This is a genomic window from Streptomyces naganishii JCM 4654 (assembly GCF_014650575.1).
GTDB lineage: Bacteria > Actinomycetota > Actinomycetes > Streptomycetales > Streptomycetaceae > Streptomyces > Streptomyces naganishii.
In genome coordinates this window covers 56072-169813 of record NZ_BMVF01000013.1, presented here as the reverse complement: position 1 = coordinate 169813, position 113742 = coordinate 56072, and the positions used below count along the sequence as shown (strand labels likewise).

Here is a 113742-nt window from a genome sequence, read left to right as displayed (position 1 = left end):
GAGTTCCAGCAGTTCCTGACCAAACCGGCCGGAGCGAGCTGGCAGAACCTCTACTGCGACAGCAAGAACATGGAGGCGACCGGACAGGACACCGCCTACCCCCTGTCCTCCTCCTCGCCGATCCCGTCGCTCAACGACGTCTCCGTGCACGGCTTCCCGAAGTTCGACACCAGCGTCCCGGACATCTACCGGTACGAGATCTGGAAGCGGGACTTCGAGAAGAACGGGCCCGCGAACCTCAACATGTTCTGGCTCTCCAGCGACCACACCGGCGGCCCGGCGAACGCGGCCGCCCAGGTCGCCGACAACGACCTCGCCACCGGCAGGATCATCGACAAGATCTCCCACAGCAAGTACTGGAAGGACTCGGCGGTCTTCGTCGTCGAGGACGACTCCCAGGCGGGCCTCGACCACGTGGACGGTCACCGCGCCCCGATCCAGATCATCAGCCCCTGGGCCCGCCACGGGGTGGTCGACAGCCACTACTACACCCAGATCACGATGATCCGGACCATCGAGCAGATCCTCGGCATCCGCCCCATGAACCAGAAGGACAGCGCCGCCACCCCGATGCTCGGGGCCTTCACCGGGCACCCGGACTACACGCCCTTCGACGCGCTGCCCAACCGCACTCCGCTGACCGGCGGCCTCAAGACCCCGCCCCCCTGCGGCGTCGACACCCCGGCGCCCCAGAACCCCCGCGCGGCAGCCGCCCCGTCGGCCACGGTACCGGCCGGCAAGCGGGCCCTCGCGGCGACGTGGGACGCGTGGAAGGCCAAGCAGCGCCTGACCGGCCCGAACGCCGTCCCCGACTACGCCAACCCCGCCCAGATGAACCACTTCACCTGGTACGAGACGCACAACTGGACCAAGCCCTACCCCGGCGAGAAGCAGATCTACGCCCCCGACGAGGTACCCGGCGCCTACATCCCGTCCTCGGAGTCGGACGGCTGAGCGATCCCGGATGCATGGCCCGGTGATCTCGGGGACAACCGCAGTTCATGGAGTTCTGTACGAAGCTGCGCGCGACTGACCGGCGTCTCATCCAGCGGTTGGCCTCAGGCACGACGCCGGGTGCCCACCGGCTCCTGTCGGCGGTGGAGGAGTGCGCGGAGGGCACCAAACTGTGGTGCGGCGTGTCCGTCGTCATGGCGCTGGCCGGGGGCCGGCGCGGGCGACGGGCCGCCGCGTCGGCCCTGGCCGCGCTGACGGTGGCGCAGACCGTCTCCAACGGTCTGTGCAAGCACCTGGTCCGCAGGCCGCGCCCGCCGAAGGACTGGGTGCCGCACGACGAGGTCGAGGACCGCCCCGACTCGCCGTCCTTCCCCTCCGGGCACACCGCGGCCGCGGCGGCGTTCACCGCCGCGGTCCTTCCCGTGTGGCCCCTGGCCGGCGTCCTGTGCGCGATTCCGGCGGCCCTGGTGGCCGTGGAGCGGGTGCAGAGCGGGGCCCACTATCCCAGTGACGTCGCCGCGGGCGCCGTCATCGGCCTGGGCAGCGCGTGGATCGTCCGGCACGGCCCGGAAATGGCGAAGGCAAGGAGAGTCCATCTCCCTGCCACTCTCAACGTATAGCGCACCGGGGGGCTTGCGGCAAGGCCCCGGTCCGGGCGCACAATCGTCGGCCGAGCCCGCGACCTGCAAAAACGGCGGGGACGGCGTGTGACGCCGTCGAGTGTGCGGCACGGCAGCCCGGAAGGTGTGCGCAGTGATCGAGCAGTATGTGTGGGACCTCGAAGAGATCGACGACAGGCGGGCCGCCGCCGTCGGCGGCAAGGGCGCGAACCTGGCCCGGCTCTCGGGGATCGCGGACGTGAGCGTGCCGTCCGGCTTCTGCGTGACGACGGACGCCTTCCACCGGATCATCGCGCGGACGCCGTCGATCGACGACCGGCTCGACCGGCTGTCGCGCCTGGACGTGGACGAGCGGGACGCGATCCGCACGCTCAGCGCGGAGATCCGCCGCACCATCGAGGACACCGCCGTCCCGGACGACCTCGCGGCGCAGATCACCAGCGCGCTCGCCCGCCACGGTGACCGGGCCGCCTACGCCGTCCGGTCCAGCGCGACGGCGGAGGACCTGCCCACCGCCTCCTTCGCGGGCCAGCAGGACACCTACCTGAACGTCGTGGGGCCGGAGTCGGTCCTGCGGCACATCAGCCGGTGCTGGGCCTCCCTGTTCACCGAGCGGGCCGTCGTCTACCGCCGGCGCAACGGCATCGGCCACCGCACGGTGTCCATGGCCGTGGTCGTGCAGCGGATGGTCCTCCCACGTGCCGCCGGCATCCTGTTCACCGCCGACCCCGTGACGGGCGACCGCAGGACCGCCACCGTGGACGCCGGGTTCGGCCTCGGTGAGGCCCTGGTCTCCGGCCTGGTGAACCCGGACGTCTTCAGGGTGCGGGACGGCGAAGTCGTCGCCGAGACGATCGCCGCCAAGCGGCGCGCGGTCCACGCCCTGCCGGGCGGCGGCACGCGGGAGGTGGCCCTCGACTCGCGGCGGCAGGAGCAGCCGGCGCTGACGCACGAGCAGGCCGTACGCCTCGTAGGGCTCGGGCGGCGGATCGAGGCGCACTTCGGCCGCCCGCAGGACATCGAATGGTGCCTGGCCGACGACGGCTTCCACATCGTCCAGAGCCGGCCCATCACCACGCTGTTCCCCGTCCCGGAGAGGGACGATACGGACAACCACGTCTACGTGTCCGTGGGCCACCAGCAGATGATGACCGACGCCATGAAGCCCCTCGGGCTGTCCATGTGGCAGCGGACCGCCATGGTGCCGATGCACGCCGCCGGGGGAAGGTTGTTCGTCGACGTCACGCGGCGCCTGGCCTCGCCCGCGGGCCGCGCGGCCCTGCTGGACCTCCTGGGCAGATCCGAACCGCTGGTCAGGGACGCGCTGGAGACCGTCCTCGACCGCGGCGACTTCGTCCCCTCGCTCCCGGACGCGGGCCCCGCCGGGCCGCCGGCCGGCGGCGCCCCCGCCCCGATCGAGACCGATCCCGCCATCGTCACCGCGCTGATCGAGCGCAGCCAGGCGTCCGTCGCCGCCCTTGGACGCGACATCCGGACGAAGAGCGGACCGGAACTGTTCGACTTCCTGCCGACGGCCTTCGAGGAGCACAAACGGGTGCTCAGCGATCCGCTGAACATCCAGGCGATCATGGCGGGGATGGAGGCCACCTGGTGGCTCAACGACAAGCTGCACGAATGGCTCGGTGAGAAGAACGCGGCCGACGCACTCACCCTGTCCGCCCCTGGAAACATCACTTCCCAGATGGGCCTGGATCTGCTCGAGGTCGCGGACGCGATCCGCCCGCACCCCGAGGTCGTCGCCTTCCTGCGGGGCGTCGAGGACGGGGGCTCGCGCTACGAGGGCTCGCCGTCCGAGGGCTTCCTGGACGAGTTGGCGAAGCGCGCGGGCGGGGCCGAGGCGCGCGAGGCCATCGAGGGCTACCTCGACCGGTACGGGATGCGCTGCGCCGGCGAGATCGACATCACGCGGCCGCGCTGGCGTGAGCGCCCCACCACGCTCGTACCGGCGATCCTCGACAACGTCAGGAACTTCGGGCCGGGCGCCGCCCAACGGCGCTTCGAGCAAGGGCGCCAGGCGGCGCTGAAGAAGGAACAGGACGTACTGTCACGCCTCCGCGCCCTGCCGGACGGGGAACGCAAGGCCGACGAGACCAAGCGGATGATCGACCGGGTACGGACCTTCATCGGGTACCGGGAGTACCCCAAGTACGACATCGTCAGCCGCTACTTCCTCTACAAACAGGCCCTGTTCGCGGAGGCCGAGCGGTTGGTGCGGGCCGGTGTGCTCGGCGAGAAGGAGGACGTCTGCTACCTCACCCTCCAGGAACTCGCCGACGCGGTGCGCTCGAAGAAGGTGGACGGCCGGCTCATCCAGCAGCGCAAGGACGCCTTCCGGTCGCACCGGGCGCTCACCCCTCCCCGGGTGCTGACCTCGGACGGCGAGTGCCTCAACGGGGCCTACCGGCGCGACGACGTTCCGGCGGATGCCCTGACCGGCCTGTCGGTGTCCGCCGGGACCGTGGAGGGCAGGGCCCGGGTCGTCCTCGACATCGCGAGGGCACAACTGGAGACGGGCGACATCCTGGTCACGGTGTGCACGGACCCCAGCTGGTCGCCCCTGTTCGTCGGCATCGCGGGCCTGGTGACGGAGGTGGGCGGCCTGATGACGCACGGCGCGGTGATCGCCCGCGAGTACGGCCTGCCCGCCGTGGTGGGCGTGGAGCAGGCCACCCGGCGCATCCGCGACGGGCAGCGAATCCGCGTACACGGCACCGACGGGTACGTCGAGATCCTCTCCTGACCGACCCTGTCGGGACCAGTGCCGTAGCGGCCCGGACGGCCCGGTCCGGGGCCGACGCCCACGGCCCCACCTTGCTGAACAGGGGGCGGAACCGAACCTGGACGTGCGTGGGGCCGGTGTCAGCGTAGCCAGGTCGGCAGGGGTTCGGTGTGGTGGCGCCAGGTGGTGGGGATGTTCTCGGTGCCGACGCGGGAGGCGACGATGCCGCCGACGATGGCGCAGGTGGTGTCGACGTCGCCGCCGGCCGAGGCCGTGGCCCACAGGGCGGACGCGTAGTCGGTCAGATGGCGGGCGGCGCACCAGAGGGTGAAGGGGACCGTGTCCATGGCGCTGACCTGGCGTCCGTTGCCGAGAACGTGAGCGGCGAGTTCGACGTGGGGCTGGTCCAGGAGCGTACGGGCCTCGGCGATGCCGTCGCGTACCCGGCTGGGCGGGACGAAGTCCAAAACGGTGGCGAGCAGGTCCGCGCCCGCCACGGGTTCTTCGCGGCGGTGCGCGGCGCGGCCGGCGGCGACGGCGACCGCCCCGGCGACGGCCTCGGGATGCGTGTGGGTCACCTCGGCGGACATGGCGGCCTGCCGGGCCCCGCGCTCCGGATCACCCGGGAAACGGGCGCCCAGAGGGGCGACGCGCATCGCGGCCCCGTTGCCCCAGGAGCCCTGCCCGTCGAACAGCCCGGCCGCCAGTTCACGCCAGTCGGCGCCCTGGCGGACCAGGCGCAGCAGGCGGTTCATCGCGGGACCGTAACCGCGGTCGAAGTCGTGCCGCCCAGCGAAGGAACGGGCCAGTGCGTCCTGGTCCACCTCGCCCCGCTGCTCGAGCAGTTGGTGGATGGAGCAGGCCATCTCGGTGTCGTCGGTCCACGGCCAGGGTGCGTCAGGCAGGTGCCGGTCACGCAGAGCGGCGAGGTTGCCGGGGACGAAGAACTGGGCTCCGAAGGCGTCGCCGACGGCCAGGCCGTTCAAGGCGTCACGGGCGGCGGTGCCGAGGGGATCGAACGCAGGGCTTTGGAAGGGGTACGAGTGGGAGGCCATCGCCGGGCATCCTGACAGTCCCGGCCCGCACCGGCCACCTGTTTTCTTCGACCAGGTCGTGATCGTGGGGGCGCTGGTCCGAAAGCGTCAGGCGCGCCGGTGCCCAACTAGGGTGCGTGAGTTGTCCTCTTGGAGAGGCGGTGGCTGGGGGCGTGGTGCTCGACGCGGTGAGGCGGGAGCAGTTGGCAGGTGCGGCGCGGGCGGCGCTGGGCCCGGGGCGGCGGCTGGAAGGGGTGGAGCCTCTGGCGGGCGGCAGCAAGAAGGGTGTCTACCGCCTGGTGATGGACGACGGGACGACAGCGGTCGCGTACTTGTGGGCGGAGGACGAGAACTACTGGCCGGCGGCGGAAGGCGACCACGATCCGGCCGACCCGTTCTCGCCGGGTCTCGGGCTCGACCTGTTCGAGGCCGCGCACGCACGGCTCGACGCACTCGGAGTCCGCGTCCCGGCGCTCCGCCTCGTCGACCGCGAGGGCGCCCACTGCCCGGCCGACCTCGCGATCGTCGAGGACCTCCGGGGCGAGAGCCTGCAGGCGCTCCTCGCCCAGGACCCCGCGGCGGCGGCCCCGGTCATGGAACGGCTCCGCGACTCCCTGGAGGCGATGCGAGGCCACCGGGCTCCCGCCTTCGGCAAGGTGGCCGTGGTGGACGCGGGCGCGGCCTCACGCGGGACGTCGTGCGAGGAGGTCGTCCTGGACCGTGCGCTGCGCGACCTTGCCGAGGCGGCCGCACGCGACCCGCGGATCGGGGGCGCACACGACCGGCTGGAGGAACGGCTGCGACATCTGGCGGGGACCGTGCGGCCACGGTCGCGGTACTCGCTGGTGCACGGCGAGTTGGGCCCCGACCATGTGCTGGTGGACCCGGAGGGGCGGCCCGTCCTGATCGACATCGAGGGTGCGATGTACTTCGACGTCGAGTGGGAGCACGTCTTCCTGCGGATCCGCTTCGACGAGCGGTACGAGCGCCTGGAAGCCGACGGACTTGACCAGCACAGGCTCCGCTTCTACACGCTGGCACAACGGCTCTCGCTGACGGCGGGCCCACTGAGACTGCTCGACGGAGACTTCCCCGACCGGGAGCTCATGGCGGGCATCGCCGAACACAACCTGAACGAGGCGCTGGAGTCGGTCCGTTCGCCCGGATGACCGCGCGGTTGGCGCCCGTTCCGCTCAGCGGCTTCGGTCGATGGGCAGGACCAGGCTCAGTTCGTAGCCGCCCTCGGGGGTCGGGCCCGAGGTGACCGTGCCGCCGAGGAGTTCGGCTCGCTGGGACAGGCCGGCCAGGCCGTGGTGGGCGCTCGGCAGGACGAACGCGGGCCGGGTGGGCGCGGTGTTGGTGACCGTGGTGCGGACGACGCCGTCCCGGTGCCGTACCCGGACGGTCGCCGCGGCGCCCGGAGCGTGCTTGCGCACGTTGGTCAACGCCTCCTGCACGGTGCGGTACACGGCGCGCTGCACCGGAGGCGGAAGTTCGGCCGGCAGGTCGGTCTCCAGCTTCGCCTCGATGCCGCTGGCGTCCACCAGGCGCTCCAAGTCCGCCAGGGACGGCTGCGGGGTCAGTTCCGTGGGCCGGCTGCCGGAAGCCCGCAGCACGCTGACCATGTGCCGCAGTTCCTCCAGGGTCTGCACACTGAGCCTGCGGATCGTGGCGGCCCCCTTCCTCGTCTCGGCGTCGCGGCTGCTCACCTGCAGCGCTCCGGCCTGCACGGCGATGAGGCCGACCTGGTGGGACACGACGTCGTGCATCTCCCGGGCGAGCTGGGCCCGTTCCTTCGCCAGCACGCTCTGCGCGGTCAGCAGCCGCTCGTGCTCGCGGGCCTCGGAGATCTCGGCGAGCCGCAGGGACAGTTCGCGCCGCGCCTGGACGAGCTGGCCCAGGAAGACGGGCGCGGCGGCGGTGGCCAGGGTGTAGCTGAGGTGGAAGAGGTTGTTCGTCTGGGACAGCTCGGTGGCGTTCAGGGACGACCACGGCCAGGGCATGAAGTCGGTGACGGCGTACGTCAGTGCGCAGGCGCCCAGCAGCAGGCGGTGCCGGCTCAGCGAGGAGAGCGTGTAGAGCGCGGCCATGGGCGCGACCACCGAGTCCGTGACCAGCGCCGTGGGCAGGGTGAGCAGGAACGTCGTCAGCGGCAGGCGGCGGCGCAGCGTCAGCGCGAGGGCGCCCAGGAGCCCGCACGCCGCCGCCGGCCGGTCCGCCAGGTCGACGTGCGCCCACGCGTCCGCCAGCGCGAAGGCCACGAGGGCGGTGTCGAGCAGCAGGCCCGAGGGCGGGCGGAGCTTCACCGCGCGTCCTCGTCCGGCGGCGGGGTGAGCAGACCCGCGCGCTCGGCGATCAGCGCCGCCTGGACCCGGCTGCCGACCTCGAGCTTCGCCAGCACGTTGGTGACGTGGCCCTTGACGGTGCCGGTGCTCAGGTGCAGGCGCTCACCGATGTCGGTGTTGGCGAGTCCGTCGGCCAGGAGGACGAGGACGGCACGCTCGCGCTCGCTCAGCCGTGCGGTGAGACGGGCGGAGGCCGAGTCGCGGACGCCGTGGTCGAGGTAACCGTCCACGACCCGGCGGGTGACCTCGGACGAGAGCACGGTCCCGCCCTGGGCCAGCGTTCTCACCAGATGGGGCAGCTGCTCGGGGTCGGTGTCCTTGAGCAGGAACCCGGCGGCGCCCGAACGCAGCGCGGTCGTCACGTACTCGTCCGCGTCGAACGTGGTGAGCATGGCCACCACGGGCGCCTGCGGCAGCCGGCGCAGCTCGGCCAGGATGGTGAGCCCGTCCACGTCCGGCATGCGGATGTCGAGCAGCACGACGTCGGGCCGCAACTGCCGTACCGTGGCCACGGCCTCGCCGCCGGGCACCGCCGCGACGACCCGCACGTCGTCCGCCGCGCTGAGGATGTGGGTGAAGCCCGTACGGATCAGGGCTTCGTCGTCGACCACCAGTACCCGGATCACCTGCGCTCCGCTCGTCGTCGGCGGCCGGCCGCCACTCCCGCCGCCCGATGGGTACCCGCGGGGGAGACCGCACAGGCCGTACGAGCGGAATTCCCGCCGGTTGGCGGCGCGCACCCATCCGGTCGGCGGGGCGCACCCCCGCCGGCCGGCCAAGCGCACCCCCGCCGGTCGGCCGGTCGCACCCCGTCAGTCGGCCAGATGCACCCCCGCCGCTCGGCCGGTCGCACCCCCGTCAGTCGGCCGGCTCCACTCGTGCCGGCCGGCGCGGCGTGCCCGTGCCAGGCGGCCGGTCCACCGGCGCCGCTCGGCCGGGGTGATTGCGGCCGGTCGGCGGGGTCATTCCGGACAGCCGCCGGGCTGGCTCGGGCGCCCCGCGTGTGAACACATGAAGTATGACCCGCACAGTGGAGACCCAGGTGAGGGACCGGGCACCGTCGCTCGTGGACGCCCGAGCCCCCGCCCCCGGCGGCCGCCGCCCCTCGCCGGGGCGGCTGGTCGGCATCGACCTGGCCCGGGGGATCGCCGTCTTCGGCATGTACGCGGTCCACGTCGGTCCCGACGTCACGGTCGGCGGCCCGGTGGGGTTCGCGCTGGAGACGGCCAGCGGCCGCTCCTCCGCGCTCTTCGCGTTCCTCGCCGGCTTCTCCCTCATGATCATCACCGGCCGCCCGCGTCCCCGTACCGGACGCGCGGGCCGCCAGGCGGTGGCCCGGGTCGCCATCCGCGCCCTCGTGCTCCTGATCCTCGGCTACGCGCTGACCGCCCTGGACACCGAAGTCAACGTGATCCTCAGCTGCTACGGGCTGCTGTTCCTCACCGCGCTGCCGCTCCACCGCCTCAGAGCCCCCGCACTCGCGCTCGTCGCCGCCGGCGGCGCCCTGGTCCTGCCCCAGATCCTGTACCTGGTCAGGGCGTCCCTCGAGGGCGGCGGCACCGGCGGCCTGGCCGACCTGCTGTTCACCGGTAACTACCCGGCGCTCACCTGGTTCCCCTTCCTGGTCGCGGGCATGGCGGTGGCCAGGCTTGACCTCACCCGTCCGGGCACCAGGCCTCGTCTCGTGCTCACCGGCGGTGCGCTCGCCGCGCTCGGCTATGGCAGCTCCTGGCTCGCCCTGCACCTCGTCCCGCACGCCCTGCCCGCCGTCGCGTCCGCCACGGGCGCGGGCTCGGCCTCGTCGGCCTGGTGGTCCGACACGGCCGGCGAGCCGCAGGGCCGCGTTCCGCCCGCGTGGCTCCTGGTGGCCGCGCCGCACAGCGAGACGACGTTCTCCATCGTCGGCAACACGGGCGTGGCCCTGTGCGCGGTCGTCGTGTGCCTGGCCGTCGCCGACCGGATGCCGCGCCTGACCCGGCTGGCCCGGCCCGTCGCCGCGGTCGGCAGCACCGCGCTGAGTGTGTACGTGCTGCACATCATCGCCCTGTGGTTCTTCGGCGACGTCTGGTATGTGCCCGCGGTCGGGGAAGACGGCATCTCCGCCCTGACGGTCCTCTTCGCCTTCGTCGCGACCGCCATGGTCCTGGCCACCCTGTGGACCCACCGGTTCCGCCGGGGCCCCCTGGAGCACCTGCTGCACACCGCCACCCGCCCCGCCGAGCACGTCAGATGACCCTCGAGCCGTCGCGCGCGGCGGCGCGGACGGGGACGCCGTACAGGCTGACCCGTACGGCTCCGAACCCGTCGCCGCCGACACGGACTTCGCCCACCGCCCCGCCGGCCCAGGCACCGGCACGGACCTCTCCCGACAGGCAACGGGAAACGGCCGGGAAACCCCGCCGTGCGGGGCCGTCGCTCACGGCCCCGCGCACGCGGCGGCCCCGGACAGGGACGTACCGAGCAGCAGTTCCCGGCGCGTGCCCGGGTCGATGCCCCGGCACAGCCAGCCGATCTCCGCCAGCCGTGCCCCCGTGTCCAGGTCCCACAGGCGTACGGTCCCGTCGTTGCCGGCGCTCGCCACGGTCCGCCCGTCCGGGGCGAAGGCCACGCCCGACACCGCGTTGGTGTGCCCGGTGAGCGTGGCCCAGGGCCGCCTGCCCGGTACGTCCCACAGGCGTACGGTGCGGTCGCTGCCGCCGCTGGCCAGGAGCCGCCCGTCCGGTGAGAAGGCCAGGGCGCGCACCGACCCGGTGTGTCCCGTCAGGGAGGCGTCCAGCCGGCGCCGGGCCACGTCCCACAGCCGTACCGTCCCGTCGTTGCCGCAACTGGCCAGCGTGCGGCCGTCGGGGCTGAAGGCCACGCCCCGGACCGCGCCGGTGTGACCGCTCAGAGTGGCCGGCCGGCGGTGCGTGCGCACGTCCCACAGCCGTACCGTCAGATCGTCGCCGGCGCCGGCGAGTGTGCGACCGTCCGGGCTGAAGGCCACGTCGTTGACGAAGTCCGTGTGACCGGTGAGGACGGCCAGTGGACGGCCCGCGGCGGCGTCCCACAGGCGGACGGTGCCGTCGGCGCCCGCCGAGGCCAGGGTGCGGCCGTCGGGCGCGAAGGCCACCGCGAACGCGGCCCCGCGGTGCCCGGTGAGGGTGGCGAGCGTGCGGCGCGCCGCGACGTCCCAGAGCCGTACGGCGCCGTCCGAGCCGGCCGAGGCCAGGGTCGCGCCGTCCGGCGCCCACGCCACGGCGGTGACGCTCTCGGGATGCCCGGTCAGGACCGCCCCTCTGGTGCGCCGCGCCAGGTCCCACAGTCCTACGGCGTGATCGGCGTCGGCGGCGGCCAGGACCCGGCCGTCGGGGCGGTAGGCGATCCTGGACACCTCCGTGAAGGGGCGTGCGGCCAGCAGGCGGCCGCGCAGGTCCCACAGGACGACGGAGTGGTCGAATCCGCCGGTGGCCAGCAGCGCTCCAGTGGGATCGACCGCGGCGGACATCACGTAGTCGGTGTGTCCGGCCAGCGTGGCGAGGAGCCGTCCCTTCCGGACGTCCCACAGTCTCGTCGTGCCGTCCCCGCTCGCGCTGATCACCGTCGTGCCGTCGGGTGTGTAGGTCACCGCGTTGACGTCGTCGCTGTGCCCGGTGAGCGTCGCCGTGGTGCGGCGCTCACCGACGTCCCACAGCCGTACGGTCCGGTCCACCGAGCCGCTGGCCAGGCCGCGGCCGTCGGGCGCGAAGGCCAGGCCGAGCACTTCGCCGGTGTGGCCGCGCAGCACCGCCAGGGGGCGCGTCCGGCCGGTGTCCCATAGGCGTACGGTGCGATCCGTGCCGCCCGAGGCGAGGGTGCGGCCGTCCGGGGCGTAGGCCAGGGCGTCGACGCGGCCGGTGTGGCCGGTCAGCCGGGCGAGGAGCCGGGGTTGCCCGGCCGTGTCCCACAGGTCGATCACGGCGCCGGCGGCCACGGCCAGGGTGCGCCCCCGCGGGGCGAAGGCGACCGCGCGGGCGCCCCGGGTGTCCGCGGGCAGGACGGTGACGGCCCGCCTGGCCGCGCCCCAGCTCCACAGCCGTACCACCCCTTCGGAGTCGGTCGCGGCCACCGTGTCACCCTGCGGGCCGAAGGCGATCGAGCGGACGCGGCCGGTCACGGCCAGGGTGGCGATCGTACGGCGGTCGGACAGGCGCCGTACGCGGACCGTCCCGTCCGAACTGCCGGTCGCCAGCAGCCGCTTGCCGGGCGCGAAGGCGACCGCGTTGACCGCGCCGCTGTGCCCGCCGAGCCGGGCGACGAACGGCTGGGCCTGGATGCTGAGCAGGGCCCCGCGGGCCGTCGCGGTCGGGGCGGCGCGGTAGGCGGCCCCGGCGAGCAGCATCGACGCCTCCGGGCGGCCGGCCGCCAGCAGGGTGGACTGCAGGGCGAGGGCCTGCGCCCGCGCCGTGTGCTCCTGGGCCAGTGCCCGGCCGCGCTGCCGGAAGGCCAGCGCCCCCGCCGCCAGGGCGCAGCCGAGCAGGACGACGAGCAACGCCACCAGCGCCTGCCGCGACCGCACCTGGCGCCGCGCCTGCCGCCGCCGGGCCAGCTCCTCCCGGCGGCTCGCGTGCAGGAAGGCCTCCTCGGTGGGATCGAGGGGCCCGATGCGGCTGTCCTCGTCCCCGGTCAGGGACCCCACGGCCTCCAGGCGGGCCCCCCGGTACAGCGCGCTGGGGTCGCGGCCTTCCCGTTCCCACTCGGCGGCCGCATGGGCGAGCTGCTGGCGGTTCAGCAGGGCGGCCCGGTCGGAGCGGATCCACTCGCGCAGCCGGGGCCAGCTGTGCAGCAGGGCCTCGTGCGTGATCTCCACGGTGTCGCTGTCCACGGTGATCAGGCGGGCCCGCACGAAGGCGTCGAGCGCCCTCGCGGCGCCGTCCGCGTCGGCAGGCCGCGCCGCGAGGGCGTCACGCCCGACCCGCCTGCGGGTGACGCCGGTCCCGTCGGCGCTGTCGGCGAGGTGCACCAGCCGGGACAGGATGCGCCGGACGGTCTTCTGCTCGGCCGGATGCAGCCGGGCGAAGGCGTCCTCGGCGGTACGCGCGACGGCGCCCTGGATGCCGCCGGTGCGCTCGTAGCCGGCGACGGTCAGCACGCTCTTCTCGCGCTCCCGCCAGGTGGCCATCAGCGCGTGGGACACCAGGGGCAGGACGCCGGCCCGGACACGTTCCGCACCGGGCTCACCCGTGACCCCGGCGTCGCGCAGGAGCAGGGGGAGGAGCCCCGGTTCCAGGGCGAGACCGGCCAGTTCGGCGGGGCGGGTGACACAGGCGCACAGCTCCGCCGTGGTCATCGCCGGCAGGACGTGCAGGCCGTCGGCGAACACCGGTGCGAGCTCGGGCAGTTCGAGGAACCGGCCGGAGAAGTCGGCGCGTACGCCCAGGAGTACGACCGCGGAGTCGTACGCCGTCGATGCGGGCGGGGCGGCCAGCGCGCACAGCACGCGGGCGTAGACGCGCCGCTCGGTCTCGTCGGAGCACAGTGTGAACAGCTCCTCGAACTGGTCGACGAGCAGCACCAGTCGGGCGGGCGGTGGCGTACCGCGGTCGCCCCGGTCGCCGCCCGAGTGCGCCCGTACGGCCCTGAGCAGGGCGTCGGGCCGGTCCGCCACCTCCTGGCCGGTCAGGCGCGGGTCTGTTCCCAGGGCCTTGGCCGTGTGCTCGGCCAGTTCGTCCAGCGGACGTGCCGTGGGGGTGAGGCCGACGACCGGCCAGCGGTCGGCGCCGGCCATGGGGAAGCCGCCCGGCCGCCGCAGCGCCGGCACGAGACCCGCGTTGATCAGCGAGGACTTGCCGGCACCGGAGGGTGCGACGACCATCAACGGGCCTTCGCCGACCCTGCTGAAGAGGTGCTCGACGAGTGCGGCGAGAGCCTGCTCCCGGCCGAAGAACCGGTCGGCGTCCCGCGTGGTGAACGCCGACAGCCCCCGGTAGGGACAGGCGGCGCCCGGGACGTCGTCGCCGCCGCGCGCCTGGTGCGCCTCTCCGGCCAGCCGCAGCAACTCACCCCCTGCGTCGAGGACTTCGTCGCAGCGCCGGGCCACGTCGGCGGTCGCGCGCTTCGCGCCCGTCTCGATCTTGCTCAGATATCCCTTGCTGTAGTGCGTCCGCCGGGCCAGTTCGGCCAGCGACAGACCGCGCTGCTGACGTAATCGGCGCAACTGCCGCGGAAAGGGCGGTGTGGCCGGCGCCGCCGCTTCCGCTTCGTGTCCGTGTCCGGTGCCGGCTTCCTGCTGCGGCTCTCCCAAGAGGTCCCCCATGGCAAGCGTGCCCAGGCCGTGAGACGGCGCGGGCCCAGGCTACTGCCGTGGTGGGGACGCCGCGTCACGATGCGTGCGCGGCGGCGGGAAGACGACGGGCGTCCAGAACCGGCGGGCCGGTCCCGGACGCCCCTTCGCCGAACCCCGCTCGGTCAGACGTTCGCGGGGTGGCAGTGGAGACGGCTACGGACGGTAGAGGGTGATGGAGTTGACCGGCGTCAGGTCGGCGTAGACGCCCGTGCCCTGCGCGATCCGGCTGCCGCAGCCCACGCCGCCCGAGCCGGTGCACAGGGCGGCGGTCGCACCGCCGTACTGGTTGTTGAGGACCCAGTGGCGGCCGTACTGGTTGGTGAGGTTGTGCGGCCCGTAGCTGTAGAAGACCAGGCTCGGCCTCACCGCCGGGTTCTGGTCCTGCGGGTAGACGCAGACCGCCCCGTCCGGGCAGCCCGCCCAGGGGTCGGCGGGCCTGGCGTCGGCCACCCCGCTCAGGCCCACGACGGCGGCGGCCGCGGTCGCGAGCGCGGCGGCCCCGCGGATCATCTTGCGCATCGGTTTCCCCCTTGCGTTTCCCCTGCGTCACCGCAGGTCGTACTCGGTCCTGACGGCAACACCCTCCCCGCCGGGCCGCCCCGCGGTCGACGGGTTTCCCGTCGCCCGACGCGCCCGCCCGGGGGAAACCACCCCGGACCAGCACGGTCCGCCCGGACGGGCAACACCTTGTCGGTGGCGAGCGTGGGGACCGGGCCATACGGTGGGAAAAGGAAGGGGTTCCCGATGAAGGTCGGCATCGTGGGGGTCGGCGCGGTGGGATCGGCCACCGCCCTGTCCCTCGTCGAACGCGGCGGCAGTCGCAGGGAGATCGTGCTGATCGACCGCGACACCGCCCGCGCCGACGGCGTGGCCGCCGACCTGCGCTACGCGGCGCCCCTGTCACCGAGGGTCGACCTGCGCTCGGGCGGTTACGACGACCTCGTCGGCGCAGCGGTCGTCGTGATCACCGCCGGGGTGAACGAGAAGGCCGGCGGCGCCACCGACCGCTCCGACCCCAAGGGGCGCCTGCGGCTGCTGGAGACCAACGCCAAGGTCTTCGCGGACATCGTTCCGAGGGTGGTCGCGGTCGCTCCGGAGGCGGTGCTCATGGTGGTCACCGACCCACCGGATCCGCTGGCCGACCTCACCCGTCACCTGGCCGGGCACGAGCGGGTCTTCTCGACCGGCACGTTCATCGACACTCTGCGCTTTCGCGGCCTGCTCGCGGACCACCTCCGGGTCCGGGCGCGGGACGTGCAGGCTCTGGTGGTGGGCGAACACGGCACCTCCGAGGTGCTGCTGTGGTCCTCCGCGAGCGTGGGCGGCATCCCCGTCACCGACCTGCTGAGCCGGGACGGCCAATCGGTCGAGGAGGTACGCGGTGAGGTGGACGACGGCATCCGCTACGCCAACATCACCATCATCGAGGGCACCGGCGCCAGCCAGTACGGCATCGGCGCGGTCTCCGCCCGGCTCGTCGAGGCGGTCCTGCGCGACGAACGCGCGGTGCTGCCCGTCGCGGCCTACTCCGCCGCCCACGAGGTCACGCTCTCCCTGTCCAGCGTTCTCGGCGCGGGCGGCGTCCAGCAGATGCACGAGCCGGCCATGACAGCCGAGGAGCACCAGGCGCTGGACGCCGGCGTCAGGATCCTGCGCGAAGCCGCCGAACGAGCCGTCGCCGCGGCGCGGACCTGAGAGGCGGGTCGGCCGAGTGCCACGGGCGCCCCGGTGACCGTGTGTCCACCGGTCGGGCCCTCCCGCGGGGCGCTTCGGCCACGTATGTGGCTGCATGGACTCAAAGGACTCGCAGACGCAGGACGAAGGACTCGCAAGATTCAAGGACTCGAAGCACTCAAAGCACTCGAAGCACTCATCGGACGTACAGCGCTCGTATCCGGCGCTGGAGGACCACCACCGCGCCGCCGGCGACCCGGCGGCGGCCGACTGACACCACCGCAAGCAAGGAGTCCCGCCGTGCACATCGCGATCATCGGAGCCGGCAACGTCGGCGGCGCCGTGGCCCGTGGCGTCGTCCGGGCCGGCCACACCGTCACCGTCAGTGCCACCGACACGGCGCACGCGCGCGCCCTCGCCGACGAAGTCGGAGGCACGGCGGCGGCCGGCACGGCCGAGGCAGCGCGTGAGGCGGACGCCACCGTCCTCGCCGTCCCCTACGGCGCGATCCCCGACGTCGCCCGGGAGATCGCGGACGCGGTCACCGGCAAGCTCGTCATCGACGCGACCAACCCCCTCACCGCGGACGGCTCTCAGCTCGCGGTCACCGACCGCTCCGGCGCGGAGGAGACCGCCGAGCGGCTTCCGGGGGCGCACGTCGTCAAGGCGTTCAACACGGTGTTCGCCTCCCACCAGGCCGACCCGGTGATCGACGGCACGCAGCTGGACGGGTTCTACGCCGGAGACGACGAGCAGGCCAAGAACACCGTCGCGGCCCTTCTCGAAGCCATCGGCTACCGCCCCGTCGACGCCGGACCGCTCGCGGCGGCCCGCGCACTGGAGCACCTCGCCTTCCTCAACATCAGCCTCAACGCGGCCAACGGCTGGCCCTGGCAGTCCGGCTGGAAACTCCTTGGCCCCACGACGCCCAGCGGTTGACCGCGGGTGACCGCGGTTGACCGCGGTCGACCGCGAACGAATGCCGCCGTCACGATTGACAGGATGATTCATGATCAGTTAGTTTCCGGGCTGACTGGATGTGAGAACACCGGTCAAGAGGCATGCCCAGCCGGTAGGTCGGCCCCAGCGCCGCAAGCCCGGACCGAGTCGCCAGGACCGCTTTCAGCGTCCGAGGCGGGGACGTGCCCCCCACCTGGAACTCGTCAGTATGCGCATCGTCCGGGCCCGTTCCCGCCAGTCCGCCGCAACGCTCGCCGTGTCGGCCGCCGTTGCCTCGCTTCTCCTTGCCGCTTGTTCGAGCGGGAAGGACACCGCGGTGCGACTTCCCCCGGCGCACGCGGACTTCGACTACCAACTCGGTGGTCCGTACTCCCCGCCGAAGGGCGTTGCCGTCGTCACCCGTGACCACACGGCACCGCCCGCGAAGGGCGTCTACAACATCTGCTACGTCAACGCCTTCCAGGCCCAGCCGGACGCGCAGAAGAAGTGGGACGCCGACCTGCTGCTGCGCGACAAGGGCGGCAAGGTCGTCATGGACAAGGACTGGGGCGAGGCCGTCCTGGACATCCACACGGACGCCAAGCGCGCACGCATCGCGCGGAAGGTGAACGCCTGGATCGACGAATGCGCGGCCAAGGGCTACGAGGCCGTCGAGCCCGACAATTACGACAGCTACACCCGCGTTCCCCGCGGGCTGCTGACCGCCGGCGACGCGAAGGCGTTCCTCTCCCTGCTCTCCGCCCACGCCCACCGCGAGGGCCTGGCCGTCGGCCAGAAGAACACCTCCGAACTCGCCCCGGCCCGCAAGGCGGTCGGCGTCGACTTCGCCGTCGTGGAGGAGTGCGGCCAGTACGGCGAATGCGGCGACTACACCGACGCGTTCGGCGACGACGTGATCGTGATCGAGTACAGCGAGCAGGGCCTGAAGAAGGCCTGCGAGGGCTGGGGCGACAAGATCAGCATCGTCCGCCGCGACCGCGACGTCGTGCCGGCGGGCAGCGAGGGCTACGTCCGCGAAACCTGCGGTGATTCCTGACCGGCCCGAGTCACCGGCGCTTGATCCCCGCGTCGGCGCCCGGGGCGAGGGTGGGCTCGGTGACGGGGGTGTCGCCGAGGGCCTGGTCGACGGCGGCCAGCAGGTCGTCGGGCAACTCGACACCCGAGGCGGCGGCGTTCGCGTGGACCTGTTCGGGGCGGGAGGCGCCGACGATCGCGGAGGCGACCTCGCTGCGGCGCAGCACCCAGGCCAGGGCCAGGGTGGGCATGCTCATCCCGGCCTCCTCGGCGATCGGGACGAGACGCTGGACCGCTTCGAGGATGGCGTCGCTGTAGACGAGGTCCTTGGCGACGGCCATGGTGTCGCTGGCGAACCGGCTGCCCTGCGGTGCGGGCTGTCCGGGCTTGTACTTGCCCGTGAGGACGCCCTGGGCCAGCGGCGACCACACGATCTGTGAGATGCCGTTGGCGGCCGCGAGCGGGAAGACCTCGGCCTCGGGGGCCCGCCACAGCATGGAGTACTGCGGCTGGGAGGAGACGAACAGGTCGGGGCCGGCGATGTCGATCGCGGTCCGGATCTGCTCCGGGGTCCACTCGCTGAACCCCAGATAGCGGGCCTTGCCCTGTTCGACGACCTTCCGGAACGCGTCGATCGTGTCCTCGACCGGCACGGACGCGTCGAAGCGGTGGGCCTGGTAGAGGTCGACGTGGTCGGTTTTGAGGCGGGTCAGGGAGGCGTCGATCTGCTTGGCGATCTGCGCCGGGGACAGGCCCTGGTCGGCGGGGTCGTCCGACATCGGGAAGTAGACCTTGGTGGCCAGGACGTAGGAGTCGCGGGGACGGGTGGAGAGGATCTCGCCCCACGCGGTCTCGGCGGCGCCCTGCCCGTAGACGTTGGCGGTGTCGAAGAAGTTGATGCCGGCCTCGAAGGCCGCTTCGGTGCAGGCGCGGGTGGCGTCCGCCTCGACGCCGCCGGAGTAGGTCAGCCAGGACCCCAGCGAGATCTCCGAGACCTCCAGGTCCGAGCTGCCCAGTTTCCGGTACCGCATGATGGCTCCTTGATGTGTACGGCGTGCGGTGTGCGAGTGCCCCCTCCGCGCCGGCGAACCGCTCCGGCTGCGGCCCCTTGCGTACGGCTACGGCGGCTCACCCACCGTCCCTCGGCGGCCTCGAAGACGTCGGACCCGAGCTTGGTGTACGGCGGCACCGTCCGCCGCGCTTCCTCGGCGCGCCGCGCCCCGGGCAGGCATCGGTGACCCGGCGTGGAGCGAGCGAAGGGGAGACCGGGCGGCCCGAGCGGCCCGATCGGTACGGCCGGGGCCCGGGAGCCCGCACGCCGGTCGCGTCAGCGTGCCTTCGCCGACTTCAAGGCCGTGACATCGTCGTTCACGGCCTTCGCGGCGGCCCGGGTGATGTTGCGGGCCATGCCGCCGAAGACGAGGGCGTGGAACGGCCACACGCTCCACCAGTAGGCGTGGCCCAGCAGTCCGCGCGGGTGGAACAGAGCGCGCTGCCGGTAGAGCGTGCGGCCCGCCTCGTCGGTCTCGACGCGCATCTCCAGCCAGGCGAGGCCGGGCAGCCGCATTTCCGCGCGCAGGCGCAGCAGACGACCGGGCTCGATCTCCTCCACCCGCCAGAAGTCCAGTGAGTCGCCTGCGCGCAGGTGCTCGGCGTCGCGCCGGCCGCGGCGCAGGCCGACACCCCCGGCGAACCGGTCCAGCCAGCCCCGGACGGCCCAGGCCAGCGGGAAGGAGTACCAGCCGTTGTCGCCGCCGATCCCTTCGATCACCTTCCACAGTGCGTCCCGGGACGCGTGGACCGGCGACTGCCGCTCGTCCCGGTAGAGACTGCCGCCGGCCCAGTCCGGGTCGGTGGGCAGCGGGTCGCTGGGCGCGCCGGGCACGGAGGCCGACGACCAGCGGGTGGTGACCTGGGCGTCCCGCACCTTTTGCAGGGCGAGGCGCAGCGCCTGGTCGAAGGGAAGCGGCCGGTCCGGCAGGTCCGGCACGTATCGCGCGATGTCGTGTTCGTGGCAGACGACTTCGTGGCGCAGCGACTCGGTCAGGGGCCGGGCGAGCGAAGCGGGCACCGGCGTCACGAGCCCGACCCAGTGACTGGACAGCCGGGGAGTGAGGACGGGCACCGGCAGGATGAGCCGGCGCCGCAACCCGGCGACCTCGGCGTAGCGGCACATCATCTCCCGGTACGTGAGGACGTCGGGGCCGCCGATGTCGAACGCCCGGTCGACATCCTTTGGCATGGTGGCCGAGCCGACGAGGTAGCGCAGCACGTCCCGGATGCTGATGGGCTGCGTGCGGGTGTGCACCCAGCTCGGGGTCACCATGACCGGCAGCCGTTCGGTGAGGTAGCGGAGCATCTCGAACGACGCCGATCCTGAGCCGATGACGACGGCCGCCCTCAGCACCGTGGCCGGTACGGGACCGTCCAGGAAGATCCGTCCCACCTCGGCGCGCGACCTCAGATGGGCGGACAGCTCCCGCTCCGGAATGCCCCGCGGGGTGAGCCCGCCGAGGTAGACGATCCGCCGTACACCGGATGCGTGTGCCTGCTCGGCGAAGATACGGGCCGCGCGGCGGTCGGTGTCCTCGAATCCCGAGCCGGTGCCGAGGGCGTGCACCAGGTAGTAGGCGACGTCGATACCCCGCATGGCGGAGGCGACGGAGGCGGCGTCCGTGACATCGCCCCGGGCGGTCTCGACGTCCGCCGCCCAGGGGTGGTCGCGGAGTTTGCCGGGGGAGCGGGCCAGGCACCGGACCCGGTGGCCCGCCCGGAGCAATTCGGGCACCAGCCGGCCCCCGACGTACCCGGACGCGCCGGTGACCAAGCAGTGCAGGCGCTCGCCGTCGCCGTTCCCGTCCGTGCCCACAAGCGGTCCTCCGCACTGTCGTACGCGGCCTTCATGACGTCGCGTACACGGCCGAACATGAGGATAAGTCGCCGGCCGGCCGGCCGCAGCGCACGTCGGTACGTGTGGCCGTCGTCCGGCACAGTTACGAGGTAGTGACAATCGGGGGCCAACTTCTTGATGCGACGACTGCTCTTCTTCGGTGAAAGAGCACCAATTGGGGAGTTGAGAGCCCAAGTTGGTGCAAAGTGAACGATGACACCGATCCAAGGAGATCCGCGCATGAAGCGTGGTATTAAGCGGCTCGCGGTAGTCGGCGCGCTGGGTGTGGCCTCAGCGGCAATGGCAGTAACCCCGGCGTTCGCGAAGGGCGACATCTCGATCGAGGCGACCCCCCACACCGCGCACGTCGGCCACGTGGTGAAGGTGCACGGCTCGGGTGACGACGACGCCGAGTGGTTCACCATCCTCGTCGTACAGGAACGGTCCGGCAAACCCGGTCACTGGGGGCACTGGCGCGCCGTCGCGCGGAGCTACGACGGCAACGCGCGCGCGAAGGTCAAGGTCACGCACCCGGGTCAGCTGCAGTTCCGTTCGGTGCTGTACGCGACCGACGAGCACCACCATCACCCCAAGCTGGACCGCGTCTCCTCGCCGGTGACCGTCCACGTCGTCCGCTAGGCCGTCTCCGACGAACGACCAAGCCGGCCCGGAACTGATCGATCAGTTCCGGGCCGGCTTGGTCATTCGTTGACATCGACATTGCCGGCAGTCGGGGGACTGCCCGCAGGGGCGCTGGGCCACAAACAGAACGCTGATTCTGTTAGCGTGGGACCTAGTAAGCAGAACATTGATTCTCTTTACGGAGGGATGCTGTTGCCCCGGCTCACCGACGCGCGCAAGGAGCTCCGGCGTACTCAGATCGCCGAGGCCGCTGTCCGCTGCTTCAGCCGCAACGGCCTGGAGCGGACGTCCATCGCCGACATCACCGCCGAGTCGGGCCTTTCGACCGGCTCGATCTACGCGCACTACCGCAACAAGGCCGACCTGGTCCAGGCCGCCGCCCGCGAGGTGCTCGACAAGCGGGCCGAGGCCATCGGCCAGTACGCCGCGGCCGACGTCCCGCCCGACCCCGACGAGCTGCTCTCCCGGCTGATCGCCGCGATCGACCCCGCCGAGGCCCGCGTCGGCGTGCAGACCTGGAGCGAGGCGACCACCGATCCGGCCGTCCGCGACATCGTCGTAGACATGACCGACCGGATGCGCGCGATGGTGCACGAGTGCGTCACGGCCTGGCTCGTGAAGGTCGAGCACGACGAGCCGGCCCGGGCCGGGGAGCGCGCCACCCCGATCGCCCACCGGGTCATGGCGCTGTACCAGGCCGAACTGCTCTACACCGCCATGCAAACCCCTACCGAGGGAACAGCGTCATGACCACCAGTACCGCTCCGTTCGCCGCCCGCACCGTCTTCCGCATCGGCTACGGCGCACTGCAGCTCGAGCGCCTGCACGACCGGCGCGAGGAGGCCGTCGCACTGCTGCGCCGCGCGGTCGAGCTGGGCGTCGACCACGTGGACACCGCGGAGTTCTACGGCTTCGGTTTCGCCAACGACGTGATCCGCGAGGCGCTGCGCCCCGAGGACGACGTCCTGGTCGTCACGAAGGTGGGGGCCGACCCCGACCCGGGCGGGCGCATGCCGCTGCGTCTGGCGCAGCGGCCCGAGCAGTTGCGCGCCAGCGTGGAGGACAACCTGCGCAGCCTCGGCGTCGACCGGCTCGCGGTCGTCAACCTGCGCCGCCTGGACACCGGCCCCGGGCTGCGTCCCGAGGGGGACCAGATCGTCGATCTCGACGACCAGCTCGCCGTGATGACCGCCTTGCGCGACGAGGGCAAGATCGGCGCGATCGGCCTGAGCAGCGTCACCCTCGACGGACTGCGCCGCGCCCTGCCCGCCGGCGTCGCCTGCGTGCAGAACGCCTACAGCCTCGTGTCGCGCGACGACGAGGACACGCTGCGGTTGTGTACGGCCGAGGGCATCGCCTGGGTGCCGTTCTTCCCGCTCGGCGGTGCCTTCCCCGGCCTGCCCAAGGCGACCGACGAGCCGGCGGTGCACGCCGTGGCCGAGTCCCTGGGCGTCACTCCCTCCCAGGTCGGCCTCGCCTGGCTGCTGCACCACGCCCCGAACGTGCTGCTCATCCCCGGCACGGCCGACACCGCCCACCTCGAGGCCAACATCGCCGTCAGCGAGATCGTCCTTGACGCCGCGACCCTGGCCACGCTCGATGCCGTCGAGTCCCGCTCCAGCGAAGTACCCATCGGCTGACCGCGACCGCCGCAACCACCGCGACCGGGGCACAGTCATGTCCCGCGCCCCCACGGCCGTAGGCCCCGCGCCCCACGCCTCGCACCCCGCGCTCCAGCGACCCCGACTCCGCCATGCCCCAGCAGGCTCGACCAGGCCAAGGACGGATCATGAAGGCCATCATCTACCGCGACACCGGCGCTCCCGAGGTGCTCGAGTTCGTCGACCGGGACCTGCCCGCGCCCGGCCCGGGCGAGGTTCGTGTGCGGATCGCGGTGTCCGGGGTCAACCCGACCGACTGGCAGGCGCGTTCCGGCGCCGGCCACCCCAAGCAGTTCCCCGAGGTCACCCCGCACCTCGACGGCGCCGGCACGATCGACACTGTCGGGGAGGGCGTAGACCGCGGGCGGGTCGGACAGCGCGTCTGGGTTTTCCTGGCCGCTGCGGGGCGGCCCACCGGCACCGCCGCCGAGTTCACCGTCGTGCCCGCCGAACAGGCCGTACCGCTGCCCGACGAGGCCGGCTTCGACGTCGGCGCGTCACTCGGTGTCCCCGCGCTCACCGCTCACCGCGCACTCACCGTTGCCGAGGACGGCCCGCGCCGGCTGGGCCCTGGGGCGCTCAAGGGACACGTGGTGCTCGCCGCGGGCGGGGCCGGAGCGGTCGGGCACGCGGTGATCCAGCTCGCCCGCTGGGCCGGCGCCACCGTGATCAGCACGGTCAGCGGCCCGGAGAAGGCCCGGCTGGCCACCGCCGCCGGAGCCCACCACGTGGTCAATTACCGCGAGGGCGACCCGGCCGCGGAGATCCGGGGGATCGCCCCCGACGGCGTCGACATCGTCGCCGAGGTGGCACTCGGCGCGAACCTCGCCCTGGACCTGGCCGTACTGCGGACCCGCGGCACGATCGCGACGTACGCCAACGACGGTGGCAGACCGGTCGAGTTGAACGTCCTGCAGAACATGGTGCTGAACGCCCGCCTGCAGTTCCTGATCCTCTATACGGCCGGCCCCGAGGCACGTACCGCGGCCGCCGAGGACGTCGCCGCCGCGCTGCGCGACGGGGCGCTGCCCGTCGGCGAGGAGCACGGCCTGCCGCTGACCCGCTTCCCGCTCGACCGCACCGCCGACGCGCACCGCGCGGTCGAGGGCGGCACGGTCGGCAAGGTTCTGGTGGACGTCACGCACGGAACGGACTGAAGATGACCAAGCGGACCCACCCCGTCGACCAGGAACTCGTCGAGGCCGCGGCGCAGGTCGCCCGTGCCCGCTGCCAGGGTGACAACCACACCATGGCAGCGGCGGCACGCGCCGGGGACGGAGGAGTCGTGCCCCCGTGCGGCCGGTGCCGGCAAACATCGACTCCAGGCCGATTAGCACAAGTTCAGTCGAGGCAGAACTCGTTGCCCTCGACGTCCTGCATCACGATGCAGGAATCGTTGTCGTCGTGCAGCAACCGCACGCGGTTCGCGCCGAGTTCCAGCAGCCGTGCACACTCGGCCTCGAGCGCGGCGAGGCGTTCCTCACCTACGAGCCCGGTGCCGACTCTCACATCGAGATGCACCCGGTTCTTGACGACCTTGCCTTCCGGAACGCGCTGGAAGAACAGGCGCGGCCCCACACCCGAGGGGTCACCGCAGGCGAACCATGAGCCCTTGTCCTCAGGGGGCCGGGTGCGGTCGAAGTCGTCCCACGTGGCGTAACCCTTCGGCGGCGATACGACGTAGCCCAGCACCTCGCACCAGAATCGGGCGACGCGCTCGGGTTCCGCGCAGTCGAAGGTGACTTGGACCTGCTTGATCGACGACATGGGCGCACCATAACAGCGACTTTCGAGCAGCAGGCGTGTGCGTCACGTGGGCCGTCCTCGCCACGGGACGAGCACGCCGGCGGTGCGTGCCGGGCCCGGAGGCCTGCCCAGCAGATCGGCGGCGCGGACCCGAGCCGGTTCTGGTCGGGACCTCACGCAGCCGTGGGCGTCTGTGTCCTGGCCTGGCGCACCCCGCGCAGGGCGGCGGACCAGGCGATCACCTGGTCGAGCATGTTGTCCACGGCGGTGTCGAGGCCCTCCTGCGGGACGAAGGTGCCGGTGCGGAACGAGGGGTGTGTCGAGATGGTGGGCTGGGCACGGACCGTGGCCACCTGGAGTTCGGCGAGGACGAGTCGCAGCGCCTCGGCGGCCCTTGCCCCGGCGACCCAGCCGCCGTAGCTGATGATCCCGGCGGCCTTGTCGTTCCACTCCCGGTAGACGTAGTCCAGGGCGTTCTTCAGGGCTCCGGGGTAGGAGTGGTTGTACTCGGGGACGAGGAAGACGTAGCCGTCGAAGCTGTCGATGAGTGCGCCCCAGGCGCGGGTGTGGTCGTGCTGGTACTGCTGGAAGTTCGGGTTGCCGGGCTCGTCGAGGTTGCCGAGGTCGTGGTCGGCGAGGTCGACGAGTTCGTAGTCGGCGCCGCCGTGGGCACGGGCGGCCTCCAGTGCCCAGGCGGCGATCTGCTCGCCGCGGCGTCCGGGGCGGGTGCTTCCGAGGATGACTGCGATGCGAAGCGGCATGGCTTCCCTCCGGGAGAGTTGTCGCGTCAACTCTAGATCGAGGTGAGTTGAAGTGACAACTCCGCTGGTCGCGGTATCCTCGGCGATATGACGGAGACTCGATCGCTGGAACCCGAGGAGTGGGAGTTCTGGGATACCTGGATGCGCGCGCAGCGCCTGCTCACCAGAGAGCTGGAGCGTGGTCTGCAGCGTGACTGCGACATCTCGAAGGCAGAGTTCAGCTTGCTGGTGACGCTGTGGCAGGCCGCCGGCCGCGAGATGCGTGTCGGCGAGCTCTCCGAGTCGCTCGACTGGGACAAGAGCCGCGTCTCACATCAGCTGACGCGCATGGAGAAACGCGGCTTCGTCAAGCGCACCCAGTACGGGGCCGATGGCCGCCGCGCGGGGGTCGGGCTGACCGCCGAGGGACGCCGCGCCGCCCAGAGTGCCGTCCTCGTGCACGGCGGCAACATCCGCCGCCACTTCCTCGACTCGCTGACCCCCGAGCAGGCGTCAGTCATCCGGGCGTGGAGCGAGCAAGCGGTCGCTCGCCTGGAGCCGCACCGCAGTGAGGCCGCCGGCGACGGCGCGTCCTAGACCGGCGTCCCACACCGCCCGCAGTGACGCCGCCGACACGGCCCTTGGCATCGCCGGACACGGCCTGGCCCGCCTGCGGGACGTGGCGCCGGGGACGGGAAAGGACTTGGGGTACCCGGAAAGGGCTTGGGGCTGCGCCACCTCAGCCCGGCTGGCCGTGGGAGGCCGCTTCCAGGGTGGCGCGGAGAGTGGCCAGGACCGAGGCGATGCGGGCGAGGTCGTCGGGGGCCACCGCCGCGGTCAGTGAGGCGAGTTCGCTCTCGACGGCCGGGCGGGATGCGGCCAGTTGCGTCTCGCCCTCGGGTGTGAGGCGGAGGACGGACGAGCGGCGGTCCTGTGGGTGTGCGACCCGCCGGCACCAACCGGCCGTCACCAGCCGGTCGACGGCCTTGCTGACGGCCCCCACGGTGATGGCCAGTTCGCCGGCGATGTCGAGCACGCGGCATCCCGGTACGCGGTCGATGACTTCCAGGAGCTCGAACTGCCCCAGGCCCAGCCCTCGTTCGGCGCGCAACCGAGCGTTCACCGCGTTGTAGAGCCGGGTCTCGACGCGGACGAGGTCGGTGAAGGTCTGAGTGACGTGTCTCACACTAACTCCAGTAGCTTCCCAGGAATCATCTTCCGTGGAATCCGGTTGGGCTCGAACAGATGGATTCCGAGGAATCCATCCTCGCACCCCGAACCCACCGGAGGCCCGACATGTCCCGAGAGCAGCGCGACGCCCTGGACGCCATGCTTCGTTCCGTCCCTCGCAGCGAGACGCGGCCCGGCGTAGAGCAGCAGCGCAGCGGCTTCGCCGCGGCTGTCACCCGCCCCGCCCCGGAGGGCGTGGTCACCCGCCAGACACTCCTGGGCGGACGGCCGACCCTGGAACTGGAACCGGCCAAGGCCCGCGACCGCGGCCGGCTGCTCTACCTGCACGGTGGCGGCTACGTCATCGGCTCACCGCGGACCCATGCAGGGCTGGTCGGCGAACTCGCCCGCCGCGCCGGGCTGCGGGCGGTGTCGGTGGACTACCGGCTGGCGCCCGAGCACCCGTTCCCCGCGGCCGTCGACGACGGGCTCGCGGCCTATCGCGAACTGCTCGCGGCGGGTACCGCGCCGCAGGACCTCGTCATGGCCGGCGACTCCGCCGGCGGCGGCCTGGTCATCGCCACGCTGCTCGCGGCCCGGGAGGCCGGGCTGCCGCAACCCGCCGCCGTGGTCGTCTTCTCCCCCTGGGCCGACCTCACCCTGGCCGGAGCAACCATCCGTTCCAAGGAGGGCGCCGACCCCATTTTCACCGAGGCCGACCTGCGTGCGTACGCCGATCTCTACGTCGGCGCGGGCGACCGGGCGCACCCGCTGGTCAGCCCGGTGTTCGCCGACCTCGCCGGCCTGCCCCCACTGCTCGTCCAGGCCGGGGCGAACGAGCTGCTGCTCGACGACGCGGTCCGGCTGGCCGCCCGCGCGGGCGCGGACGACGTCGAGGTCACGCTCGAAGTCGGGTCCGGCCTGCCCCACGTCTTCCAGCACCACTACGGCCTCCTCGGCGAGGCGGACGCCGCACTCGACCGCGCCGCCCGATTCCTCACCGCCCACCTGGGCACCGAGCACCCGGCCGCCGACCGCCCCGAACCGGTCCGCTGACGCCCGACGCCTTCCGCGCGGTCGCCGGTGATTTTTCGGCGGTCGCGCGGTCTACCCGTGGACGAAGGGAGCGCACCATGCGCGAGATCATCGTTTGCACGTTCCTGACGCTGGACGGCGTGATGCAGGCGCCGGGCGGTCCGGACGAGGACGCCCAGAGCGGCTTCGAGCACGGCGGCTGGCAGAAGCCGGTGACCGACGACGAGGTTGGCGCGGCCGTCGCCGGCTGGTACGAGCCTTCCGACGCGATGCTGCTGGGCCGCAAGACGTACGAGATCTTCGCCGCGTACTGGCCGACCGCCGATCCCGGCAACCCGTTCACCGATCGCATGAACGGCATGCGCAAGTACGTGGCGTCCCGGACCCTGACGGACCTGGAGTGGCGGAACTCGACCCTGCTGGAGGGCGATGCCGTCCGTGCGGTACGGGAGTTGAAGGCGTCCGACGGTGGCAACATCAACGTCGTCGGCAGCGGCGACCTGGCCCAGACACTCATGCGGCACGACCTGGTCGACGAGTACCGGCTGACCATCCACCCGGTGATCATCGGCACCGGCAAGCGGCTGTTCGCGGGCGGAGCGATTCCCACGGCGCTGGAGCCGGTCAGCGTCTCGACCACGAAAGGCGGCACTGTCGTCGGCGTCTACCGGCCCAACGGCAAACCCGGCTACGGCAGTTACTAGGATCCCGGTTCCGCGACAGCCGTCCCCCTCCGCCCGGCTTCGAATCCCCGGTGGACCGGGGCGGCTGACGCAACGACAGGCGGCTCGGCGGGGGCGGCGTACGCCGGGCGCACCGATTTGAGCGCCAACCGCGCGAGATCGAACCGTGATGCGGACTTGGGCAACTCTTTGCGTTCCCTATAGGTCACCTCTACGAACGCAACGCACTCGTCACTCCTGTCCTGAGGTTCCTATGAAGCTTCGCCGTTCCCTGGCCCTTGCCGCCGCGACAGCCGCCGTCACCCCGGCAGTGCTGCTCGCGGCCCCCGTCGCGTACGCCACCGATGACGTCACCCCCACGCCCGCGGTCTCCGAGTCGACCCCGGACGAGGGCGGTCCCGCTCCCGCTGCGGGGGAGTCCTCACCGGGTGCCGAGGACTCGACCCCCGCAGGCGAGAACTCGACCCCCGCGGGCGAGGAGTCCACGCCCGCGGGAGGCGAGAGCAGCTCGGCCTCCTCCGCTCCCTCCGCGTCCTCGTCACCCAGCGCCGCGGCCTCGGCCTCCGCCACCGCCTCCGCGTCCCCCTCGGTGTCGGCGTCCGCGTCGGAGGGTCCCGTCGAGTGCGGCGGCGACGAGTTCAAGACCGACAAGAACCTCCGCACCAGCCTGTCCGGCCTGCCCTCGAAGATCGTCGCGGGCAGCGGCTTCCACGGCTTCAAGCTGAACGTGAAGAACACCGGGGACCGCGCCTACCAGCGCGTCGACTTCGGTGTCTTCGCCGCCCAGGTGGACGAGGAGGACTACTTCATCGACACCAGCCACCTCACCCTCCAGTACAAGGACCCGGCCTCGGGCACGTGGAAGGCCATCTCCCTGGACGAGACCGACGAGGGTGCGGGCTACCTGGGCTACACCGACGTCAAGGCCCACGAGTCCTTCTCCATCGATCTGCGCCTGGCCGTCGACAAGAGCGCCCCGGCCGGTCTCGGCTACGCCATCAGCATCGGCATGTACGCCGACGACGAGGGCAACTGCGTCTTCTCCGGCGACGGCAGCTACTACGAGTTCGACATCCTCAAGGCCGGCACGGCCCCCGGCGACCCCGGCAACGCCAAGCCGCAGGGCGGCAAGAAGCCGCTGCCCCAGCACCAGCCCGCGGGCAACACCAAGATCGAGCCGCAGGGCCACCTCGCGCAGACCGGTTCCAGCTCCGCCCTGCCGGCCATCGCCCTGGCGGGCGGCGCCGCGGTCGCACTCGGCGCGGGCGCGGTGTTCGTCGTACGCCGCCGCAGGAACGCGGACTCCGGCACCGCTGCCTGACCGATCGTCCGTAAGAGCCCGCACCCTGGAGCGGACACGGACCGGCCGGCTTGACCACTGTGTGATACGCCGCCCCGCCTGCGGGGACGGCGTATCACGCCGGGTTCCGGGGCGTGACACTCCGGCGAGGTACGAGAACATCCGGTCGCCGTCAGACCTTCCGCGCGCACGTGCCGTGCCCTTTCCAGGTGGGAGGCGGGTGAGCCTGACGCGTGCGCGTAGGCGGCATGATCGATGAGGGTATGGAACCTGGTATGCGCTCCGAACCCGTCACGTTGCTCGCCCTGGATCTGACCGGCACCTTCGCCTTCGGGCTGAACGGGGCGCTGACGGCGGTGCGCGCCGCGAGGCTGGACGTGGTGGGCGTGGTCGTCCTCGGCATGATCACCGCACTGGGCGGTGGCATCATCCGGGACATCCTGATCGACGCGCTCCCTCCCGCGACCCTCGTGGACTGGCGCTACTACACGCTCGCCGCCGCCGGCGGCCTGATCGCCTTCGCCCTCAGCAAGCACCTGCGCCGGCTGGAGCAGACGATCAACGTCCTCGACGCGGTCGGGTTGAGCACCTTCGCGGTGATCGGCTCCAGCAAAGCGCTGTCCTCGGGTCTGGGAGTCGCGCCCTCGATCCTGCTCGGGGTGATCACCGCGGTGGGCGGGGGAACGATCCGCGACACCCTCGTCCGGCAGATCCCGTCGGTACTGCGCAGCGGCCTGTACGCCATCCCCGCCCTGGTGGGGGCCGCGGTGACCGTCGGCACGATCGAATGGGGCCTCTACGGTCTGCCGGCCGCACTGGGAGCCGCGTCGGCCTGCTTCCTGATCCGGATGATCGGCCTCCACTTCGACCTGAACGCCCCCGAGCCCCCGGAAACCAGCGAACGTGAACCGTCATCCGAAGACGCCACCTGAGCCACGCTCGGCCCACTTCCCCTCCGGTACGTTTCCGCGCCACCGCGACGGACGAGCGGGCCGCCGGGGCCCGCCCGACGCCCCGCGTTCAGAGGCGACGAGTCGTCCAGTCGTGCAAGAAGGCGAACTGGGGTCCGCGGAAGCGGCTGGGAGCCGGGACCCGGAACGAGACTTGATCGAGCTCGAGAAAGGGGGACTTGACCCTCACGGGCACGACGACACGCTTCCATTCCACCCGCGGTACGCGCATGGCCGAACCCAGCCGCGCCATGAGGTCGGCGAGGAGTTCCTGCTGCCGGCGCAGCAGCAACAGATCACCCGACTCGTAGGCGGCTGACAGCTGACCGACGTACTCGCGATACGGCGCGGCTCGCTCTCGCAACTCGAGGACTTGTTCAGCGACGGCCGCCGGATGCTGCGCCCGCTCCCTGATGATCTCCCAGAAGCCGGGCATCGGCAGGGCGGGCAGGCTGACGGGCCCTTCCTGGAGCCGGTCGGAGAAGGCGCGGCGCACTTGATCGTCGAAGGACCACAGGATCTTCTTCGCGATCTCCGCGTAGTATTCCCAGCTCGCGTGCCGAGGGCGCCCGCCGACGAGGTGGGTGAGGCCGCGTTCGGACAGGGCCAGCAGGATGGGGTTCCTCAACGAGTAAGGCGTGTACGGCAGTCCTGTGCGGGCAGCGAGTGCGAGGTAGAAGAAGGTGCGGAACACCATCGGGTCGGTGCGGCCGGGCTCGGGGGCGTAGCCGGGAAGTCCGGCGCGTTGCATCTCCTCGTGGAGGAAGCCGTAGATGTGCGACAGGTGCAGGGGCTCGCCGGTGCGGCGGCTGCGGGACGCGTGGAACGCGATGCTGTACAGACCGCGGTCGAGCTCCTCACCGCCGCTCATCGCCTCGGACAGTCGCCGCAAGACCTGCTCGCGGTCCGCGCCGATGCCGACTCCTCTGAGGAGTCCGGGGAAGAGCTCGGAGATCTCCTCCACCACGGGTGCGTGATATCCCCGTTCCCCGTCGACGTAGACCGCTTCGTGGAGGATCAGGGACTCGACCAGGTTGGACATGCCGCGGTCGATGAGATCGTCGGCCCACTCCTTGGTCGCCCAGTAGCACTCCCGCCTCACCGGCTCCGAGGCCATGGGAAGGCAGGTGAAGAGTGTCGTGTTGTCCATGAGAACCGAGTTGGGACGGATCGCCCCGGCATCGTCGACCTGCATCACGGCTCCTTCGGATGAACGGAGTTGGGCCCGCGCCCCTGCATCTGCACAAGAACAGCCCTGCCCGTCCGCCTGAGGACCGGGCAGGTCTTCCACGAAGAGTTGCGCCTACGGGTCAGGTCCTGAGGTGCTTGAGCGTGAACTCGGGCAGGGCGTAGGGGCCGGCCTGGGGTGCGGCGGGGTCGGTGGGGAGGTCCGCTCCCCGGATCTCGGCGGCGTGGAGTCGGGCGTCGTCGACGGGGACGTAGGCCAGTACCGCTGGGTCGGGAAGCTCCCAGAAGCGGCGGGAGTTGGCGGAGACGGCGTACACCGTGGCGAACCGCGTGGACGGCGGAGCGGTCAGCGCCGCCCGGATGTAGCCGACGGCGTCGCGCGGGCTCAGCCAGGTCGCCAGATGCCGGGGCTCGGTGGGCACTTGCTCGAAGCTGCCGATGCGCAGGCAGATCACGGACAGGCCGAACTTGTCGGCGTACAGCCGCCCGAGGGCCTCGACGGCCGCCTTGCTCACCCCGTACAGGCCGTCGGGGCGCACCGGATCGTGCGGACCGGTGACATGCGCCGTGGGGTAGAAGCCCGTCACGCGGTTGCTGCCGGCCAGCACCACCCGCTCGATTCCCGTGCGCCGCGCCGCCTCCAGGACGTGGTGGGTGCCGAGCACGTTGGCTTCGAGCAGCTCCGGAAGCGGCGCCTCGTCCGCCACACCGCCCAGGTGAAGCACGCGATCGGCCCCCGCGAGCGCCGCCTCCACGGCGGCCGCGTCCCGGAGGTCGACAGTGCGGACGTCCTCGTTCTCGGCCTCGGGCCGTAACGGCACGCGGTCGAGCAGGACCAGGCGTTCCGCCTCACGCCGCAGCGCCTCACGCACCACGGAACCGATCTTCCCCGCCGCGCCTGTTACCGCCACCGTGCCCAGCCCCACCGCGCCTCCCCCAGGTTTCGCCAACCCTCGCATCATCGCGGCCCGTGACGCATCCCCTCAAGACAGCGGGACCGGCGCGAGCGGGTCCGGCCGGCCTCGTGCCGCCGGCCACACACGAGCTCGCACAGGAGAACGGCCTCCCGAACCGTGGGGGACCCCGGCTGCACATGCCCACGCCAGGTGGGAAAATCGGACAGGGACAGGGACAGGGACAGCGACGCACCAGCCGCGAGCCAGGGAGCGGCCATGACCGCGAACATCTCGACCGAGACCGTCGTGATCGTGGCCGAGCGGTGCTGGGACGGGCTGGCGGACAAGCCGTCCGGTCACACCGAGGTCGCGGTCCGCGACGGGTGTATCGCCGAGGTCGGCGAAAAGGTCGAGCGCGGTGCGGGGCGGGTGGTCGACCTCGGCGGGCGCATGCTGCTGCCTGGTTTCATCGACTGCCACATCCACACGACGATGGACCCGTCGGCCGTGCTCACCGCGTTCGCGGCCGACGCGGCCACGGTCATCGCGCTGCGTGCCCTGCCGGTCCTGCGTGACCTGCTCGACCGCGGGTTCACCACGGTGCGCGACCTGGCCACCTTCACCGGCGAGCCGATCACGGTGCACCTGCGCGACGCGCTCGCCCGGGGCCTGATCACCGGGCCGCGGATGCTGGTGGCCCCGCACCTGATCTCGGCCCGTGGCGCGCACGGGGATCTCTCCACCCTGCTCGCGCCCGAGTACGGCCGTGAGATCGGCGTACTCGCCGACGGCCCCGCCGAGATCACCCGCGCCGTGCGCGCGGAGATCCGCGCCGGCGCCGACTGGATCAAGTTCGGCGCCACCGGCGGCTTCGGCAGCCCCAGCGACGATCCCGGGCAGGCCACCTACACGCAGAGCGAGATGGACACGCTGGTGGCCACCGCCGCCGACCTGGACGTCCCGTGCACCCCGCACGCCTACGGCGACCTTGGCGTCGCACGGGCCGTGCGGGCCGGAGTGCGCAGCATCGAGCACGGCAACCTCGCCTCGTCCGAGACCCTGTCGCTCATGCAGCAGCGCGGGGTGTTCCTCGTCCCCACCCAGTTCATGGTCCTCGACGCGCTGGACCACCTCGACGACGAGAGCTACTGGCAGGGCAAAGACCCGGCCGAGCGGACGAAATTCCACCGCTACGCCGACCAACTCCGGGACAGCGCACGCAATGTGGCCGCCAGCGATGTGCGCGTCGCCTTCGGTACGGACGCGGGCATGTTCCCCCATCACCTGAACGGGAGAGAGTTCCCCGCCATGGTGGGAAGCGGCATCTCTCCGCTACGGGCACTGCGCGCCGCCACCAGCACCGCCGCCGACCTGCTGCGACGCCCCGACCTGGGCCGGATCCGACCCGGCGCCACGGCAGATCTCGTCGCTCTGCCCGGAGACCCCTTCGACGACATCGACTCCACCGGCGACGTCGACTTCGTCATGCACCGGGGCACGATCCACCGCTGGATCGCTTAGCCGGAAACGGACTTGGGCCTTCCCCAGTGACGGCGGACCCGCTTCGTGATCGAGCGGCGAGTTCATGGTGGTGCGCTGCGGCAGCGGCATGCTTCCGGCTGCGGACGAACGGGGGAGCGGCACAATGGAGCGGGTCATCCGGCAGGCGTGAGCCCGGGACAGCGGCAGGACCAGACTGACGTGAGCGGCACGAGAGCGTCCCGGCGGGGCGGGAGGGGCCTGGTCCAGGGGCTCGTTCGCAGGTGGTCGCGTTAGTCGCGCGCGGAAGGGGCGCACCGTGGATCAGCCACATCTGGACCAGAGTTCCTGGAGTATGGAGAGCCTGGAGGCCCGCCTGGCCGGGCTTCAGCGCGGGCCGGAGTTGGAGCGCATACGCACGGTTGCGCAGGCTCACGTGTATCGGTCCGCGCAGTCGCGCGAGAGCCGCCTTCGCTGGGCCAAGCTGTGCCTGGCGGCGAACAGGCGGTTCCACGGCGACGGTCTGTGGGAGCGAGCCCGTATGCGCTGTCAGGAATTCGCGCTGCGGACCTGGGTCATTGAACACCTCGGCGCCGACGCTGACCCCGACTGGAACCCTGAAGCCCTGGCCAACGACACTCTCACGGCGCTCGTGCTCGAGCCGTGCCGCGCGAAGCGGCTCGCAGCCGGCTGGCGAGACCTCCCGATCGAGCAGATCGGCGAACTGCGCCGGCACAAGAATCTCACCGCGCACATCGGCCGACTCATGCCCAGCCTTCCCCCTGGCCCGAACAGAGATCGTCTCGCAAGCTGGGTGTCCGTGCGCCCGCACTTGCCCTGAACCCGGGGTGGTTGGGCTGGCCGGCGGCGTATCGGGACGCCGGCCAGGCCTCGTTGCGACCACTGAGCCAGGCCGACTGGACCTCCCATCGACGCCTGGGCGCGGGGCGACGGCAGCGGGCGCCGGCTCGTCGAGCCCCTGGAAGCGGCCACCGCACCGCGGAGAACCACCGTGCTCCGCCGAGTTGTCGGGCGCCTTCCTGCCACGGACGAGCCTGTGACCAATGATCAGCTCCGGTCGGCGGCGGCGGCCGCCGCGGCGCGTGCCTCGCCCTTGCGCCGTGCCCGTTTGCCGTAGACGGCCGTCCACACGGCGAGAGCGCCGAGCGTGCCGTAGATCAGAACGGGGCTGAGGACCACCATGGTGTCGGTGCTCAGCGCGTAGGTCAGCGCGATGCGGACGACCGCCTCGACGCAGTAGGCCACGCCCCACACCGCGGTCATCGTCCGTATGGTCGTGCGAAAGCCTGCCAGTCGCCACAGGCCGTTCCACCAGGCGGTGCTCGCGGCGGTGCCGTCGGTGGTGAACTTGCGGCCGAAGTAGAACATGAGCGGCCGACGGGCCTGCAACGTCGCCAGGCACAGCAGGCCGAACAGCCCGGTGACGGCCGAGTCCTTGAACAGCAGGGCCCGCGCCGAGTGCGGGCCGACGAGTGAGACCACGGCCGTGATGACCAGGAACACCAGGGTCACGACGGCGAATTCGTCCAGACGGCGCCGCCACGCGACGTGGACGACGCTGTCGAGCATCGGCCAGGCACCGGACGCGAGCAGGGCGGTGAACTCGCTCCACCCCTGATCGCGCAGGGCCTTGTACGTCAGGATCGGCGCCACGACGTTCAGCACGATCGTGAGAACCCAGCCGCCTATCGCGTTGCCCCGGGACCGGGCGGGTCGCCTGGGGCGTTCGTCCACCAGCGCGGTCCGCACGTCCTGTGCTGTTGTCGCATGCGTGCCATATTGCCCATCAGGCATTGTTCCCCCTGGGATCGCTGTTGCCGTAACCGGCCGAGAACGTCGAAGTGGGTGTGCGGCGGTGACCGTGGTCAGCAGGTCACTCTTCCGCTCCGCACGCCCCACCGGGCCGGGCGCGAGCTCTCCCGAGCAAGATCCTTCTTGGTGAACGCGTGCCGCGCTCCACCCCGTGGGACGTTTCCTCGACTGTCACAGGGAGCGCCTACCCCCGCCGCAGGGGTTGACGGCATGTCAACCCCGCGCTTTTGATACCCGCTTGGCGCGCCACCGGGCCGGAGCCCATGGAGGCCGTCAGGCCCCCGCTCTGTCGCTGCTCAACCTGCTGCGGGTGCGCGGCCGCACGCTGCTGGGCGCCGCCGGGCTGGCGCTCCGCCGACGCCGTGCGTCAGCCGCAGTGCAGCAGGCCGGCCTTCTGCTTGGCGGCGAGGACGCGGTGCACGCTCGTGTCCACCTGCTTGCTGAAGGCCGAACTCTGCGCCATCCGGGCCTGGACGGCCTTGACCATGGCGGGGATCAGGTTGGGTTCGACGGTCAGGACCTGGTTCCCGCCTGCCGACAGGAACCGCACGGCACGGTCACCCGGCGGCACCTTCTTCACCGCGACCGCGTTGCCGATGTCGTCCGAGACGACCACGCCCTGGAAATTGAACGTCTTGCGCAGCAAACCCTGGATCACGGTGGACGAGAACACCGCCTGATGCTTGGCGTCGATCTTGGTGTAGGTGGCGGAGGAGATCATCACGAAGGGGATGCCGGCCTTGATCGCCGAACTGAAGGGGGTGAGGCTCGAGCTCTTGGGCGTGGTCACCGAGTCCACGACGCCGGCGGTGGTGTCGGTGTTGCCGCGGACGTTGCCGAGGCCCGGGAAGTGCTTGACCGTGGCCAGTACGCCGGACTGCGCGAAACCCGCGGCGAACGCGTCGCTGTGCGGGGTGACCGTCGCGGCCGTGTGACCGAACTCGCGGTCGTACGCCCCGATCGGTGCGTTGTTCTTGCCGAGACTGGCCGGGACGACGTCGGCGACGGGCGCGAGGTTGAGGTTCACACCGGCCGCTTTGAGCTGCTTGGCCCATACGGCGGCACTGTCGCGCAGCTTCGTGGTCGTCCAGGTGCCCTGCACCAGCGCGCTCGGCATCGTCGAGAATCCGGGGCCGGACAGCACTTGCACCCGGCCGCCCTCCTGGTCGGTCGAGATCAGAAGTCCCACGCGGTGCCCCGCCACGGTGTCGGACTTCGCCTGGAGGCCGTTGACGACGGTCTTCGTGGCCTGCGTGCCCTTGGTACTGCGCCCGGCGAGGAAGACCGAACCCACGTGGTACTGGTGCAGAACGGCGATGCGTTTCTGGTCCGGCGTCGCCGCGTTGATCCCGCCCATGAACAACTGGCCGACCCGCTGCGCACTCGTCATCGCCCCGTAGACGCTGTTGACGCAGGTCGCCGCGCTGTTCCCGGCCGCGGTGCCGGCTGCCGCCGGTTCTGCCGGGGCCGCTGCCGCCGGTTCGGCCGATGCCGCGGGAGAATACGCACCTGCCAGACTCGCCGCGGTCAGGGACACGGCCACGAGCGGTACGGACCAGGCGGCGTACACCCTCGACTTGCGGCACGGTGAGTGTTGCGGTCTCATGCGGAGTCCCCTTCCGGCGGACCGGCCGTCTGCAAGGCGCGCAGGATCGCCCATCACTACGAATCAAAGCTACCCCCATTCGGCGGATCTCTCCTCGGGTGGAGGAACCGGGCCGCCTCCGCACCGCCGGGCAGCCTCCGCACCGCCGGGCCGCGAGCACCCGCCGGCGCGCGGCCGACCCGGCCGCCTCCGACCGCCCGGCGCCCCCGCCGGCACGGGGAACTGCCCGGGGCCTGCCCAACGGCCGTTCCGCCCCGCCGCAGCCAGCGTCATCACGCGCTTCCGGAGAGGCCGGCGAAGTGGCGCGGCGCGCCGGTCGGCTCGGCCAGTTCGAGGGCGCGCAGTGCGAGCCATTGGTCGTGGATGGCGCTGGGGGACCGCAGAAGCGAGCGTTCGAGCAGTGCTTCGCTACGGGCCAGACGCTTGCGCACGGCGGATGCCGAGATGGACAGCGCGGTCGCGGTGGGGCCGATGTGTGCGTCGAGGCGCAGCCAGGTGGTGAGGGTTTCCGCGATGCACGCTGGGACGCCGGGAGCGGTGACAGGACGCACCTGTTGCTGGGCCCACTGCCCGACGCGGGGCAGCGACAGGAGTTCGTCCAAGGTGGGCAACGTCTCCCTCGCCCGTGCGGCATCGCCCTCCGGCGGGGGCGGGACCTCGGCGGCGATGGCGCGCAGAGCGAGTGCCAGTGCGGCTTGGTTGGCGAGCCGGTGCAGGTCTGAGCCGAGCAGTTCCTGGATGCATGTCAGGCGCGCGCTCAGGGTGTTGCGGTGAATGTTCAGGTGGGCCGTCGCACGGGAGTGGAAACTGAGCCATGACGCGGCGGTGGCCAGCAGTTCGGCACTGTCGGGGTCCTGGGCCCGCCTGGCGCGGTGGTTGCGGATCGGTGAGATGAAGGCCTCGGCCCAGGCCGCGGCGGCAGGACCGATGGTCAGTGCCAGGTCGGGGTTGGCCGCGAACGAGGCCTGACGTTCGGGGCGGCCGCGTGCGGCGGCGAGAGCATGGAAGGCCTGCGCATAGCCGGTGGCGGTTTCCCGCAGGGGGACGGCAGTGCTCTCTCCGATCCAGCAGGCGGCCGCGAGCTCGGGGGGCCAGACGCGGGCCGGGGTGCGGTCACCGGGCGCGAGCATAAAGAGGTGGTCGGCGTACACCGGGCACGGCACGATCCACGCGTCTTCGGTCGCATCGGTCAGTTCCCCGACCAACTGGCCGCGAATCCGCGGCGGACCCTCGATGACGTACACCCGCACCATCGCGGGCAGAGCCGGGCGCAGCGCCGCCGCGATCTGGCGCGCGACGGACGTGTGGCCGTTCAGCAGCAAATGCATGACCGCTTCGCGCGTCCCGGCTTCGGCGATCCTCAGCCGTCGCTGCTTGCGCCGGGTGTGTTCCGCCAGCCAGGTCAGACTCAGCACGGATGTGGCATCCGCGAGCAGGAGCGGCAGTTCAGGTGGTACCGGATGGGGCACGACGGCAGCGAGCAGGGGCGCGGCGGCCCCCTGCGATCCGTCGAGGGGAAGGACGATGCAGGTGAGTCCGTCCTGGTCGATGGCAACGGACCCCAGCCGCCGCTCAGCCAACTCTCGCGCACCGCGCAGCGCGAGACCACGCTCGGCGTCGCGGAGGGGAGCCTGGGGCGGGTGGGCCGGAGCACCCGCGGAGTTCGTCAAGAAGACGGTGGCGCCGGTGCGGCCCGCGATCCAGTGAAGCACCGGCCCAGTGCCGCCCTTGCGGGCGGCACGCTGCATACCCAGCACGTCGTCGGCCCGTCGAATCCGCCCGGCAGCCGCCGTGCCCGCACGCAGATCATCGTCCATACCGCCCCCCGGCAGACTCGCAAGTCCGGCTCAGCCGCAGAGTAGGCAGGGTGCTGGCAGGGGCACAACAAGGCTCGCTGTGCAGACCGACACAGGGGCCGATTCACAGTGCGAACAGGCCCTTCCACCACCCGCAGCCGTCCTGGCGTTCTGGTGTGCCATCGATCACAGAGCACCGCATCTTCGCGGCGACGCCTGCCCGCACCAGACCACACTCGGGATCGACCACGCGTACACCACCAAGCTGGTGTTCTGGCACGACGGCAACCTGGCCCACTACGGCGACTGGCAGCAGCTCAACGCGGCTCGGTCGTGGAGGGCAACGACTGGCAGTCCGCCAGCTGGAGCCCGAACGCCTGGGCGCTCCTCCAGGCCGACGGGAACCTGGTGATCTGGTCCAACGGCCGGGCGGTCTGGGCCAACAACACCTACCACTTCTGCCCGGGCACCGAGCACTACTGGAACCGCTACCAGTAAGCCGCGCACCTCACGCGCGGTCGAGCTCCGCAGCCGAAGCAGGCCTCCGACGGGCACGCCTGCGCGGGGACCGCCGTGGGGAGCCAGCGGGTACGGCGCCGGGGGGTGGAGGCGAGGACCCTTCAGCCCCACGGCGGCGCACCGGGGGAGAGCGGGCCGCCGGCCAATGACGGACCGTGGTGCCAGCCGCCGGCTCCCTCCGGCAGCACCGCCCGAAGGGACGAGTGCGGCGCGTCCGCGCGGGGCAATGCTTTAGGTCATGAGCGATCACCACGACGGGCCGGATGCGCGGCACCAGAGACCGCCGGGCGCGTCAGACCTCACCGTAGAGGCCCTCGGCGCGCTGTCGAAGGCGTTGGAGACCACCGAACGGGCCCGTGGACACCTCTACGGCTTCCACCAGCTCACCGGCACCGCCGATTTCGAACTCGACCGGGCGGTGAAGCTGCTGCGCGACGCCGGCCACGACGCCTGGGCCGACCGGGTACAGCTCGAGATCCTGGGACGCAACGTCATCCCCGGACACTGGACCTTCCAGATCGTCGAGGCGTACAACTCGACGTACTACGAACCGTTCAAGCGTCTCGAGCAAGCAGCGCGCGTGGACCTGGTCGACGGCAAGGACCATCTCTACGAGGCGGAGCTCAAGGAGGTCCGCCGCACGAACGGAGTTCCCGACCACACCGCCCGACCCGGAGTCGACCCCGATTCCGAGCCCGGGCCGTCGTGAGGACCCGGGGCCGGGCGGGAGGAAGAACCCGGCTCCGGGCGGGTGAGCGACTGCACTCGCGGGGGCACGCGGCAGGCATGACGTTCCTGAGCACGAGCAGCGACACTCCGCCGCCCTCGGCCCCGCTCCGGTACGGCGCGGCGGCGGTCGTCGCCACGGCCGTCGCCGGGGCCAGGGCGACCGACCCCGACAGCGCCTGGTACCGGGCGCTGCGCACCCCGGACTGGCAGCCGCCGCCGTGGGCGTTCGGCGCCGTATGGACACCGCTGTACGCGACGATCGCCTACGCCTGCGGCCACGCACTGGGCCGGACCGGGGACCGGCGCCGGCGCAGGGCACTCGTGGCCGGTCTGGCCGTGAACCTCGCGCTCAACGCGGGCTGGAACTGGCTCTTCTTCGCCCGCCGCAGCCCCGCGGCCGCACTGGCCGGCACCCTCCTGCTCGACGTGAGCAACGCCGACCTGCTGCGGCGTACCGCACGGGTGGACCGCACGGCGGCACTGGCGCTCGCGCCGTACGCCGCCTGGTGCTGCTTCGCGACCGCCCTGAACGCGTCGATCGTCCGCCGCAACCGCTGACCGGGGACCTTCCGGTCACCGCCGGACCGCCGGACCGCCGGACTGCCGACCGCCGACCGCAGGCCGTGATCACCTCTCCTGAAGGCCGCGGGCGCGGCGGAAGCGGTCCAGGCCCTCGGCCAGGTCGACGATCGGGTCGGGGTAGTGCAGCGCGGACCTGGCCCGCCCGGTCAGCTTCCACGGCTCGTGCACGGCCGGGGCGCCGACGCCTTCGAGTTCGGGCACCCAGCGGCGGACGTAGGCGCCGTCGGGGTCGTAGCGCCTGGCCTGGACGACGGGGTTGAGGACCCGGTTGGGGCGGGTGTCCGTGCCGGTGCCGGCCACCCACTGCCAGTTGAGCTGGTTGCTGGCGATGTCCCCGTCGACGAGCCAGTGCAGGAAGTGGGCCGCGCCGACCCGCCAGTCGGCGTAGAGGGTCTTGGTCAGGAAACTGGCGGTGAGCAGCCGGGCCCGGTTGTGCATCCAGCCCTCCTCACGCAGTTGCCGCATCGCCGCGTCGATCACCGGGTAGCCGGTCCGGCCCTGGCGCCATGCCTCGATGTCGGCGGACGCCGTGCGCTCGGTGTGCCAGGTGTCGCCCTTGGTGCGGTAGTCGGCGTGGGCGGCGTCGGGGCGGGCGGCGAGGACCTGCCGGTGGAAGTCGCGCCAGGCGAGCTGCCGTACCAGCGCCTGCGCGCCCGGCCCGCCGTGGCGCCGGGCCCGGTGGATCAGTTCCACCGGGGACAACGTGCCGAAGTGCAGATGCGCGGAGAACCGGGAGGTGGCGTCGCCGGCCAGGTCGTCGCGGGTGTCGTCGTAGGCGTCCAGGCCGGTGCGCCAGTAGGCGGTCATCCGCTCGCGTCCGGCACTCTCACCGCCGGCCGGCAGCGCGGGCGAGACGCCGGTGACCTCGCCGCGCGCGGGCAGCCGCTCGCCGTTCACCGCCTCCGGTACGGGCACGCGGCGCGGGGCGGCGAGGGCCGGGCGCAGCCCGGCCTGGGACCAGCGCCGGTGGTACGGCGTGAAGACGGCGTAGTGATCCGAGCCCGACGGGACCACCTCGCCGGGCGCTACCGCCACGGTCACCGCGTCGTGCACGACCAGCCCGCGCCCGTCGCGCTCCAGCGCCCGCCGCAGCCGTTCCTCCCGGCGGGCGGCGAAGGCGCTGTGCGAGGCGGCCATGTGCACCTCGCCGGCGTCCGCTTCCGCCGCCACACGGCACACCTGGGCCACCAGGTCCCCGGAGCGCACCACGAGCCGCCCGCCGCGATCGCGCAGCGAGCCGTCCAGGTCGGTCAGGCAGTCGGCGAGGAAGGCGGAACGGTTGGGGGTGGCGAACCCGGCCGCTTCGACGGCGCGGTCGCGCACGAACAGGGGAACCACCGCATCGGCGCCCTCCAGCGCGGCACACAACGGCGGATGGTCGTGCAGCCGCAGGTCGCAGGTGAACACGGTGACCGAGACGCGCATGACAGTCAGCTTCCCTCCCACGGCAGCGGCGGCCGGTACCGACACACGCGTGTCCTCCGGCGGCGCCCCGGGGCCGTCAGGGCCGGAGGCCGGTGCGCGCAGGCGGGGGCGGGCGTCGCCGCCTCCGCCCGTCCCGGGCGTCGCCGCCTCCGCGGGCCGGCGACCGGGGCGCGGCGCGGGCACAGCCGCCGTACGTGCTCCTCACCGGCCGGCCCGCGCCTCACAGTCACCGGCACGGGCGGAGGGAAACCCGGAAACCCGGGAAACCCGCAACCCCGTCGTACCGAGCGTGTCGAGGCGGTTTACGCAGGGTCGCGGCGGTGGCGGATGGAACGTGGGGGTGATCCGGCGGCGTACGTGAGCAGCGGTGCGCGTCTGAGAGACTGGCCGTCATGGATGTCGTGCGCAGGAACAACGTCACCGTCACCGGCAACCCCGATGGGCCGGTGGTGGTGCTGGCGCACGGCTTCGGCTGTGACCAGAACATGTGGCGGCTGACGGTGCCCGCCCTGGCGCCGGACCACCGGGTCGTGCTGTTCGACTACGTGGGCTCGGGCCGCGCGGAGCCGTCCGCGTTCAGCGAGGAGCGGTACGCCAGCCTCGACGGGTACGCCCAGGACGTGGTGGAGGTGTGCCAGGCGCTCGACCTGCGCGACGCGGTGTTCGTCGGGCACTCGGTCAGCGCGATGATCGGGGTGCTGGCCGCCGACGCGGCTCCGGAGCGGATCGGCGCACTGGTGATGGTCGCACCTTCGCCGCGGTACATCGACGACGACGCCTACCGCGGCGGGTTCACGGCCAGCGACATCGACGAACTGCTCGAGTCGCTGGAGTCGAACTACCTGGGCTGGTCCGCGGCGATGGCTCCGGTGATCATGGGCAACGCGGACCGGCCCGAGCTCGGCGAGGAACTCGAGAACAGCTTCTGCGCCACCGACCCGGAGATGGCGCGTGTCTTCGCCCGGACCACGTTCCTGTCCGACTCGAGGGACGACCTGAAGAAGGTCAGGGTGCCGACCCTCGTCCTGGAGTGCAACGACGACGTCATCGCCCCGCGGGAGGTCGGCGCCTTCGTCCACGACGCGATCGCCGGCTCCACCCTGGTGACCCTGGAGGCGACCGGGCACTGTCCGCACCTGTCCGCGCCCGCGGCCACGAACGCGGCGATCACCGAATTCCTGGCGGCGCTGCGATGATGTGCGGCATCGGGCGGCAGCACGAACCGCAGGACGCCGGCGGGACGACGTCGGACGCGGTGTTCGCCGCACTGCTGGAGGACAGCGCCGAGGAACTCTACGAGTTCGCGCCGTGCGGGTATCTGTCCACGCTCATGGACGGCACCATCGCGAAGATCAACCACACCCTGCTGGACTGGCTCGGCCTGGAACGGGACGCGGTCGTGGGCCGGCTGCGGTTCACGGATCTGCTGACCGTGGGCGGCAAGCTCTACCACGAGACCCACTTCGCCCCGCTGCTGCGGATGCGGGGTGAGATCAACGGCATAGCCCTGGAGGTCAAGCAGGCCGACGGCGGGCGAATACCCGTGCTGGTCTCCTCGGTGGTCAAGCACGGCAGCACCGGGGAGCCGCTGCTGATCCGTACCACCCTCTTCGACGCCCGGGACCGCAGGGCCTACGAGGAGGAGCTCCTGCGCGGCCGGAAGGTGGCCGAGGAGGCACGCAAGCGGGCGGATGCGGACCGGACCCGGCTGCAGGAGGCGCTCGCCGTGCTCCAGCAGTCGCTGCTGCCCGACAGCCTGCCCACGGTGCCGGGAATGGAAGCGGCGGCGCATTACCACACCGCCTCCCCCGACCGGTTGGGCGGCGACTTCTACGATGTCTTCCCCGTGGACGGCAAACGCTTCGTCTTCTTCCTCGGCGACGTGTGCGGCAAGGGTCCCGAGGCCGCCGCGCTGACTTCACTGACCCGCTACACCCTGCGCGCCGCCGCCCTGCACGACCCGGATCCGGTCGCGGCACTGACCACCCTGAACAAGGTGCTCCACGAGCGCTACACCGACAGCGGCGATCCGCGCTACTGCACGGCCGTCTTCGGCACCCTCGAACCCGACCCCGCCACGGGACACGTCGCCGTCCACCTCGCCTCGGGCGGCCACCCGCCGGCGCTCGTCCTGCGGGCCGACGGCACCGCCGGCTATCTGCCGACCCCCGGCGGGCTCCTGGTCGGCGTCCTGCCCGACGCCCGGTTCGCCACCGCCGCGACCACCCTCGCCCACGGCGACACACTCCTGCTCTACACCGACGGTCTCACCGAAGCCCGCATCGGCGAGGACCGCACCAGCCTTTACGGGGACGACGGCCTGCTGGCCTTCGCCACCGGCCGCGCCGACCGGCACCCGCGCGCCGTCATCCAGGCCCTGACCGGCTTGCTCGACGGCTTCGGCGACGGACTCGACGACGACACCGCTCTGCTCGCCCTCGGCGTCCCCGCCCGCTCCACCATCTCCTCCGCGACAAGAAACCACTGATGAGCCCGCTGAAGATCACCGCCCGCGACGCCACGACCGGTCCCGTTGTGGAAATCATCGGCGAACTCGACTACGCCAGCGCCTCCCGGCTCCGCGAACAGCTCGCCGCGCTCAGCCTGCAGCCGGGCCGGCGTCTGGTCCTGGACCTGGCAGGCATGGAGTTCTGCGACTCCAGCGGCATCACCGCCCTGCTCGCGGCGCGCACCCAGGCACTCGCCGCCCAGGCCGAGGTCGCGCTCGCCGCGGTTCCGGGCAACACGCTGCGCATACTGCGTATCGTCGGACTCGACCAGATCTTCACCCTCTACGCCGACAGCGACGCCGCCACCCGGGCCTGAGCCTGTCCTCCGGCTCACCGGGGGGTGCGCAGCGCGAGAAGGGCGACGTCGTCGTGGCCGGGCGGCTCGACACGGTGCAGCAACTCGTCCAGGAACGAGCCCAGGGACCGGTGGGCGAGCGCGGCGGCGTGCTGACGGAGCCGGTTCAGGCCCTCGTCGAGGGTGCGGCCGGGGGCCTCGACGAGGCCGTCGGTGTAGAACAGCAGCGTCGAACCGGGCGGCAGCACGGTCGTGGCGTCGGGTCGCGGCAGGTGCGCGCCGGTGCCCAGAAGGATGCCGTGGCCGTCGGTCAGGAAGTGGGCCAGACCGTCCCGGGTGATGAGCAGGGGCGGAAGGTGCCCCGCGTTCGTCCAGTGCAGCTCCCACCGGCCGTCGTCCGTGCCGGACAGGCGGGCGAAGATCAGCGTGGCCATGGTGACGTCGGTGATGGGCATGATCGCCTCGTCGAGCCGGGTGACGATCCGGCTGGGGGGATCCTGCTGGGACCAGGCGTAGGCCCGCAGCATGTTGCGCAGCTGCGCCATCCCGGCGGCCGCCTCCAGGTCGTGGCCGACCACGTCTCCGACGGCCAGGGCCGTGGTGCCGTCGGGCAGGGTGAAGGCGTCGTACCAGTCCCCGCCCACCTGCGAGGCGTCGGGCGCCGCCAGATAGCGCACGGTCATCTCCAGGCCCGGCACGACCGGCATCTGGGGCAGCAGGTGGTTCTGCATGGTCTCAGCGACCTTGCGCTGACGCTGGTAGAGACGGGCGTTGTCGAGGGCCAGCCCGGCCCGGCGGGCGATGTCCTCCAGCAGCGGGAGGTCGGCGGGGGTGAAGTCCGCGGGTGTCTCCGCGCGGCCGAGAGTCAGCGCTCCCAGGACGGCCCGGGTGCTGCGGATGGGTGCGATGACCGCGGAGTGGATGCCGGTGGCCTCGAACAGGCGGCGCTGTTCCACCGCGATCCCTGAATCCGGTGGCCGCTGGTAGGTGCTGGGACCGGCCAGGGTCGAGGAGACCCCGCGCAGCGCCCGGGACAGCGGCATCTGGGACGCTTCGGGCACGGGGGGCATCGGTCCCTGCAGATCCTCACGGTGCACCAGCGCGTCCCCCTCCGCGTGGACCACGGCGGTGCGCCAGACCTCGTCGCGTTCGGTGATCAGGTCGATGACGACCCAGTCCGCCAGGCGGGGCACGACCAGGGCTGTCAGCCGGCGCAGCGCCTCGTCCACGTCGAGCGTGGAGGACAGGCGCGTGGTCGTTTCGGCCAGCAGTGCCAGCCGTTCGAGTTCGGTCAGCGAACCGGCGGGCGCCACGGGCTCCGCCGGTCTGTCGGAGTACGGGGTTGGCTCGGCCATATGGAACAGGACCAGCGTGCCTGCCGCCTCACCGATGGCATGGGGAGTGATCAGCCAGGAGACGGCGAGCAGGGTGCCGTCCCCGCGCAGGAAGTAGGCCTGCGAGCCCTGCGCCGGGCGCCCGGCGTGGAACGCCTGCCGCATGTCGCACTGCGTCCGGGGCAGCGGCGCTCCCTGCGCCGAGCGGTGCAGCAGATCGTGGGCGTCCTGGCCCACCAGATCAGCGGCGGACCGGCCCAGCAGGCGTTCGGCGCTGCGGTTCACCGCGAGGATGCGTCCTCCTTCGTCGACGGCGTAGGCGGCCGCGCCGATGTAGCCCAGCACCTCCGCGAGGACGCCCGTCCGGGCGGCAGGCGCCCGTGTCGCGCCGTCGTCCCTCTTCTCGGCCTTCGCCACGCCCTCGCCTCCTCCTTGGCCGGAACGGCATCCCGTCCGCCACTCCGGTACTCCGCGTAACACGGTCCCGCACACCTGCTCTCTCCCTATGCCCCGTCGCCGCGCCTTCCCATCCCGTCAGCGCCCAGCTCACGGGCGCCCGCGGTCACCCGTTCCCTCGTCCCGATTTCCATGCTTTGGGCCGTCGGCTACGGCTTCTCCACAGGGATTTCACTTTCGGCATCTACTCGCGTAGCTCGGTCGAGCGTTGTCATGGACATAGCTCCCGGCGGTCCGCCGGGACCCACTCCCCGGAGGTCCTCATGCGCATGCTCGTGCGTCTCGCCACTGCTGGATCCGCTCTAGGGCTGGCTGCCGGCGGTCTCGTCGTCGGGGCCGGCGCGGGCACCGCTTCGGCGGCCACCTGCTCGCAGTCCTACCTGCCGCTGCCCGACTCCGCGTGCACGCCCGGTTCCTACAACCCTGACGTCACCCAGTCCACCATCGCCTCGACGATATGCGTGTCCGGCTGGACCGCGACGGTGCGTCCGTCCACCACGTACACCAACAAGCTGAAGGCGCAGGGGATAGTCGACTACGGTTACGCGGACACCAGCATGACCAGCTACGAGGAGGACCACCTGGTCCCGCTGGAACTCGGCGGCGCCCCGCGGGACCCGGCCAACCTGTGGCCGGAGCCGTACTCCGGCAGCCAGACCGCTCACAGCAAGGACGGTGTCGAGACCAAGCTGAAGAACGCCGTCTGCAACGGGACGATCACCCTCGCGTCGGCCCGCAACGCCATCAGGACCAACTGGACGACCGCTCTTCAGGTCACCGGTGTCGGCTGAACCACGCTGAACGTCCCCACGTGTCGGTGACGGCACGTCACGCGTCGTGCGTGTGGTGTGCCGGCGTCTGTCTCTTCTGTTCGCCTGTCCGCCGCCGAGGGTGCTGCTCCGGAGTCGTACCGGCGGCGGCCGGGGGAGCAGGGGAGGAAGACGGCGGGGCGGCCCCATCGGGTGAGGCGGTTCTGCGGTGGCCAGGTCGTCCTCGGCACTCCGGTGCACCGGGTGGGCTCGGCCAACGCCCGCGCGGTGGTGCGGTCGCGACGGCCGTACCGCTCAGGCGTGCGGACCGTCATTGCCCGAGGGCCGGGACGCGCCGGGCGCCAGCGGGTCGGGCAGCGGAACGGACGGCGGGCCCGCCGCGCCGGTGCGCAGCCGCTCGAAGACGAGGTCGAAGGTGAACCCCGCGGTGAAGCCGAGCGGAATGGTGAAGAACAACAGCCGGCGCACGTCCAGATGGTCCAGGAGGGTGGGAGTGGTCAGCAGCTGGGAAGCGAAGTAGAGCAGGACGCAGACCAGCCCGGCACCCAGCCCCCGTACCGCCGCGCGTCCCCAGCGCACATCGCTCTCGAAGGAGTTGCGCAGGATCGCGCCCGCGGCCGAAGCCACCAGCGGGGCGCCCACCAGCACCAGCAGATCCCGGGCACCCGCCTGCTGCGTCTGCCGGGCCGTCACCAGGGCCGCGAGAGAGACCAGCATGCACACGGCCGCCACCGTGAGCCCCCTTGCCGACCGCCGGACCGCCGTGCGTTCGCCCCGCGCGCGCTCCGCGAGGGCACGCAGCCTGCGTTCCCGCTGTCGGAGCAGACAGGCGATCAGCCGGGACGGGGACGCCGAGGACCAGTTGTCGCCCATCAGGCGGATGTCGGAGTCGTCCGCGTCGTTGCGGACCTTGTCGAAGTTGATCCACACCTGGCCGGCCCCGCCGCCGAACGCGGCCACCGTCACCAGTGGCAGACGCTGCGCCAGGGCGATGATCCCGGCCACCCTGGTGGACTGGCCGCCTCCCATCAGCAGCACGCCGTCACAGCTCAGCAGGGTGTGGTAGAAGGCCACCTCCCACTCGCCGCTGCTGTCGCGGAGGATCTCCAGGCTGGCGTGGGTGTCCGGCGCCAGGCCGAAGTCGACGTCGCTGTGGCGCGGCGGGAAGGCCGCCACCCGGCCGGGGTCCGCCTCGGTGCAGGCGTCCGCGTACCCGGCCACTACATCGGTCTCGACGTACTCCGGGCTGCTGGAGAAGACGGCCAGATCGCAGCCGGCCCGCGCGAGTTCTCTGCCCAGTTGCCGGCAGGCCTCGGGAGCGAGATCGGTGGCCTTGAGAGGGTGAGTGAAGGTGCGATCGGGGTCGGTGCTGCCGATGACGGCTATGAGGGGACGCGCGGAGTGCGGCGAAGTCATGCACCAGTCTAGGCAGTTGACTGTCATGCGTCTCGACTGGTTCCGATGGCTTTCGCCGTATTTCCTGGAGTTCGGGGTGTACCTAGGGGCGTGCGGGGGGATGGGTGAGCCGACGGTGGGGAGAAGTGATGGCAGGCGTCAGTCGGATACCGGCCTATTTCAGTCACAGCTACTGGGCAGAGGACCGGGAGCTGAACGAGCACTTCTGGAAGCTCTTCTGGAACGAGGGCTTCACCTTCGCGGTCGACCCGAAGACCAATCCTCTCTCACCCACGCACCTCGAACTGATGATGGATCAGAGCGCCTGTTTCGTGGGCGTGGTGACTCATCGCCACGAGGAACGGCGGTACCGCGCCTCGCCGTTCATGGTGCACGAGCACGACCTCGCGCTCCAGGCGAGGAAACCCAGGCTCGTGTTCATGGAGACGGGTGTGTCGGCGGGGTTCTTCCCGGCGGCCGACGAGCAGCGCATCGTGTTCAACCGCCGCCAGCTCCCGGACGCGGACGAGGTGAAGCCCGCGCTCGCACGCCTCGCCGGCAGGAGCGGCCCGGCCGGCGGCGCCGCCAGGGGACTGCTCGGCACGGTCGGACTGATCCTGCCCGACGACCCCGCGTACCGGGCCGCCGAGCCGCTCATCCGGCGGGCGGTCGAGGACGTCGGATACCGCCCCCGCACGATCAGCCTCGAGTTCGAGGATCTCTTCGAGTTCCTGCTCGCCGTCGACGGGTGCGACTTCGTGGTCGTCGACGTCGCCTCCCCCCACGCGGTGCCCTGGGTCTTCCCCGAGCTGAGCGGCCGCTTCCGGCCGACCCTCAAACTCGTCCACGATCCACCCGACTGCCGCTACGTGCCCCAGCCGTCGAAGCTGGTGAGCGGAGCCGCCCTCCGGGCCGCCGAGCCGGCGGACCGCATCACGGTGCGCTGGAGCCACCCGGAGGAACTCGCCGACCGCGTCCAGGACATGGTGGCCCGGTTCTACCAGCCACGGCTGGAGTTCGAGACCTACGAGGAGGGCGTCGGATACTTCCGCAGCCTCGGCCGGGCGGAGGGCAGCATCTTCCTCAGCAACGCCCGCGGGGACGACGCGCTGGCCCAGCGCGTGGGCCGCAGCCTCGAACTGCACAACCTGTCGTACTTCCATTACCTGCGCCGCAACACCATCGAGCTCGGTGCCGACTGGCGCAGCCAGTTGTACGCGAACGTGGCCGCATGCCGGGTGTTCCTGCCGCTCATCAGCCGGCACTACTGGGAGAGCGAGTACTGCCGGGAGGAGTACGACATCGCCGAACGCCTGCGCGCCGACGGCCGGCTGGTGATCCTGCCGTACTTCCTCGGCCCCGGAGCGGCACGGCAGGTCAGCTTCCAGGGCCGGGCCATCGGCCACCTCCCGGAGGACGAACAGGTGGCGGTCATCAGCCGCGACGTCGACAACGAGTTCGTCGAGCGCCGCCGGCTGGAGGGCCGCGGCATCACGGCCGGGCAGCGGGGTGCCGCGGCCCCCGCGCCCGCCCCGGGGCGCCGGTGCGACATCGCGCTCGTCACGCTCCTGCCCGAGGCCCACGAGGCGCTGCGCCGGCATCTGGAGGCCTCCGGAGCGCACACCGAGACCGCACTGCACGGCACCGGCTGTGCATGGCTGCGCACCAGCATCCCGGCCGTGGGCCGGAGCAGCGCCTACGAGGTGGTGGTGGCCCACCCCTGCGGCGGCCGTGACGGGATCGGCAACGCCGTCGCCGCCACGATCGAGGAGTACCAGCCCGAGACGGTGGTCTTCGTCGGAGCCTGCTGCGCCGTCGCCCCCGACCTCGTACCCGGCGACGTGGTGATCTCCAGCCGGCTGCACGGCTATACGTACGACGAACTGGAACAGAGCTGCCTGCCCCGCCCCGACCGCAGCCACCTGGCACACGAAGGGGTGGCCGCGCTCGGTGAGAGCATGCGCCTCAATTACGCCTACTGGACCGAGAAGGTGTACGAGCGGCCGCCCGGAGGCCCCCGGGGCACCACACCGCGTGTCCTGGTCGGCCCGATCGCCTCCGGGGACGCGTCCGTCGGCGGCAGCGGGGACCCGGCCCTGCGGCCGGTGATCGGCGCCTGGCCGGGGCTGGCCGCCGTCGAACTCGGGGGTGGGGACGCGGCGGGCGCCGTCACCCAGACCCGCAGGGGCGGCCGGACACATGTGTCGTTCTCCATGGCGTGCGCGGTGGCCGGCACCGCCACCGACGGCATCCGCGTCGACTCGGCGCGGCCGGAGCAGGAGAAGGCCTGGAAGCAGTACGCAGCCGACGTGGCCGCCACCCTGGTCCTGGAAGCCATCCGGTCGGCATGGCCCAGTCCGCCCAGGAGAGACGGATGAAGCGACGCGACGGGCGGCAGCCGTGGACGCCCCCACCCCCCGGCACCGTGGACGTGAAGGTCCCCGACAGCCTGCACGCCCTGATCGAGATCCTCGCCGAGGAGGCCCACAACAACTGGGCCCGGCAGCGCCTGTCCGAGGGCTGGCGGTACGGGCGCCGGCTGAGCCGGCGGCGCAGGACGCACCCCCTGCTGGTCCCGTACTCCGCGCTCACCCATGCGCAGCAGGAGGCGGACCGGGTGGTCGCCATGGGGTCGGTGAAGGTGATCCTCCGCCACGGCTACACCCTCCAGGAGCCCGCCGGCCGTTGAAAGGGACGCCCCATGACGACCATCGCGGTGACCGGGCACATCGACCTGACGGCGAAGACCTCCGCCCTGGTGCGCACCGCCCTGGACGAACTGCTGCGGCGCTACGCCGCCGACGGTGAACTGGTCGGGATCTCCTGTCTCGCCAGGGGCGCCGACTCCCTCTTCGCGGAGGCCGTCCTCGCCGCCGGCGGCCGGCTGGCCGTCGTCGTGCCCTCCCGGGACTACCGGCGCGCCCGGGTGCGGTCCGACCACGCACCTGTCTTCGACCGCTTGGTCGAGGCCGCCCACGACGTCGTCGTCCTGCCCATCGAGAGCGCCGGCCGGCAGGCGTACGAGGCGGCGAACAGCATCCTCGTGGAACGTGCCGACCGGCTCGTCGCCGTCTGGGACGGCACCCCGCCCACCGGCCGCGGCGGCGGCACCGCCGACACCGTGCTCGAAGCCCGGGCGGCGGGCGTCCCCGTCGACGTGGTGTGGCCCGACGGGGCCGAACGCACCCGTCGGCAGGACCACCAGCGCGCCACCGGCGGGTGAGGGCCTCCCCGTTCAGGACGCGCGCCGTGCCGGATTCGGCGTCGCCGGAACACCGGCTGCCCGGATGCGCCATGATGTGCCGGTGGACTTCGAGCCGTACAGGGGTGAACTGGTGGCGTACTGCTACCGGATGCTGGGCTCGTTCCACGAGGCCGAGGACCTGGTGCAGGAGACCATGCTGCGCGCGTGGAAGGCCCGCGACCGCTACGACGCCACGCGCGCGTCCGTGCGGACGTGGCTGTACCGGATCGCGACCAACGCCTGCCTGACCGCGCTGGAAGGGCGGGCCAGGCGGCCGTTGCCGTCCGGGCTGGGCGCGCCCGGCGAGGCTCCCGGGGCGCCGCTCACCGAGGTGCCCGACATCCCCTGGCTGCAACCGTTCCCCGACGCGCGGTTCGACGCGGAGGTCCGGACCGACATGCGGCTCGCGCTGATCGCGGCGATGCAGCTCCTGCCGCCCCGGCAGCGCGCCGTACTGGTGCTGCGCGAGGTGCTTCAGTTCTCCGCCGCCGAGGTCGCCGAGCAGCTGGGCACCACGGCCGCAGCCGTCAACAGCTCGCTGCAGCGGGCCCGTGCCGCCGTCGCGGACGCGGGAGGCGCGGAGGAGGTCGCGGAGCCGGACGATCCCGGGACACGCGCGGTGATCCAGAGTTACGTGCGGGCATTCGAAGCGGCGGACATCCCCGCGCTGGTGCGGCTGCTCACGGACGAGGCGGTCCTGGAGATGCCTCCGGTGCCGCTGTGGTACCGCGGCAGCCGCGACTACGGTCTTTTCATGGACCGTGTGTTCACGCTGCGCGGGCCGGGCTGGGCCGTCACGTCCCTCACCGCCAACGGGCAGCCCGCGCTCGCCGCCTACGCGCCGGAGCCCGGCGGCAGCCACCGGCTGCACACACTGCAGGTCCTCACGGTCACCGGCGGCCGGGTCGCGCACAACGTCGTGTTCGCCGATCCGCGCGTGCTCGAGGCGTTCGACCTGCCGCAGCGGATTTCCTCCGACGAGTTCCGTCAGGCGCGATGAGTGTGCCCGGTGCCGCCGGTACGTACCGGTGAGCATCGATCGAAGGGACACCCACCATGAGCGTGATCGTCATCAAGTTCATCACCCTGGACGGCATCGTGTCGGACCCGGACGGCTCCGGGGGAACGCCACTCGGCGGCTGGGCGTTCCGGCACGGTCCCGAGACGAGTGCGGGGGACAAGTTCCGGCTGGGGAGCACACTCGACACCGGAGTCCTGCTGCTGGGACGTACGACCTGGCAGTTGTTCTCGCGGATCTGGCCGGAGCGGGACGACCCGTTCGCCGCGCGGATGAACGCCGCGGCGAAGCTGGTCGTCTCCAGCACGCTGACCGACGCCTCGGCCTGGGAGAACTCGCGGGTCGCCGAGGGCAGCCTCGCCGACGTCGTCAAGCACGAGGAGCGCGATGTGATCGCCACCGGCCTGAGCGTCGTGCAGCAGCTGATGGCCGAGGACCTGGTCGACGAATACCGGCTGCTGACCATCCCCACGATCCTCGGCAACGGCCGGCGGCTCTTCCCCGACGGCGGCCCGTGCACCCCCCTGGAGTGCCTGTCGGTCGAGCGGATGGGCGCCGGCGTCCTCACGCGGTACCGGAGGGCGGCGCGATGAGCACCCGCTCGGCGGGAGGCCGCGGGCCCCGGTCTTCGCCGCTGCTCCCCGGCTGGTGATCGAGGTCGCCGCCGGCCGTGCCGGCGGCGACCGTGGATCAGTGCGGCAGGCCGGCCGGGGACGGGGAGGGGGAGGGTTCGCGCCTCTTCTCGGGGGCGGCCCCGGCGCCGGTGACGATGCGGCGGATCGTTTCCAGCGGCAGCTTCGGCGAACCGTCCGTGCGCAGGAGGCCGTTGGTCTCCTGCGCGGTGTCCATGAACTGTGTGTAGCAGAATCCCGCGACGATCGGGCTCGTGTGCAGGACCCGGAAGATGTCGCCGAGCAGGGCGGCGTACTGGGTGTCGGAGCTGGTGCGGGTGTAGGAGAACTCGTCCTCCTCCGCCCCCAGCGACAGGCCTCCGAACTCGGTGACCATGAGCGGGACTTCACCGGCGCGGTAACGCTCCGTCTGCCGTGCGGTGAGGGAGAGCGCGCGTCCGGCAGGGCCCGGTGAGACGAGCAGCGCCTCGAAACCGCCGGCGTCTCCGTAGCGGCGGGTGAGCAGTTCGGGGTCGGACGAGTAGTCGTGCACACCCATGATGTCGCTGTCGGTGTGCTCCCAGCCCTCGTTGGACATGACCGGCCGGGTCGGGTCCAGGGCCCGGGTGAGGTTCGCGAGCGCGACCGTGTAGGCCTGCTGCGCGGGGTCGTTCGCGATGTCGGAGCAGCCCCAGCTCTCGTTGACCGGCACCCAGGTGACGACCGAGGGATGGCTGCGGTCGCGCCGCACCAGGTCCAGCCATTCGCGGGTGAGCAGTTCCACGGCCTCGGTGCCGTACTCGTACGCGGCCCCGGTCTCGCCCCACACCAGCAGGCCGAGCCGGTCGGCCCAGTACAGGAAGCGGGGGTCCTCGGCCTTCTGGTGGACACGGACCGCGTTGAAGCCCATCGCCTTGATCAGCTCGACCTCCCGGCGCAGTTGGGCGGTGCCGGAGTTGGCGATCAGGGTGTCGGGACGGTAACCCTGGTTGAGCACCGAACGCACGTAGTAGGGGCGGCCGTTGAGGAGGAAGGCCCCGCGGCCCACCCCGGCGCTGCGCAGACCGACGTAGCTGGCGACGGCGTCGAGCACCTCGGAGGTGGCCGCGTCGCGGACGGTCACCCGTGCGTCGATGAGGGTGGGCCGCTCGGGGCTCCACAGCAGGTCCTCGCGGTCGATGCCGTTGCGCAGGGCGGGGATGACGAGGTCGACGCGGCTGCGCGGGGTGCGCACCGTGGAGGCGGACTCGGCGAGCACCTCGCCGTCGTGGCTCAGCACGATCTCCACGCGCACCGGGGCGGACGGCGCCGAGGCCAGGGTGATCTCGGCCGCGACGCCGCGCGCCGGGTCGGGGATCCAGGCCAGGTCGGTGACGTGCAGTTCGGTGACGATCTCGGCCCACACGGTCTGCCAGATGCCGGTGGTCCGCTCGTACCAGACCGCGTGCGGCCGGTCCTGCCAGTCCTGCTTGCCGCGCGGCTGTGCCAGGTCGGCCGGATCGTCCTCGGCGCGTACGACGAGTACGTGCTCGCCGGCGCCGGGGCGCAGCGCGTCGGTCACGTCGGCGGTGAACGGGCTCTGGCCGCCCACGTGGTCGGCGACCAGCCGGCCGTCCAGCCAGACTTTGGCCCGATGGTCGACGGCTCCGAAGTGCACGAGCGCCCGCTCGCCGCCGGCGACGGCGAGGACCTCGTGGGGTATGCGGCGGCGGTACCAGACCACCGCGTGCGCGGCGGTCTCGCCGATGCCGGAGGCGGGGGACTCGGGCGGGAAGGGCACGGTGATCTCCCGGTCGAACGTGCCCTCGGTCTCCTCGGAGAACCGCGCGTCGCGCTCGCCCACGCGGGCGTCGTCGTACCCGAACTCCCAGACGCCGTCGAGGCTGTGCCACCGTTCCCGCCGCAGGATCGGCCTCGGGTACGTCCCGTCCTGCTCGCTCGCCGTCACGGATCCTCCTCCTGCCCTTTCCGGAATGACCGGCATGGGCGTGTTCACGATGAAGTCCTGTCATCATGAGTGATCTTTTGCATCGATGCAAGACTCAAGTGGAGCGCGAAGGTGAGTCGCGGCTCACCGGTACGGCAGACTCTGAGGTCCGTCGGGGTGCCCGCTCGAGGTCACCCGGCGGGCGCCGGGCGCCGTCAGGACGGGAAGGAGGCCCCCAGTGGCCAGAGTGCGGATGCGGGACGTGGCCGAGCACGCCGGGGTGTCGGTGCGGACGGTGTCGAACGTGGTCAGCGGCTACCCGCACGTCAGCCCCGACACCCGCGCCAGGGTGCAGCGTTCGCTCGACGAGCTGGGCTACCGCATGGACTATCTGGCCCGCGGCCTGCGTTCGGGCCGCACCGGCTTCATCGCCCTCGCGGTGCCGTTCGTCGCCGAGCCCTACTTCGCCGAGCTGGCCCAGGCCGTGATCCGGGCCGCCGGCCGGCGCGGCATCACGGTGCTCGTCGAGTCGACGGCGGGCGACAGCGAGGTGGAGCGGCGGATCGTCGACGGCGGTCTGACCAACGTCGCCGACGGCGTGCTGCTGAGTGCCCTGACTCTGCCGGCGAGCGACATGGCCGCGAAGAAGCCGGACTTTCCGCTGGTCATGCTCGGTGAGCACAGTGTCGGCGACCAGTTCCCGCGGGTCGGCATCGACAACGTGGCGGCCGCCCGCACCGCGGTCGAGCACCTGCTGGCGCAGGGCTGCCGCCGGATCGTCGCGCTCGGCCGCAACGGCAGCGAGAACGGCCGCCAGCGCACCGAGGGATACGAGCAGGCCATGTCGGCGGCGCGCGTGCGCCGGGTGAACTGGCTGGTCGTACCGGTCGAGGACTGGACCAGGGACCAGGGTTACGCGGCCGTCCGGGAGCTCCTGGACGGCGACGGTCCGCTGCCCGACGCCGTCTTCGCCTTCAACGACGCGCTCGCGGTCGGCGCGCTCAGGGCCCTGGACGCCTCGGGGGTGCGGGTGCCCGAGGACGTGGCCGTCGTCGGCATCGACGCCATCCAGGAGTCCGCCTACACCCACCCGCCGCTCACCTCGGTCGCTCCCGATCTCGACGCCATCGCCGAGCGTGCGCTGGCCCTGCTGGAGGAGCAGATGCAGGCACTGGGGGAGTCCGGCAGGGCCGCGCCGGGCGAGGACGTGCAGGCGGGAGCGGTCGCGGCCGCGCCCCAGGAGGCCACGCCGTACCGGCTGATCGTCCGGGAGTCCTCGCGCCGCGGGCCCGTGCACGAGTGAGAAGGAGCCCGGCGCGCGCGACGTGACACGGGGTGCGGCAGCGGCCCGCGAACTTCTTCGGAACGGTCTATTGCATCGTTGCAAAACGTGTGCCAAGGTCTGCGCCATCGCATCCACATCGAACTGACGAGGTGCAACCCCATGAGCGGAGCGTTGGCGCGCCGGCGGTTCCTCGCCCTCAGCGGTGGCCTTGCCCTGACCGGAGGGCTCGCGGCGTGCTCCTCCCCGCTCGCGACCGGTCTGACGGGCTCACAGCCGGACACGGCGGACGTCATCTTCTGGAACCTCTTCACCGGCGGTGACGGCGCCAACATGGTGCTGATGGAGAAGGCGTTCCAGAAGGACAACCCGGGAACGACGGTCGAGGCGACCGTCCTCGGCTGGGGCAATCCGTACTACACGAAGCTGGCACTGGCCACCGCGAGCGGCACACCGCCGGACGTCGGCATCACCCACCTCTCCCGGCTTCCGCTGCTGGCCGCCTCCGGCCTGCTGCAGCCGGTGAAGGACACCCCCCTTGAGGAACTGGGCGTCACCGAGGACAAGTTCACCCCGGCGGCCTGGAAGAAGGCCACCGTGGACGGCACGGTGTACGCGGTCCCGCTGGACACACACCCCTTCGTTCTGTACTACAACGTGGACATCGCCCGCAAGGCGGGCCTGCTGAACCCGGCCGGGGACGGACTCGTGCCCCTCAAGGGCAAGGAGGACTTCGTCGGCGCGGTGAAGGCGATGAAGGAGGCGGGCGGCGCCCAGTACGGCGCGGTCATGTCGATCACCGCCGACCCGTCCACCGCCTGGCGCTTCTTCAGCATGGTCTACTCCGGCCTCGCGGGACCGATCGTCACCGACTCCGGGACGAAGGCCGCCGTCGACGACGAGGCGATGCGGGAGACGGTCGCCTTCATGCAGAGCCTCACCGGTCCGAACCTGATGCCCAAGAGCCTCACCGGCGCCGGCGCCAACGCCCTCTTCAGCACCGGCAAGGCCGGCTTTCTCTTCGACGGCGAGTGGCAGATTCCCTCGTACCGGGGGGTGAAGAACCTGAAGTTCGACGTGGTGCCGTTCCCGGCCCTGCTCGGCCCGAAGCCCGTCGCGTACGCCGACTCCCACGCGCTGATCCTGCCGCGCAACCAGCGCGGAGACGGGACCCGTACGCGCAACGCCTCGAAGTTCGTCAAGAGCCTCCTCGACAGCAGCGCGGTGTGGGCCGAGGGCGGCCACATCCCGGCCTGGCTGCCGACGCAGCGGAGCAAGGCGTTCCTCGACCTGTCGCCGCAACGCAACTACGTCCAGGCCGCCTTCGACGCCCACTACGACCCGGTGGCCTGGTACACCGGCGCCGGCTCGGACTTCCAGGGCGTGATCGGCGGCACGGTCATCGAAGCTCTCGCCGGACGGATCACGCCCAAGGGCATGGCGGGCGCGATGCGTTCCGCCCTGAAGAGGTACACCACGTCCCGACCGCCGGTCACGATGAAGTAGGAGGCAGTCACCATGACGACCGTCGTCTCGACGCGACCGGCACCCGTCGCATCCCCCACGGCCCGCACGGCCGACCGGCCCACCCCTTCCGAACGCCGGGCGGGCAGACTGCTCACCGCCCCCTTCCTCGTGATCTACCTGCTGTTCCTGGTCGGACCGCTGCTCGTCGGCATCGTGCTGAGCTTCTTCAACACCACCACCGTCAAGAGCGGCCTCGGGGACTTCGTCGGCCTGTCGAACTACCGGGAGGTGCTCACCGACTCCCTCTTCTGGCAGAGCATGTGGCACTCGGTGCTCTTCACCCTGCTGACCACGCCCCCGCTGGTGATCCTCGCGCTGGGCGTCGCCATCCTTGCCTCGCGCATCCGCCGCGGCCGGCTCTTCCACCGCCTTGCCTTCTTCGTGCCCTACGTCGTCCCGTCCTCCGTGGTCACCCTGGTCTTCCTGTGGATGTACACCCCGCAGATCGGCCTCATACCGAAGGTGTTCGACGCCGTCGGACTGCCGGTGCCCGACTTCATCGGCAGCACCTCCGGCGGCTGGACCGCCGTCGTGCTCATGACCGTCTGGTGGACGTTCGGCTTCAACTTCGTCCTCTACACCGCGGCCATCCAGGAGGTCCCCGCCGACGTCTACGAGGCGGCGGCGATCGACGGGGCCGGCCCCTGGCAGCAGATCCGCCACATCACGGTGCCGCTGCTCGGCCGGACCACCAGCCTGGTGCTGATCCTCCAGATCCTGGCCTCGCTGAAGGTGTTCGACCAGATCTACCAGCTGCTCGGCGGCGGACCCGACCAGTCCACCCGACCGGTCATCGAGTACATCTACGACACCGGCTTCACCGCCTACCGGGGTGGCTACGGCGCTGCCGCCACCATGGTGTATTTCGTCATCATTGTCGCGATCTCGGCGGCCTGGTACGGGCTGCGGCGCAGGCGCGCGGCCGGCAGCGCGGCCTGAGCGGAGGACCCATGACCACCATCACCCAGCCGCGACTCGCCGAGCCGAAGGGCGCGGTCGACGGCGCCAGACTCTTCGACCGGCTCTGCGCGGTGTGTCTCACCCTGTTCGCCCTGATCTGGCTGGTGCCTTTCGTCTGGGCGCTGATCACATCGCTGCGCGACGACGCGGCCATCACCCAGAGCCCCACGTCGATCTTCGCCGGCGGCTGGTCGCTGCACGCCTACTCGACCGCCTGGGACAACCACCCGATCGGCACCTGGTACCTCAACAGCCTGGTGATCTCGGTACTCGCCGTGATCTTCACGGTGGCCTTCTGCTCGATGGCCGGGTTCGCGCTGGCGTTCCTGCGCTTCCGCGGCCGCGCCCTGGTCATGGCCGTCGTCACGGCCGGCCTGATGCTGCCGACCGAGGCGCTGGTACTGCCCCAGTTCATCGAGTACCGCTCCTTCCACCTGCTCGGCACGTTCTGGGCACTCATCCTGCCGTCGGTCGCCGCACCGATCTCGGTGTTCGTCTTCCACTCCTTCTTCCGCGGCATCCCCACGGCGCTGATCGAGGCGGCCCGCATCGACGGCGCGAGCTGGTGGCGGGTGTACGCCACCGTGTGCATGCCGATCTGCCGGCCGGCCGTCTCCACGGTCGCGATCCTCACCTTCATCAGCTCCTGGAACTCGTTCCTGTGGCCGCTGCTGGCGCTCAGCCAGACCAAGTCCCAGACCATCCCGGTGGGCCTGGCCTCACTGGTGGACCCCACCAGCCCCCAGTACGCCGAGATCATGGCCTCCTCGGTCCTCGGCTTCATCCCGCTCATCGCGGTCTTCCTGCTCTTCCAGCGCCAGATGGTCCAGGGCATCGCCACCACCGGCATCAAGTAACGGCCTCGCCGGCCGGCCGCCAGGCGCCCACCGAAGCGGCCGGCCGTGCAGGCCCTACTGAGCCGGGACGTCGTCCACGAACGTGGTGCCGGCGGCGCGGTACGCGGACACCTTCGCCGCCACCTGGGCGGGCGTCAGGACCTGGTCCTTGACGTGCAGGACATAGTCGATCTGCTCGTCGTAGGACCGCGGGGTGGCCGAGCTCTGTCCTGCCAGGTCGATCAGCCACTGGTTGAAGTTGATCGACATGGGGCGCTCCGGCAGGTACTGGGCGTCGTGCGTGCCGAACAGCCGGCCGTCGATGTAGTACTTGATGTTGCTGTCGTCGATCGTGAAGACCAGGTCGTGCCAGCCCGCGTAGCTCTGGCGCGCCTCGGTGTGCTGGTTGACGGCGTTCCAGGGGTCGGGGTTGTACGTCTCCCAGGACGTCGTGTAGAGGATGCTGCCGGACTCGCCCCAGCCGCCGTTGGGCAGGTACTCGAAGTCGTACTCCGAGTAGTCGTCCGCCATCGGCGCCTTGAGGTCGTTGATGGTGAAGAACGTCTGCACCAGGTGGTCGCCGTCAGGCCCCGACTCCGGCGCGTCCGAGAACTTCACGCGGGCCGCGTAGGTGCCGCTCTTGAACTTCATCGCCTTCGTCAGGACCTCGGTCTGCCTGGTGGTCTGAGCGGTCCCCGCGGTGGAGGACCGGAGGTTCATCACCGAGTTGCCCGAGGTGCCGGCGAAGGTCACCTCGGACGGGTCCCACGTCGCGCCGGGGACACCCGGACCGCCCGAGTTGGAGCGGACGTTCCAGCCGTGGGCGGACAGTGACGGATCGCTGGAGGACGTGTAGTCGAAGTCGTCGAACAGGGTCTGCCCACCGCCGGGTGGGTCGGTGGGGCCGGTCGGATCGCCCGGGTCGTTGCCTTCCGGGGCTGTTCCCCACACGGTATTTCCCGAAAGCTGCGCGGTCACTTTGGCCCAGTCCGCGTACGAGGTCTGGGAGGCGTTGAAGGAGTAGTCGTCCGCCTGGTTCAGGATCTGCCAGTTCGACTGGTAGAAGCGCAACTGCATGTCCCCGGTGTCGGTCCCCGGCTCGAGTGATCCGGCGCCGGACGTGAAGCCGATCTCCAGGTACCGGTCCGCGTCGGCGGTCGGGTGGCTCAGAGTGCCGAAGGTGCCGGTGATCCCGGCACAGCCTCTGACCGCCCAGGAACAGGCGAACTTGTACGTGGCGCTCGCCGAGTCGGCCTTGAAGTAGTAGCGGACCTTGACCTGGCTCAACTGGATGGCCGACGAGCCGGTGTTGCGCACCTTCAGCCAGGGCTCGCTCTGATCGGCGGTGGAACCGCTCGCGCTGGTGCGGTACTGGACGGCGACGGTGCTGCCCGCCGCCGCGGCGGAGTTCACCTGAACTCCTGCTAAGACGGTGCTGCCCAGCAGGGCGGCGAGCGCCAGGGCGACGCGGCGCCGGGTGGATCTCCTCTTCATGGGGGGTTCCTCTCAGAAGGACTTCTGATTCCTGCGGACTTGACCAGTTGACCCCAGTGGCTTACCAGTTGGTGCCGCACGAACGTGGCATAGACCAATGTCCTCGTCAACCCTTCCCGCCGTAACTGCTCTGGCCGTGAGGCGCAAGCGAGTTGAGGGAACGTCACATTGAGCGAGGCCGAAGACGCCTTACCACCGGACCAGTTATGGTCCACCCGAGTACGGTGCCCCGACGACGATCGAGAGCTCTGCATGGAGATCGGCTCTTCCGCCTCACGCTCGTTGCTCAAGCGCGAGAAGGTCCGCGGTGCCATCCTCGAGCTGATCGAGGACCGGCGCCCGGGTGACGCCATTCCCTCCGAGCGCACCCTGTGTGCCCGACTCGGTGTCTCCCGGCCCACCTTGCGCGCGGCCGTGGACCAGCTCGTCGTCGCCGGACTGCTGGTGCGCGAGCATGGCCGCGGCATGTTCGTCGCGGGCGAGAAGATCACGCAGGAGCTGAGCGCGAGCCGGGATGCCTTCGCCCTGCCGCAGGCGGCAGGTGCCTGGACCAGCAGGCTCCTGGCGTTCAGAACCGTACAGGCCGGAGCCCGGGTGGGCCGCAGGCTGCGGATCTCGCCGGCTGCCGAGATCCGGTACGTCGCACGCGTCCGCCTGGTCGACGGTTCTCCCATCGCCATCGAGTACCTGCACGTCCCCGTGGATCTGGTGCCGGACCTCACGGAGGACGAACTGGAGAGGGGCGACCTGTACGAACACCTCAGGGAACGTCACGGAGTTCAGGTCAGCGAGGCGCAACAGTCGATCGAGCCCACGGTCGTGACCAGGAGCGAGGGGGAGCTTCTCGGTGTCCCGGAACTCTCTCCGGCCCTGCTCTTCGAGCGCCTCACCTCGGACGCGCATGACCGCCCGGTGGAGTATGTGCATTCCGTCTACCGAGGTGATCGCTACCGCATCGTTTCGCGGCTGACGCTCGGTCCCCGATCCGGAGATCCGTCATCGCGCGACAGTCACCACCCGGGCATCCCGCCGGGGGACTCCATCTCGGGCGCCCCTGTGACCTCGCTGACCAGGGGTGTGGTGCAGGGCGGCCGGTGAGGCGCGGTGCGCCGACGGCGGCCATGCTGGAAAGCGACACCTTCCGCCGTGGTTGATGCGTGACCCGTCGGCGGACGTCGTCGCGTCTCCGGCTTACGCCGTCGCCTACGGTGTGGCCGGGGCGATCTCGGCGATCAGTCCCTCCACCAGGGTCTTGATCTCGTCGCGGATCGGGCGGACGGCCTCGACGCCCTGGCCGGCCGGGTCGTCCAGCTTCCAGTCCAGGTAGCGCTTGCCCGGGAAGACGGGGCAGGCGTCACCGCAGCCCATGGTGATGCACACGTCCGACTCCTTCACCGCGTCCACGGTGAGGATCTTCGGAACCTCGGCGGAGATGTCGACGCCGACCTCGGCCATCGCGGCGACGGCCGCCGGGTTGACCCGCTCGCCCGGGTCGGAGCCGGCGGAGCGGACATCGACGCGGTCCCCGGCCAGGTGGGTCAGCCAGGCGGCGGCCATCTGGGAGCGGCCCGCGTTGTGGACGCAGACGAACAGGACGGACGGCTTCTTGCCGTGGCGCTCGGGCATGAGGGGCTCTCTCGTCTCGCGGCGGCCGGACGCCACCCATGGCATCGGCATCCGCTCGTATCGGCGATCGGTGATGTGAGAATATCAGCGCATGCTGACTTCAGTCGATCCTGATGTGATCCGGGCGCTGGGCGATCCGCTCCGGCTGCGGATCGTGGCCCTGCTGGCGCGCGAGACGCTGTGCACCACGCACCTGGTGGAGGAGACCGGGGCCAGGCAGACGAACCTGTCCAACCACATGAAGGTGCTGCGCGAGGCCGGGCTGGTGGAGACCGAGCCGTGCGGCCGCTTCACCTACTACAAGCTCAAGCCCGAGGTCCTGGCCGGCCTCTCGGACCGGTTCGCCGAACTGGCCGCCTCCGCCCGCACCGCCGCCGAGAACAAGAGGGCCTGCCCGTGACCTCCGCCGAGCCCACCACGGCCCGCGCTCAGAGCGCTGACGCGGCCGGGGACGACTCGATCGTCAAGAAGCTCTCCACCCTCGACCGCTACCTCGCGGTGTGGATCCTGCTCGCCATGGCCGTCGGCCTCGGGCTCGGCCGGCTCGTCCCCGGCCTGGACGACGCCCTGACGAGGGTGGAGATCGGCGGGGTCTCCCTGCCGATCGCGCTCGGCCTGCTGATCATGATGTACCCGGTGCTGGCGAAGGTCCGCTACGACCGGCTGGACGCCGTCACCGGCGACCGGAAGCTGATGGTGTCCTCGCTGGTCGTCAACTGGATCGCCGGCCCGGCGGTCATGTTCGCGCTCGCCTGGGTCTTCCTGCCGGACCTGCCCGAGTACCGCACCGGGCTGATCATCGTGGGCCTGGCGCGCTGCATCGCCATGGTGATCATCTGGAACGATCTCGCCTGCGGCGACCGCGAGGCCGCCGCCGTCCTCGTCGCCCTGAACTCACTCTTCCAGGTGCTCGCGTTCGGGCTGCTGGGCTGGTTCTACCTCGACCTGCTGCCCGGCTGGCTCGGCTTCGGCGACGGCGAGCAGCTCGACATCTCCATGGGGAAGATCGCGCTGAACGTGGTGATCTTCCTGGGCGTCCCGCTGCTGGCCGGCTTCCTCACTCGCCGCCTGGGGGAGAAGAGGCTCGGCCGCGCCGACTACGAGGCGAGGTTCCTGCCGAGGATCGGGCCGTGGGCGCTGTACGGGCTGCTGTTCACGATCGTCATCCTCTTCGCCCTGCAAGGGAGGACCATCACCTCGCAGCCGCTGGATGTCGCCCGGATCGCGCTGCCGCTGCTGGTCTACTTCGCGCTCATGTTCTTCGGCACCTTCCTCCTCGGCAAGGGTCTGGGCCTGGCCTACGACCGCACCGCGACCCTCGCCTTCACCGCTGCGGGCAACAACTTCGAGCTGGCCATCGCGGTCGCCATCGCCACCTTCGGCGTCACCTCCGGCCAGGCCCTGTCCGGCGTCGTCGGCCCGCTCATCGAAGTGCCGGCCCTGATCGGCCTGGTCCACGTCGCGCTCGCCTGGCGACGGAAGTTCGCCGCCGACGCGGTGACGAGCGCCGGGTGACGCAGCACACGGATGTGGTGGTGGTCGGCGGCGGCCAGGCAGGACTCGCCGCCGGCTACCACCTGCGCCGGCACGGCCTGGACTCCGTGATCCTGGACGCCGATGCGGCGCCGGGCGGGTCCTGGCAGCACATGTGGGACTCCCTGCGCCTGTTCTCCCCGGCCGGGCACTCCTCGCTGCCCGGCCGCCTCATGCCCGCCCAGGCGGGCGAGGCCTACCCGGGCGCCGGGCACGTGGTGGAGTACCTCGCCGACTACGAGAAGCGCTACGACCTGCCCGTCCAGCACGGCATCCGCGTGGAGGGCGTACGCCGTGACGGGGACCGGCTCCTGGTCGAGGCGGACTCCGGCACCTGGCGGGCTTGTGCGGTCATCAGCGCCACCGGCACCTGGTCGCGGCCCTTCCTTCCCGCCGTGCCCGGCCGATCCGTCTTCACCGGCCGGCAGCTGCACACGGTGAACTACCGCCGTCCGGCCGACTTCGCCGGGCAGCGGGTCATCGTGGTCGGGGGTGGAAACTCCGGCGCCCAGATCGCCGCCGACCTGACCTTGGACGGACGGGTCGAGGTGACGTGGGTGACCCGGCGTCCCCCGCGGTTCCTGCCGGACGACATCGACGGCCGGGCCCTGTTCGATGTCGCCACCGCCCGTCGCCGCGCCCTCGACGCCGGCCAGGGCGACACCGGCGGGGTGGCCTCGCTCGGCGACATCGTGGCCGTGCCGTCCGTCCGCGCCGCCCGCGACGCCGGGCTCCTGACCAGCAAGCCGATGTTCGCCCAGCTCACCACCACCGGCGCCCGGTGGGCCGACGGCAGCCGGAGTGACGCGAACGCGATCATCTGGTGCACCGGCTTCCGCCCGGCACTGGCCCACCTCGCTCCGCTGAACCTGCGCGGCCCGCGCGGACACATCCCCACCGACGGCACACGTGCCCTCGGCGAACCGCGGCTGCACCTGCTCGGCTACGGCGACTGGACCGGCCCGGCCTCGGCCACCCTCACAGGCGTCGGCCGCACGGCCCGCGACGCCGTCCGCGAGGTCGCCGGCCTGCTCACGTAGGCACCTGAGCGGACGCCTCGCCGGCGGGCGCCGGTACGGGTCACGCCGCGGCCGCGGGGCCTGTGAGCAGCCGGCCCATGGCGGCGAGCACGGACGGCTCGACGCGGTAGTAGACCCAGGTGCCGCGCCGCTCGGAGGTGAGCAGTCCGGCCTCCTTGAGCTTCTTCAGGTGGTGGGAGACGGTGGGCTGGGAGACGCCGACGTCGGAGATGTCGCACACGCACGCCTCGCCGCCCTCGTGTGAGGCCACCGCGGAGAACAGCCGAAGGCGCACCGGGTCGCCGAGGGCCTTGAACATCCGCGCGGCGGTCTCGGCCTCGTTGGCGGTCATCGGGCGCTCGGTCAGCGGCGGGCAGCACGGCACGATGCCCTGGCCGTCGGGTTCGAGCAGCGGCAGCACCTTTGCGTTCGACATACGTCTATGTTGACACACGTCGAACCAGTGTGGCTCCGCGGTCGGACGCCTCCAGTACGGGCGGCGGCCGCCCGCAGCGCGCAGGCGCACCGCATCGGCCTGGATTCGACGAATGTCTATGTTGACGCCCATCGATACAGATGCCATGCTGGCCCGCGCAAGCCATCGACAGATGTCGAAACACGCAAGGAGTCGCCGTGAACGCGCCCGCCACCACCGAGCTGCCCGTCGTCGTGATCGGGGCCGGCCCCGCCGGTCTGGCCGCCGCCGCCCACCTGCTCGACCGCGGCATCGAGCCCCTGGTCCTCGAAGCCGGGCCCACCGCCGGCGCCGCGGTGCGCGAGTGGTCGCACGTGCGCCTGTTCTCCACCTGGGGCGAGGTCGTCGACCCCGCCGCCGAGAAGCTGCTGGCCCCCACCGGCTGGACCCGCCCCGACCCGGCCACCTACCCCTCCGGCGGCGACTGGGCCGACTTCTACCTGCAGCCGCTCGCCGACGTCCTCGGCGACCGCGTCCGCACCGGCGCCACCGTCACCGGCGTCTCCCGCACCGGCCGGGACCGGATCGTGGATGCCGACCGCGAGCAGCAGCCGTTCGTCGTGCACGTCGCCCACGCCGGCGGCCGCGAGGAGCGCGTCCTCGCCCGCGCCGTCATCGACGCCTCCGGTACCTGGGCCACGCCGTCCCCGGCCGGCGGCAGCGGACTGCCCGCGCTCGGCGAGAAGGGAGCGGTGGACCGGATCACCTACCGAGTCCCGGACCTCGAGGACCCCACGGCACGGGCCCGGTACGCGGGCAGGCGCACCGCAGTGATCGGCTCCGGCGCCTCCGCGTTCACCGCACTCGCTTACCTCGCCGACCTCGCGAAGTCCGACGACGGCGCGGGGACCAAGGGCGTGTGGATCCTGCGCCGGGGCATGTCGGGCTCCACCTTCGGCGGCGGCGAGGCCGACCAGCTCCCGGCCCGCGGCGCCCTGGGCCTGGCGGCGAAGGCCGCTGTCGAGGACGGCCACGCCGACGCGGTCACCGGTTTCCGCACCGAGGCGATCGAGCGCGACCCCGACGGCCGCCTGATCGTGGTCGGCGAGGACGGCCGCCGTCTGGATCCGGTCGACGAGGTCATCGTGCTGACCGGCTTCCGCCCCGACCTGTCCTTCCTGGGCGAGCTGCGCCTCGGTCTCGACGAGCGCCTCCAGGCGCCCGTGGCCCTGGCACCGCTGATCGACCCCAACCAGCACTCCTGCGGCACCGTCTACCCGCACGGCCACCGCGAGCTCTCCCACCCCGAACAGGGCGTCTACCTGGTCGGCATGAAGTCCTACGGCCGCGCCCCGACGTTCCTGGCGATGACCGGCTACGAGCAGGTCCGTTCCGTCGCCGCGGCGATCGCCGGCGACCTGGATGCGGCCGACCGTGTGGAACTCACTCTGCCCGAGACCGGAGTCTGCGGCGGCGCCGGCCTCTTCGACGCCCCCGACGCTGCACGGGCTGACGGCGGCGGCTGCGCGCCCGCGCCGCAACTCGTCCGGCTCGGCACCCCCGCGGTGGTCGCGGCGCCTGCCGAGCAGGCCCCGGCGGGCGGCTGCTGCGGCTCATGACCGGCATGGGCACCCCGCGCGGGGCCCGCGACCGGAACAGGGGACCGGTCGCGGGCCCCACGCGCGGGGGTGCCTGCCCGGCCGTGCGGGCCGGGGCGGTCAGGTCGCCTTCAGGACGACGAACTCGCCCTTGCCGACGGGCAGGAGCGAGCTGAGGTACCCCTCGGAGGCCTCCACCCGCTGGACGAAGTCCTTCAGCTCGTGCGCGTGCGAGACGGCGTTGTCGACGACGAGTAGGCAGCCGGGTGCGAGGATCCGCTGGAGGGCGGGCCACCAGTCGGCGTACTGTCCGCGGTCGCTGTCCAGGAAGACGAAGTCGAACGCGCCGGCGCCGCAGGAGGCCAGGAACTCCCCGGCCTCGCCGGCCACCTGCCGGATACGGGGGGCGAGTCCGGCGCGCCGGAAGTTCTCCGCGGCCATCTCCCGCTTGTGCGGGGAGTGTTCCACGGTGGTGACGCGGCCGCCGGGGCCGACGGCGTGGGCGAGCCACAGGGTCGAGTAGCCGTTGGAGGTGCCGACTTCGAGGACCTCCCGGCAGCGGCCGTTGCGCAGGAGGAGGGTCAGCAGGACGCCGGTGTCGTGCGTGATGTTCAGCATCTTGTGACCGCGGTCGGCGGCGGCGCGGTCGTTCGCCTCGCCGAACTCTTCCAACTCGGCGAGGATCCGGGCCAGTTCTCGTTCCATGTTGTTTCCTTCCGGCGCCTCACCAGGGGCGCAGACTCTGCACGGCCACGCCGAGCCCGAGGACAACCAGGGCGACGAAGAGTACTCTGCGGAACTTCTCCTCGGAGATCCTCCTGCGGATCCGGTTGCCGACCGACATCCCGCAGAACGCCGGTACGAGGGACGCGGCGGACAGCACGGCGAGCCGCCCGCTGATCAGGTCCTGCGACTGCAGGGACCAGGTCAGGCCGACGGTGGAGAAGGTGAAGAGAATGCCCATCGCCTGCACCAGCTGGTCGCGCGTGAGCCCGACGGACTGGAGGTAGAAGACGCCCGGGACGGCCGACGAACCGGTCATCCCGGTGAGGAACCCGTTGGTGGCCCCGAAGAGCACACCGACGGGGTGGTGCCAGCCGCGGCCGCTGATGTCCACCCGGAACCGGAACAGCCCCAGCACCCCGTACACCGTGAGGCCGAGACCGAGCAGCGCCGACATGACGTCCGCCCGGAAGAAGCCCAGCGTGAACGCGCCGGACACGGTGAAGGCCGTGGCGGTGAGCAGGAACGGCCAGGTGATCCGGACGACCTCGCGGCCGTGCCCGCCGCTCGACGCCTGGACGACGTTGGTGAGGAAGGTGGGCACGAGGATCAGCGCCTTGGCGGGCTGGATGCCTATCGCCGCGGTGAGGATCCCGAGGACTACGGGCGGCAGGCCGAGGCCGGTGAGCCCCTTGACCAGGCCGCCCACGAAGAACGTCAGGACGGTGATCGCGACGAGGGTCATGTCGGACGGGTGCACGCGCGGGGCTCAGGAATGAACGGCGGCTCGCGGGTGGGCGCCGGCGATGCCGCGTGAGGCGAAGCGGCGCAGCGCCTGGACGACGTCGGCCTGCTCCTCCTCGGTCAGCTCCGCGGGCCTGGCCCGGTCGAACCGCTCGGCGAGCCGGGCGATGTCCTCCTGGCGGTCCGCGATGTAGACGGCGCGGTCGGTGCCGACCGTCTTCTCCCGTCCCGCGAACCGCTCCGCGATCGGGTTGGAGTCCTGCACGAAGTTGATGTCGAACACGCCGATCTGCAGCAGGACGTACCGCGACAGCGTGCCCACCGGCGCGCCGTTGACGAACCGGTGCCTGCTGGGGCTGGGGACCTGGAACATCTCGCCCGGCTGGACGGTGAACACCTCACCGGAGTCGGGCAGTTCGATGGTGATGCGGCCGCGTGAGCAGTACATCAGGTCGGACACCTTGTTGTGGTAGTGGTAGGGCACCGCCTCGTGGTCGAGGTTGAACAGGCTGACCCGCAGGCCGTCCTCGTAGTGGAACTCTTTCATCTCCATGACTCATCTCCCTGTCTCGCTGCTGACAAGCCCGGCACCGTCCACGGCGACGGGGCGCGGACCGGCCGCGACGGCGGCGGCCCCGGTCCAGTCGTCGACCACCGACCGCGCCGCCTCGACGAAGGCGCCCGCGTAGTTCTTCTCGTTCCGCCAGAACCTGACGGGAGGCCCGTAGGACCACAGGTGCGGGGACGGGCGGGGCCCCGCACCGGACCGCCGCAGCACCCGGTAGCCACCGCCGGGGTCCAGCGCGATGCCGCCGGTGGCGTAGCCGCCCTCCTCGTGCGGGACGATCTCGCCGCGTCGCAGCAGGTGCTGCACCAGCGGCGACGGATGGCGGTCCAGGCCGGAATCCTGTGACCGGGCGCGGACCACGCAGTCCGCGCGCAGAGTGACCGGCGGCCCGCCGTCCGGGGCGTACGTGATGCGGAAGGCGCCGTCGTCGGTGGCCTCGGTGCGCGAGGCGCCGTAGCCCAGCCGGACGGTGGTCAGGACGCCGGCGTCCATGAGGGCGAGGAGCTTCTCCGCGTTGGCGGCGGGCATCGGGACGGCCGTCCGGATGACGTGGGTGTCGAACATCCGGTCGTACACGGCTTTGTCGGCGGGGACGAGCTGGTGGTAGAAGCGCATCCGCCGCGCCTTCAGCACGACCGCGTGGACCAGGTCCCCGGTGGCGGAGGCCCGCAGGTCGTCCGCGAGCTTGTCCCGGGCGGTCGGGTACGGCGGGCGGGTCACGGCGTCCCAGCCGACCGCTCCGCCGGAGGCCCGGCGCAGTTCCCGGTCCAGCAGTTCCAGCACGGGCCCGATCCTGAGCCACCCGTGGTGGGCGCGCCGGATCGCGGCGAGGTTCTCCTCGGTGAGGTGGTGCGGCTCGTACGGCGGGAGCGGGCCGCGCACCGGGGGGAAGAACCCGGAGCGCGACCCGGCGACCACCTCCGGGGGAGTGCCGTGCGGGGCCGGCCGGAAGGCGGTGACGTGCCCGTCGGACGTGTAGGTGAACTCGCCCTCGCACAGCGTCAGGATCGCGTCGATGCCGCTCGGGCCCATGCCCTCCACGAACACCCGGGGCCGCTCGCCCCGGGCGTGGCGGGCGCGGACCCGGTCGTGGACGACGGCCCGCACGGCGTCCGGTGGGTAGGGCGCCGAGAGATGGCCGGGGCGCCCGGCGAGCCGGCCGGTCACCCGGGGCTGCCAGTGCCCGGTGCTCAGCAGCACCCGGTCGAGGCCGGCCACGGTGAACTCGCGGCCGGTGTCCAGGTCGCGCAGCAGCACCCGGAACCCGTCCGGGGCCGTGAAGCCGTCCACCGCCTCGTGCCGTACGTAGGGCCGTACGGTGATGCCGTGGGCGCGGGCCCGCTCGACCGCCTCCTGGAAACGCTCCCGGAGATAGCGGCCGAACAGGGCCCGCGGGTAGAACTCACGGGCGTCGGGCTGCCAGGCGGCCGGGTCCGTCCCGGGGTGGGTCTCCAGGACGAACTGCGGGCACTCCCGCAGCAGGCGCGCCTTGTTCGCGGCCATCCAGTCGACGAAGTCGGTGCCGTGCAGGCCCATGCTGCCGGCCTCGTTGTTGCACCGGTGGGCGAGCTGGGTGTTGTCCTCGCCGTACGGATAGCCCGGCCCGCTCACCGGCCCCCGCTCCACGGTGACGATCGTCGGAGCGGAGGGCGGCGGCAGGGACGGGCACCCGGGGACGGTCAGGCGCTGCACCAGGTGCCACAGCGCGCAGGTGCCGGAGAATCCCGTGCCGATGACGCAGTAGGTGACGCCGCGCCCCGGCGTGCCGGGTCCCGTCGTGGTGGCCATGCGGATCAGGACTCCAACCGGGCGAGGGCGTTCCTGATGCGGGTGCCCGCCTCGGTCAGCAGCGCGCCGTCACGGCCGCAGTTGATCCGCACCCAGTGGTCCATCGCCTCCCCACCCGCGAAGTGGCTGCCGCAGATGGTGGCGACCCTCGCCTCCGCCAGCAGGAACCGCTCGGCGGTGACGTGACCGTGTCCGCGGTAGGCGTCGGCGTACGCCGACAGGTCCACGAACAGGAAGTAGCCGCCCTGCGGCCGGCGCACCCCCAGCGAGGGCACTGCCTGCAGTTCCCGCAGCATCGCCTCCAGGTTGGCGCGGGCGGCGCGCGCCCGGTCGGTGGCCACCTGGTCCAACTCCGGCTGGAGGGCGATGTGCGTGGCGATCTGACCGTAGGTCGACGCGAACGAGGTCAGGTTGACCTGCGCGCGCGCCGCCGCCTCGACGATGTCCGCGGGACCGCAGAGGTAGCCGATGCGGTCGCCGTGCATGCCGTAGGTCTTGCCGGGTCCGGTCACCCAGGTCGTCCAGGGCCGCATGGAGCACCGGCTCCCGTCGGCGAGCGGGACGTCGATCGCGGCGAACGTGCGGGCGCGCTCGCCGAGGACGTGGGCCTCGTAAGGGGTGTCGAACAGGACGTGGACGGGGGGCTCGCCGCGTTCCTCGCGCCGGGTGTTGTGCTCGGCGAGGACCTGGGCCAGCGCGGTGAGTTCCCCGGTGGAGTACACCTTTCCGGTCGGGTTGACGCAGTCGCCCAGCACGACGATCTTCGTACGGTCCGACAGGGCCGTCCGCAGCGCCGGCGCGGTCAGTCCGTCCTCCGCCGGGACGGGGACGGTGCGGGGCGTGGCGTCGTGCAGGCGCACCATGTCGGCGTAGTGGGGCCAGTTGGGCACCGGGACGACGACCTCGTCGCCCCGGTTGAGCAGCGCGTGGAAGGCGACCGAGATGGAGCCCTTCACGCCGCCGGGCGTGACGAGGATCTCGGTGTCGGGGTCGTAGTCGATGCCGTGCAGGCGGGCCGCCCGCGCCGCGATGGACTCCCGCAGGAATGGGAAGCCCCTGACCGGCGCGAAGGCGTGGACCACCGCGGAGCGGGAGCGGATGAACTCGATCACGCCCTGGTCGATGCGGGGGTCGGCCGGGGTGTCCAGCGCGCCGATGCTGAGGTCGATGATCTGTTCGCCGGGGGCGAGTTGCCGGTTGAGGGCGGCCAGCTTGGCCGCCGTTCCGTGGGTGGCCGATTCGGGAAGGGCCAGGACGACGTCGGAGATGCCTCGTGTCTTGTGCACGTCCGGTGAGCTGCCTCTCTGTCGTGGGGGGAAACTCAGCCCGGACTCAGCTCGTGACCGCCTTGTACATGGCGTTCCACATCTGGAGCTGGATGTCGAGGGTCTCGGTGGCGCCGTAGGCGATCTCGGCGAGGTCGGCCTCGGTGCGGACGTTGTTCAGGACGCACTTGCGCGCGTCGGCGGCGTGGCGCTCCTCGACGCCCTGGTCCCCGACGTGGACGTTGAAGTAGATCTCGACCTTCTCGACGAACTCGGTCGCCGGCAGGCCGGTGTTGTTGTTGCGGAAGGCGGTGCGGCAGACCTGGAGCATGGTGTCGGCGTGGGACTCCAGGGCCATCGCGACGCCCAGCATGCGCTGGTAGCTGCCGCCCACCAGTTCCCGGGTGCGCTCGCGGTAGGCGAACGTCTCGGGGATGACCAGGGCGCTGTCGCGGGCCTCCTTGACGCTCAGGGGCGCCAGCCCGAACTCGACCTCGCCGAGCAGGTTGTGGGCGTTCTCCATCAGCACCTCGTGGCACTTCTCGGGCTCGCCGTACCCGGCTTCCTCGTTGAGGATGAAGGAGAACAGGGTCAGGGTGTCACGGTCGTCGTGGGCGGCGGCCTGGGCGCACACGTGGGCTATGCCCTTGACCGTGCCCTCGGTGCGGTGGAAGAAGTTGGCCCGGTGGAAGTCGTAGGTGCGGCTGTTCCACTGGGTTTCCTCGAGGTACTTGAAGTAGTCGTTCGTGTAGACCTTGTGGTGCTCCAGCTCGTCCACGAAGGAGGTGACCTGGTCGTGCAGCGCGGGTGCGGTGCTTGTCGTCATCCTGCTTCTACTCCTGGTTGAGGGGGTGGCCCGGATCAAGTCCGGCGAAACTTTCCGGATTCACGCACGAAGGCCCGGTGCGGATTTCTGCGCACCGCGGGCAAAGGCACTGCCGGGACGGATCTGTTCATTACCGCGAATACAGCGTCCCTGAAGCTGGCCTGAACCAATCATGGAGCACGGGTCCTTGCGGCGACAGGTCGCAATTCAGTCATTGAGTGCCGAAAAATGCCACGGTCGGTGGTGCCGAATTCTGTCGGCCGGAAAAGCGGAAATGGCAACGCGCAGCTCCCCTTGGCCGTCGGGGGATTGCCGGCCAAGGGGATGCGCGTGGCCTCGCGGAAATCGCGAGGACGGCCCCGTCAGGCGGTGGGGGCCAGCTGGTCGTCCTCGGAGACGGACTGTGCCGGGGTCTCCTTCTTCCAGCCGGTGACGAGCCTGAGGAGCAGCGAGGCGGCGGCGAGGATCACGCCGAACCAGATGACCCTGGTGACGCCCATGTGGTCGACGATCAGGCCGCCGAAGAGGGCGCCGAGGGCGATGCAGGTGTTGTACGCCATGGTGTTGAGCGACATCGCGGCCTCGAACGTCTCCGGCGCGGAGGCCAGCGTCATGTTGACCTGGGACAGCTGCACCGCGCCGAAGGACAGGCCCCACAGGATGAGGGCGATCACCGCGCCGGTCTCCGCGTCGCCGATGCCGCGCAGCAGCAGCAGGGCGGCCAGCAGCCCGACGAGCCCGACGACGAAGGTGCCGCGCAGGCTGCGGTTGACCGTGTAGCCGGCGATGAAGTTCCCGACGGCGCCGCCGATACCGAAGATGATCAGCACCACCGTGATGAAGGTGGAGCCGGCTCCGGCCTCGTCCTCCAGGTAGGGGCGGACGAACGTGTACGCGCCGAAGTGGCCGAGGACGAAGAAGATGACGATGAGCAGCACCGTGCGCAGCTGCCCGTTCTTCACCGGCAGTCCGAAGACCTCGCGGACCGAGACGGCGTTGTCCGACGGCAGCGACGGGATGACCGCGGCGACCGCGAGGAAGACCAGCAGGCTCAGACCGGCCCAGATGCCGAAGGTGGTCCGCCAGTTGGTGTGGGCCTCGACGATGGTGCCGAGCGGAATACCGACGACCGTGGCGATGGAGATGCCGGACATCACCACCGCGGCCGCACGGCTGGCGTGCCGCTCGGGCACGATGCGCATGGCCATGCTGACGCCGATCGCCCAGAAGACACCGCTGGCGAATCCCATGCACAGACGCGTCGCGAGAATCAGCGGGTAATTCGGGGAAACGGCGGTGATGAGATTTCCGAGGGCCAGCACCGCGAGAAGGGTGGACAGGAGGTAACGCCGGTTGACGCGGCGGGTCCAGGCCACGATGAACGGCACACCGAGGCCGGCCGCGACACCCTGCGCGGTCACCATGAGACCGGCGGTGCCGACGGAGATGTGCAGGCTCTTGCTCAGCGGGGTGAGCAGACCCACGGGCATCAGTTCAGTGGTGAGGAAGACGAAAAGACTGGCGGTGATGGCAGCGACGCCGATCCAGCCTCTGGCGGCCGACGTCGGGTTTTTCTGCTCTGCTACGGACATGACTACTCTCCAACAATCTGCTCAAGTGAGGTGCCGGTGACTTAAGAGGGACGTCAGGAACGCGTTCCGCCCCGGCCCGCGGCGGGCTTGGGCGCGAGCACGGCGGGTTCCTCACCGGCGGGCCCGGTCCCGGAGGGCGGGCTCTGCGGCTTGGCCGGCCGGGGCTGCGCGAGCATCACGGCGACGAGGATCACGAGGATGCCGACGATCTGCAGCGCGGAGAACGTCTCGTCCTCGAAGACGAAGCCGAGGACGGTCGCGACGACGGGACTGCCGAGGGCCAGGAAGGAGACGGCCAGGACGGGCAGTCTCTCGATCCCGCGGAACCACAGCGCGTAACTGATGACCGCGCCGAGGACGATGAGGTAGGCGAACCCGAAGATGTTCGTCCCGGTCAGCGAGCCGGGCAGCCCCTCGACGGCGAGGGTGAAGGGCAGCGACACCAGCCCGCCGGCCAGCAACTGCCAACCGGTGAAGGGCAGCAGCCCCACGCCCTCGGGACGCCCCCAGCGTTTGGTGAAGGTGATGCCGGTGGCCATGCAGGCCGCACCGCCGAGGCCGGCGGCCACACCGACCGTGTCCAGCGCCGTGGACCCCTTGAACACCAGCAGGACCACTCCGGCCGTGCCGAGCGCACAGGCCAGCGCGTGCACCGGGCGTATCTTGTCGCCGATCAGCAGCGCGGCCAGGATCAGCACGATCATCGGCTGCACCGACATGAGCATCGCCGCGATGCCGCCCGGCAGACGGTAGGCGGCGACGAAGAGCAGCAGGTTGAACGCGCCGATGTTGAGCGTCCCGAGCACCAGGGAACGCCACAGCCACCGGCCCTTGGGCAGCACCCGCGAAATGAGCAGCAGAATGAGACCCGAGGGAAGTGCCCGCATGGTCGTGGCGAGCAGGGGACGGTCCGGCGGCAGCAACTCGGTCGTCACCAGATACGTGCTTCCCCAGATCGCCGGCGCCAGCGCCGTCACACCCGAGTTGAGGAGTTGCCGGCCACTGTTCATGGCGCACCGTCCTCCGCAGCGATACACCTGACGCCACAACAGCGGAAGCCAGGCGGAAGAAATGTGTTCACGTCACCGTTTCCTGAGCGCAGAAGGCCGCGGCGATGCCTAGTCGAAAATGGCATCGCGTGTGCGCGAGCGCTTCAGTTCGAAGAATCCGTCAGTGCCCGCGAGGGCGAGCACCCCGTCCCACAGCCGGCCGGCCGCCTCACCGCGCGGCGCGGGCGTGATGACCGGGCCGAAGAACGCGATGAGCTCGCCGTCGGGGCCGGGCACGTGGATGACGGGGGTGCCGACCTCGGTGCCGACAGGGTCCATGCCGGCGTGGTGGCTCGCGCGCAGCGCCTCGTCGTGGTCGGTGGAGTCGGCCACCTCGACCAGGTCCTCCGGCAGCCCGGCCTCGGCGAGCGCGGCGACCATCATGTCCCGCTTCAGGCCCGCCTGCTTGAGGTGGATGAGGGCGCCCATGGCGTTGTAGAGGGGGCGCAGCACGTCCGTGCCGTACCGCTCCTCGGCGGCGATGCACACGCGCACCGGGCCCCAGCCGTCGATCATGCCCTGCCGGTACTTCTCCGGCACTTCCCGGCCCTGGTTGAGCACGGAAAGGCTCATGATGTGAAAACGCGTCTCGATGGGCCGTACCTTTTCCACCTCCAGCAGCCACCGGGAGGTGATCCACGCCCACGGGCAGCGCGGGTCGACCCACATGTCGACTACGGTATTCGCCTGCTGGGCGGATGGCGTGCTGGTCATGAAAGAGCCGGTCCTTCCGGTCGAATGCGTATCCGGGTGAATGGGGAATTGCCGCCGTCCTGCCGGAACTCGTCAACCAGAGAAATACGGGTCATGGCAAGGTCCTGGGGTGCCGGACGTGGGCACGCTCAAATTCTGGACCGGCCTCGTCAATGAGTCCAACACATGTTTGTCATGGCATTTATCTTCTGGCAAGATAGATCACCATGGAGCTGCAGCAGATGCGCTACGTGGTCGCGGTCGCCGAGACGAACAGCTTCACCCGCGCCGCGGAGCGCTGTCTGGTCGTCCAGTCCGCCCTCAGCCACCAGATCGCGCGTCTGGAGCAGGAGCTGGGGGCGAAGCTGTTCGAGCGCACCACGCGCCGGGTGCGGCTCACCCCGGCCGGTGCGGCGTTCCTGCCGGCGGCCCGCCAGTGTCTGGAGGCCGCCGAGCGCGCGGCCGTCGAGGTCGCCGCGGCCGTCGGGGAGGTCCGCGGGCGGCTCTCCGTCGGGCTGATCCCCTCTGTCGCCGCCGTCGACATCCCGGGCGCGCTGCGCGACTACCGGCAGCGGTATCCGCAGGTGCGCATCAGCCTGCGGGTCGGGGCGAGCGACGACCTCGTCGAGCAGGTCAAGCAGAGAGCCATCGAGGTGGCCTTCCTGGGGCTGCCCACCACGGTGCGCCCCGAGGGGGTCAGCTGCCGCGAACTCGCCCGTGACCGGCTCGTCGCCGTCGTCGCGCCCGACCACCCGCTGGCCGACGAGCCGGCGATCGACCTGCGCCGGCTGTCCTCGGAGGTGTTCGTCGACCTGCCCGCGAAGACCGCCGGGCGCGCCCAGTCCGACCTGGCCTTCTCCGCCGCCGGCCTGACCCGTGACGTGGCGTTCGAGGTGACCAACGCGGATTTCCTGGCACGGCTGGTCGGGCAGGGCCTCGGCGTGGCGATGCTGCCCGCCGCGTACGTGGCCCAGCTCAGCGGCGTCACGACCATCGAGGTCGTCGACGCCCCGGCGCGCGTCGAGTACATCATCTGGAGCCCGGACAGCCGCACCCCCGCGGCCACGGCGTTCCTGCGCGTCCTCGGGGTGCCCGACGCCGAAGCCGCCGTGTGACAGTGGCGCGGCCCGCGGGGGCGGGCCGCGCCACAAGTGCCGTTCGGTGAATATCAGTTGGCGGTCAGCGCCGGCCGCCGGGGCCGTACGCCGCGGTGGACCTCCAGCGTCGCCGTGGACCGGTTGAGGGTGATGTAGTGCAGGCCGGGCGCGCCCTCGGCGAGGAGACGCTCGGCCATCGCGGTGGCGTACTCGACGCCGATGCGGTGGCCCTGCTCCGGGTCGTGGGCGGCCGCCTCCAGGCGATGGGCCAGGTCCTCGGGGAAGGCGGCTCCGCTCAGCTCGGCGAAGCGGCGGATCTGGCGGGCGTCGGTGGCCGGCATGATCTCCGGGATGATCGGGATGCCGCAGCCGGCCGCCGCCACCCGGTCCCGCAGCCGCAGATAGTCCTCCACGTGGAAGAACATCTGCGTGATGGCGTAGTCGGCGCCGGCCCGGCACTTGGCGACGAAGTGCCGGATGTCGCTGTCCCAGTCGGGTGAGCGCGGGTGGCGCTCGGGGAACGCGGCGACACCGATGCTGAAGTCCCCCGACTCCCGCACCAGGGAGACCAGTTCGTGGGCGTAGGTGAAGCCGTCGGGGTGCGGGACCCACGGTCCGCCGGGTGCGCCGGGCGGGTCACCGCGCAGCGCGAGGACGTCCCGCACGCCGGCGTCGGCGTACTGGCCGATGATCTGGCGCAGTTCGGACACCGAGTGGCCGACCGCGGTGAGGTGCGCGACGGGACGCAGGGTGGTCTCGGCGGTGATCCGCTTAGTCAGCGCGACGGTGCGGTCCCGGGAGGAGCCGCCCGCGCCGTAGGTCACCGACACGAAGTCCGGGGCCAGTTGCTCGACACGGCGTATCGCCTGCCACAGGGTCCGCGCCCCGGCCTCGGTCCTCGGCGGGAAGAACTCGAAGGAGAACGTGGGCGTTCCCCGGTCGAGCGCGGCACGCAGGGTCGTCATCGCCGGCCTCCGGTCCGCGCGCTCATGTGCCGCTCCCCAGGTGAGTCCCGATCTCCCGGGCCGCCTCGGGGCCGTAGGCGCCACCGATCCGGGCCAGGACCTCCGAGGGCAGCAGCTTGTACTCCTGGGTGCCGACGGTCGAGAGGACCAGCGTGGCCAGCGCGCAGCCCAGTTGGGCGGCCCGCTCGTACGGCAGCCGCCAGGCAAGGCCGGCGAGGAAGCCGGCCCGGAAGGCGTCGCCGACGCCCGTCGGGTCCACGACGTCCTGCGCCGCGACCGCCGGCACGTCCGTCCGCCGCCCGCCGTTGGCCAGCAGGGACACGCCCTGTGCGCCGCGGGTGACGACCCAGGTGCCCACCCGCCGCAGCACCTCCTGCTCGCTCCAGCCGGTGCGCTCGCGCAGCAGGGCGCTCTCGTACTCGTTGGTGAACAGCAGCCGCGCCCCGTCCACCAGGCGCCGCGTCTGCTCGGTGTCGAGCCGGGCCAGTTGCTGGGAGGGGTCGGCCGCGACCGGCACGCCCAGCGCGTGCGCGGTGGCGGTGTGCCGCAGCATGGCCGCGGGGTCGTCGGCGCCGACGAGCACCAGGCCCAGACCGCCGGCGCGCCGGTGCACCTCGGCGAGGTCGATGCGGCCGGCCTCGGCCATGGCGCCCGCGTAGAACGTGGCGATCTGGTTCTGGTCGGTGTCCGTGGTGCACACGAAGCGGGCGGTGTGCAGGGTCTCGCTGACCCGCACGGAGGCGGTGTCCACGCCGGCCTCCCGCAGCCGCTCCCCGTAGGCGGCGAAGTCGACGCCCGCGGCGGCGACGAGGATCGGCCGCAGGCCGAGGCGGCCCATGCCGAAGGAGATGTTCGCGCCCACGCCTCCCTCCCGTACCTCCAGGTGGTCGGCGAGGAAGGACAGGGACACGTGCTCGACCATCTCGCTGAGGATCTGCTCCGCGAACCGGCCCGGGTAGACCATGAGGTGGTCGATCGCGATGGAGCCCGACACGGCGATACGCACGGCGTTCTCCTCGGCTTCAGGCCCGGCCGGCGCCGGACGCGGACCCGGGCAGCCCGGCAGCCTCACGCAGGGCGTCCACGCGGTCGGTGCGCTCCCAGGTGAAGTCGGGCAGCTCACGGCCGAAGTGGCCGTAGGCGGCGGTCCGGGCGTAGATCGGGCGGAGCAGGTCCAGGTCGCGGATGATCGCGGCCGGGCGGAGGTCGAAGACCTCGTCGATCGCCTTCTCGATCTTCTCGTGGTCGACCTTGGCGGTGCCGAAGGTCTCCACGAACAGGCCGACCGGCTCGGCCTTGCCGATCGCGTACGCGACCTGCACCTCGCAGCGGGAGGCCAGGCCCGCCGCGACGACGTTCTTGGCGACCCAGCGCATCGCGTACGCCGCCGAGCGGTCCACCTTGGAGGGGTCCTTGCCGGAGAAGGCGCCGCCGCCGTGGCGGGCCATGCCGCCGTACGTGTCGATGATGATCTTGCGGCCGGTCAGGCCGGCGTCGCCCATCGGGCCGCCGATCTCGAACCGCCCGGTGGGGTTGACCAGCAGCCGGTGGCCCTCGGTGTCCAGCTTCACGCCGTCGGCGGCGAGTTGCCGCAGCACGGGCTCGACGACGTACTGCCGCACGTCCGGCACGAGCAGCGACTCCAGGTCGACGCCCGCGGCGTGCTGCGCGGAGACCACCACCGTGTCCAGGCGTACGGCCCGGTCGCCGTCGTACTCGATGGTGACCTGTGTCTTGCCGTCCGGGCGCAGGTAGGGCACGGTGCCGTCCTTGCGGACCTCGGTCAGGCGGCGGGAGAGCCGGTGCGCGAGGTGGATCGGCAGCGGCATCAGCTCCGGCGTCTCGTCGCAGGCGTAGCCGAACATCAGGCCCTGGTCGCCCGCGCCCTGCCGGTCCAGCTCGTCGTCGTCGCCCTCGACCCGGGTCTCGTAGGCGGTGTCGACGCCCTGGGCGATGTCCGGGGACTGCGCGCCGATGGAGACGGACACGCCGCAGGAGGCGCCGTCGAAGCCCTTCTTCGAGGAGTCGTAGCCGATCTGGAGGATGGTGCCGCGGACGAGGGCCGCGATGTCCGCGTAGGCCTTGGTGGTGACCTCGCCGGCCACGTGGACCAGACCGGTGGTGATCAGTGTCTCGACGGCGACGCGGGAGGCCGGGTCCTCGCGCAGCAGCGCGTCGAGGATCGTGTCGCTGATCTGGTCGGCGATCTTGTCGGGGTGGCCCTCGGTCACGGACTCCGAGGTGAACAGACGACGGGACACGGGCTTCTTCCTCCTGATCGGCGGGTGACGGCGGGGGTGTGCGGTGTCCTGCGGTCCCGGTGGAGGCCTCGGCGCCGGTCGCGGGCGCGCGAGGCCTCCACCGTGCTCAGCCGGCGCTCACGACAGGCGGTGGCAGGAGAACTCCACCGGCACGTCGGCGACCGGACGGGTGGTACGGAAGACGACCTCGTGCCGGAAACCGGACTCCTCGATGAGCTTCTGGAGGTACCGCACGTCGCCCATCGTGCTGAAGAAGATCATCATGCGGCCGTTCTCCGCGAGGTACTGGCGCGCCTGCTGGAAATACCGCGTCAGCGCGCCGTAGCCCTCGTCCGTGGTGGCGGAGTCGGCCACGTCACGGGCGGCGAACCACTGGAACGGCGGGTTGAAGATGATCAGGTCGAAGGTGCCCTCGACCGCGCTGAAGACATCGCTGACGCGGGCCTCGACCTTGTCGGCCACGCCGTTGCGGGCGGCGTTGGCGAGCACCGCCTCCACGGCGTCCGGGTTGATGTCGACGGCGAGGACCGAGGACGCCTTGGCGGCCGCGGTGATCGCGAGGGACCCGCTGCCGGTGCCCATGTCGAGGACGCGGTCGCCCTCCTCCACCTCGGCGAAGATCGCTCCGCCGAGGATCGGGGAGACCGGGCACGGGGTCATGACCGTCGACGGGACGGTCAGCTTCAGCCCCAGGAACGGCACGGTCTGCGCGCCCTCCTGCGGGGCGCCGCCGGAAAGGATCTCGCGCAGCTCCAGGACGGTCTCGACCTGCTCCTCGGGGATCAGCGGGCGGTAGCCGTCGACGGTGCCGGTGGTGGCGGTGTGCTGGGTGGAGGTCATGACGTGAAGGGCCTTTCGATCGGCATTTTCTGAGGGTTCGTCAGTTACGTCGGCGGTCAGGCGTGTCCGTCGAAGAGGCTCGTCACCGAGCCGTCCTCGCAGACCTCGCGGATCGCCCGCGCCAGCAGCGGGGCGATGGACAGCACGGTCAGGGCCGGGAAGCGCTTCGCCTCCGGGATGGGCAGGGTGTCGGTGACGATCACCTCACGCGCCCCGCAGCCCGACAGCCGCTCGACGGCCGGGTCGGACAGGATGCCGTGCGTGGCGGCGATGACGACATCGGCGGCGCCCTCGTCCAGCAGCACCCGGGTGGCGTTGGCGATCGTGCCGCCGGTGTCGATCATGTCGTCGATGAGGACGCACAGCCGGCCGCGCACCGAGCCGACGACCCGCTTGGCCACGGCCTCGTTGGGCCGGTCCGGGTCACGGGTCTTGTGCACGAACGCGATCGGCCGGCCGCCCAGGTGGTCGGCCCACTTCTCGGCCAGCCGGGTCCGGCCGGCGTCCGGCGACACCACGGTGACGGGCGCGTCCCCGTAGGTGTCGCCGACGTAGGACGCCAGCAGGCTCTGGGCGAGTAGATGGTCGACCGGGCCGTCGAAGAAGCCCTGGATCTGGGCGGTGTGCAGATCGACGGTCATGATCCGGTCCGCGCCCGCGGCCTTGAGCAGGTCGGCCACCAGCCGGGCCGAGATCGGCTCGCGGCCGCGGTGCTTCTTGTCCTGCCGGGAGTAGCCGTAGAACGGCATGACCGCGGTGATCCGCCGGGCGCTCGCGCGCTTGAGCGCGTCCACCGTGATCAGCTGCTCCATGATCCAGGTGTTGATGGGGGCGCAGTGGCTCTGCAGGACGAACGCGTCGCTGCCGCGCACCGACTCCTCGAAGCGGACGAAGATCTCCCCGTTGGCGAAGTCGTACGTCGACTGAGGGGTCAGCGGCACGTCGACGTGCTTGGCCACCTCCTCCGCCAGCTCGGGGTGGCTGCGCCCGGCGAACAGCATCACCTTCTCGGCGCCCATCAGCCCCGCAGACCCTTCCGGTAGGCGGCGTGCGCCGCGGCGAGCCGGCCGCCGACCTCGGCCGTGCTGACCAGCACGGCCATGTTGGCCCTGGCGGAGCGGCCCTGCGTGGCACGGTCGACCGCGCGCATCAGGTACTTGGTGATGGCCTGCCCGCGCACCCCGTCCCGCTCGGCCGCGCGCATGGCCTCCTCGATGGCCGCGTCGACCTCGTCGCCGTCGATCGCGTCCCCCGGCCGCACCGGCGTGGTGATCAGGAAGGAGCTGTTGCTGCCCAGCGCCCAGTGGTGCTCGATCGACCGGGCGATCACCTCGTCGTCGTCGAGCCGCAGCGGGCTGCGAAAGCCGCTGGAGGTGCAGTAGAAGGCCGGGAAGTCGTCGGAGCGGTACGACACGACCGGCACGCACTGGGTCTCCAGGTACTCCAGTGTCAGCCCCAGGTCGAGGATCTTCTTCGCGCCGGCGCACACCACGGCGACCTTGGAGCGGGTGAACTGGATCAGGTCGGAGGACACGTCCATGGTCCGCTCCGCGCCCCGGTGCACGCCGCCGATGCCGGCCGAGGAGAAGAACGGGATGCCCGCGAGCTCGGCCGCCACCAGCGAGGAGGCGACGGTCAGCGCGCCCATGCCGCCCTGGGCCAGCACCACCGGCATGTCCCTGCTGCTCACCTTGGGGATGCCGGGTGTTGAGGCGAAGCGGTCGATGTCGGCGTCGGTCATGCCGACCACGATTCGGCCGCCCTCCACGGCGACGGTGGCCGGGACGGCGCCGCCCGCGCGGACCGCCTCCTCGACCTTCCTGGCCGTCGCGGCGTTGTCCGGGTAGGGCAGGCCATGGGTGATCACGTTGGATTCCAGGGCCACCACGGGACGGCCCTCGTGCAGGGCTTCGCGCACCTCTTCGCTGAAGACGACGGGAACCGGCTGGTGTGTGAGGGAGTTCGTCATCGTCTCAGCCGGCGTCCGGGCCGTAGTTCGGGACCTTGCTGAGGATGTGCCGCCGGTTCACTATCTCCGGTATGTAGACCTGCTCGTTCCAGCGTTCCTTGTCGACCGGCTCGATGGCGATGGACACCACGCCCTCGTCGCAGCTGAAGGCGGCGCTCACCGCCTCGGTCACGGCCGTGACCAGCCGGACGTGCTGCTCGTCGCTGAGCGCCACCGGGAAGTGCTTGATGTTGACGTGCGGCATGATGGTCTCCTTCTGGAGTCCCAGACGCCGGCGGATGGCCGTGGCCAGCTCCTCGACGTCCGGATCTTTCAGGATCGAGTAGTGGTCGGCCCGGAGCTCGACCATGGCCGGCGGCGTGTGCGCGTAGCCGCTGACCCCGTCCAGGAACGAGTAGTCGTCGCCCTGGGCCTTGAAGATCGTGACGGGAGCGCTGATATGACGCTCTGTCAGCTCCCGGAAGGTGTAGCTGAACTCGAAGGTCGTCCCGACCACCTGGATGATCCGCAGCACCAGGTCGACGTCGAGCCCGGGGAAGTGCGCGCTGATGAACTCGGCGAACGTCCGGTCGTCCTCGGCGACGGCGACGCACTCGTCCGCCAGCGGCCCGTCCACCGTGCCGGCGAACACGGAGAACAGGATCCGCACGTAGGCCTTGTTGGCGTAGGAGGCGTTGCGTTCCATCGCGCACGCCGAGCGGACCTTGGGCGAACCGGGCGCGATCAGCACCACGTGCTCGACCTTCTCTCCCAACTGCTCCAACTGGTACGCCGTCTCGAAGGCGACCCGCGCCCCGAAGGAGTACCCCCACAGCGTGTACGGGCCCTCCGGCTGCACCTCCCGGATCGCCCGGACGTCGTCGGCGGCCATCTGCCGGATCGTCGGATACGGCACCTCGCCCGCGTTGATCCCGTACGCCTGCACCCCGTAGAACGGCCGGTCGTCGCCCGTCCGTTCGGCCAGCAGCCGCAGGTTCATGGTGTAGCCGCCCAGGCCAGGCCAGCAGAACACCGGCTTGCCCGAGCCCTCGCGCCGCAGCGGGACCAGCCGGGAGGAGTGCTCGGCGCCACTCCCGCCCTGCACCCGCCGGGCCAGCGCCTCGATCGTCGGGGACTCGAACAGCACCTGGAGCGGAAGCGACACCCCCAGCTCCCGGTTGATCCTGTTGATGAGCCCGACCGCGATGAGCGAGTTGCCGCCGGAGGCGAAGAAGTCCTCGTGCACCGAGACCGTCTCCCGCTTCATCGCCTTCTTCCACAGCTGGGCGATACGGCGTTCCGCGGTGGTGCGGGGGGCGACGAAGGGCCGCTCGTCGCTGCCCACATCGGTCTTGTCGGAGGCGGCGAGCGCCCGCACGTCGATCTTGCCGTTCGCGGTGACCGGCAGCTCGTCGAGGATGACGACCTTGTTCGGGATCATGTAGTCCGGCAGGAAGTTGATCAGGTCGTCCCGGATCATCTCCGCCGGACCGCGCATGTGGACGACGTCCTCGCGCATGCCCTCGTGCCGCCGCTGCTCCTCGCTCACCCGGCCGCCCACGAAGAAGTACGACGGCCCGGTCGGCCGGCCGAGACCGCGCAGCACGGCGTCGATCTTCCGGGCGGACGGCAGGTCGTCCCCGGTGCGGGAGCTGTACCCGGACGACATGAAGCCCAGGCCGGCGTCGTTCATCGACAGATGCTGGAGGGTGCGGCCGAGGTCGATGTACCGGCGCCAGCCGGGCCCGCCGCGGCTGATGACCGAGATGCCGAGGCTCGCCCGGTCGTACACCGCCTGGTTGATGGCGATGACCTCCTTGCGCAGCACCAGCTCGGAGGAGATCCGCTCCAACCGGCCGTCCCTGTAGGCGTACTGGCCGGCGGGCAGCCCGGCGACCTTGCCCGGGTGGGCCTGGACGTAGAGGTCGACCGTGTCCTCCTCGCGCGGCCCGGGATAGGGGACGAGGGCGAACGTGCCGAGGTAGTAGTCCTCCTCTGCGACCTCCAGGAGGTCCTTGGTCCCCGGGGCGAACTCCAGCGCCGTGATGTCCAGCCCGTACCCCGGGAGGATCTCCTCGAACAGGCCCACCATGTGGCCGGTCTCGATCTCCAGCACCTCGCGGATGTTGTTCTGGTAGACCGGCTCGATGGCCCGCCTGCGGCCCAGGAAGTGCAGCGCGACACGCGGCCCGGGTCCGCCCGCCGTCTCGGTGATCAGCACCAGCCGGTGCTCGACCGGGTGGTAATAGTAGATGCCCGCAGGCAGGTCGGCGATGCCCGCGAGGTCCAGGTACAGCTGGGTGGCGTAGAGCGAACCGGGGGAGGCGTAGCCGTACTTGGGCAGCAGCCGCTCCTCGCTCAGGTGCTGGCCGAAGTACCGCAGGATCTCCCCGAACTGCTCCCACCCGAGGTCGGACAGGGCACGCGGCCGTCCCCCGGGGATCCGCCGGCCGAGCAGCCGCAGGATGTCGTCCTTCGTCACCTCCCCGCCCTCGTAGAAGCGGTAGGTCTTGCGGGCGAACGCCTGCCGCCGCTGCGCCCTCGTGGCCGTGTGGCCCGGCAGGTCGACCGACCACTTGCCGGCCGTCTCGTCCGCGTCGCGCACACCGGAGTTCGACAGCTGCGCCTTGACCTGGAGCTTGCTCTCCTTGGACTGGTGGTGCGCGCCGTGGTTGCCCTGGTCCATCAGGGCCGCTTCCCTGGGGTTCAGCTCCACGCAGGCGATCAGGTTCTGGAAGCCGGTCCGCCGGTCCTCCTTGACGATCACCGCGGCGTGCTTGACCCAGTGGTGGGTCTCGATCGCCAGCTTGATCTCGTCCAGCTCGACGCGGAAGCCGCGCAGCTTCACCTGGTTGTCCGCCCGGCCGACGAACTGGACCGTGCCGTCGGCGTTCCAGTAGGCCAGGTCGCCGGTGCGGAACAGCCGGCCCGGGCCGAAAGGATTCGGCACGAACCGCTCCGCGGTCAGCTCCGGCCGGTGCAGATAGCCGCGCGCCAGCTGGACACCGCCGATGTACAGCTCGCCGACCTCGCCGACGGCCACCTCGGACCGCTTGTCGTCCAGGATGCGGTACGTCGTGCCGTCCACGGGGGCGCCGATGGAGACGGAGTTCGGCCCCTCGCCGACGCCGTCCCGGTCGACGGTGAACGCCGACGAGTTGATGGTGCACTCGGTCGGCCCGTACAGGTTGACCAGCTCGCACCCCGGCAGGGCGTCCAGACACTCCTGGGCGAGCGTCCTGGTCAGCGCCTCGCCGCCGGTGAAGATCTGCCGCAGCGAGTCGCAGCCGGGCAGATCGCAGATGTCCAGCAGCGCCTGGAGCAGCGTCGGCACGCACTGGAGCGTGGTGACGCCGTGCTCCTTGACGGTGTGGATCAGCCGCTCGGCGTCCCGGTGGATGCCGGGGCCGCCGATCACCACGAGGGCGCCGCAGGCCGGCGCGAGGATCTCCCACTGCGCCGCGTCGAAACTCATGGGCGTCTTCTGCAGCACCCGCGTGCGCGCGCCGAGCCCGTGGGCGGCGGCGAGCCAGCGCATCTGGCTGACGATGCTGCGGTGCTCGATCATCACGCCCTTGGGCCGGCCGGTGCTGCCGGAGGTGTAGATGACGTACGCCAGGTTCTCCGCGGCCGGCCGGACGGGTGCCGGGCCCAAGCCCTCGGCGTCGTCCGGCGTGATGATCGTCGTGCCCTCGGGCGCCAGCGCGGTAAGCCGGTCCACGAGGTCCGCCTGCGTCAGGATGACGCCGGTGGCGGAGTCCTCGATCATGTAGCGCAGGCGCTCCTCGGGGTACTCGGGCGACAGCGGCAGATAGGCGCCGCCCGCGGAAAGGATTCCCCAGGCGCCGGTCATCAGATCCAGCGACGGTTCCACGAACAGGCCGACCCGGTCGTCGGCACGCACTCCCAGCCGGTGCAGACAGCCCGCCAACTGGTCGCTGCGGCGCAGGAGCTGACGGTAGGAGAGGTGGTCCTCGCCGTACACGACGGCCGTGTCGTCGGGCCGGCGCGCCGCTTGCGCGCGGAGCAGATCCGGAAGCGTCGTCTCGTCGGAAGGCTCCGGACTGGATCCGTTGTCTGGCATCATTCGGTCCCCCATTGGATGAGTGGCATCGGGCCGTTCGCGCGGGAACGGCGCAGCCGTGGGCATCCCTATATGCCGGCTGCGAACCCGCGCCGCAGTGCTGTGGCGATCTCGGTGACCCGCTGGGTCTGGTAGCCGATGGCGGCGAGGTTGTCGTCGGTGACGTTCTCGGCGAGCCGCCCGGGGACGGCCTGCCGGCCGGAGACCGAGCTGACCCCGTAGGGGTTGCCGTTGCTCGGCGCCATCACGATGTCGTCGGTCACGCCCGGCGGCACGATGATCCCGCCCCAGTGGTAGAAGACGTTGTTCAGCGAGAGGATCACGCTCTCCTGGCCGCCGTGCGGCGCGCCGGTCGAGGTGAACGACGACATGACCTTGCCGGCCAGTCCGCGGCGTGCGTTCAGCGGCCACGCCTGGTCGATGAAGTGCTTGAGCGGGGCGGGGATGAGGCCGAAGCGGCCAGGGCCGCCCAGCAGGATGGCGTCCGCCCAGTCGAGGTCGTCGACGGCGGCGGCCGGTATGTCCTTGGTGGCTTCGGCGTTCTCCGCCCAGGCCCGGGTCCATTCGTCGAACTCGGGCCACAGGGACTCGTCGACGTACTCGGGCACCCGGCGCAGGCGGGTCTGCGCGCCGGCCTTCTCCGCCGCCTCGGCCGCGGCCGTGGCGAGCCTGTGGACGTTGCCGGTTCCGGAGTAGTAGATGACGGCGACTTTGGTGACGCCGTCGGCGCCCGCGGTGGTCATGGTTCGGTGTCCTCCTTGGGTGAGGCGAACGGGAGTGAGGCGCACAGGGCCGGGGCAGGCCCGCCCGGCGGGGGCTCAGGCCGGCAGGTCCGTGCCGAAGTACCGGTCGCCGAAGTCGCCGATGCCCGGCTGCATGAAGGCGTTCTCGTCCAGGCGTTCCTCGATGGACGACGTCACCATCCGCACGGCGGGGCGGCGTTCACGGACGGCCCTGATGCCCTCGGGCGAGCACAGCAGATTGACGAACACGATGTGCTCCTCGGGCACGCCGTGGTCGCACAGCACATCGATCGCGGCGAGGGCGGTGCCGCCGGTGGCGAGCATCGGGTCGAGCAGCAGCACATGGCGCTGGGCGATGTCCGAGGGCAGCGCGGAGTAGTACAGCCGCGGCAGCTTGGTCACCTTGTCGCGCTGGATGAGGATCTTGCCGAGCCGGATCTCCGGCATCATCGCGCGCAGTTCCGTCTCCATGCTGTCGCCGGCGCGGACGACGGAGACCCCGCAGATCTGCTCGGTCAGCCGCAGCCCGTGGTACGTCCTGCCCACCGGGGTCTGCACGTCGTACGGCTCGAACGGCAGCAGCTCCAGGCCCGCCTCGATCAACTGCCGTATGATGCGGCCCGCGTTGGGGACGAAGTCCTTCCGCTTGGCATGCCGGTCCCGTATGATGCTCTGCAGTGCACGCAACTGGTTGGTCTGCGGCAGGAGGTGAACAGCATCCTGAAGCGCAGTTGCCTCGGTGGCCATTCCCCTCACCCCTACTTGCTCTCGCCGGCGATCCGCTCGAACGCCTTGCGCGCCTCCGCGACGAAGGTGCGCACCTTCAGCCGGTCCTTACGGCCGGACGCGTCCTCCAGGCCGGTGTGCGCGTCGACGGCCGCCGGACGGACTTTCTCGATGGCCTCGGCGACGTTGTGCGGGTTCAGGCCGCCCGCCAGCATCAGCGGCCGGGGCGAGATCCGCACCAGCTCGGCGCTGATGTCCCAGTCGTGCACCAGGCCGGTCGCGCCCTTGGCTCCGGTGGCCGGGTTGAAGGTGTCGGTGATGAACGTGTCGACGTACTCGGCGGCGCCGTCGACCGTCCGCCTCAGCTCGTCGAAGTTGTCCGCCTTCACCACCAGGCTCTTCAGCAGGAAGAGGTCGGGGGCGATGGCCCGCAGCCGGCGCAGCTCGGCGGGGGCGATGTCACCGTGCAGCTGGATGGCGTCGACGCCCATGTCCGCGCAGAAGGCCCTGATCTCGTCGGCGTCGGTCAGGTACGTGATGATGACGCCCTTGTTCCGGGGCTGGAGCGCCTTGATGATGGCGGCGGCGTCCGCCTCGGAGATGTCCTCGTTCCTGGCGGGCAGCCGCAGCGCGAAGCCGAGCCAGTCCGCTCCCTCCTCGACGATCATGTCCGCTTCGGCCTGGTCGATGATTCCCGCGACTTGGATCAGGTTCTGCATTCTGCTCTCCCTTTCCTTGCAGCCGGTGCCGGCGTCCGTTGGTGTGGTGCGGCGATCGTGGTGGTCCGCGGGGTCAGGCGCCCGCGGTGGTGTTCTTCAGCTCGGCCACGACGAGTTCGGCGAGGGGCGCGGCCGACGCCGGGTTCTGCCCGGTCATGACCCGCTGGTCGCTCTCGGTGTTGGCCTCGTAGGCCGGTGCCTTGCTGTGGCGGGCGCCCCGCTCCTTGAGCCGGTCCTCCAGAAGGAACGGCATGACGTCGACGAGCCCGAGGGAGTGCTCCTCCTCGTTGCTGAAGGAGGTGACCCGCTTGCCCTCGATCAGCGAGGTGCCGTCGGACAGGCGCAGGTTCACCAGGGCCGCGGGGCCGTGGCAGACGGCGGCGACGACACCGCCGCGCTCGTAGATGCCGGTCGCGATGCGGGCGAGGTCCGGGGAGTCGGGGAAGTCCCACATCGCGCCGTGGCCGCCGACGTAGTAGATCGCCGCGTAGCCCTCGGGCCGCACCCGGGCGGCGGGCCGGGTCGCCGCGAGCTTCGCCTTGACGGTCTCGTCGGCGAGGAAGCCCATGATCTCCGGGTCGTCCTCCTCCCCGTCGAACACCACGGCCGGCGGCTCGCCGCCGCGAACCGAGACGAAGTCCACCTCGTGTCCGGCGGCGACGAAGACGTTGTACGGATGCGCCGCCTCCGAGACGCTGTAGCCCGTCCGGTTCCCGGTGTCCCCGAGAACGTCGTGGCTGCTGACCGCGAGCAGAATCCTGGCCACTTCTCCTCCTGTGTCTGTCGTGTGTGCGAGCGTGCTGAACGAGGGGCGCTTCCCGAGCGGGCCGCGCCCCTGAGCGCCACCGGCGGTGGGACGTGACCGCGGGTCAGGGCTTGTGGATGAACTCGTTCACCACGCGCACGAACTCCTCGGGCTGTTCGACGAGCACCATGTGACCGCTGTCGAACTCGACGTAGGAGGAGTTCGAGATCCCCTCGTGCAGCTCACGGGAGTGGTGGGTCGGCACGGCGGCATCCGGGTTGCAGGCGAGGACCAGGGTGTCCGCCTGGACCTTTCCGACCAGGTCCCGGATGTCGGTTCGCACCAGCAGCTCCAACTGCCGGATGCGTCCCGTGGACGGGCTCAGCTGCGCGCCCATGCTGTCGATCTCTTCCAGGCTGTCGAGGCTGTTGATGAACCGCGGGCTGAACGCGGTGGTCGTCAGCACCCGGCCGAACGCCACCGGATCGTGCTTCTGGCTCAGCGTCAGGCCGATCAGGTTCTCCATGTAGCGGTCCGCCTGAACCAGGCCGCCCACGGGGATCAGGCGCCGGACCTTGTCGGGGTGGAGGGCCGCCGTGGCCGTCACGACCGCCCCGCCGAGCGAGAAGCCCAGAAGGTCCACCGGTCCGGGCCCGGCGTGCTCGATCACGGCGGCGACCTCGTCGGCCAACTGCTCCATGGTCAGGGCGCTGCCGTCGTCCTCGGCCGCCTCGCTGCCGGACAGGTCGGGCAGGATGACGGTGTTGCGCCGCGTGAACTGATCGACCAGGTGCCCGAAGGCCGCCTCGCCGCCCTTACCGACGCCGTGGACCAGCATCAGGGCCGGGCCCGTGCCGGCAACGCGGTACTGGATGCGGGAACTTCCCACGGTGATCGTAGGCATGACTGATCATCCCTTCTGGGTCGTGAAGCAGGCGTGATTGCACCAGTGACGTGCGCCTGGCAGGCGCAGATTGTTCTCATGCCGTCGAACGGTCGGAGCCGGCGGTACAGGAACCCCGCCCAGGCTCACCATCCGTCCGGCAACCCGGCGTCAGGTGATGAGGTGCGATGAGCTGCGGGTCGTGCGGGAGCGGTATTACCGCGTGAGGCCGGCTTGCGGCGTCACGACGTGAGGACGAGCCATCCACACTCCTTGGAGTTGGGTGATGCGTACGTCCAGCAGCGGATCGGACGGAACACTAACAGACAGCTCTGCCTGTTTGTCAACGTTGATCTTCGAGATATTGGGACGCCACGGGGAACCCCGAATTCCGCCCTCGAGTGGGCTCTTTCGGATGGAAAGCACACCCGCAGTACACGACCAGGCCACCTGAAGGCGGTTTCCTGGTCGTGACTCAGAGGCAGATTTGTTTGTTTCTGCTGAGACGGAACAGGGGTAGCGACCGGTGGGTCGTGGCAAGCAGACTCAGGACGCGCGGAGCGTCGCCCGGTACCAGGCGGCGTGCCGGGCCATGCCCTCCTCGAAGCCGGCCCCCGGCTCGACCCCGAGGTCGGACCACAGTCGGCCGCTCTCGAACCAGTGGTCGGTGACCATCATGTCCAGCGAGTTGGCCGACCGGCCGACTACCCGAAGCCGCTCGGCGGCCTGGTCATACGTCAGCATCCGTTCATTCGGAACCAGTTCGGCGAGTTCGGCGAAAACTCGCAGGAGGGTACCGGCGGTCGTCGGCCGCGGATGGTTCGCGTGGTACACGCACGTCTTCAGCCGATCGCCGGGCGCCAGAGCGGTCTCGAGTACGACCCTGGCCAGATCGTTCACGTCGATGGCGGACACCCGGGCTCGCCAGCCCTGAACGCCGGCGTCGATCGTGCGGAGCAAGGTGACGAGCCCCGGGCCGACCCAGCGGTCTCCGGTTCCGTAGACGAGATGAGGGCGGAGGACCGTGCCGCCGGCAGCCAGGACGATGTCCTCGGCGACCGCACGGGTGCGAGAGGTGGGCGACCCGGGGTTGCGCACCAGGACCTCAGCCCGCGCGTCACGGAACGTGCCCCGCCCGTAGACGGAAGCGGTGCTCAGGTACACGACACGCGACACCCCGGCCCGCTGTGCCTCCTTGACCAGGGCTTCGGTGCCTCGGACGTTGACGGCCTCGCACTCTTCGTCGGTGCCGTCGATGAGGGAGGCGCAGTGCACGACCGTCTCCACGCCCTCGCACAGACCGTACAGTGAAGGGGGATCGCCCAGATCGCCGGCGACGACGTCCGCCGCACGGGGCGCCAGGGGAAGGGCGCGCCGGTGGGCCAGCAGACGCAGCGTCCGCCTGCCGGGCAGCTGCCCGGCACGGTGTGCCACACGGCTGCCGATGAAGCCGCCGGCGCCCGTGATCAGGAGACCAGCGGCTTCTTGCCCATCCCGGTGACCAGGTGTCACGCGTGCCATGTCGTGACGTGTGCGGTGAACACGGTGCTGCCGTTCTGTGTCCCCGTGACGTGAACGAGGCCGGAGTCCTCCGCCACTTCGGCCTCGATCCAGCAAGGAGCGTCCAGTTCGGCGAAGCGCGAGAACGTGCTGTCCATGCCCAGCGCGAGTACCGGCAGGGGATGGACAGCCTGCGCGGCCTGGCGGGCGGCCTCCATCAGCACCATGCCTGGAACATGGTCGACGGGGTGGTCGAAGAGAATGGGGTGCCGGGTGTCCAGGTGCAACTGCCAGCGGTGAGAGGCCTTCTCCGGCGCGAGGAGCACCACGTCGGACGGCAGCACCCGACCGACCGACGCCGGAGGGACCACCTGACCCCGTGCCGGAGCCACACTCGTCGGCCTGCGTCCGCGCAGCCTCTGGTAGACCCGGGGCGACAGGCAGTTGAAGTCCGCTTCGGCGAACCCGACCGAACGGCCGTCGCGCACGAGTGTCACCTGGTAGCGCATCCCGGTGAGCTGCCCACCCCGCTTGGACAGATCGTGGCAGGTCACCCGCATCTCCACCTCGGTCGGTATCGGGGCGGTGGCCAGGCCCTGCTCTGTGACCGTGTAGGACAGGTTGTGCATCAGGAAGTGATGGCCCAGGGGCACGCCGAACTCGGCGTGAGCGATGAGCGAGCCCACCTGGCGGACGGACTCCGCGATGAGCAGCGGGTCCTGGTAGCCGGAGCGCTGTAAGAAGAACGAGTGTCCACGGGGCCACTGCGCGCTCACCACGAAACCGTCAGGTTGTCCGGGCGCCCAGTCGGTGAGGAAGACCTCGGCCACCGCCGCCCGGTGTGTGTACTCTCGCGGAACAGTTCGCGTCAGCCGACGGGCCGTCCACCGTGACTCCTCTGTCCGGGATTCATCTTGAAGTGGTATCGCCTGCTGAGCGGTGTGCGCGTATGCCTTGAGATTCTTCTGCATGTCTATGGTCTCCGAAAGCAGTCGCCTGTATATACGCGGCTAGCGGCCGCGTCGTAGGCTACAGGCAGACCTGTCTTTTTTCAGAGGATTAACGAATTGGTACGTCAAGAACGAGCTATCAGAACCCGGCGGGCGATCCTCGAGGCGGCGGCGTCGCTCTTCGACGAGCACGGCTACGAGGGCGCCAGCACCACGGACATCATCATGCGCTCCGGCCTGACACGCGGCGCGCTGTATCACCACTTCCCTTCGAAGGAGTCCATCGCCGTAGCCCTGGTGGACTCTCAGTCCGAAGCACTGGAGGCACCGGAGCGGAACCTCCGGCTGCAGTCGCTCATCGACCTGACCTTCCAGTACGCCCGAAGGCTGCAGACCGATCCCGTGCTGCGAGCCAGCGTGCGGCTGACGGTGGAGCAGGCGTCGTTCCACAGCCCTGGCAGCCGGCCGTACAAGGCGGCAGAGGACGCGGTGTCCCGCCAGCTCCATCTGGCCGGGCAGAAGGGAGAGTTGCTGCCCGGCGTCGACATCGATGAGATCACGCAGTTCATCGTCGGCGCGTTCACCGGCGTGCAGCTGGTTTCTCACGTGTACTCGGAGCGCCGGGACCTGCCCGAACGGGTGTCCGCTATGTGGCGGCTGATTCTTCCCGGGCTCGCGGTACCGGGTCTACTGCTTCGTCTGAGGCTTTCTCCGCCGTAGCGAGCAGCGGCCGCACGAGATCCCACACGCGCGAGGAGATGTCCGGGTCCCACCAGTGCGTCTTGGCCCGGCTCAGCGATTCGAGGCCCGCCGTCATCACCACGACCAGGTCCGCGAGGGCGCGCGCGTCCGGATGGTCCCGCAACCACGCGGCAGTGCGCTGGTGCAGCGCCTCGAGCACCTCCTCGCGCAGCCTCGGAGCCGACTCCTCCTCACCGTCGGCCGTCAGGCGCAGACCCGCCCCGATCACGGGGTCCTCCCGGGCAGCACGCCACAACGCATCGCCGAAGCCGGCTGCGGGGTTGCTCGACAGGTCGGAGAAGACGACGTCGAGCAGCGAGATCACGTCGGCGCGGGCCTCGCTGTACACGGAGGCGGCCAGGGCGCCCTTGGTCGGGAAGTGGAAGGTGAGGGCCCCTCGGCTCACACCGGCATCGCGGGAGATCGCGTTCAGTCCAGCGGACCTGAGGCCTGTGCACCTGATCAGCGTCGCCGCTGCATGGAGGAGTTCGAGACGGGTCTGCTCTGCTCGGGGATGCATCAGTTGCGCCCTGTCCTCTCCAACGACACGGCCGTATGAGGGCTGCCATGGTGACATCGAAACTACGAAAGAGACAACTCCGTCTGGTATTTGTGTCCGCCTTCCCGGTGGCGATCGTCTCAAGTGAGCCACAACAGCCATGCTCCACCCTGATAATTGATCGCGAAACGCGATGGATCCAATGACAAGCTTGCGTTGGACCAATGAATACCTCTGCGCGATGCTCGGATCAGGAGCAGGTCACAGCATCCGGAGAACGACCGTCGCGGACAGGCCGGTCCCGGAAGCCGCCGGCCCCGCCGTACTGCCACCGGCGCCCCGTGCGCCTCACCCCCCGGAGAGACACCCATGCGCGTGATCGGCTTCGACCACCTCGTCCTGAACGTCGCCGACATCGAGCGGTCGCTCGCCTTCTACACCGGTCCCCTGGGCCTGCAACCGGTGCGAGTGGAGGAGTGGCGGGCCGGCAAGGTCTCCTTCCCGTCAGTGCGAGTGAGCCCGACGACCATCATCGACCTCGTCACTGCGCCCGCCGGGCGGCCGCGGGGTTCCAACGTCGACCACATCTGCCTGGTGGTCGAGCCGCTCGACTGGCAACAGGTCATCGACTCCGGCACCTTCACGGTAGTGGACGGCCCCGGCAAGCGCTCCGGGGCCCGGGGCACCGCGGTCTCTCTCTATGTGCAGGACCCGGACGGCAACACTGTGGAACTGCGGTGGTATCCGGAGGACGCCTGAGGATCCGCATCTCCGACTCGTCCATCGTCTCGGCAGGGCCGGCCGGCAACAGTACGGTCGTCGTCCGCGGGCGGCAGGCTTGCCTCGCCCGCTGCTGCGGCGGGTGTGTCGGGGCTGGGAAGTGGACCTATCCGGCGGGTTCGGCGATCAGCGCCGTTCCGGTCCGGCGGAAGCCCAGTCGAGCGTAGATTCGCGCGACGTCGTCGTCACCTGCCGACAGGAAGACGGTTTCCGCTCCCACCACCGGGCGTCGGCCACCAGCGCCGCGGTGACCCCGAGCGCGAGACCGCGGTGGCGAGCCGAGGGAAGCGTTCCAACGCCGACGATCTCGCTGACTCCTGCGAGCTGTTGGTGCCGGCCCGCGGACAGTGCCACCCCGTGCTCGACAGCCGCGGCGTCCACCGACAGACCTGCCCGGATACGCACCGCCGCGCGTTCCACCGATCCGCCGGCGGCATGGGCGCCGACCGCTTCCGCCAATTGCGGTGTTCGCACCCTCGCGTTCGGTCGACCCGGATCCGTCGGTCGACTCTCTGAACACGTTCAGCTCATGATCCTGCTCACCGCGTATGCAAAAGACCTCGGAGCTCGAGACGCCGTTGCCGGCACCGAGCGCCCCGACCGGGTCGTCGACCGAGTAGCAGTAACCTGAACAGTCGGAAAGCGACATCCATGGCGCCTGTGCGCACCCGGCTTCACGGGAGCGGACAGTGGAAGGACCCTCCGGCGCCGGCCCTCTCTCACCGGAACCACCATGCCACCACCATCCCGTGACGGCGCAGGCCAGCATCAGGAGAGCCTGTTTCCCGTCGGCGACCTGATCCCCGAGGCCGAACCCGCGGCCTTGTCCCAGGACGCCGCACGACTGCTCGATGTGCGAGAGATCCACGCCGAACCCGAAGCGGCCGCCTCTCCACGCGGTCGCCAGATTCTGGCCCGCTTCCCGCAGGCCCGCCTGATCGAAGTCGATTCCCACTGGCGCATCCCGCACCTGCACGGCAATCAGGGCAACGCCGAGCGCTGGGTCCGGGTGAAGACCGAGACCCTGGTCCTGGGGGTCCGTAAGACGCTGACCAGCCGTCCCAACGGCCGCTCCGCCGACTGGATCGCACCGGGAGCATCCAACGGCTGCGCCATGGCCTGCGCCTACTGTTACGTACCGCGCCGCAAGGGCTACGCCAACCCGATCACGATCTTCACCAACATCGACCGCATCGTCGCCTCCCTGGAGCGTCATGTCGCCGGTCAGGGCCGCAAGCCCCAGCCCAACCAGTGCGACCCCGCCTGCTGGGTTTACGACATCGGTGAGAACGGCGACTGTTCCGTCGACGCGCTGATCTGTGACAACACCGCCGATCTGATCCGTGCCTTCCGGTGCTGGCCGACCGCCAAGGCCAGCTTCGCCACCAAGTTCGTCAACCGGGGCCTGCTCGCTCTCGACCCCCGCGGGCGTACCCGGATCCGCTTCTCTGTGATGCCGCCGGAGGATGCCCGGCTGCTGGACATCCGCTCCAGCCCGGTCACCGAGCGGATCGCCGCCGCCGGCGACTTCGTGGAGGCCGGGTACGAGGTGCACTTCAACCTCTCGCCGGTCGTGCTGCGCCCGGGCTGGGAGGCGGCCTGGACACAGTTGCTGCAGCAGATGGACGACGCGCTCCCGCCGGCCGTGAAGACGCAGGCCGCCGCCGAGATCATCCTGCTCACCCACAACCAGGACCTGCACGAGGTCAACCTGGGCTGGCACCCGCGCGCCGAGGATCTGCTGTGGCGCCCGGATCTGCAGCAGGCCAAACGGTCGCAGAACGGTGGGCACAACGTCCGCTAACGCTCCGGCGTGAAAGGACCGGCCGTCCAGCGCATGCGGGAACTGGTCGCCGCACACGCCCCCTGGCTCACTGTCCGCTACGCCTTCTGACCAGCGCTTCCGGTGTCCAACAGCCGACAACGTCCTACTCCGCCTGAATCCTCCGCCAGAAGACGAAGTAAGGCCGACGTGGGCGAAGCGCTCAACGGGGTTCCAGCACCTCCAGGTCGCCGGTCTCCGTGTCGTAGCTGCGCAGAGTGGTGAGCGAGGCCGACAGCGGCGGCGCCGGCAGCAGTCCGGGGACCCGCCGGCCGGCGAAGGCACCAGCCCGCCGGGTACGGCCCAGGGTGATGTGCGGGCTCCAGCGCCCCGGTGCGTGGAAGGGGTTGAGCGCTTCGGGCGGGCTGTCCGAGGCGACCGCCTCCCACACCCTTCGGTGCAAGCCGTCCAGTGCGGAGTCGAGGTCCAGCCCCCAGGCCAGCACCGAGGTGGGCCGCTCGAAGCGGACGACACCGGTGAACCGCACCGGTAGCGGCAGGGCGGCGGCCACCTCGGCGAGCTCCCAGCGAATCGGGGCGGTCAGCTCCCGGCAGGTGGCCAGGGTGAGGTGCGGGCTGTTGGTCGGTGAGCGGTGGCGCGCCTGACTGGGCAGCCCCGCGTTCGCGAGTCGCCGCCAGGCGTCCCGGACCGCCAACTCCGCCGCCTCGTCCAACAGGAGTTCGACCGTGCGCACCGTTGCAGCGTACCGGCGAAGGTAGGAGGACCAGGGCGTCCGGGCTCCGACACGAGAATCGTGAAGTCCTCTGTCGACGGATGTGTCGACAGATTTGTCGGCGGTGCTCTTCGCACCTCGTTCTAATGCCGGGAGCGGAGGCCGGCGGGCCGGGTCTCGGCGTGTGTCGCCGGCCCGCCCTCGACCTTGGTGTGAGCGGCGTGCCGTGAGGGGTGGCGGGGGGATCGCATGAGCGTGGCGACGGCGACGGCGGCCAGGGCCGCGGTCACGGCTGCGCCGAGCAGGGCGGTGTGCATGCCGTCGATGAAGGCGCCGCGCCCCTGTTCGGCGGCGGGACCACCGATGGCGTGGGCGGCGGCCAGCGAGGACCGGGCGGCCCGGGCCACGGCCACGGGGGCGTGGGGGAGATGGAGGTGGCTGCGGTAGGAAGCGGTGAGAACGCTTCCCAGGACGGCGATGCCCAGGGCGCCCCCGAGCTCGCGGGAGAGGTCGTTCACCGCCGACCCGACGCTCTGCAGGGAGCGCGGCAGTGCGTCGGTGATCGCTGTGGTCGCCGGAGTCATGGCCAGCCCCATCCCCGCACCGAGCAGGAGCAGCCCGGTGCCGATCACCCAGTACGAGCTCGAAGTGCCGACCTGGGTCAGCACACCCATGGCGGCGGAGACGGCCACCAGGCCCAAGGTCCAGGGGGCGCGGAAGCCGAACCGTGCCACCAGGCGCGGGGTCAGCCGGGATGCGGGCATCATGGCCAGGGCCATGGGGATCATCGACGTGGCGGCCACGAGCGCGCTGTCCCCCCGCACCAGTTGCAGGTACTGCATCATCACGAAGATGAAACCGAAGAACACGAAGAACTGCAGTGTGATCGACAGCGAGCCGGCGGCGAAGTGACGGTCGCGGAACAGGCGAGGATCCAGCAGCGGGTGCCGCCGGCGCAGCTCGTAGAGCACGAACGCGGCCAGCACGAGGAAGCCGACGCCGATGCCGCCCACAGTGGCCGGGTTCCCCCAGCCGCGCGCCGGTGCCTCGATGATGGAATACACCAGGGCGACGAGCCCGATGACGGACAACAGGGCGCCCTTCGCGTCCAGCCGCGGCTGGTCCGCCTCGGCCGACTCCGGTACGAACAGCAGCGTGCCCACGAGTGCGAGGGCGGCCAGTGCCACGTTCAGCCAGAAGGCGGAGCGCCACGTCCACTGTTCCAGCAGTGTCCCGGTGGCGAGGACCCCGAGCAGGGCGCCGGCGCCGGCCACGGCTGCCCAGACGCTCACCGCGCGTGCGCGCTGGGCGGAGGGGAAGGTGGCGGTGATGGTCGAAAGGGTGGCCGGCATGACCAGCGCGGCACCCACGCCGAGCACACCGCGCAGGCCCGTCAGCACCGCCGGGCTGGTGGTGAAGACGGCCGCCGCGGAACCGCCGCCGAACACGGCCAGTCCGGCAAGCAGTGCCTTGCGTCGGCCGAACCGGTCGCCGAGGGCACCCGCCGGCAGCAGCAGTGAGGCGAAGACGAGGCTGTAGGCGTCGACGATCCAGGACAGATCGGTCTGGCTGGCGCGGGTGTCGCGGGCGAGGTCGGGCAGAGCTACGTTGAGCGAGGCCATGGCCGCGACCACGGTGCCCAGAGCGAGGCATGTGACGAGCAGAACCAACTGGTGACGTATCGCCCGCGGTGATCCGGGAGCAGTAGGTGAGGACATGGCGTCCCTTTCGTCGACGGCCCGAACCCGGCGGCTCGGGCGACCGCTGCCAGATTGGCCGGGACGTATCCGTCATGACCAGCTTGATGAAATAGGACGGCTGTGGGGCAACCGCCTCCCGTGCACCGCGATCCGGCCGCTCAGCTCGGCAAATATGTCTCTGCTCCCCGTACTTCGGCTGCCGATCCGGCGAGCCATCGTGGCAGGCGCCTTGATATCACCCGCCGTGGGTGCGCGTTGATGAAATAGTTCCAGTGGCGTCGCCGTGCGCCGTGGTCAGCGTACGGCGGCTGTCGGCGCACGGCGGCTGGCGGGGGACGGCGGAGGTCAGCGCACGGCGGAGGTCAGCGCACGGTGGCTGTCGGCGGACGCTCGCGCAGGGCGCCGTACGCGAAGAAGTACGCGGGTGCTCGACGCAGCCAGGAGCCCGAGTCCGCAGCAAGCACCCGGGTCAGTCCTGTGCCGCCGTCTGTCAGCGGGGGCCGCCCGGCCAGCACCGGAGCGAGGACCCGGGCGTGCACCAGCCGTTGCAGGGTCTGCGTGGCGACAGTGGTCGGACGGCGGCGCCGCTGAACCGCGCGCACGTGCGGCAGCCCGACGCGACCGGAGAGCAGCGGCCCGTTGAGGATGCGCGCGGCGGCCACCGCGTCCTGCACGGCGAGATTGATGCCGATGCCGAACACCGGTGACATGGCGTGCGCCGCGTCACCGATGCACAACAGCCCCGGGCGGTGCCACCGGCGCAGCCGGTCCAGTCGGACATCCAGCAGCTTGACCTCGTCCCAGGACGTCAGCGTCCCGGTCCGGTCGGCAAGCCAAGGCGTGGCGGCGGCGACCTGGGACATGAAATGGTCGAGTCCGGCAGCGCGCCTCTCGGCGTCGGTGCCTTTGGGGATCAGCGCCGCGCACTGCCAGTACGTGCCGCGGTCGATCAGCACGGTCATGAAGCGGTGACCGAGGTTGCCCAGCAGGCCACTTGGGTCGTTCTCGTGGCGCGGCAAGCGGAACCACCAGGCATCCATCGGGCAGGCGAACCGCTCGAGCCGCAACTCGGGCAGCGCCCGCGCCAGTGATCCACGGCCGTCGCACGCCACCGTCAAGGTGGCATGCAGCTCGCCGGTCGTGCCGTCCGAGCCGCGGTAGCGCACCCCGGTGATCCGGCCGCCGGAGCGCAGGAAACCAGTCGCCTCGGTGTCCATGCGCAGCGTGAACAACGGCTCCTTGCCCGCCTCGTCCGCGAGGAGTTCCAGCAGATCCCATTGCGGCACCATGGCGACGTAGTTATACGGCGGCCGCAGGGCGGCGAGGTCGCCGACGACGACTGGTGTGCCGCCCGGCCCTACCGGCAGCCGGATGGCGTCGACCCGGCGTTGCGGCAGCCGGGCGAAGCGCTCGCCGAGGCCCAGTTCGTCCAGCAGGGCGAGAGTGGAGGGGTGCACGGTGTCACCGCGGAAGTCGCGCAGGAAGTCACTGTGCTTCTCCAGGACCGTCACCCGGACTCCGGACCGCGCGAGCAGCAGCCCCAGCACCACCCCCGCCGGCCCGGCACCGATTACGCAGCACGTCGTACGCTCCGTCACGCCCCGCTCCTTCCTCTTGTGCGGCTACCACTGCCAGATTCGACGGAACACCACATCGCGACGGTTCGCACCGTGCTGGAGGTTCTGGAACGCCACGTCAGCGAAGGCGAGTGGGACCACCTCAAATCCGGTCTGCCGAACTCGCTGGCCTCCGTATTGCCGTAGCCGGTCGGCGGCACCCGAACCGCCGACCAGGAAAGAGGGTGTGCCACGGGGCGCAACAAAGTTCGCGGCTCCGGACAAGGCCACGACAGAGCTGAGTTAGGTGACCCGAACACCAGCTCGCCGGCGAGCTCACACAGGCACCGCGCATACACTGCCCCCAAACGGCGATCGAAATGCCGACGCGGACCTCGCGGCCGGTGCCGAAAACGCCGGTCACTGCCCGCCTTCTTCACCTTCCTCGGTGAAGGGGCGCACCGCGTCCAGCAGGACCCCCAACGTGCCCGTGAGCATCCCGACCTCGGCGACGCGCTGGGCGTACGGGTCCTGCGGGTGCTGCCGCTCGGCCTGCTCGGCGGCATTCGCCAGGATCTGCTCGGCGGCCTGAGCCGCGGTGCGCGGGGCGGCACGTTCAATATTGCCGGGCATTGTGATCTCCCTCGACTCGGGCGTCGGGCACAGGATTCCCCGGAATGCTTCGACATCGCCAGCAGCCGGTTTTGCCAGACCGCCCCGGGACGGGTGCGTCGCGGTCAGGCGCCGTGCGTGTCCCGCACGCCGAGTTCGTCGATGTGCCCCAGCAGGTCGAGGGGGTCGGCGTACACCCGGAACGCTTGGGCCCGCTCCAGTTCGTCCTGCCCGTATCCTCCGGACAGCAGCCCCACTCCGAGTGCCGCCGCCCGCCGCGCAGCCAGCAGATCCCACACACTGTCTCCGACGACGACACAGTCGCGGGCCGGGATGCCGAGTCGCGCCGCGCACTCCAGGAACAGATCGGGGTCCGGTTTGGCGCGGCTGACTTCCTCGCGGGTGACCGTCGGCACGTCAGGCGGCACGGCGAGTCTGGCGAGCATGGGTGCGGCGTCGTCACGGCGGGCGCTGGTGGCGATCGTCCAGGGGACGCCGCAGTCCGTCAGCGTCCGGAGAAGCTCGGCGGCTCCGGGCAGCGGCCGGATGGCGTTCGTCCAGCCTTCGAAGTGGCGGTGATGGGCGTTCTGCAGTTCATCGGCCTCCTTCGGCGTCAGCCGTACGCCGGTCTCGCGCATCATGGCCTGCACGAGCAGGCCACCGCTCATCCCGATCCTCCGGTGGATCCGCCAGATCGCCAGGCCGATGCCCATCTCGCTCAACGCCTGCTGCCAGGCGATGACGTGCTGGTAGACGCTGTCGACGAGTGTCCCGTCCAGGTCGAAGACGAACGCCGCAGGCCTGGTGGCCGTACCATCGGACATCTTCCCCATCCCTCCCGTCAGCGGCCGGCCCGGGCCGGCCGGGTATAGGCACTGGAGGACAGCCGCTGCGCCCGGGACTCCTCGACCGTGTCCTTCAGCGGTGCGGAAGCGGCCAGGGCCACAGGCGCGCCCCCTGACGGCCTGTTCAAGCGCCTGCCGGCCGAGCGGCCGTACCGTTCGAGTGCCTTCGCCACCTCGTCGCGGTGCGCGGCGCGCTCGTCGCGGGCTACGGCGGCGCGGGACGACCAGCAAAGATCTGCGGACCGACCGAGCGCAGCGCCACTGTCCGGAAAGGCGCCGAGTGCCGTGGCGCGGCTCGGGTCCCGTGCCAGGGGGGCGCTCGCATTCCTTCGGTCGTCGGCGGTTGGTCCGTGCGTCAGGGCACGGACCGCTCGCCGTCACCGTGCCGACGACGTAAGCAGCGGACGCGTGTTGTGTCGTGTGTTCACAGTGCCGAGCATTTCGTCCGGGCGCTTCCGCCTGCAGGATCAAATGGCGACTTCGCCTCTTGTCCTGGACGGACGAAGGGAGATACCAGGAGCGGAATGTCCACCGAGCCGCGCAACATGCCATAAAATGGAAAACACCGTCACCCCGTGCACCATTTGACCAGCGATCGAGGTGACGCCATGAATGCCGTTGCACAGGACAACGCCTCAAGGCCCCGGGGGTCTGTCATCGGGTGCCGAACCGGCTCTCCTGGCCCGTGCCAGCCGCACAGCACGCAACAGGCGCAAGGGGAAGAGCCCCACCAACGGTGCCCGTCGCCCGAGGTCCTCGGCGTCCTCGTGGTCGAACGCCCGCGCATAACGCTCCGCGTCCTCGGCGCTCGGATACCGTTTGCTGCCATGCGCCCCGCAATCGCGCTCGCAGCGCCAGCGCATGTTGGCGCCCTCGCTCTGGAAGCGGAACCGGTGTCCGACAAGACGGCAGCGCAGCACAAGGAGGGACGGTACGCCGGACACGGGGCGCGAGCCCGGTCCCTCGCCCGTACAGCGGATCGGCCGTGTCCCGAGGCGCAAGGGGCGGCGGCATGACCACCACCTCCGAACTCCGTGTCATCACCACGAAGGTCCCCGCCCGCCTCGACCGGCTGCCGTGGTCCCGGTTCCACCGGCGGATCGTCATCGGCCTCGGCACCGTCTGGATTCTCGACGGGCTCGAAGTGACCATCGTCGGCGCGGTCGCCTCACGCATGACCGAACCGAACAGCGGCATTCACCTCTCCAGCGCCGACATCGGCACGGCCGCCGCGATCTACGTGGCGGGCGCATGCGTCGGTGCCCTGCTCTTCGGCCGGCTCACCGACCGCTACGGGCGCAAGAAGCTGTTCATGCTGACGCTCGGCATCTACATCCTCGCCACGGTCGCGACCGCCTTCGCCCACGACGCCTGGTACCTCTATCTCGCCCGGTTCTTCACCGGCATGGGCATTGGCGGGGAGTACGCGGCGATCAACTCGGCCATCGACGAGCTGATCCCTGCCCGCAACCGGGGGCAGGTGGATCTGGCCATCAACGGCAGCTACTGGGTGGGGGCCGCCCTCGGCAGCCTGGCCGCCCTGGTGCTCCTCGACGAGAACCTGCTCCCGGCCGGCCTCGGCTGGCGACTGGCCTTCGGCCTCGGCGGCATCCTCGGTCTCGGCATCATGATGGTCCGCCGCCATGTACCGGAGAGCCCGCGCTGGCTGTTCATCCACGGTCACGAGGACGAGGCCGAACGCATTGTCGACCAGATCGAGGACGAGGTACGCCGGGAGACCGGTCAGGACCTGCCCGACCCGGCGGAGGCCGTCACCGTCCGGCAACGTGGCGTGATCCCGTTCACCGAGATCGCCCGAGTGGCCCTGCAGCGGTACCCGCGACGGGCCCTCCTCGGCCTTTCTCTCTTCGTCGGCCAGGCCTTCCTGTACAACGCGATCGTCTTCGACCTGGGCACGCTCCTGAGCGGGTTCTTCGGCGTGGGCTCCAGCTCCGTGCCGTACTTCCTCACCATCTTCGCGATCGCCAACTTCCTCGGCCCGCTATTGCTCGGTCGGCTCTTCGACACCGTGGGCCGCAAGCCGATGATCGCGGGCACCTACTTCGGCTCGGCCGCCGTGGCGGTGGTCCTCGCCGTCCTGCTGGTCAACGGCTCGCTGACGGCGTGGTCGTTCTTCCTCCTGGTCTCGTTGACCTTCTTCGTCGCGTCCGCCGGAGCGAGCTCCGCCTACCTGACCGTCAGCGAGGTCTTCCCCATGGAGACCCGAGCCCTGTCCATCTCCCTGTTCTTCGCCGTCGGCACCGCCGTGGGCGGCATCACCGGGCCGCTGCTGTTCGGACACTTCATTCACAGCGGCAACACCACCCTCGTGGCCACCGGCTTCTTCATCGGAGCGGCGGCTATGGCCCTCGGCGGGCTGGCCGAGGTCGCCTTCGGAGTGAAGGCCGAACAGCAGTCCCTGGAGAACATCGCCAAGCCGCTGACCGCCGAGGAAGCCGACGCGGCCTGGCGGGGCGAGTGGGCGCCCCAGGACGAACGGGGCCGCCTCCGCCCCGCGGACATACGGCAGGCCGCGCGCGAGCGGGACCAGCGGATCGCCGCCCGCACGGGCGGCCGCCGGGCGCGAGAAGCCACCGGGGCGCGGCGCTACCGTCCGGGCGTCGGCGCGGGCAGTTCCTTCTACTCGCCGGGGATGGCCGGAACCACAGGCGCCGCGAGCCGCACCTCCGCCATGGCCGAGCAGCGCCTCGACGAGGAGATCGAAGAACTGGTCCGGGCCCTCGAAGAGAGCGGGCCCGCCACGCGCGAAGGGCTCGAGCAGGCCGTCCATGGCCGGTCGTGGGGACCCGGGCGCTTCGCAGGGGCCTTGCGGCAGGCCGTCAGGGAGTCCCGCGCCCGCCACCTTCCGGACGACCGTTACGCGCCGCCGGACCGGCCCGGCAAGCCGGGCGGAGCATCCGGCGCCCACCGGAACCGCAGCTCGTGAGCTCTGGCCGGTACTGTGCTCACTTCCCGGGCCCCGGGCGGAGGAGGTCGCCGTCACGGACATGCTCGTCCTCGGCGTGGGCGGGCAGCGGACCGAGGCGCGCGGGCGTTGTGGCCCCGCCCGTCTATGTGGGGCCTGCCGCGAGGCGACCAGGGGACCTCGCGGCACGGCTGCTGCTCCTGCGGATCGGCTGCAGCAGCGGCTCGCTGTGGTCCGGCGAGCTTCGGGGGCGGTAGGGCGGTCGCATGGATCCGCTCCGGACGATGAAGCACACATCGCGAGCTGGGAGGAACAATGCGGAACCGGATACTGAGCAAGATCGGCACACAGCTGTTGCGTCTGCGCCACGACTCGTCGCAGAGCTCACAGGACCGGGCGACGCCGGCCGACTACGGACTGGACCACAGGCAGGTCGCCGAATTCGTTGCCGGCACGCTGCACGCGGAGGGCGAGGCAGCGCTCGCCCATCAGGTGGCGCGGCTGCTGCCCTTCCACTGGACCTGGCCCAGCCGGGTCGCGCAGGCGATGTCGCAGATCACGGACCACTTCGGTGATCAGCGTGAGCTGATGGCCTGGCTGGATCGGCACCCCGGCCTGCCACGGCTGGTGGCACGCCTGTACGTCTTCATGGGCCTCCTCGACAGGTACAGCGCGGTGCCCGCGGTCGTGACCGCGATGCGTGAGTACCGGGAGCGGACACCGTATCCGCCGGGCCTGGAGCCCTACTTGGTGCCCGCCACCGATGACGACACGCTCGCGAGCATTGCCTTCAAGATCGAGAAACTGCTCGGCGAGGAGCGGACCCGGAAGGCCGCCGAACTGGCCCTGGCCACTGCGGCATGGCTGCAGCAGATCGCGCCGCGCGCGCGGGAACTCAATCCTGACGTCGGCGACTTGAACGAGCTGATGGGGCAGGCTCGACAGGATATCCGGGCGGCAGCAGCCGACATCTGAACACGACTTTCGATAGGACGGTAAACGGCATGACGGTGAAACTGAACGCGAGGGCGTACAACCACGCAAAGAAACTGACCGAAGAGGGCCTGATCGTCCTGGACGACCGGGACGAGTGGAGCGAGCACCAGCCCTCGGCAGCGGACGAGAATGCCTACCTCGAGGAGCACGGATTCAACGAGTACGCCCGGTGGTACCTGGGCATCGACGACGAGATGGGAGAGGAGACCAAGGGCCGGTACAAGTTCCCCTACGGTGATTTCGAGCGCGTCCACCGCTGCGGTGTGCTCTCTGCCGAGGTACGCGCCGGACAGCAGAAATACGCGGACATCGAGAACGCCGCCGCGCACCTGCACGGACTGCTGGACGGCAGGCGGGCCGGTAACCGGTGACAGCGCCGGTGCACCTTCACCCGGCCCCCGGCGCCCGCAACTGTCGTTGCCGCACACGAGACGACGTGCCCGCAGACCGAGTCGAACCTGCTGGCCGGCTATGGGACGCCGGACAGGCGGCCGACCCGGCCGAGGAGCGCACAGCGAGTCGGACCTCAGCGTCCCCAAGAATCACGCCTTCTACCGCCACCCCAACCCTCGGAAGAAAAAGGTCGGCGAGGCGAACCACTTCCCCCACACACAGGTGATGACCACCTGCTCTTGATCGTCACGCATCCCCAAAACAGCGACAGAGCCCCAAAAATGATCCAGAACCAGCTGTCGGCTGTCGTCAAGACCACTCGATCGTCCAGACATTGGCTTCGCACGGTCCGCGAACACCCTTGATGCCTCTCGTATCTGTCCGCAAGACCTCTTCAGCGACGAGCAGGATCGGCAGTATGCGAACGAGGCAGTACGGGCGCTGTGTCATGACCGTGCCGGACGTGCCAGGGCCAGACCGCAGCGCACGCAGCGAGCCGCTGCTGCTGCCGATCCGCAGGAGCAGCAGCAGCCGCAGCCGTGCCGCGAGGTCTCTGAGGATGGGACGTTCGTCTGGGGTGGATTACGGCTGAGCCGAGTACGGGCTTACCGTGCGTAGCCGACGTCCAGGACTTCGATCATGTCGCCGTGGACCGCGTAGACAGCCAGCACCACTCACCGAACGCTGTGGCCAGGTCCGGCGCCTCGATCGCCGAAGTCTGGGCGGTGACCGCGTCGATCAGCGCGATGATCTCCGCCTGCGCTTCGTCCGGTACAGCGAGGAGCACCTTGACGGCCCGATGCATCAGTTCCACCCTCATGAGGGCTCCCAGACGGCAGGAAGCAGCCACCGAATCGAGCGCATCGACCCATACCGGTGACCCGACAGGGTTCCTCAGACCCGCCATAAGGGCGGTCACACCGAGATGTCAGCCTCCGACGGCGTCGCGATCTTCGCGCGCCCCTCCAAGCGCGGAGAATCGTCCTCCGCAGGGCCGTCATCCCCGGCAACACCCAGCCGCCCCATGAACGCGGGCTCGCTGAGCGCCAGGACACTCTGCAGCCGCTCCCGCAGTTCCGTGTACGGCACTCCTGTGCGAGGTTGCTGTGCTGCCACGGGAGAACAACGAGAGGCGCCAGGCGCGCGATGTCCGCCGGATGGGTGGGGTTGCGAAGCCGCTAGCAAGGGACATGGCCGACCGGGACGGACGAGGCTGAGAGCAGACAATGTGCGGGGCCAGAACTCAGGCCGCACACTTGAGTGAGATCGCTCGCTGCCTGCATGGAAACCGGGGTGCGATGGCCATGGAACATGGCACGACACGCTCTTCCACTGGAACGAACGTCGTGTACACGGGTTCCGTCGTGGCGCGCATCGAATCTGGCGCGGTGGATACAGCGCCCGACCGCTCGGTCCGGCCTCACTGGCAGGTCCACTTCGTGGTGGCCGACGTATCGGGGTGTGCCCGAGCCGCACGAGAGCACGGCGGCGACGTCCTTGCGGAGTGCGAACACGAGGCGGCGCTGCGCGATCCTGACGGAGCACTCTTCGTGGTGAGCTCAAGCCGGGACCACTGACGCCTCTGGCCGATCGGCCCGGAGCCGAGTTGTACCGGTGTCCCCTCGAACCAAGGATCGGAAAACAGGACGGACTTTGTCCGTTGGACGGCTCTTCGCCCTGAGGGAAGCAGACGCCGCCGCACCGGCAGAGCACTCGGAACGGACGGTGGCCGCGGGACAGCATCGGGGACGACTGACGACAGAAGCTATCCAAGGTGCACGGAGGAAGGAACACACAATGGCCGACACCTCGATGTCCGACCGCGCGGGATGGCGGTCCATGCTCGACGAGGTCACCGATGCACACAGCGGTGATCTGGTCACCATTGAAGTGGTGGGTCCCTCGATCGGAAGCCAGCACGAAGCGGAGCGGCTGCCGTTCTCCTACCTCGCCTATGATCCCAAGGACGACGTGGTGGTCGTCGCCGTCGGAGGTCAGTCAGCGCGTTACCCGGTCGTCCTCCGCCATATGGTGCCCCACCCCAAGGAGGTCGACGTCTCTACGCCGGACGCCTCTGAAGCAGCGGTCCGAGTGTTGGACCCGGAGGACACCGCAACCTTGATCACTTTCTTCCCTTCGGAGTCCAGGACTGCCTCATGAACCAGCCCTGACCGCACGGTCCGGCACCTTGGGCCTCCCTTCGCGGAGCCGCGGGCGCCCACCATCTGGCCGGATCAGCCAGCGAGGTCAGCCTTGCCGAAGAGGGTGGCGTAGCCGGACGGCAGCTGGCTGATGATCTGGTTCAGCTCGCCGCCGGAGACCGCCTCGGCCAGGCCGGACAGCACCGCGCTGGCGTCCCACTCGGCCGTACGGGGACGAGCGTTGGTGCGCTCGGCGACGCGCTGGCAGAACTCCTCCATCCCGAAAATCCCCGCCTGCCCCTGTCCGCCACCCTTGAGGGGCTCGTCGAGCGGCTGCGCTGGAGGCACGCACGGACGACGCGTCGGGACTCGCCACGGCGCGGTTGTGGGCGGGGCCCGAGCCGACGCAGATTGCCTTCTCCCCGGATGAACTCGCCGTCTACGGCGTGCACTCGGCCGAGGAGGAGGCAGCCGACGCCCTGCTGCTTCGCGTTGCCGTACGCCCCGGCGCTTTGCCGGTGGCCGTACCGCGAGCGGAACTGCCCCTCCAGGACGGCGCCGGGGACGTACTGCGCTACAGCACCGCTGGCTGACCATCCGGCACGCCGACCGGGCGGGCGATGCGGAACGGAGATGCCGCCGGCCGCGACACACCGCCGACGACGTAGAGGCCACCGTGATATCTGTTCCTCGTCCGAGCACAGCGGCACCGGGTAGCGGAGTCGTGCTGGAGGGCTGGGGGACAGCCCGCCTGCTTCCTATAGCCAGGCTGCCATTACGGCGGTATCCCGTCCTTTTGGCGGCTCGCCTATCTGGGCAGGTGGAACGGGATGGTCGTGATGACGATCTTCGGCAGGGGGCGCAGAGCCCGCCGCAGTCGGGGGGCGGTCTGGTTGTGGAGGACGCGTTGCCACCAGTGACGCACGACGATCTCGGGGAGGATCACGGTCAGCGTGAGATCGGGTCGCTGGTGGTGCAGGGTCTCGATGTAGTGGACCAGCGGGGCGACGATCGCGCGGTGGGGTGAGACGACGACCTCGAGCGGGAGGTGGTCGCCCCAAGTCGCCCAGTAGCCGCGGAAGCGTTCCGCCTCGGTCTCGGTCGGGCTGAGATGTAGGGCCAGGAGAGGTTGTCCGAGGGAGGCCGCGTATGCCAGGGCGCGCATGCCGGCGAGGTCGAGCCGGGCGATGGGCACGATGACCAGGTGGTTGACCTCCTCCGGGCGTTCCTCACTCTCGACCTCGACTTCCTCTAGTTCCTCCGTCTCGGTGTCCGCTGCCATAGGGGGCATGGCAGTCGGCCGTACTTGCGGTCCGGAACCCGGTGCCGGCTGTCGGGGCAGTTCGATGACGTGGGGGCGCAGGGCGAGGGCCTGGGTGCAGAGGTCGTAGTGGCGGCGGATGCGCAGGGCAAGCAGGACGAGGAGTCCGATCACGAGGACGGCGACCCATGCGCCCTCCGTGAACTTGGTGATGCCTGCGGTGACGAAGACGATGGCGGACAGCAGGCCGCCGGAGGCGTTGAAGACCAGGCTCTTGCGCCAGTGGGCCTGATCGCGGTGGCGCAGCCAGTGCACCACCATGCCGCCCTGCGACAGGGTGAACGCCAGGAACACCCCGACGGCGTACAGCGGGATCAGGGACTGCGTGTTGCCGGCGAACCCGACGAAGATTGCGATCGCGGCCAGTGCCAGGGCCAGGATTCCGTTGCTGAAGGCGAGCCGGTCGCCGACGCGCAGGAACAGGCGCGGTGCGTGGCCGCTGCGTGCCAGCAGGAACAGCACGCGGGGAAAGTCGTTGAATGCGGTGTTGGCGGCCAGCAGCAGGATGGCGGCCGTCGCCGCCTGTACATAGCCGTACATGACTCCGGGGCCGAAGGTACGGCGAGCGAGTTGGGAGAGGACAGTCTCGTTGCCGTGCGGCACCACCCCGTCGAGGTGGACCAGCGCGACCGTGCCGCCGAACAGGATGATCAGCACGGTGACCATCCAGGTCAGCGTCGTACGGGCATTGCGCCACTCCGTGGGGCGGAATGCCGGTACGGCGTTGGAGATCGCCTCGATACCGGTCATGGCCGTGGATCCGGAGGTGAAGGCCCGCAGGACCAGCAGGAGGGTGACTCCTTCGGTGACCGGAAGCCGGGGCGTCGGCATGGGCTGGAATCCGCGGCCGGCCGCGGATTCCAGCCCCACGGCCACAAGCGTGAAGACCGCGATGATGAACGCGTACGTGGGTGCCGCGAAGGCGGCACCCGCCTGGCGTACTCCGCGCAGGTTCCCCACCAGCAGGACGACGATCACCGCCACACCGATCACCACCGTGCTCGGGGCGAGTGCGGGCAGGGCTGAGGTGATCGCCTCGACCCCCGAGGCGATCGAGACGGCGACGGTCATGATGTAGTCGATCATCAGGCCGGCGGCGGCGATCAGACCTGGCACCCGTCCGAGATTGTCGCTGGCCACGATGTACGAGCCGCCGCCGTGCGGGTAGGCGCGGATCGTCTGGCGGTAGGAGACGCCGACGGCGAGCATCATGAAGGCGATGACCGCGGCGATCGGCAGGGAGTAGCGCAGTCCGGCGGCGCCGCCGAGTACCAGCACTGCCAGCATTGCCTCGGGGCCGTAGGCGACCGAGGAGAGGGCGTCCGCCGACAGGACCGGCAGGGCCACCAGTTTGCGCATCCGCTCGGCGGCGATCGCGGTGCCCGCGAGCGGAGGGCCCAGCAGCACCCGCCGGACGTGGTGGCCGACGCGTCCGAGCGGCGACGGCGGGGCCTCAGCTTCCTCTTCTGCCTCGACGGCGGGCAGGCCGGTGAGGGGTACGAAGCGACCGAAACGCTTCGGGCGCACGGCGTCCGGGTAGCCGCCGAGGTTGGGATCCACCGGCAGCGCGGACCGCCACGCTTCGGGACCCTCCAGCGCCTGCCCCCACTCGCGTCCGACGTAGCGCAGGATCTTCAGTTCTCGCTCACTGAGTGTCGGCAGC

The 113742-nt window shown here is 70.9% G+C and carries 102 protein-coding genes and 4 pseudogenes (2 of these 106 only partly in view); 51 read left to right on the top strand and 55 right to left on the bottom strand.

Annotated features, from left to right (window positions below; translation table 11 throughout):
* The 3 genes from IE217_RS23605 to rph all read left to right on the top strand — a co-directional run.
* Positions 1–954 carry the 3' end of a bifunctional YncE family protein/alkaline phosphatase family protein gene (locus IE217_RS23605; protein ID WP_190179918.1) on the top strand. It extends 1806 nt beyond the left edge of the window, so the window shows 954 of its 2760 coding nt (coding positions 1807–2760); the start codon falls outside the window, past its left edge; its stop codon occupies positions 952–954.
* Between the two features lie 47 nt (positions 955–1001).
* Positions 1002–1574, top strand: coding sequence for a phosphatase PAP2 family protein (locus IE217_RS23600; RefSeq protein ID WP_190179917.1), 573 nt, complete (start codon positions 1002–1004; stop codon positions 1572–1574).
* A gap of 133 nt (positions 1575–1707) precedes the next feature.
* The gene (rph, locus tag IE217_RS23595) at positions 1708–4335 is read left to right on the top strand and encodes a rifamycin-inactivating phosphotransferase (protein ID WP_190179916.1); all 2628 of its coding nucleotides are present in this window, start codon (positions 1708–1710) and stop codon (positions 4333–4335) included.
* Positions 4336–4454: 119 nt separating this feature from the next.
* On the opposite strand, the gene IE217_RS23590 is transcribed toward rph, so the two are convergent.
* Entirely contained in the window at positions 4455–5369 is a 915-nt protein-coding gene (locus IE217_RS23590; RefSeq protein WP_190179915.1) for an ADP-ribosylglycohydrolase family protein, read from the bottom strand.
* Positions 5370–5536: 167 nt separating this feature from the next.
* Between IE217_RS23590 and IE217_RS23585 the strand changes: the two genes are divergently transcribed.
* Positions 5537–6517: a phosphotransferase family protein gene (locus tag IE217_RS23585; protein WP_190179964.1), complete on the top strand. Its 981-nt coding sequence runs from the start codon at positions 5537–5539 to the stop codon at positions 6515–6517.
* 24 nt (positions 6518–6541) lie between these two features.
* Here IE217_RS23585 and IE217_RS23580 read toward each other — a convergent pair whose 3' ends face one another.
* A complete protein-coding gene (locus IE217_RS23580) occupies positions 6542–7654 on the bottom strand; it encodes a sensor histidine kinase (RefSeq protein WP_190179914.1) in 1113 nt (370 codons plus the stop codon).
* Positions 7651–8319, bottom strand: a complete 669-nt coding sequence (locus IE217_RS23575) for a response regulator (protein WP_190179913.1) — start codon at positions 8317–8319, stop codon at positions 7651–7653. Before IE217_RS23575 ends, IE217_RS23580 begins: the two co-directional genes overlap by 4 nt.
* Positions 8320–8711: 392 nt before the next feature.
* Between IE217_RS23575 and IE217_RS23570 the strand changes: the two genes are divergently transcribed.
* Positions 8712–9926, top strand: a complete 1215-nt coding sequence (locus IE217_RS23570; RefSeq protein WP_190179912.1) for a DUF418 domain-containing protein — start codon at positions 8712–8714, stop codon at positions 9924–9926.
* A 183-nt stretch (positions 9927–10109) separates the two neighbouring features.
* Here the strand turns inward: IE217_RS23570 and IE217_RS23565 are convergent, their stop codons facing one another.
* Both IE217_RS23565 and IE217_RS23560 read right to left on the bottom strand, forming a co-directional pair.
* Complete coding sequence (locus IE217_RS23565) at positions 10110–13967, bottom strand: nSTAND1 domain-containing NTPase (RefSeq protein ID WP_190179911.1); 3858 nt, start codon at positions 13965–13967, stop codon at positions 10110–10112.
* A gap of 183 nt (positions 13968–14150) precedes the next feature.
* A complete protein-coding gene (locus IE217_RS23560) occupies positions 14151–14516 on the bottom strand; it encodes a hypothetical protein (RefSeq protein ID WP_190179910.1) in 366 nt (121 codons plus the stop codon).
* Positions 14517–14741: 225 nt separating this feature from the next.
* On the opposite strand from IE217_RS23560, the gene IE217_RS23555 reads away from it, so the two are divergent.
* The 3 genes from IE217_RS23555 (at position 14742) to IE217_RS23545 (ending at position 17667) form a co-directional block, all read left to right on the top strand.
* Entirely contained in the window at positions 14742–15692 is a 951-nt protein-coding gene (locus IE217_RS23555; protein ID WP_190179909.1) for a lactate/malate family dehydrogenase, read from the top strand.
* A gap of 84 nt (positions 15693–15776) precedes the next feature.
* Positions 15777–16610: an NADPH-dependent F420 reductase gene (locus IE217_RS23550; protein ID WP_268249168.1), complete on the top strand. Its 834-nt coding sequence runs from the start codon at positions 15777–15779 to the stop codon at positions 16608–16610.
* Positions 16611–16839: 229 nt separating this feature from the next.
* Positions 16840–17667, top strand: coding sequence for an endo alpha-1,4 polygalactosaminidase (locus IE217_RS23545; RefSeq protein WP_190179907.1), 828 nt, complete (start codon positions 16840–16842; stop codon positions 17665–17667).
* 10 nt (positions 17668–17677) lie between these two features.
* On the opposite strand, the gene IE217_RS23540 is transcribed toward IE217_RS23545, so the two are convergent.
* The gene (locus IE217_RS23540) at positions 17678–18676 is read right to left on the bottom strand and encodes an aldo/keto reductase family protein (RefSeq protein ID WP_190179906.1); all 999 of its coding nucleotides are present in this window, start codon (positions 18674–18676) and stop codon (positions 17678–17680) included.
* A gap of 296 nt (positions 18677–18972) precedes the next feature.
* A complete protein-coding gene (locus IE217_RS23535; protein WP_190179905.1) occupies positions 18973–20514 on the bottom strand; it encodes an SDR family oxidoreductase in 1542 nt (513 codons plus the stop codon).
* 261 nt (positions 20515–20775) lie between these two features.
* On the opposite strand from IE217_RS23535, the gene IE217_RS23530 reads away from it, so the two are divergent.
* From IE217_RS23530 to IE217_RS34890, 5 genes and pseudogenes are all read left to right on the top strand, one after another.
* Positions 20776–21174, top strand: coding sequence for a hypothetical protein (locus IE217_RS23530; protein WP_190179904.1), 399 nt, complete (start codon positions 20776–20778; stop codon positions 21172–21174).
* Between the two features lie 189 nt (positions 21175–21363).
* A complete protein-coding gene (locus IE217_RS23525; protein WP_190179903.1) occupies positions 21364–21927 on the top strand; it encodes a TetR/AcrR family transcriptional regulator in 564 nt (187 codons plus the stop codon).
* Positions 21924–22817 (top strand): aldo/keto reductase, encoded by an 894-nt coding sequence (locus IE217_RS23520; protein ID WP_190179902.1) that lies wholly within the window; start codon positions 21924–21926, stop codon positions 22815–22817. Before IE217_RS23525 ends, IE217_RS23520 begins: the two co-directional genes overlap by 4 nt.
* A 149-nt stretch (positions 22818–22966) precedes the next feature.
* Positions 22967–23995 carry an NADPH:quinone reductase gene (locus IE217_RS23515; protein WP_190179901.1) on the top strand — a complete coding sequence of 343 codons (1029 nt, stop codon included), beginning with the start codon at positions 22967–22969 and terminating at the stop codon, positions 23993–23995.
* 2 nt (positions 23996–23997) lie between these two features.
* Positions 23998–24150: pseudogene (locus tag IE217_RS34890) on the top strand (cytidine deaminase); the annotation flags it as partial.
* Between the two features lie 29 nt (positions 24151–24179).
* Here IE217_RS34890 and IE217_RS23510 read toward each other — a convergent pair.
* Positions 24180–24605, bottom strand: a complete 426-nt coding sequence (locus IE217_RS23510) for a VOC family protein (RefSeq protein WP_190179900.1) — start codon at positions 24603–24605, stop codon at positions 24180–24182.
* Positions 24606–24757: 152 nt separating this feature from the next.
* Positions 24758–25345: an NADPH-dependent FMN reductase gene (locus IE217_RS23505; RefSeq protein ID WP_190179899.1), complete on the bottom strand. Its 588-nt coding sequence runs from the start codon at positions 25343–25345 to the stop codon at positions 24758–24760.
* Between the two features lie 87 nt (positions 25346–25432).
* Between IE217_RS23505 and IE217_RS23500 the strand changes: the two genes are divergently transcribed.
* A complete protein-coding gene (locus IE217_RS23500) occupies positions 25433–25921 on the top strand; it encodes a MarR family winged helix-turn-helix transcriptional regulator (protein ID WP_190179898.1) in 489 nt (162 codons plus the stop codon).
* Between the two features lie 142 nt (positions 25922–26063).
* Here IE217_RS23500 and IE217_RS23495 read toward each other — a convergent pair whose 3' ends face one another.
* Positions 26064–26510 (bottom strand): MarR family winged helix-turn-helix transcriptional regulator, encoded by a 447-nt coding sequence (locus IE217_RS23495; RefSeq protein ID WP_190179897.1) that lies wholly within the window; start codon positions 26508–26510, stop codon positions 26064–26066.
* A gap of 110 nt (positions 26511–26620) precedes the next feature.
* Between IE217_RS23495 and IE217_RS23490 the strand changes: the two genes are divergently transcribed.
* The 4 genes from IE217_RS23490 to IE217_RS23475 all read left to right on the top strand — a co-directional run bounded on the left by IE217_RS23490 (position 26621) and on the right by IE217_RS23475 (position 30444).
* On the top strand, positions 26621–27550 hold the full coding sequence (locus IE217_RS23490) for an alpha/beta hydrolase (protein WP_190179896.1): 930 nt from the start codon (positions 26621–26623) through the stop codon (positions 27548–27550).
* 77 nt (positions 27551–27627) lie between these two features.
* Positions 27628–28233, top strand: a complete 606-nt coding sequence (locus tag IE217_RS23485) for a dihydrofolate reductase family protein (protein ID WP_190179895.1) — start codon at positions 27628–27630, stop codon at positions 28231–28233.
* Positions 28234–28465: 232 nt separating this feature from the next.
* On the top strand, positions 28466–29533 hold the full coding sequence (locus IE217_RS23480) for an LAETG motif-containing sortase-dependent surface protein (protein ID WP_190179894.1): 1068 nt from the start codon (positions 28466–28468) through the stop codon (positions 29531–29533).
* 254 nt (positions 29534–29787) lie between these two features.
* Complete coding sequence (locus IE217_RS23475) at positions 29788–30444, top strand: trimeric intracellular cation channel family protein (protein WP_190179893.1); 657 nt, start codon at positions 29788–29790, stop codon at positions 30442–30444.
* 88 nt (positions 30445–30532) lie between these two features.
* On the opposite strand, the gene IE217_RS23470 is transcribed toward IE217_RS23475, so the two are convergent.
* Both IE217_RS23470 and IE217_RS23465 read right to left on the bottom strand, forming a co-directional pair.
* On the bottom strand, positions 30533–31657 hold the full coding sequence (locus IE217_RS23470; RefSeq protein WP_190179892.1) for a hypothetical protein: 1125 nt from the start codon (positions 31655–31657) through the stop codon (positions 30533–30535).
* Between the two features lie 115 nt (positions 31658–31772).
* Entirely contained in the window at positions 31773–32576 is an 804-nt protein-coding gene (locus tag IE217_RS23465) for an NAD-dependent epimerase/dehydratase family protein (protein ID WP_229865540.1), read from the bottom strand.
* A 246-nt stretch (positions 32577–32822) separates the two neighbouring features.
* Between IE217_RS23465 and IE217_RS23460 the strand changes: the two genes are divergently transcribed.
* Both IE217_RS23460 and IE217_RS23455 read left to right on the top strand, forming a co-directional pair.
* Positions 32823–34067, top strand: coding sequence for a metal-dependent hydrolase family protein (locus tag IE217_RS23460; protein WP_190179890.1), 1245 nt, complete (start codon positions 32823–32825; stop codon positions 34065–34067).
* 313 nt (positions 34068–34380) lie between these two features.
* Positions 34381–34866: a hypothetical protein gene (locus tag IE217_RS23455; RefSeq protein ID WP_190179889.1), complete on the top strand. Its 486-nt coding sequence runs from the start codon at positions 34381–34383 to the stop codon at positions 34864–34866.
* Between the two features lie 227 nt (positions 34867–35093).
* On the opposite strand, the gene IE217_RS23450 is transcribed toward IE217_RS23455, so the two are convergent.
* From IE217_RS23450 to IE217_RS23440, 3 genes are all read right to left on the bottom strand, one after another.
* Positions 35094–35795 carry a VC0807 family protein gene (locus IE217_RS23450; RefSeq protein ID WP_190179888.1) on the bottom strand — a complete coding sequence of 234 codons (702 nt, stop codon included), beginning with the start codon at positions 35793–35795 and terminating at the stop codon, positions 35094–35096.
* A gap of 430 nt (positions 35796–36225) precedes the next feature.
* Positions 36226–37395: a glycoside hydrolase family 3 N-terminal domain-containing protein gene (locus tag IE217_RS23445; protein ID WP_229865539.1), complete on the bottom strand. Its 1170-nt coding sequence runs from the start codon at positions 37393–37395 to the stop codon at positions 36226–36228.
* A gap of 341 nt (positions 37396–37736) precedes the next feature.
* Positions 37737–39281: a helix-turn-helix domain-containing protein gene (locus tag IE217_RS23440; protein WP_190179886.1), complete on the bottom strand. Its 1545-nt coding sequence runs from the start codon at positions 39279–39281 to the stop codon at positions 37737–37739.
* A gap of 312 nt (positions 39282–39593) precedes the next feature.
* On the opposite strand from IE217_RS23440, the gene IE217_RS23435 reads away from it, so the two are divergent.
* The 3 genes from IE217_RS23435 (at position 39594) to IE217_RS23425 (ending at position 41066) form a co-directional block, all read left to right on the top strand.
* Positions 39594–39758: a hypothetical protein gene (locus tag IE217_RS23435; protein WP_190179885.1), complete on the top strand. Its 165-nt coding sequence runs from the start codon at positions 39594–39596 to the stop codon at positions 39756–39758.
* Positions 39759–40017: 259 nt separating this feature from the next.
* Positions 40018–40488 (top strand): hypothetical protein, encoded by a 471-nt coding sequence (locus IE217_RS23430; RefSeq protein WP_190179884.1) that lies wholly within the window; start codon positions 40018–40020, stop codon positions 40486–40488.
* 77 nt (positions 40489–40565) lie between these two features.
* A complete protein-coding gene (locus IE217_RS23425; protein WP_190179883.1) occupies positions 40566–41066 on the top strand; it encodes a TspO/MBR family protein in 501 nt (166 codons plus the stop codon).
* Positions 41067–41135: 69 nt separating this feature from the next.
* Here the strand turns inward: IE217_RS23425 and IE217_RS23420 are convergent, their stop codons facing one another.
* Positions 41136–42515, bottom strand: a complete 1380-nt coding sequence (locus tag IE217_RS23420) for a cryptochrome/photolyase family protein (RefSeq protein WP_190179882.1) — start codon at positions 42513–42515, stop codon at positions 41136–41138.
* A gap of 392 nt (positions 42516–42907) precedes the next feature.
* On the opposite strand from IE217_RS23420, the gene IE217_RS23415 reads away from it, so the two are divergent.
* From IE217_RS23415 to IE217_RS23405, 3 genes are read left to right on the top strand one after another with little or no spacing between them, the layout of a single operon-like run.
* Entirely contained in the window at positions 42908–43711 is an 804-nt protein-coding gene (locus IE217_RS23415; protein ID WP_190179881.1) for an alpha/beta fold hydrolase, read from the top strand.
* Positions 43708–45003 (top strand): PP2C family protein-serine/threonine phosphatase, encoded by a 1296-nt coding sequence (locus IE217_RS23410; protein WP_373298109.1) that lies wholly within the window; start codon positions 43708–43710, stop codon positions 45001–45003. Before IE217_RS23415 ends, IE217_RS23410 begins: the two co-directional genes overlap by 4 nt.
* A complete protein-coding gene (locus IE217_RS23405; protein WP_190179879.1) occupies positions 45003–45341 on the top strand; it encodes an STAS domain-containing protein in 339 nt (112 codons plus the stop codon). Before IE217_RS23410 ends, IE217_RS23405 begins: the two co-directional genes overlap by 1 nt.
* A gap of 14 nt (positions 45342–45355) precedes the next feature.
* Here IE217_RS23405 and IE217_RS23400 read toward each other — a convergent pair whose 3' ends face one another.
* Positions 45356–46996 carry a SpoIIE family protein phosphatase gene (locus tag IE217_RS23400; protein ID WP_190179963.1) on the bottom strand — a complete coding sequence of 547 codons (1641 nt, stop codon included), beginning with the start codon at positions 46994–46996 and terminating at the stop codon, positions 45356–45358.
* A gap of 377 nt (positions 46997–47373) precedes the next feature.
* Between IE217_RS23400 and IE217_RS23395 the strand changes: the two genes are divergently transcribed.
* Positions 47374–47901 carry a hypothetical protein gene (locus IE217_RS23395; protein ID WP_190179878.1) on the top strand — a complete coding sequence of 176 codons (528 nt, stop codon included), beginning with the start codon at positions 47374–47376 and terminating at the stop codon, positions 47899–47901.
* 273 nt (positions 47902–48174) lie between these two features.
* Here IE217_RS23395 and IE217_RS23390 read toward each other — a convergent pair whose 3' ends face one another.
* Entirely contained in the window at positions 48175–49296 is a 1122-nt protein-coding gene (locus IE217_RS23390) for a hypothetical protein (protein WP_190179877.1), read from the bottom strand.
* Between the two features lie 128 nt (positions 49297–49424).
* Between IE217_RS23390 and IE217_RS23385 the strand changes: the two genes are divergently transcribed.
* From IE217_RS23385 to IE217_RS23365, 5 genes are all read left to right on the top strand, one after another.
* Complete coding sequence (locus IE217_RS23385; RefSeq protein ID WP_190179876.1) at positions 49425–51653, top strand: TIR domain-containing protein; 2229 nt, start codon at positions 49425–49427, stop codon at positions 51651–51653.
* The gene (locus IE217_RS23380) at positions 51650–51964 is read left to right on the top strand and encodes a RyR domain-containing protein (protein WP_190179875.1); all 315 of its coding nucleotides are present in this window, start codon (positions 51650–51652) and stop codon (positions 51962–51964) included. Before IE217_RS23385 ends, IE217_RS23380 begins: the two co-directional genes overlap by 4 nt.
* Before the next feature lie 12 nt (positions 51965–51976).
* Positions 51977–52498 carry a hypothetical protein gene (locus IE217_RS23375; protein ID WP_190179874.1) on the top strand — a complete coding sequence of 174 codons (522 nt, stop codon included), beginning with the start codon at positions 51977–51979 and terminating at the stop codon, positions 52496–52498.
* 64 nt (positions 52499–52562) lie between these two features.
* Positions 52563–53519: a sigma-70 family RNA polymerase sigma factor gene (locus IE217_RS23370; protein WP_190179873.1), complete on the top strand. Its 957-nt coding sequence runs from the start codon at positions 52563–52565 to the stop codon at positions 53517–53519.
* Positions 53520–53575: 56 nt separating this feature from the next.
* Complete coding sequence (locus IE217_RS23365; RefSeq protein WP_190179872.1) at positions 53576–54130, top strand: dihydrofolate reductase family protein; 555 nt, start codon at positions 53576–53578, stop codon at positions 54128–54130.
* Between the two features lie 97 nt (positions 54131–54227).
* Here IE217_RS23365 and IE217_RS23360 read toward each other — a convergent pair whose 3' ends face one another.
* Positions 54228–56096, bottom strand: coding sequence for a glycoside hydrolase family 2 protein (locus IE217_RS23360; RefSeq protein WP_190179871.1), 1869 nt, complete (start codon positions 56094–56096; stop codon positions 54228–54230).
* A gap of 232 nt (positions 56097–56328) precedes the next feature.
* On the opposite strand from IE217_RS23360, the gene IE217_RS23355 reads away from it, so the two are divergent.
* From IE217_RS23355 to IE217_RS23340, 4 genes are all read left to right on the top strand, one after another.
* Positions 56329–57378 carry a LacI family DNA-binding transcriptional regulator gene (locus tag IE217_RS23355; RefSeq protein ID WP_190179962.1) on the top strand — a complete coding sequence of 350 codons (1050 nt, stop codon included), beginning with the start codon at positions 56329–56331 and terminating at the stop codon, positions 57376–57378.
* Positions 57379–57519: 141 nt separating this feature from the next.
* Positions 57520–58863 (top strand): extracellular solute-binding protein, encoded by a 1344-nt coding sequence (locus tag IE217_RS23350; RefSeq protein WP_229865534.1) that lies wholly within the window; start codon positions 57520–57522, stop codon positions 58861–58863.
* 12 nt (positions 58864–58875) lie between these two features.
* On the top strand, positions 58876–59823 hold the full coding sequence (locus IE217_RS23345; RefSeq protein ID WP_190179870.1) for a carbohydrate ABC transporter permease: 948 nt from the start codon (positions 58876–58878) through the stop codon (positions 59821–59823).
* Positions 59824–59834: 11 nt separating this feature from the next.
* Complete coding sequence (locus IE217_RS23340; protein ID WP_190179869.1) at positions 59835–60701, top strand: carbohydrate ABC transporter permease; 867 nt, start codon at positions 59835–59837, stop codon at positions 60699–60701.
* A 54-nt stretch (positions 60702–60755) separates the two neighbouring features.
* Here IE217_RS23340 and IE217_RS23335 read toward each other — a convergent pair whose 3' ends face one another.
* Complete coding sequence (locus IE217_RS23335; protein WP_190179868.1) at positions 60756–62174, bottom strand: cellulose binding domain-containing protein; 1419 nt, start codon at positions 62172–62174, stop codon at positions 60756–60758.
* A gap of 252 nt (positions 62175–62426) precedes the next feature.
* On the opposite strand from IE217_RS23335, the gene IE217_RS23330 reads away from it, so the two are divergent.
* Positions 62427–63272 (top strand): GntR family transcriptional regulator, encoded by an 846-nt coding sequence (locus IE217_RS23330; protein WP_190179960.1) that lies wholly within the window; start codon positions 62427–62429, stop codon positions 63270–63272.
* Positions 63273–63377: 105 nt separating this feature from the next.
* Here the strand turns inward: IE217_RS23330 and IE217_RS23325 are convergent, their stop codons facing one another.
* The gene (locus IE217_RS23325) at positions 63378–63800 is read right to left on the bottom strand and encodes an arsenate reductase ArsC (protein WP_190179867.1); all 423 of its coding nucleotides are present in this window, start codon (positions 63798–63800) and stop codon (positions 63378–63380) included.
* 91 nt (positions 63801–63891) lie between these two features.
* Here IE217_RS23325 and IE217_RS23320 point away from each other — a divergent pair, with 91 nt between their 5' ends.
* Genes IE217_RS23320 through IE217_RS23310 form a run of 3 tightly spaced genes read left to right on the top strand, consistent with a single transcriptional unit; the run spans position 63892 to position 66373 of the window.
* Positions 63892–64200: an ArsR/SmtB family transcription factor gene (locus tag IE217_RS23320; RefSeq protein ID WP_190179866.1), complete on the top strand. Its 309-nt coding sequence runs from the start codon at positions 63892–63894 to the stop codon at positions 64198–64200.
* Positions 64197–65315 (top strand): ACR3 family arsenite efflux transporter, encoded by a 1119-nt coding sequence (gene arsB / locus IE217_RS23315; RefSeq protein WP_190179865.1) that lies wholly within the window; start codon positions 64197–64199, stop codon positions 65313–65315. Before IE217_RS23320 ends, arsB begins: the two co-directional genes overlap by 4 nt.
* The gene (locus tag IE217_RS23310; protein ID WP_190179864.1) at positions 65312–66373 is read left to right on the top strand and encodes an ArsO family NAD(P)H-dependent flavin-containing monooxygenase; all 1062 of its coding nucleotides are present in this window, start codon (positions 65312–65314) and stop codon (positions 66371–66373) included. The genes arsB and IE217_RS23310 overlap by 4 nt, the downstream gene beginning before the upstream one ends.
* Before the next feature lie 40 nt (positions 66374–66413).
* On the opposite strand, the gene IE217_RS23305 is transcribed toward IE217_RS23310, so the two are convergent.
* Positions 66414–66788, bottom strand: coding sequence for an ArsR/SmtB family transcription factor (locus tag IE217_RS23305; RefSeq protein ID WP_190179863.1), 375 nt, complete (start codon positions 66786–66788; stop codon positions 66414–66416).
* Between the two features lie 197 nt (positions 66789–66985).
* Here IE217_RS23305 and IE217_RS23300 point away from each other — a divergent pair, with 197 nt between their 5' ends.
* On the top strand, positions 66986–68386 hold the full coding sequence (locus IE217_RS23300) for an NAD(P)-binding domain-containing protein (RefSeq protein ID WP_190179862.1): 1401 nt from the start codon (positions 66986–66988) through the stop codon (positions 68384–68386).
* Positions 68387–68485: 99 nt separating this feature from the next.
* On the opposite strand, the gene IE217_RS23295 is transcribed toward IE217_RS23300, so the two are convergent.
* The 9 genes from IE217_RS23295 to IE217_RS23255 all read right to left on the bottom strand — a co-directional run bounded on the left by IE217_RS23295 (position 68486) and on the right by IE217_RS23255 (position 77634).
* Positions 68486–69070 carry an O-methyltransferase gene (locus IE217_RS23295; RefSeq protein WP_190179861.1) on the bottom strand — a complete coding sequence of 195 codons (585 nt, stop codon included), beginning with the start codon at positions 69068–69070 and terminating at the stop codon, positions 68486–68488.
* Between the two features lie 19 nt (positions 69071–69089).
* Positions 69090–69833 (bottom strand): sulfite exporter TauE/SafE family protein, encoded by a 744-nt coding sequence (locus IE217_RS23290; protein WP_190179860.1) that lies wholly within the window; start codon positions 69831–69833, stop codon positions 69090–69092.
* A 24-nt stretch (positions 69834–69857) separates the two neighbouring features.
* Positions 69858–70385, bottom strand: a complete 528-nt coding sequence (locus IE217_RS23285) for a cupin domain-containing protein (RefSeq protein WP_190179859.1) — start codon at positions 70383–70385, stop codon at positions 69858–69860.
* Positions 70386–70388: 3 nt separating this feature from the next.
* The gene (locus IE217_RS23280; RefSeq protein ID WP_190179858.1) at positions 70389–72188 is read right to left on the bottom strand and encodes an FAD/NAD(P)-binding protein; all 1800 of its coding nucleotides are present in this window, start codon (positions 72186–72188) and stop codon (positions 70389–70391) included.
* A gap of 5 nt (positions 72189–72193) precedes the next feature.
* Positions 72194–73474, bottom strand: coding sequence for a pyridoxal phosphate-dependent aminotransferase (locus IE217_RS23275; protein WP_190179857.1), 1281 nt, complete (start codon positions 73472–73474; stop codon positions 72194–72196).
* Positions 73475–73520: 46 nt separating this feature from the next.
* Positions 73521–74279, bottom strand: coding sequence for an iron-containing redox enzyme family protein (locus IE217_RS23270; RefSeq protein WP_190179856.1), 759 nt, complete (start codon positions 74277–74279; stop codon positions 73521–73523).
* Between the two features lie 362 nt (positions 74280–74641).
* Complete coding sequence (locus IE217_RS23265; RefSeq protein ID WP_190179855.1) at positions 74642–75871, bottom strand: MFS transporter; 1230 nt, start codon at positions 75869–75871, stop codon at positions 74642–74644.
* 53 nt (positions 75872–75924) lie between these two features.
* Positions 75925–76881 (bottom strand): EamA family transporter, encoded by a 957-nt coding sequence (locus tag IE217_RS23260; RefSeq protein ID WP_190179854.1) that lies wholly within the window; start codon positions 76879–76881, stop codon positions 75925–75927.
* A 108-nt stretch (positions 76882–76989) separates the two neighbouring features.
* The gene (locus IE217_RS23255; RefSeq protein ID WP_190179853.1) at positions 76990–77634 is read right to left on the bottom strand and encodes a mycothiol-dependent nitroreductase Rv2466c family protein; all 645 of its coding nucleotides are present in this window, start codon (positions 77632–77634) and stop codon (positions 76990–76992) included.
* A gap of 206 nt (positions 77635–77840) precedes the next feature.
* On the opposite strand from IE217_RS23255, the gene IE217_RS23250 reads away from it, so the two are divergent.
* Complete coding sequence (locus tag IE217_RS23250; protein ID WP_190179852.1) at positions 77841–78728, top strand: LysR family transcriptional regulator; 888 nt, start codon at positions 77841–77843, stop codon at positions 78726–78728.
* 53 nt (positions 78729–78781) lie between these two features.
* Here IE217_RS23250 and metF read toward each other — a convergent pair whose 3' ends face one another.
* The 14 genes from metF to IE217_RS23180 all read right to left on the bottom strand — a co-directional run bounded on the left by metF (position 78782) and on the right by IE217_RS23180 (position 95095).
* Positions 78782–79675, bottom strand: coding sequence for a methylenetetrahydrofolate reductase [NAD(P)H] (gene metF / locus IE217_RS23245; RefSeq protein WP_190179851.1), 894 nt, complete (start codon positions 79673–79675; stop codon positions 78782–78784).
* A 22-nt stretch (positions 79676–79697) separates the two neighbouring features.
* On the bottom strand, positions 79698–80681 hold the full coding sequence (locus IE217_RS23240) for a carbohydrate kinase family protein (protein WP_190179850.1): 984 nt from the start codon (positions 80679–80681) through the stop codon (positions 79698–79700).
* Between the two features lie 16 nt (positions 80682–80697).
* Positions 80698–81936: a methionine adenosyltransferase gene (gene metK, locus IE217_RS23235; RefSeq protein ID WP_190179849.1), complete on the bottom strand. Its 1239-nt coding sequence runs from the start codon at positions 81934–81936 to the stop codon at positions 80698–80700.
* Between the two features lie 117 nt (positions 81937–82053).
* The gene (locus IE217_RS23230) at positions 82054–82776 is read right to left on the bottom strand and encodes a methyltransferase (RefSeq protein ID WP_190179848.1); all 723 of its coding nucleotides are present in this window, start codon (positions 82774–82776) and stop codon (positions 82054–82056) included.
* A gap of 56 nt (positions 82777–82832) precedes the next feature.
* On the bottom strand, positions 82833–83795 hold the full coding sequence (locus tag IE217_RS23225) for a ribose-phosphate diphosphokinase (protein ID WP_190179847.1): 963 nt from the start codon (positions 83793–83795) through the stop codon (positions 82833–82835).
* The gene (locus IE217_RS23220; RefSeq protein WP_190179846.1) at positions 83795–84745 is read right to left on the bottom strand and encodes a pseudouridine-5'-phosphate glycosidase; all 951 of its coding nucleotides are present in this window, start codon (positions 84743–84745) and stop codon (positions 83795–83797) included. Before IE217_RS23220 ends, IE217_RS23225 begins: the two co-directional genes overlap by 1 nt.
* 4 nt (positions 84746–84749) lie before the next feature.
* On the bottom strand, positions 84750–88808 hold the full coding sequence (locus tag IE217_RS23215; protein WP_229865532.1) for an amino acid adenylation domain-containing protein: 4059 nt from the start codon (positions 88806–88808) through the stop codon (positions 84750–84752).
* A 68-nt stretch (positions 88809–88876) separates the two neighbouring features.
* Complete coding sequence (locus tag IE217_RS23210) at positions 88877–89551, bottom strand: NAD(P)H-dependent oxidoreductase (protein WP_190179844.1); 675 nt, start codon at positions 89549–89551, stop codon at positions 88877–88879.
* Positions 89552–89626: 75 nt separating this feature from the next.
* The gene (gene upp, locus IE217_RS23205; protein WP_190179843.1) at positions 89627–90298 is read right to left on the bottom strand and encodes a uracil phosphoribosyltransferase; all 672 of its coding nucleotides are present in this window, start codon (positions 90296–90298) and stop codon (positions 89627–89629) included.
* Positions 90299–90309: 11 nt separating this feature from the next.
* Positions 90310–90996: a phosphoribosylanthranilate isomerase gene (locus IE217_RS23200; protein WP_190179842.1), complete on the bottom strand. Its 687-nt coding sequence runs from the start codon at positions 90994–90996 to the stop codon at positions 90310–90312.
* Positions 90997–91069: 73 nt separating this feature from the next.
* Entirely contained in the window at positions 91070–91762 is a 693-nt protein-coding gene (locus IE217_RS23195) for a type 1 glutamine amidotransferase domain-containing protein (RefSeq protein WP_190179841.1), read from the bottom strand.
* A gap of 103 nt (positions 91763–91865) precedes the next feature.
* A complete protein-coding gene (locus IE217_RS23190; RefSeq protein ID WP_190179840.1) occupies positions 91866–92645 on the bottom strand; it encodes an alpha/beta fold hydrolase in 780 nt (259 codons plus the stop codon).
* Between the two features lie 525 nt (positions 92646–93170).
* A complete protein-coding gene (locus tag IE217_RS23185) occupies positions 93171–94058 on the bottom strand; it encodes an NAD-dependent epimerase/dehydratase family protein (RefSeq protein ID WP_229865531.1) in 888 nt (295 codons plus the stop codon).
* 74 nt (positions 94059–94132) lie between these two features.
* A complete protein-coding gene (locus tag IE217_RS23180; RefSeq protein ID WP_190179838.1) occupies positions 94133–95095 on the bottom strand; it encodes a ScbA/BarX family gamma-butyrolactone biosynthesis protein in 963 nt (320 codons plus the stop codon).
* A 96-nt stretch (positions 95096–95191) separates the two neighbouring features.
* Between IE217_RS23180 and IE217_RS23175 the strand changes: the two genes are divergently transcribed.
* A complete protein-coding gene (locus tag IE217_RS23175) occupies positions 95192–95794 on the top strand; it encodes a ScbR family autoregulator-binding transcription factor (protein WP_190179837.1) in 603 nt (200 codons plus the stop codon).
* Here IE217_RS23175 and IE217_RS23170 read toward each other — a convergent pair.
* On the bottom strand, positions 95721–96335 hold the full coding sequence (locus tag IE217_RS23170; protein WP_190179836.1) for a TetR family transcriptional regulator: 615 nt from the start codon (positions 96333–96335) through the stop codon (positions 95721–95723). The genes IE217_RS23175 and IE217_RS23170 overlap by 74 nt on opposite strands.
* Positions 96336–96683: 348 nt before the next feature.
* Here IE217_RS23170 and IE217_RS23165 point away from each other — a divergent pair, with 348 nt between their 5' ends.
* Entirely contained in the window at positions 96684–97073 is a 390-nt protein-coding gene (locus tag IE217_RS23165; RefSeq protein ID WP_190179835.1) for a VOC family protein, read from the top strand.
* A 147-nt stretch (positions 97074–97220) separates the two neighbouring features.
* On the opposite strand, the gene IE217_RS23160 is transcribed toward IE217_RS23165, so the two are convergent.
* The gene (locus tag IE217_RS23160) at positions 97221–97553 is read right to left on the bottom strand and encodes a GNAT family N-acetyltransferase (RefSeq protein ID WP_190179834.1); all 333 of its coding nucleotides are present in this window, start codon (positions 97551–97553) and stop codon (positions 97221–97223) included.
* A gap of 274 nt (positions 97554–97827) precedes the next feature.
* Between IE217_RS23160 and IE217_RS23155 the strand changes: the two are divergent.
* Positions 97828–98988, top strand: a pseudogene (locus IE217_RS23155) (spore photoproduct lyase family protein).
* Positions 98989–99079: 91 nt separating this feature from the next.
* Here IE217_RS23155 and IE217_RS23150 read toward each other — a convergent pair.
* The 5 genes from IE217_RS23150 to IE217_RS23130 all read right to left on the bottom strand — a co-directional run bounded on the left by IE217_RS23150 (position 99080) and on the right by IE217_RS23130 (position 104281).
* Positions 99080–99610, bottom strand: a complete 531-nt coding sequence (locus tag IE217_RS23150) for a 2'-5' RNA ligase family protein (protein WP_190179833.1) — start codon at positions 99608–99610, stop codon at positions 99080–99082.
* A 122-nt stretch (positions 99611–99732) separates the two neighbouring features.
* Positions 99733–101211: an MFS transporter gene (locus IE217_RS23145; protein WP_229865529.1), complete on the bottom strand. Its 1479-nt coding sequence runs from the start codon at positions 101209–101211 to the stop codon at positions 99733–99735.
* 440 nt (positions 101212–101651) lie between these two features.
* Positions 101652–102887, bottom strand: coding sequence for an FAD-dependent oxidoreductase (locus IE217_RS23140; RefSeq protein WP_190179831.1), 1236 nt, complete (start codon positions 102885–102887; stop codon positions 101652–101654).
* A gap of 378 nt (positions 102888–103265) precedes the next feature.
* Positions 103266–103478 carry a hypothetical protein gene (locus IE217_RS23135; protein ID WP_190179830.1) on the bottom strand — a complete coding sequence of 71 codons (213 nt, stop codon included), beginning with the start codon at positions 103476–103478 and terminating at the stop codon, positions 103266–103268.
* A 104-nt stretch (positions 103479–103582) separates the two neighbouring features.
* Positions 103583–104281, bottom strand: a complete 699-nt coding sequence (locus tag IE217_RS23130) for an HAD family hydrolase (RefSeq protein ID WP_190179829.1) — start codon at positions 104279–104281, stop codon at positions 103583–103585.
* A 1033-nt stretch (positions 104282–105314) separates the two neighbouring features.
* On the opposite strand from IE217_RS23130, the gene IE217_RS23125 reads away from it, so the two are divergent.
* From IE217_RS23125 to IE217_RS23115, 3 genes are all read left to right on the top strand, one after another.
* Positions 105315–107249, top strand: a complete 1935-nt coding sequence (locus tag IE217_RS23125) for an MFS transporter (protein WP_190179828.1) — start codon at positions 105315–105317, stop codon at positions 107247–107249.
* 294 nt (positions 107250–107543) lie between these two features.
* Complete coding sequence (locus IE217_RS23120; RefSeq protein WP_190179827.1) at positions 107544–108203, top strand: hypothetical protein; 660 nt, start codon at positions 107544–107546, stop codon at positions 108201–108203.
* A gap of 29 nt (positions 108204–108232) precedes the next feature.
* On the top strand, positions 108233–108595 hold the full coding sequence (locus IE217_RS23115) for a hypothetical protein (protein WP_190179826.1): 363 nt from the start codon (positions 108233–108235) through the stop codon (positions 108593–108595).
* Between the two features lie 659 nt (positions 108596–109254).
* Here IE217_RS23115 and IE217_RS23110 read toward each other — a convergent pair.
* Positions 109255–109437, bottom strand: a complete 183-nt coding sequence (locus IE217_RS23110; RefSeq protein WP_229865528.1) for a hypothetical protein — start codon at positions 109435–109437, stop codon at positions 109255–109257.
* Between the two features lie 535 nt (positions 109438–109972).
* Between IE217_RS23110 and IE217_RS34885 the strand changes: the two are divergent.
* Positions 109973–110194 (top strand): annotated as a pseudogene (locus IE217_RS34885) (VOC family protein); the annotation flags it as partial.
* A 220-nt stretch (positions 110195–110414) separates the two neighbouring features.
* Positions 110415–110777: a DUF5335 family protein gene (locus tag IE217_RS23105; protein WP_190179825.1), complete on the top strand. Its 363-nt coding sequence runs from the start codon at positions 110415–110417 to the stop codon at positions 110775–110777.
* Between the two features lie 74 nt (positions 110778–110851).
* Here IE217_RS23105 and IE217_RS34880 read toward each other — a convergent pair.
* Positions 110852–111091, bottom strand: a pseudogene (locus IE217_RS34880) (DUF2267 domain-containing protein); the annotation flags it as partial.
* A gap of 113 nt (positions 111092–111204) precedes the next feature.
* Here IE217_RS34880 and IE217_RS23095 point away from each other — a divergent pair.
* The gene (locus tag IE217_RS23095) at positions 111205–111351 is read left to right on the top strand and encodes a hypothetical protein (protein WP_190179973.1); all 147 of its coding nucleotides are present in this window, start codon (positions 111205–111207) and stop codon (positions 111349–111351) included.
* Between the two features lie 215 nt (positions 111352–111566).
* On the opposite strand, the gene IE217_RS23090 is transcribed toward IE217_RS23095, so the two are convergent.
* Positions 111567–113742: the 3' portion of an APC family permease gene (locus tag IE217_RS23090; protein ID WP_190179958.1), read on the bottom strand. 98 nt of this gene lie beyond the right edge of the window; only the last 2176 of its 2274 coding nucleotides appear in the window; the start codon falls outside the window, past its right edge; it ends in the stop codon at positions 111567–111569.

Bases quoted from the DNA above. Each gene is read 5' to 3' on its own strand.
- IE217_RS23600 (WP_190179917.1), top strand. From the start codon at position 1,002: ATGGAGTTCTGTACGAAGCTGCGCGCGACTGACCGGCGTCTCATCCAG.
- IE217_RS23590 (WP_190179915.1), bottom strand. From the start codon at position 5,369: ATGGCCTCCCACTCGTACCCCTTCCAAAGCCCTGCGTTCGATCCCCTC.
- IE217_RS23570 (WP_190179912.1), top strand. From the start codon at position 8,712: ATGACCCGCACAGTGGAGACCCAGGTGAGGGACCGGGCACCGTCGCTC.
- IE217_RS23565 (WP_190179911.1), bottom strand. From the start codon at position 13,967: ATGGGGGACCTCTTGGGAGAGCCGCAGCAGGAAGCCGGCACCGGACAC.
- IE217_RS23560 (WP_190179910.1), bottom strand. From the start codon at position 14,516: ATGCGCAAGATGATCCGCGGGGCCGCCGCGCTCGCGACCGCGGCCGCC.
- IE217_RS23555 (WP_190179909.1), top strand. From the start codon at position 14,742: ATGAAGGTCGGCATCGTGGGGGTCGGCGCGGTGGGATCGGCCACCGCC.
- IE217_RS23550 (WP_268249168.1), top strand. From the start codon at position 15,777: ATGTGGCTGCATGGACTCAAAGGACTCGCAGACGCAGGACGAAGGACT.
- IE217_RS23545 (WP_190179907.1), top strand. From the start codon at position 16,840: ATGCGCATCGTCCGGGCCCGTTCCCGCCAGTCCGCCGCAACGCTCGCC.
- IE217_RS23540 (WP_190179906.1), bottom strand. From the start codon at position 18,676: ATGCGGTACCGGAAACTGGGCAGCTCGGACCTGGAGGTCTCGGAGATC.
- IE217_RS23530 (WP_190179904.1), top strand. From the start codon at position 20,776: ATGAAGCGTGGTATTAAGCGGCTCGCGGTAGTCGGCGCGCTGGGTGTG.
- IE217_RS23525 (WP_190179903.1), top strand. From the start codon at position 21,364: ATGCTGTTGCCCCGGCTCACCGACGCGCGCAAGGAGCTCCGGCGTACT.
- IE217_RS23520 (WP_190179902.1), top strand. From the start codon at position 21,924: ATGACCACCAGTACCGCTCCGTTCGCCGCCCGCACCGTCTTCCGCATC.
- IE217_RS23515 (WP_190179901.1), top strand. From the start codon at position 22,967: ATGAAGGCCATCATCTACCGCGACACCGGCGCTCCCGAGGTGCTCGAG.
- IE217_RS23510 (WP_190179900.1), bottom strand. From the start codon at position 24,605: ATGTCGTCGATCAAGCAGGTCCAAGTCACCTTCGACTGCGCGGAACCC.
- IE217_RS23505 (WP_190179899.1), bottom strand. From the start codon at position 25,345: ATGCCGCTTCGCATCGCAGTCATCCTCGGAAGCACCCGCCCCGGACGC.
- IE217_RS23500 (WP_190179898.1), top strand. From the start codon at position 25,433: ATGACGGAGACTCGATCGCTGGAACCCGAGGAGTGGGAGTTCTGGGAT.
- IE217_RS23490 (WP_190179896.1), top strand. From the start codon at position 26,621: ATGTCCCGAGAGCAGCGCGACGCCCTGGACGCCATGCTTCGTTCCGTC.
- IE217_RS23485 (WP_190179895.1), top strand. From the start codon at position 27,628: ATGCGCGAGATCATCGTTTGCACGTTCCTGACGCTGGACGGCGTGATG.
- IE217_RS23480 (WP_190179894.1), top strand. From the start codon at position 28,466: ATGAAGCTTCGCCGTTCCCTGGCCCTTGCCGCCGCGACAGCCGCCGTC.
- IE217_RS23475 (WP_190179893.1), top strand. From the start codon at position 29,788: ATGCGCTCCGAACCCGTCACGTTGCTCGCCCTGGATCTGACCGGCACC.
- IE217_RS23470 (WP_190179892.1), bottom strand. From the start codon at position 31,657: ATGCAGGTCGACGATGCCGGGGCGATCCGTCCCAACTCGGTTCTCATG.
- IE217_RS23460 (WP_190179890.1), top strand. From the start codon at position 32,823: ATGACCGCGAACATCTCGACCGAGACCGTCGTGATCGTGGCCGAGCGG.
- IE217_RS23455 (WP_190179889.1), top strand. From the start codon at position 34,381: ATGGAGAGCCTGGAGGCCCGCCTGGCCGGGCTTCAGCGCGGGCCGGAG.
- IE217_RS23440 (WP_190179886.1), bottom strand. From the start codon at position 39,281: ATGGACGATGATCTGCGTGCGGGCACGGCGGCTGCCGGGCGGATTCGA.
- IE217_RS23430 (WP_190179884.1), top strand. From the start codon at position 40,018: ATGAGCGATCACCACGACGGGCCGGATGCGCGGCACCAGAGACCGCCG.
- IE217_RS23425 (WP_190179883.1), top strand. From the start codon at position 40,566: ATGACGTTCCTGAGCACGAGCAGCGACACTCCGCCGCCCTCGGCCCCG.
- IE217_RS23420 (WP_190179882.1), bottom strand. From the start codon at position 42,515: ATGCGCGTCTCGGTCACCGTGTTCACCTGCGACCTGCGGCTGCACGAC.
- IE217_RS23415 (WP_190179881.1), top strand. From the start codon at position 42,908: ATGGATGTCGTGCGCAGGAACAACGTCACCGTCACCGGCAACCCCGAT.
- IE217_RS23410 (WP_373298109.1), top strand. From the start codon at position 43,708: ATGATGTGCGGCATCGGGCGGCAGCACGAACCGCAGGACGCCGGCGGG.
- IE217_RS23405 (WP_190179879.1), top strand. From the start codon at position 45,003: ATGAGCCCGCTGAAGATCACCGCCCGCGACGCCACGACCGGTCCCGTT.
- IE217_RS23395 (WP_190179878.1), top strand. From the start codon at position 47,374: ATGCGCATGCTCGTGCGTCTCGCCACTGCTGGATCCGCTCTAGGGCTG.
- IE217_RS23390 (WP_190179877.1), bottom strand. From the start codon at position 49,296: ATGACTTCGCCGCACTCCGCGCGTCCCCTCATAGCCGTCATCGGCAGC.
- IE217_RS23385 (WP_190179876.1), top strand. From the start codon at position 49,425: ATGGCAGGCGTCAGTCGGATACCGGCCTATTTCAGTCACAGCTACTGG.
- IE217_RS23380 (WP_190179875.1), top strand. From the start codon at position 51,650: ATGAAGCGACGCGACGGGCGGCAGCCGTGGACGCCCCCACCCCCCGGC.
- IE217_RS23375 (WP_190179874.1), top strand. From the start codon at position 51,977: ATGACGACCATCGCGGTGACCGGGCACATCGACCTGACGGCGAAGACC.
- IE217_RS23370 (WP_190179873.1), top strand. From the start codon at position 52,563: ATGCGCCATGATGTGCCGGTGGACTTCGAGCCGTACAGGGGTGAACTG.
- IE217_RS23365 (WP_190179872.1), top strand. From the start codon at position 53,576: ATGAGCGTGATCGTCATCAAGTTCATCACCCTGGACGGCATCGTGTCG.
- IE217_RS23355 (WP_190179962.1), top strand. From the start codon at position 56,329: ATGCGGGACGTGGCCGAGCACGCCGGGGTGTCGGTGCGGACGGTGTCG.
- IE217_RS23350 (WP_229865534.1), top strand. From the start codon at position 57,520: ATGAGCGGAGCGTTGGCGCGCCGGCGGTTCCTCGCCCTCAGCGGTGGC.
- IE217_RS23345 (WP_190179870.1), top strand. From the start codon at position 58,876: ATGACGACCGTCGTCTCGACGCGACCGGCACCCGTCGCATCCCCCACG.
- IE217_RS23340 (WP_190179869.1), top strand. From the start codon at position 59,835: ATGACCACCATCACCCAGCCGCGACTCGCCGAGCCGAAGGGCGCGGTC.
- IE217_RS23335 (WP_190179868.1), bottom strand. From the start codon at position 62,174: ATGAAGAGGAGATCCACCCGGCGCCGCGTCGCCCTGGCGCTCGCCGCC.
- IE217_RS23330 (WP_190179960.1), top strand. From the start codon at position 62,427: ATGGAGATCGGCTCTTCCGCCTCACGCTCGTTGCTCAAGCGCGAGAAG.
- IE217_RS23325 (WP_190179867.1), bottom strand. From the start codon at position 63,800: ATGCCCGAGCGCCACGGCAAGAAGCCGTCCGTCCTGTTCGTCTGCGTC.
- IE217_RS23320 (WP_190179866.1), top strand. From the start codon at position 63,892: ATGCTGACTTCAGTCGATCCTGATGTGATCCGGGCGCTGGGCGATCCG.
- IE217_RS23305 (WP_190179863.1), bottom strand. From the start codon at position 66,788: ATGTCGAACGCAAAGGTGCTGCCGCTGCTCGAACCCGACGGCCAGGGC.
- IE217_RS23295 (WP_190179861.1), bottom strand. From the start codon at position 69,070: ATGGAACGAGAACTGGCCCGGATCCTCGCCGAGTTGGAAGAGTTCGGC.
- IE217_RS23290 (WP_190179860.1), bottom strand. From the start codon at position 69,833: ATGACCCTCGTCGCGATCACCGTCCTGACGTTCTTCGTGGGCGGCCTG.
- IE217_RS23285 (WP_190179859.1), bottom strand. From the start codon at position 70,385: ATGGAGATGAAAGAGTTCCACTACGAGGACGGCCTGCGGGTCAGCCTG.
- IE217_RS23280 (WP_190179858.1), bottom strand. From the start codon at position 72,188: ATGGCCACCACGACGGGACCCGGCACGCCGGGGCGCGGCGTCACCTAC.
- IE217_RS23270 (WP_190179856.1), bottom strand. From the start codon at position 74,279: ATGACGACAAGCACCGCACCCGCGCTGCACGACCAGGTCACCTCCTTC.
- IE217_RS23265 (WP_190179855.1), bottom strand. From the start codon at position 75,871: ATGTCCGTAGCAGAGCAGAAAAACCCGACGTCGGCCGCCAGAGGCTGG.
- IE217_RS23260 (WP_190179854.1), bottom strand. From the start codon at position 76,881: ATGAACAGTGGCCGGCAACTCCTCAACTCGGGTGTGACGGCGCTGGCG.
- IE217_RS23255 (WP_190179853.1), bottom strand. From the start codon at position 77,634: ATGACCAGCACGCCATCCGCCCAGCAGGCGAATACCGTAGTCGACATG.
- IE217_RS23250 (WP_190179852.1), top strand. From the start codon at position 77,841: ATGGAGCTGCAGCAGATGCGCTACGTGGTCGCGGTCGCCGAGACGAAC.
- metF (WP_190179851.1), bottom strand. From the start codon at position 79,675: ATGACGACCCTGCGTGCCGCGCTCGACCGGGGAACGCCCACGTTCTCC.
- IE217_RS23230 (WP_190179848.1), bottom strand. From the start codon at position 82,776: ATGACCTCCACCCAGCACACCGCCACCACCGGCACCGTCGACGGCTAC.
- IE217_RS23225 (WP_190179847.1), bottom strand. From the start codon at position 83,795: ATGGGCGCCGAGAAGGTGATGCTGTTCGCCGGGCGCAGCCACCCCGAG.
- IE217_RS23220 (WP_190179846.1), bottom strand. From the start codon at position 84,745: ATGACGAACTCCCTCACACACCAGCCGGTTCCCGTCGTCTTCAGCGAA.
- IE217_RS23215 (WP_229865532.1), bottom strand. From the start codon at position 88,808: ATGCCAGACAACGGATCCAGTCCGGAGCCTTCCGACGAGACGACGCTT.
- IE217_RS23210 (WP_190179844.1), bottom strand. From the start codon at position 89,551: ATGACCACCGCGGGCGCCGACGGCGTCACCAAAGTCGCCGTCATCTAC.
- upp (WP_190179843.1), bottom strand. From the start codon at position 90,298: ATGGCCACCGAGGCAACTGCGCTTCAGGATGCTGTTCACCTCCTGCCG.
- IE217_RS23200 (WP_190179842.1), bottom strand. From the start codon at position 90,996: ATGCAGAACCTGATCCAAGTCGCGGGAATCATCGACCAGGCCGAAGCG.
- IE217_RS23190 (WP_190179840.1), bottom strand. From the start codon at position 92,645: ATGCCTACGATCACCGTGGGAAGTTCCCGCATCCAGTACCGCGTTGCC.
- IE217_RS23180 (WP_190179838.1), bottom strand. From the start codon at position 95,095: ATGCAGAAGAATCTCAAGGCATACGCGCACACCGCTCAGCAGGCGATA.
- IE217_RS23170 (WP_190179836.1), bottom strand. From the start codon at position 96,335: ATGCATCCCCGAGCAGAGCAGACCCGTCTCGAACTCCTCCATGCAGCG.
- IE217_RS23165 (WP_190179835.1), top strand. From the start codon at position 96,684: ATGCGCGTGATCGGCTTCGACCACCTCGTCCTGAACGTCGCCGACATC.
- IE217_RS23145 (WP_229865529.1), bottom strand. From the start codon at position 101,211: ATGGCCTCGCTCAACGTAGCTCTGCCCGACCTCGCCCGCGACACCCGC.
- IE217_RS23135 (WP_190179830.1), bottom strand. From the start codon at position 103,478: ATGCCCGGCAATATTGAACGTGCCGCCCCGCGCACCGCGGCTCAGGCC.
- IE217_RS23130 (WP_190179829.1), bottom strand. From the start codon at position 104,281: ATGTCCGATGGTACGGCCACCAGGCCTGCGGCGTTCGTCTTCGACCTG.
- IE217_RS23125 (WP_190179828.1), top strand. From the start codon at position 105,315: ATGACCACCACCTCCGAACTCCGTGTCATCACCACGAAGGTCCCCGCC.
- IE217_RS23120 (WP_190179827.1), top strand. From the start codon at position 107,544: ATGCGGAACCGGATACTGAGCAAGATCGGCACACAGCTGTTGCGTCTG.
- IE217_RS23115 (WP_190179826.1), top strand. From the start codon at position 108,233: ATGACGGTGAAACTGAACGCGAGGGCGTACAACCACGCAAAGAAACTG.
- IE217_RS23110 (WP_229865528.1), bottom strand. From the start codon at position 109,437: ATGAGGGTGGAACTGATGCATCGGGCCGTCAAGGTGCTCCTCGCTGTA.
- IE217_RS23105 (WP_190179825.1), top strand. From the start codon at position 110,415: ATGGCCGACACCTCGATGTCCGACCGCGCGGGATGGCGGTCCATGCTC.